The 115,343-nt window shown below is 45.0% G+C and carries 100 protein-coding genes (2 of these 100 cut by a window edge); 70 read left to right on the top strand and 30 right to left on the bottom strand.

Going from position 1 to position 115,343, the window contains the following annotated elements; all coding sequences use genetic code 11:
• On the top strand, positions 1 to 448 hold the 3' portion of the coding sequence (locus ACXAFM_RS04830; RefSeq protein ID WP_474827396.1) for a carbohydrate binding domain-containing protein. 188 nt of this gene lie to the left of the window's left edge; the window shows 448 of its 636 coding nt (coding positions 189-636); its start codon lies beyond the left edge, outside the window; it ends in the stop codon at positions 446 to 448.
• A gap of 88 nt (positions 449 to 536) precedes the next feature.
• Here ACXAFM_RS04830 and ACXAFM_RS04825 read toward each other — a convergent pair whose 3' ends face one another.
• A complete protein-coding gene (locus ACXAFM_RS04825; RefSeq protein WP_474827394.1) occupies positions 537 to 1,694 on the bottom strand; it encodes an S-(hydroxymethyl)glutathione dehydrogenase/class III alcohol dehydrogenase in 1,158 nt (385 codons plus the stop codon).
• Positions 1,695 to 1,884: 190 nt separating this feature from the next.
• Between ACXAFM_RS04825 and ACXAFM_RS04820 the strand changes: the two genes are divergently transcribed.
• From ACXAFM_RS04820 to ung, 6 genes are all read left to right on the top strand, one after another.
• Positions 1,885 to 2,763: a LysR substrate-binding domain-containing protein gene (locus tag ACXAFM_RS04820; RefSeq protein ID WP_474827393.1), complete on the top strand. Its 879-nt coding sequence runs from the start codon at positions 1,885 to 1,887 to the stop codon at positions 2,761 to 2,763.
• An 81-nt stretch (positions 2,764 to 2,844) separates the two neighbouring features.
• Positions 2,845 to 5,394 carry an excinuclease ABC subunit UvrA gene (locus tag ACXAFM_RS04815; protein WP_474827391.1) on the top strand — a complete coding sequence of 850 codons (2,550 nt, stop codon included), beginning with the start codon at positions 2,845 to 2,847 and terminating at the stop codon, positions 5,392 to 5,394.
• Positions 5,395 to 5,772: 378 nt separating this feature from the next.
• Positions 5,773 to 8,238: a bifunctional aspartate kinase/homoserine dehydrogenase I gene (gene thrA / locus ACXAFM_RS04810; RefSeq protein ID WP_474827389.1), complete on the top strand. Its 2,466-nt coding sequence runs from the start codon at positions 5,773 to 5,775 to the stop codon at positions 8,236 to 8,238.
• Positions 8,239 to 8,359: 121 nt separating this feature from the next.
• Positions 8,360 to 9,304, top strand: a complete 945-nt coding sequence (thrB, locus tag ACXAFM_RS04805; RefSeq protein ID WP_474827387.1) for a homoserine kinase — start codon at positions 8,360 to 8,362, stop codon at positions 9,302 to 9,304.
• A 137-nt stretch (positions 9,305 to 9,441) separates the two neighbouring features.
• The gene (gene thrC, locus ACXAFM_RS04800; protein WP_474827385.1) at positions 9,442 to 10,725 is read left to right on the top strand and encodes a threonine synthase; all 1,284 of its coding nucleotides are present in this window, start codon (positions 9,442 to 9,444) and stop codon (positions 10,723 to 10,725) included.
• Complete coding sequence (gene ung / locus ACXAFM_RS04795; protein WP_474827383.1) at positions 10,725 to 11,396, top strand: uracil-DNA glycosylase; 672 nt, start codon at positions 10,725 to 10,727, stop codon at positions 11,394 to 11,396. The genes thrC and ung overlap by 1 nt, the downstream gene beginning before the upstream one ends.
• Before the next feature lie 74 nt (positions 11,397 to 11,470).
• On the opposite strand, the gene ACXAFM_RS04790 is transcribed toward ung, so the two are convergent.
• The 3 genes from ACXAFM_RS04790 to tal all read right to left on the bottom strand — a co-directional run bounded on the left by ACXAFM_RS04790 (position 11,471) and on the right by tal (position 14,631).
• A complete protein-coding gene (locus ACXAFM_RS04790; RefSeq protein WP_012519516.1) occupies positions 11,471 to 11,647 on the bottom strand; it encodes a DUF3545 family protein in 177 nt (58 codons plus the stop codon).
• 360 nt (positions 11,648 to 12,007) lie between these two features.
• Positions 12,008 to 13,657 carry a glucose-6-phosphate isomerase gene (gene pgi / locus ACXAFM_RS04785; RefSeq protein WP_474827381.1) on the bottom strand — a complete coding sequence of 550 codons (1,650 nt, stop codon included), beginning with the start codon at positions 13,655 to 13,657 and terminating at the stop codon, positions 12,008 to 12,010.
• 14 nt (positions 13,658 to 13,671) lie between these two features.
• A complete protein-coding gene (gene tal, locus ACXAFM_RS04780; protein ID WP_039226298.1) occupies positions 13,672 to 14,631 on the bottom strand; it encodes a transaldolase in 960 nt (319 codons plus the stop codon).
• A gap of 382 nt (positions 14,632 to 15,013) precedes the next feature.
• Between tal and yaaA the strand changes: the two genes are divergently transcribed.
• Together yaaA and ACXAFM_RS04770 are read left to right on the top strand one after the other, a co-directional pair.
• Positions 15,014 to 15,790 (top strand): peroxide stress protein YaaA, encoded by a 777-nt coding sequence (gene yaaA / locus ACXAFM_RS04775; RefSeq protein WP_474827379.1) that lies wholly within the window; start codon positions 15,014 to 15,016, stop codon positions 15,788 to 15,790.
• A gap of 44 nt (positions 15,791 to 15,834) precedes the next feature.
• Positions 15,835 to 16,188, top strand: coding sequence for an RNA recognition motif domain-containing protein (locus ACXAFM_RS04770; RefSeq protein ID WP_474827377.1), 354 nt, complete (start codon positions 15,835 to 15,837; stop codon positions 16,186 to 16,188).
• 60 nt (positions 16,189 to 16,248) lie between these two features.
• On the opposite strand, the gene ACXAFM_RS04765 is transcribed toward ACXAFM_RS04770, so the two are convergent.
• Positions 16,249 to 17,508 (bottom strand): MFS transporter, encoded by a 1,260-nt coding sequence (locus ACXAFM_RS04765; RefSeq protein WP_474827375.1) that lies wholly within the window; start codon positions 17,506 to 17,508, stop codon positions 16,249 to 16,251.
• 666 nt (positions 17,509 to 18,174) lie between these two features.
• Between ACXAFM_RS04765 and ACXAFM_RS04760 the strand changes: the two genes are divergently transcribed.
• The 3 genes from ACXAFM_RS04760 to ACXAFM_RS04750 are packed head-to-tail and all read left to right on the top strand — an operon-like array spanning position 18,175 to position 19,716.
• Positions 18,175 to 18,666, top strand: a complete 492-nt coding sequence (locus tag ACXAFM_RS04760; protein ID WP_474827373.1) for a helix-turn-helix domain-containing protein — start codon at positions 18,175 to 18,177, stop codon at positions 18,664 to 18,666.
• Positions 18,663 to 19,385 carry an AzlC family ABC transporter permease gene (locus ACXAFM_RS04755; RefSeq protein ID WP_474827372.1) on the top strand — a complete coding sequence of 241 codons (723 nt, stop codon included), beginning with the start codon at positions 18,663 to 18,665 and terminating at the stop codon, positions 19,383 to 19,385. The genes ACXAFM_RS04760 and ACXAFM_RS04755 overlap by 4 nt, the downstream gene beginning before the upstream one ends.
• Positions 19,375 to 19,716, top strand: coding sequence for an AzlD domain-containing protein (locus ACXAFM_RS04750; RefSeq protein ID WP_131137618.1), 342 nt, complete (start codon positions 19,375 to 19,377; stop codon positions 19,714 to 19,716). The genes ACXAFM_RS04755 and ACXAFM_RS04750 overlap by 11 nt, the downstream gene beginning before the upstream one ends.
• A 28-nt stretch (positions 19,717 to 19,744) precedes the next feature.
• Here ACXAFM_RS04750 and msrA read toward each other — a convergent pair whose 3' ends face one another.
• The gene (gene msrA / locus ACXAFM_RS04745) at positions 19,745 to 20,356 is read right to left on the bottom strand and encodes a peptide-methionine (S)-S-oxide reductase MsrA (protein ID WP_474827370.1); all 612 of its coding nucleotides are present in this window, start codon (positions 20,354 to 20,356) and stop codon (positions 19,745 to 19,747) included.
• Positions 20,357 to 20,778: 422 nt separating this feature from the next.
• Between msrA and ACXAFM_RS04740 the strand changes: the two genes are divergently transcribed.
• From ACXAFM_RS04740 to ACXAFM_RS04725, 4 genes are all read left to right on the top strand, one after another.
• Positions 20,779 to 21,213, top strand: coding sequence for an OsmC family protein (locus ACXAFM_RS04740; protein ID WP_474827368.1), 435 nt, complete (start codon positions 20,779 to 20,781; stop codon positions 21,211 to 21,213).
• 246 nt (positions 21,214 to 21,459) lie between these two features.
• Positions 21,460 to 22,101: a glutathione S-transferase family protein gene (locus ACXAFM_RS04735; RefSeq protein ID WP_474833560.1), complete on the top strand. Its 642-nt coding sequence runs from the start codon at positions 21,460 to 21,462 to the stop codon at positions 22,099 to 22,101.
• 234 nt (positions 22,102 to 22,335) lie between these two features.
• Positions 22,336 to 24,180, top strand: coding sequence for a DUF885 domain-containing protein (locus ACXAFM_RS04730; protein ID WP_474827366.1), 1,845 nt, complete (start codon positions 22,336 to 22,338; stop codon positions 24,178 to 24,180).
• Positions 24,181 to 24,389: 209 nt separating this feature from the next.
• Positions 24,390 to 24,725: a VOC family protein gene (locus ACXAFM_RS04725; protein ID WP_474827364.1), complete on the top strand. Its 336-nt coding sequence runs from the start codon at positions 24,390 to 24,392 to the stop codon at positions 24,723 to 24,725.
• Here the strand turns inward: ACXAFM_RS04725 and ACXAFM_RS04720 are convergent.
• The 5 genes from ACXAFM_RS04720 to ACXAFM_RS04700 all read right to left on the bottom strand — a co-directional run bounded on the left by ACXAFM_RS04720 (position 24,722) and on the right by ACXAFM_RS04700 (position 29,847).
• A complete protein-coding gene (locus tag ACXAFM_RS04720) occupies positions 24,722 to 26,812 on the bottom strand; it encodes an oxidoreductase (protein ID WP_474827362.1) in 2,091 nt (696 codons plus the stop codon). The two genes, ACXAFM_RS04725 and ACXAFM_RS04720, sit on opposite strands and share 4 nt — an antisense overlap.
• A 330-nt stretch (positions 26,813 to 27,142) precedes the next feature.
• The gene (locus tag ACXAFM_RS04715; RefSeq protein ID WP_474830512.1) at positions 27,143 to 27,616 is read right to left on the bottom strand and encodes a DUF4426 domain-containing protein; all 474 of its coding nucleotides are present in this window, start codon (positions 27,614 to 27,616) and stop codon (positions 27,143 to 27,145) included.
• Between the two features lie 95 nt (positions 27,617 to 27,711).
• Positions 27,712 to 28,248, bottom strand: coding sequence for a YggT family protein (locus ACXAFM_RS04710; RefSeq protein ID WP_014950467.1), 537 nt, complete (start codon positions 28,246 to 28,248; stop codon positions 27,712 to 27,714).
• Positions 28,249 to 28,268: 20 nt separating this feature from the next.
• Positions 28,269 to 29,090 carry a pyrroline-5-carboxylate reductase gene (gene proC, locus ACXAFM_RS04705; protein ID WP_014950466.1) on the bottom strand — a complete coding sequence of 274 codons (822 nt, stop codon included), beginning with the start codon at positions 29,088 to 29,090 and terminating at the stop codon, positions 28,269 to 28,271.
• Between the two features lie 70 nt (positions 29,091 to 29,160).
• Positions 29,161 to 29,847, bottom strand: a complete 687-nt coding sequence (locus ACXAFM_RS04700; protein ID WP_474827360.1) for a YggS family pyridoxal phosphate-dependent enzyme — start codon at positions 29,845 to 29,847, stop codon at positions 29,161 to 29,163.
• A gap of 27 nt (positions 29,848 to 29,874) precedes the next feature.
• Here ACXAFM_RS04700 and ACXAFM_RS04695 point away from each other — a divergent pair, with 27 nt between their 5' ends.
• The 3 genes from ACXAFM_RS04695 to ACXAFM_RS04685 all read left to right on the top strand — a co-directional run bounded on the left by ACXAFM_RS04695 (position 29,875) and on the right by ACXAFM_RS04685 (position 32,526).
• A complete protein-coding gene (locus ACXAFM_RS04695) occupies positions 29,875 to 30,918 on the top strand; it encodes a type IV pilus twitching motility protein PilT (protein WP_474827358.1) in 1,044 nt (347 codons plus the stop codon).
• A gap of 8 nt (positions 30,919 to 30,926) precedes the next feature.
• Positions 30,927 to 32,039: a PilT/PilU family type 4a pilus ATPase gene (locus ACXAFM_RS04690; protein ID WP_474827356.1), complete on the top strand. Its 1,113-nt coding sequence runs from the start codon at positions 30,927 to 30,929 to the stop codon at positions 32,037 to 32,039.
• Between the two features lie 169 nt (positions 32,040 to 32,208).
• Entirely contained in the window at positions 32,209 to 32,526 is a 318-nt protein-coding gene (locus tag ACXAFM_RS04685; protein ID WP_474827354.1) for a putative signal transducing protein, read from the top strand.
• 24 nt (positions 32,527 to 32,550) lie between these two features.
• Here the strand turns inward: ACXAFM_RS04685 and ruvX are convergent, their stop codons facing one another.
• From ruvX to ACXAFM_RS04665, 4 genes are all read right to left on the bottom strand, one after another.
• Complete coding sequence (gene ruvX, locus ACXAFM_RS04680; RefSeq protein WP_474827352.1) at positions 32,551 to 32,982, bottom strand: Holliday junction resolvase RuvX; 432 nt, start codon at positions 32,980 to 32,982, stop codon at positions 32,551 to 32,553.
• Entirely contained in the window at positions 32,975 to 33,541 is a 567-nt protein-coding gene (locus ACXAFM_RS04675; protein WP_474827350.1) for a YqgE/AlgH family protein, read from the bottom strand. Before ACXAFM_RS04675 ends, ruvX begins: the two co-directional genes overlap by 8 nt.
• 152 nt (positions 33,542 to 33,693) lie before the next feature.
• A complete protein-coding gene (gene gshB, locus ACXAFM_RS04670) occupies positions 33,694 to 34,644 on the bottom strand; it encodes a glutathione synthase (protein WP_474827348.1) in 951 nt (316 codons plus the stop codon).
• 139 nt (positions 34,645 to 34,783) lie between these two features.
• A complete protein-coding gene (locus ACXAFM_RS04665) occupies positions 34,784 to 35,512 on the bottom strand; it encodes a 16S rRNA (uracil(1498)-N(3))-methyltransferase (RefSeq protein WP_474827346.1) in 729 nt (242 codons plus the stop codon).
• A 788-nt stretch (positions 35,513 to 36,300) separates the two neighbouring features.
• On the opposite strand from ACXAFM_RS04665, the gene ACXAFM_RS04660 reads away from it, so the two are divergent.
• A complete protein-coding gene (locus ACXAFM_RS04660) occupies positions 36,301 to 37,143 on the top strand; it encodes a mechanosensitive ion channel family protein (RefSeq protein ID WP_474827344.1) in 843 nt (280 codons plus the stop codon).
• 109 nt (positions 37,144 to 37,252) lie between these two features.
• Here the strand turns inward: ACXAFM_RS04660 and ACXAFM_RS04655 are convergent, their stop codons facing one another.
• On the bottom strand, positions 37,253 to 38,050 hold the full coding sequence (locus tag ACXAFM_RS04655) for a M48 family metallopeptidase (RefSeq protein WP_474827342.1): 798 nt from the start codon (positions 38,048 to 38,050) through the stop codon (positions 37,253 to 37,255).
• A gap of 401 nt (positions 38,051 to 38,451) precedes the next feature.
• Between ACXAFM_RS04655 and ACXAFM_RS04650 the strand changes: the two genes are divergently transcribed.
• The 4 genes from ACXAFM_RS04650 (at position 38,452) to prsR (ending at position 45,527) form a co-directional block, all read left to right on the top strand.
• The gene (locus ACXAFM_RS04650) at positions 38,452 to 40,263 is read left to right on the top strand and encodes a choice-of-anchor I family protein (RefSeq protein WP_474827340.1); all 1,812 of its coding nucleotides are present in this window, start codon (positions 38,452 to 38,454) and stop codon (positions 40,261 to 40,263) included.
• A gap of 407 nt (positions 40,264 to 40,670) precedes the next feature.
• Positions 40,671 to 41,795 (top strand): beta-ketoacyl-ACP synthase III, encoded by a 1,125-nt coding sequence (locus tag ACXAFM_RS04645; RefSeq protein ID WP_474827339.1) that lies wholly within the window; start codon positions 40,671 to 40,673, stop codon positions 41,793 to 41,795.
• Positions 41,796 to 42,039: 244 nt separating this feature from the next.
• On the top strand, positions 42,040 to 44,085 hold the full coding sequence (gene prsK / locus ACXAFM_RS04640) for an XrtA/PEP-CTERM system histidine kinase PrsK (RefSeq protein ID WP_474827337.1): 2,046 nt from the start codon (positions 42,040 to 42,042) through the stop codon (positions 44,083 to 44,085).
• Between the two features lie 80 nt (positions 44,086 to 44,165).
• Complete coding sequence (prsR, locus tag ACXAFM_RS04635; protein ID WP_474827335.1) at positions 44,166 to 45,527, top strand: PEP-CTERM-box response regulator transcription factor; 1,362 nt, start codon at positions 44,166 to 44,168, stop codon at positions 45,525 to 45,527.
• A 116-nt stretch (positions 45,528 to 45,643) separates the two neighbouring features.
• Here the strand turns inward: prsR and ACXAFM_RS04630 are convergent, their stop codons facing one another.
• The 4 genes from ACXAFM_RS04630 to ACXAFM_RS04615 form a co-directional block, all read right to left on the bottom strand.
• Entirely contained in the window at positions 45,644 to 45,961 is a 318-nt protein-coding gene (locus tag ACXAFM_RS04630; protein ID WP_474827333.1) for a GFA family protein, read from the bottom strand.
• Between the two features lie 18 nt (positions 45,962 to 45,979).
• Positions 45,980 to 48,088 carry a tetratricopeptide repeat-containing diguanylate cyclase gene (locus ACXAFM_RS04625; RefSeq protein WP_474830510.1) on the bottom strand — a complete coding sequence of 703 codons (2,109 nt, stop codon included), beginning with the start codon at positions 48,086 to 48,088 and terminating at the stop codon, positions 45,980 to 45,982.
• 147 nt (positions 48,089 to 48,235) lie between these two features.
• Positions 48,236 to 48,565, bottom strand: a complete 330-nt coding sequence (locus ACXAFM_RS04620) for a replication protein RepA (protein WP_474827331.1) — start codon at positions 48,563 to 48,565, stop codon at positions 48,236 to 48,238.
• Positions 48,525 to 49,220 carry an AAA family ATPase gene (locus ACXAFM_RS04615; protein WP_474827329.1) on the bottom strand — a complete coding sequence of 232 codons (696 nt, stop codon included), beginning with the start codon at positions 49,218 to 49,220 and terminating at the stop codon, positions 48,525 to 48,527. Before ACXAFM_RS04615 ends, ACXAFM_RS04620 begins: the two co-directional genes overlap by 41 nt.
• 236 nt (positions 49,221 to 49,456) lie before the next feature.
• Here ACXAFM_RS04615 and ACXAFM_RS04610 point away from each other — a divergent pair, with 236 nt between their 5' ends.
• The 6 genes from ACXAFM_RS04610 to ACXAFM_RS04585 all read left to right on the top strand — a co-directional run bounded on the left by ACXAFM_RS04610 (position 49,457) and on the right by ACXAFM_RS04585 (position 58,792).
• Positions 49,457 to 50,197: a glutathione peroxidase gene (locus tag ACXAFM_RS04610; RefSeq protein ID WP_039218689.1), complete on the top strand. Its 741-nt coding sequence runs from the start codon at positions 49,457 to 49,459 to the stop codon at positions 50,195 to 50,197.
• Positions 50,198 to 50,281: 84 nt separating this feature from the next.
• The gene (locus ACXAFM_RS04605) at positions 50,282 to 51,370 is read left to right on the top strand and encodes an alpha/beta hydrolase (protein ID WP_474827326.1); all 1,089 of its coding nucleotides are present in this window, start codon (positions 50,282 to 50,284) and stop codon (positions 51,368 to 51,370) included.
• 147 nt (positions 51,371 to 51,517) lie between these two features.
• A complete protein-coding gene (locus ACXAFM_RS04600; protein ID WP_474827324.1) occupies positions 51,518 to 52,072 on the top strand; it encodes a hypothetical protein in 555 nt (184 codons plus the stop codon).
• Between the two features lie 189 nt (positions 52,073 to 52,261).
• Positions 52,262 to 53,707: a TolC family protein gene (locus tag ACXAFM_RS04595; protein ID WP_474827322.1), complete on the top strand. Its 1,446-nt coding sequence runs from the start codon at positions 52,262 to 52,264 to the stop codon at positions 53,705 to 53,707.
• Between the two features lie 5 nt (positions 53,708 to 53,712).
• Positions 53,713 to 55,506 carry an efflux RND transporter periplasmic adaptor subunit gene (locus ACXAFM_RS04590; RefSeq protein ID WP_474827320.1) on the top strand — a complete coding sequence of 598 codons (1,794 nt, stop codon included), beginning with the start codon at positions 53,713 to 53,715 and terminating at the stop codon, positions 55,504 to 55,506.
• The gene (locus tag ACXAFM_RS04585; RefSeq protein ID WP_474827318.1) at positions 55,499 to 58,792 is read left to right on the top strand and encodes an efflux RND transporter permease subunit; all 3,294 of its coding nucleotides are present in this window, start codon (positions 55,499 to 55,501) and stop codon (positions 58,790 to 58,792) included. The genes ACXAFM_RS04590 and ACXAFM_RS04585 overlap by 8 nt, the downstream gene beginning before the upstream one ends.
• Before the next feature lie 99 nt (positions 58,793 to 58,891).
• Here ACXAFM_RS04585 and ACXAFM_RS04580 read toward each other — a convergent pair whose 3' ends face one another.
• Positions 58,892 to 60,118: a dipeptidase gene (locus ACXAFM_RS04580; RefSeq protein ID WP_474827316.1), complete on the bottom strand. Its 1,227-nt coding sequence runs from the start codon at positions 60,116 to 60,118 to the stop codon at positions 58,892 to 58,894.
• A gap of 393 nt (positions 60,119 to 60,511) precedes the next feature.
• Between ACXAFM_RS04580 and ACXAFM_RS04575 the strand changes: the two genes are divergently transcribed.
• From ACXAFM_RS04575 to ACXAFM_RS04420, 32 genes are all read left to right on the top strand, one after another.
• Complete coding sequence (locus tag ACXAFM_RS04575; RefSeq protein ID WP_474827314.1) at positions 60,512 to 61,282, top strand: SapC family protein; 771 nt, start codon at positions 60,512 to 60,514, stop codon at positions 61,280 to 61,282.
• Between the two features lie 172 nt (positions 61,283 to 61,454).
• Positions 61,455 to 62,279: a hypothetical protein gene (locus tag ACXAFM_RS04570; RefSeq protein ID WP_474827312.1), complete on the top strand. Its 825-nt coding sequence runs from the start codon at positions 61,455 to 61,457 to the stop codon at positions 62,277 to 62,279.
• A gap of 424 nt (positions 62,280 to 62,703) precedes the next feature.
• Entirely contained in the window at positions 62,704 to 63,162 is a 459-nt protein-coding gene (gene mraZ, locus ACXAFM_RS04565) for a division/cell wall cluster transcriptional repressor MraZ (protein ID WP_012519465.1), read from the top strand.
• Complete coding sequence (gene rsmH, locus ACXAFM_RS04560) at positions 63,159 to 64,100, top strand: 16S rRNA (cytosine(1402)-N(4))-methyltransferase RsmH (RefSeq protein WP_474833556.1); 942 nt, start codon at positions 63,159 to 63,161, stop codon at positions 64,098 to 64,100. The genes mraZ and rsmH overlap by 4 nt, the downstream gene beginning before the upstream one ends.
• A complete protein-coding gene (ftsL, locus tag ACXAFM_RS04555) occupies positions 64,097 to 64,432 on the top strand; it encodes a cell division protein FtsL (protein ID WP_118492788.1) in 336 nt (111 codons plus the stop codon). The genes rsmH and ftsL overlap by 4 nt, the downstream gene beginning before the upstream one ends.
• A complete protein-coding gene (locus ACXAFM_RS04550) occupies positions 64,429 to 66,204 on the top strand; it encodes a peptidoglycan D,D-transpeptidase FtsI family protein (protein WP_474833554.1) in 1,776 nt (591 codons plus the stop codon). The genes ftsL and ACXAFM_RS04550 overlap by 4 nt, the downstream gene beginning before the upstream one ends.
• Positions 66,194 to 67,759, top strand: coding sequence for a UDP-N-acetylmuramoyl-L-alanyl-D-glutamate--2,6-diaminopimelate ligase (locus ACXAFM_RS04545; RefSeq protein WP_474833551.1), 1,566 nt, complete (start codon positions 66,194 to 66,196; stop codon positions 67,757 to 67,759). Before ACXAFM_RS04550 ends, ACXAFM_RS04545 begins: the two co-directional genes overlap by 11 nt.
• A complete protein-coding gene (locus ACXAFM_RS04540; protein ID WP_474833548.1) occupies positions 67,756 to 69,165 on the top strand; it encodes a UDP-N-acetylmuramoyl-tripeptide--D-alanyl-D-alanine ligase in 1,410 nt (469 codons plus the stop codon). Before ACXAFM_RS04545 ends, ACXAFM_RS04540 begins: the two co-directional genes overlap by 4 nt.
• Complete coding sequence (mraY, locus tag ACXAFM_RS04535; RefSeq protein WP_014950432.1) at positions 69,159 to 70,241, top strand: phospho-N-acetylmuramoyl-pentapeptide-transferase; 1,083 nt, start codon at positions 69,159 to 69,161, stop codon at positions 70,239 to 70,241. Before ACXAFM_RS04540 ends, mraY begins: the two co-directional genes overlap by 7 nt.
• 21 nt (positions 70,242 to 70,262) lie before the next feature.
• Positions 70,263 to 71,807, top strand: a complete 1,545-nt coding sequence (gene murD, locus ACXAFM_RS04530) for a UDP-N-acetylmuramoyl-L-alanine--D-glutamate ligase (RefSeq protein ID WP_474827302.1) — start codon at positions 70,263 to 70,265, stop codon at positions 71,805 to 71,807.
• Positions 71,804 to 73,228: a cell division protein FtsW gene (gene ftsW, locus ACXAFM_RS04525; RefSeq protein ID WP_474827300.1), complete on the top strand. Its 1,425-nt coding sequence runs from the start codon at positions 71,804 to 71,806 to the stop codon at positions 73,226 to 73,228. The genes murD and ftsW overlap by 4 nt, the downstream gene beginning before the upstream one ends.
• Positions 73,221 to 74,351: an undecaprenyldiphospho-muramoylpentapeptide beta-N-acetylglucosaminyltransferase gene (gene murG / locus ACXAFM_RS04520; protein ID WP_474827298.1), complete on the top strand. Its 1,131-nt coding sequence runs from the start codon at positions 73,221 to 73,223 to the stop codon at positions 74,349 to 74,351. The genes ftsW and murG overlap by 8 nt, the downstream gene beginning before the upstream one ends.
• Entirely contained in the window at positions 74,351 to 75,796 is a 1,446-nt protein-coding gene (gene murC / locus ACXAFM_RS04515; protein ID WP_474827296.1) for a UDP-N-acetylmuramate--L-alanine ligase, read from the top strand. The genes murG and murC overlap by 1 nt, the downstream gene beginning before the upstream one ends.
• A 1-nt stretch (position 75,797) precedes the next feature.
• Positions 75,798 to 76,781: a D-alanine--D-alanine ligase gene (locus tag ACXAFM_RS04510; protein WP_474827294.1), complete on the top strand. Its 984-nt coding sequence runs from the start codon at positions 75,798 to 75,800 to the stop codon at positions 76,779 to 76,781.
• Positions 76,782 to 76,783: 2 nt separating this feature from the next.
• A complete protein-coding gene (locus tag ACXAFM_RS04505; protein ID WP_474827292.1) occupies positions 76,784 to 77,554 on the top strand; it encodes a cell division protein FtsQ/DivIB in 771 nt (256 codons plus the stop codon).
• Positions 77,555 to 77,561: 7 nt separating this feature from the next.
• Positions 77,562 to 78,791, top strand: coding sequence for a cell division protein FtsA (ftsA, locus tag ACXAFM_RS04500; protein ID WP_071815699.1), 1,230 nt, complete (start codon positions 77,562 to 77,564; stop codon positions 78,789 to 78,791).
• A 109-nt stretch (positions 78,792 to 78,900) separates the two neighbouring features.
• Positions 78,901 to 80,067, top strand: coding sequence for a cell division protein FtsZ (gene ftsZ / locus ACXAFM_RS04495; protein WP_474827290.1), 1,167 nt, complete (start codon positions 78,901 to 78,903; stop codon positions 80,065 to 80,067).
• Positions 80,068 to 80,280: 213 nt separating this feature from the next.
• On the top strand, positions 80,281 to 81,192 hold the full coding sequence (lpxC, locus tag ACXAFM_RS04490) for a UDP-3-O-acyl-N-acetylglucosamine deacetylase (protein WP_014980041.1): 912 nt from the start codon (positions 80,281 to 80,283) through the stop codon (positions 81,190 to 81,192).
• A gap of 208 nt (positions 81,193 to 81,400) precedes the next feature.
• A complete protein-coding gene (locus ACXAFM_RS04485) occupies positions 81,401 to 82,279 on the top strand; it encodes a peptidoglycan DD-metalloendopeptidase family protein (protein ID WP_474827288.1) in 879 nt (292 codons plus the stop codon).
• Between the two features lie 179 nt (positions 82,280 to 82,458).
• Positions 82,459 to 85,167, top strand: a complete 2,709-nt coding sequence (gene secA / locus ACXAFM_RS04480) for a preprotein translocase subunit SecA (RefSeq protein ID WP_474827286.1) — start codon at positions 82,459 to 82,461, stop codon at positions 85,165 to 85,167.
• A complete protein-coding gene (gene mutT / locus ACXAFM_RS04475; protein ID WP_474827284.1) occupies positions 85,167 to 85,547 on the top strand; it encodes an 8-oxo-dGTP diphosphatase MutT in 381 nt (126 codons plus the stop codon). The genes secA and mutT overlap by 1 nt, the downstream gene beginning before the upstream one ends.
• A gap of 373 nt (positions 85,548 to 85,920) precedes the next feature.
• Entirely contained in the window at positions 85,921 to 87,828 is a 1,908-nt protein-coding gene (locus ACXAFM_RS04470) for a methyl-accepting chemotaxis protein (protein ID WP_474827282.1), read from the top strand.
• 29 nt (positions 87,829 to 87,857) lie between these two features.
• Positions 87,858 to 89,405 carry a chemotaxis protein CheW gene (locus ACXAFM_RS04465; RefSeq protein ID WP_474827281.1) on the top strand — a complete coding sequence of 516 codons (1,548 nt, stop codon included), beginning with the start codon at positions 87,858 to 87,860 and terminating at the stop codon, positions 89,403 to 89,405.
• A 41-nt stretch (positions 89,406 to 89,446) separates the two neighbouring features.
• Positions 89,447 to 90,484, top strand: a complete 1,038-nt coding sequence (gene cheB, locus ACXAFM_RS04460; protein WP_474827279.1) for a chemotaxis-specific protein-glutamate methyltransferase CheB — start codon at positions 89,447 to 89,449, stop codon at positions 90,482 to 90,484.
• Positions 90,485 to 90,498: 14 nt separating this feature from the next.
• Positions 90,499 to 91,134, top strand: coding sequence for a HEAT repeat domain-containing protein (locus ACXAFM_RS04455; protein WP_474827277.1), 636 nt, complete (start codon positions 90,499 to 90,501; stop codon positions 91,132 to 91,134).
• Positions 91,134 to 91,988 (top strand): CheR family methyltransferase, encoded by an 855-nt coding sequence (locus ACXAFM_RS04450; RefSeq protein ID WP_334049715.1) that lies wholly within the window; start codon positions 91,134 to 91,136, stop codon positions 91,986 to 91,988. The genes ACXAFM_RS04455 and ACXAFM_RS04450 overlap by 1 nt, the downstream gene beginning before the upstream one ends.
• A gap of 1 nt (position 91,989) precedes the next feature.
• Positions 91,990 to 92,358 carry a response regulator gene (locus tag ACXAFM_RS04445; RefSeq protein ID WP_474827275.1) on the top strand — a complete coding sequence of 123 codons (369 nt, stop codon included), beginning with the start codon at positions 91,990 to 91,992 and terminating at the stop codon, positions 92,356 to 92,358.
• Complete coding sequence (locus tag ACXAFM_RS04440) at positions 92,358 to 94,904, top strand: chemotaxis protein CheA (RefSeq protein ID WP_474827273.1); 2,547 nt, start codon at positions 92,358 to 92,360, stop codon at positions 94,902 to 94,904. Before ACXAFM_RS04445 ends, ACXAFM_RS04440 begins: the two co-directional genes overlap by 1 nt.
• Positions 94,895 to 95,152 (top strand): hypothetical protein, encoded by a 258-nt coding sequence (locus tag ACXAFM_RS04435; protein WP_039218621.1) that lies wholly within the window; start codon positions 94,895 to 94,897, stop codon positions 95,150 to 95,152. The genes ACXAFM_RS04440 and ACXAFM_RS04435 overlap by 10 nt, the downstream gene beginning before the upstream one ends.
• Entirely contained in the window at positions 95,149 to 95,904 is a 756-nt protein-coding gene (locus ACXAFM_RS04430; protein WP_474827271.1) for a ParA family protein, read from the top strand. The genes ACXAFM_RS04435 and ACXAFM_RS04430 overlap by 4 nt, the downstream gene beginning before the upstream one ends.
• Entirely contained in the window at positions 95,901 to 96,269 is a 369-nt protein-coding gene (locus ACXAFM_RS04425; protein ID WP_014950410.1) for a response regulator, read from the top strand. Before ACXAFM_RS04430 ends, ACXAFM_RS04425 begins: the two co-directional genes overlap by 4 nt.
• Before the next feature lie 9 nt (positions 96,270 to 96,278).
• The gene (locus ACXAFM_RS04420; RefSeq protein ID WP_474827269.1) at positions 96,279 to 97,568 is read left to right on the top strand and encodes a methyl-accepting chemotaxis protein; all 1,290 of its coding nucleotides are present in this window, start codon (positions 96,279 to 96,281) and stop codon (positions 97,566 to 97,568) included.
• 215 nt (positions 97,569 to 97,783) lie between these two features.
• On the opposite strand, the gene ACXAFM_RS04415 is transcribed toward ACXAFM_RS04420, so the two are convergent.
• The 9 genes from ACXAFM_RS04415 to ACXAFM_RS04375 all read right to left on the bottom strand — a co-directional run bounded on the left by ACXAFM_RS04415 (position 97,784) and on the right by ACXAFM_RS04375 (position 105,197).
• Positions 97,784 to 98,656 (bottom strand): aspartoacylase, encoded by an 873-nt coding sequence (locus ACXAFM_RS04415; RefSeq protein WP_474827267.1) that lies wholly within the window; start codon positions 98,654 to 98,656, stop codon positions 97,784 to 97,786.
• Between the two features lie 40 nt (positions 98,657 to 98,696).
• A complete protein-coding gene (gene yacG / locus ACXAFM_RS04410) occupies positions 98,697 to 98,924 on the bottom strand; it encodes a DNA gyrase inhibitor YacG (protein ID WP_474827265.1) in 228 nt (75 codons plus the stop codon).
• 93 nt (positions 98,925 to 99,017) lie between these two features.
• The gene (zapD, locus tag ACXAFM_RS04405) at positions 99,018 to 99,770 is read right to left on the bottom strand and encodes a cell division protein ZapD (RefSeq protein WP_474827264.1); all 753 of its coding nucleotides are present in this window, start codon (positions 99,768 to 99,770) and stop codon (positions 99,018 to 99,020) included.
• Between the two features lie 278 nt (positions 99,771 to 100,048).
• On the bottom strand, positions 100,049 to 100,660 hold the full coding sequence (coaE, locus tag ACXAFM_RS04400; protein ID WP_474827262.1) for a dephospho-CoA kinase: 612 nt from the start codon (positions 100,658 to 100,660) through the stop codon (positions 100,049 to 100,051).
• An 18-nt stretch (positions 100,661 to 100,678) separates the two neighbouring features.
• Positions 100,679 to 101,587, bottom strand: coding sequence for a prepilin peptidase (locus ACXAFM_RS04395; RefSeq protein WP_474827260.1), 909 nt, complete (start codon positions 101,585 to 101,587; stop codon positions 100,679 to 100,681).
• Between the two features lie 148 nt (positions 101,588 to 101,735).
• On the bottom strand, positions 101,736 to 102,944 hold the full coding sequence (locus ACXAFM_RS04390; RefSeq protein WP_474827258.1) for a type II secretion system F family protein: 1,209 nt from the start codon (positions 102,942 to 102,944) through the stop codon (positions 101,736 to 101,738).
• A 68-nt stretch (positions 102,945 to 103,012) separates the two neighbouring features.
• Positions 103,013 to 103,432, bottom strand: coding sequence for a pilin (locus ACXAFM_RS04385; RefSeq protein ID WP_474830508.1), 420 nt, complete (start codon positions 103,430 to 103,432; stop codon positions 103,013 to 103,015).
• A 357-nt stretch (positions 103,433 to 103,789) separates the two neighbouring features.
• Positions 103,790 to 104,647, bottom strand: a complete 858-nt coding sequence (gene nadC / locus ACXAFM_RS04380) for a carboxylating nicotinate-nucleotide diphosphorylase (protein ID WP_474830506.1) — start codon at positions 104,645 to 104,647, stop codon at positions 103,790 to 103,792.
• 31 nt (positions 104,648 to 104,678) lie between these two features.
• Entirely contained in the window at positions 104,679 to 105,197 is a 519-nt protein-coding gene (locus tag ACXAFM_RS04375) for a retropepsin-like aspartic protease family protein (protein WP_474827256.1), read from the bottom strand.
• 183 nt (positions 105,198 to 105,380) lie between these two features.
• Here ACXAFM_RS04375 and ampD point away from each other — a divergent pair, with 183 nt between their 5' ends.
• The 8 genes from ampD to ACXAFM_RS04335 all read left to right on the top strand — a co-directional run.
• Positions 105,381 to 105,920 (top strand): 1,6-anhydro-N-acetylmuramyl-L-alanine amidase AmpD, encoded by a 540-nt coding sequence (gene ampD / locus ACXAFM_RS04370; RefSeq protein WP_474827254.1) that lies wholly within the window; start codon positions 105,381 to 105,383, stop codon positions 105,918 to 105,920.
• A gap of 43 nt (positions 105,921 to 105,963) precedes the next feature.
• A complete protein-coding gene (gene ampE, locus ACXAFM_RS04365; protein ID WP_474827252.1) occupies positions 105,964 to 106,866 on the top strand; it encodes a beta-lactamase regulator AmpE in 903 nt (300 codons plus the stop codon).
• A gap of 350 nt (positions 106,867 to 107,216) precedes the next feature.
• Entirely contained in the window at positions 107,217 to 107,963 is a 747-nt protein-coding gene (pdhR, locus tag ACXAFM_RS04360) for a pyruvate dehydrogenase complex transcriptional repressor PdhR (RefSeq protein ID WP_474827250.1), read from the top strand.
• 211 nt (positions 107,964 to 108,174) lie between these two features.
• On the top strand, positions 108,175 to 110,850 hold the full coding sequence (aceE, locus tag ACXAFM_RS04355) for a pyruvate dehydrogenase (acetyl-transferring), homodimeric type (protein WP_474827248.1): 2,676 nt from the start codon (positions 108,175 to 108,177) through the stop codon (positions 110,848 to 110,850).
• Positions 110,851 to 110,871: 21 nt separating this feature from the next.
• On the top strand, positions 110,872 to 112,893 hold the full coding sequence (gene aceF / locus ACXAFM_RS04350; protein WP_474833546.1) for a pyruvate dehydrogenase complex dihydrolipoyllysine-residue acetyltransferase: 2,022 nt from the start codon (positions 110,872 to 110,874) through the stop codon (positions 112,891 to 112,893).
• A gap of 132 nt (positions 112,894 to 113,025) precedes the next feature.
• Positions 113,026 to 114,447 carry a dihydrolipoyl dehydrogenase gene (lpdA, locus tag ACXAFM_RS04345; RefSeq protein ID WP_014950394.1) on the top strand — a complete coding sequence of 474 codons (1,422 nt, stop codon included), beginning with the start codon at positions 113,026 to 113,028 and terminating at the stop codon, positions 114,445 to 114,447.
• Positions 114,448 to 114,570: 123 nt separating this feature from the next.
• Positions 114,571 to 115,011 (top strand): hypothetical protein, encoded by a 441-nt coding sequence (locus ACXAFM_RS04340; protein ID WP_474827244.1) that lies wholly within the window; start codon positions 114,571 to 114,573, stop codon positions 115,009 to 115,011.
• Between the two features lie 156 nt (positions 115,012 to 115,167).
• Positions 115,168 to 115,343, top strand: the 5' end (the start) of a protein-coding gene (locus ACXAFM_RS04335) for a hypothetical protein (RefSeq protein ID WP_474827242.1). 811 nt of this gene lie beyond the right edge of the window; 176 of the gene's 987 nt are visible here — the first part of the coding sequence; the start codon lies at positions 115,168 to 115,170; its stop codon lies beyond the right edge, outside the window.

Here is a 115,343-nt window from a genome sequence, read left to right as displayed (position 1 = left end):
AAACGCTTTTGATGGTAGCCAATACGCTGAACTAAATGCTAATGGAAACGGCGGTCGATATTCTATTTTTCAGACTTTTTCTACTGAGGCCGGAAATACTTACGATGTGTCATTTGCCTATGCAGCACGACGCAGTGGAGAAAGTTTCCAGTTAGACATACTTAGTGATACCAATAGCGTTTTATACAGTCAGGTGTTTGATGACCATGCCATTAAAAGCTGGTCTGAGTTCTACGGTGATTTTGTTGCACAAACTGCTCTAACTACCATTCGCTTCTCTACCATTAATACCGGAACCTATGGCAATTTTGTTGACGATATCGTGGTAACTGCAGCGCCTAGCTTTACCGCGAGCGTTTCCAGCGTTTCTGTTTCTGAACCAGCAAGCTTAGCAATATTATTACCTCTATCGGCTTTTGCATTGATGAGACGCAAAGGAACCAAGTAGCTTTACATATATGATATATACGAAAGGCCCGCATTTATGCGGGCCTTTGTTTTACATTCAAAAAATATCTGCGCTTTGGTTCTAACGCTTATTTATCCATATGCACAACAGAGCGGATGCTTTCGCCTTTATGCATCAAATCAAAGGCTTCGTTTATTTCATCAAGGCCCATGGTATGAGTGATAAACTCTTGAAGGCCAAAATCACCATTTAGGTATTGTTCAACAATTCCTGGTAGCTCTGAGCGACCTTTAACTCCACCAAACGCAGAGCCGCGCCATACACGACCTGTTACTAACTGGAATGGACGCGTTGAAATTTCTTGTCCTGCGCCTGCAACACCGATGATTACTGATTCACCCCAACCTTTGTGGCAGCATTCAAGCGCAGAGCGCATAACGTTCACGTTGCCAATGCATTCAAATGAGTAATCAACGCCGCCGTCAGTCATTTCAACAATCACTTCCTGAATAGGCTTGTCGAAATTCTTAGGATTGACTAGGTCAGTTGCGCCAAGCTGTTTTGCTAGGTCAAACTTGCTTTCATTAATATCGATACCAATGATGCGACCTGCGCCTGCCATACGTGCACCAATGATGGCTGATAGACCAATTCCACCTAGGCCAAAAATAGCAACCGTGTCGCCTTCCTGTACTTTTGCAGTTTTAAGTACAGCACCCATACCCGTAGTTACACCACAACCAAGCAAGCAAACCTCGTCTAGCGGCGCATTTTTGTTTACTTTCGCTAGCGATATTTCAGGTAGAACTGTGTACTCAGAAAACGTTGAGCAGCCCATATAGTGATAAATTGGCTCGCCATCTTTAGAAAAACGACTTGTGCCATCTGGCATTAGGCCTTTACCTTGCGTCTCGCGCACTGCTTGGCAAAGGTTAGTCTTACCTGATTTACAGAACTTACATTCGCCACACTCGGCGGTATAAAGAGGGATAACGTGGTCGCCAACTTCTACACTGGTAACGCCCTCGCCCACCATTTCAACAATACCACCACCTTCGTGGCCAAGAATTGAAGGGAATACGCCTTCAGGATCATCACCGGACAGCGTAAATGCGTCAGTGTGGCACACGCCCGTCGCAACAATGCGTACAAGTACCTCGCCTTTCTTAGGAAGCTCTACGTCAACTTCTTCCATCTTTAACGGCTCACCTGGGCCCCACGCCACCGCAGCTTTTGATTTAATGTGGGTTTGACCTTCTTGCAACGAATCTTTGAATGACGCCATGTAATGACTCCTCAATCATAAATATTTTGATGATGTTTTATAGGCCAAAGTATAGGAGACGGATTACTAATGATAAATACATTTTAAGTAAAACACTTTTTCATAATTGTAATAATTGATTTGGCAAAATAGAATGTACTTAAATAAACCAGCGCTGTGTTGAACAACGCTAAACTAACGAGTGGCGATAATGAAATATCTAGAGGGAATCGCAGAGTTTTGTGCCGTAGCTGATGTTGGCAATTTTACAGGGGCTGCAAATAAGCTTGATACGTCAGTTGCGCAGATAAGCCGTAAAGTCGCATCACTTGAAAAGCAGCTAGGCGTTAAGCTATTACAGCGCACAACGCGAAGCGTATCCCTCACAGAAGCGGGCATGCAATACTTCCAGCAGGCAATGCCTGCTCTAAAAGCGCTCGAAGATGCCCAGCTAGCGGTGAGCGCACTGCAAGCATCGCCGCAAGGATTAATTAAGCTTACCGCGCCCGTCGCTTTCGGCGAAGCCTTCATCGCGCCTTTGCTCAATACCTTTATGCAAAAGTATTCCGGCATTAGTGTGCAATGCACCTTTTCAAATGAAAAGCTTGATATTGTCGAGCAAGGCCTCGATCTGGCTATACGCATTGGCAAATTAGAAGACTCTACCTTGGTTGCTAAAAAGCTGGCTACCCGACATTTATTTGTTTGCGGAAGTAGGGATTATTTTAACGAGCAAGGACAGCCTAAAAGTATTGAAGAGTTAAAAGCGCACTCGCTGCTGGTGGGGTCACAGCCCTATTGGCGTTTACTTATTGATAATAAAATTCAATCAATTCCAGTGCAGGGAAGGGTTCGGTATAACAGCGGGAATGCCCTGTGTAGCGCCGCAATTGCTGGTTTAGGTATTGCACAACTGCCCGGGTTTTACGTGCGTAAAGCACTAGCCTCAGGTCAGCTAATAGAGCTGTTTCCCGAGTACAAAGACAAGCAAGAGGCTATTTGGGCGGTATTTCCTTCAAACAGAAATGTTGCACCTAAAATTAGGCTGCTGGTGGATTTTTTAGCTCAACACCTTGTTTCAGACAGTTGAAGCGCCCTCGCAAAAATAGTGATCGAAATACAGCGCCTGTATCTAAATATTCTTTAATAAAGGTGATATGCAGGTGATGAAGTGCACAATGATGAGGGAAAAATTCACGTACGCGGCGCTCGAGTACACAACTTAAAAAATATCAGTATCGATATACCGCGAAATGAAGTGGTGATGTTTACCGGTGTTTCTGGCTCAGGAAAATCCTCTTTGGCTTTCGGTACGCTTTACGCAGAAGCTCAGCATCGTTATTTAGATTCAATATCACCTTATGCCAGACGGCTAATTGAGCAGGTGGAGAAACCTGACGTAGACGCGATTGAGGGATTACCGCCTGCTGTGGGCCTGCATCAGCGCCGTGGCGCACCTTCCGTTCGTTCTTCCGTTGGCAGTATCACCACGCTTTCTAATAGCCTGCGAATGCTTTATTCCCGGGCAGGGGATTATCCCAAAGGGCAGAACATTGTCTACGCAGACGGGTTTTCTCCTAATACGCCTGAAGGAGCATGTGAACACTGTGACGGTATTGGAAAAGTTTTTGACACAGAAGCTCATCGCCTTGTACCCGACGACAGTCTCACCATACGTGAGGGCGCTGTGGCAGCTTGGCCTGGTGCGTGGCAGGGCAAAAACCTAGTAAGGGTACTGTTATCGCTAGATATCGATGTTGATATTCCATGGCGTGAACTGCCTCAAAAAACGCGTGACTGGATCTTATACACCGACGATATGCCTCAGTTACCTGTATACCGAAACTATAACCTAGCGCAAACCCGAAAAGCACAGCGAGAGGGCGAACCTGCCAGCTACAATGGCAAGTTTATCAGCGCGCGACGTCATGTGCTCGATACCTTCAAAACGTCTCAAAAAGAGAAGATGAAGCAGCGAATTGCTCCCTTTATATCTGTTGAAGCATGTCCTGTTTGCCGTGGAAAAAAGCTTAAGCAAAATGCGCTGGCAGTAAAAATTGATAGCTTAGATATTATTGATTTTTCAAGGCTGCCACTACAGCAAGTTTACGAAAAGCTTCAGGCGTTAAAAAATTCAGTCAAAGGCGATACTTCAGAGCGTGGTCAGGTAATACGCAATATTACGGGCGACATTATTGAAAGAGTGAAGCCCATAATAGCGCTTGGCCTTCATTACCTTTCGTTAGATAGAAGTACAACAAGTATCTCAGTAGGTGAGCTACAGCGGTTGCGTCTGGCGACACAACTTAAATCAAACTTATTTGGCGTTGTCTTTGTGATGGATGAACCCTCATCAGGTCTTCACCCTCGCGATGTAGAAGGGCTTATTCATGCGCTTCACAATATTACCGAAACGGGAAATTCGTTGCTTGTTGTTGAGCACAATCCTTACGTCATTAAAGGGGCCAATTGGGTTGTAGATGTAGGACCGAAAGCGGGAGTGAACGGAGGTAAGCTTGTCTATAGTGGGCCGGTTAAGAATTTAGCAAGCATAAAAAACTCCCCAACGGCAGACTATGTTTTTAACAATAAAGCCCTAAGCCAGCGTATAAAGCTGAAATCATCAGGGGTATTGCGTTTAAAAGACGTGTCTAGGAATAATGTCAGCCATGTTGATATTGATATTCCACTTGGTGTGATGACCTGTGTTACAGGCGTTTCAGGCTCTGGAAAGTCGAGTTTAATTAGCCAAGCATTAGTTGAGTTAGTCAAAGACGGTTTAAGTCCAGTCGAGAAAGAAGAGAAGCGAGCGAAAGAAACGAAAGAGACGAGAAAAACGAAAGAACTGCTTACCGACGCCAACTATCTTCTCGCTCAAGACACGTTTTTAGACGAAAGTGAGCCGCAGCAAGGCTTTATTGAAAGCGGGCTTGATGAGTTAAGTCGTATAGTTGTGGTCGATCAGTCTCCCATCGGCAGGACACCTCGTTCAACATTGGCAACCTATACCGGCATATTTGATCAAATCAGAAGTTTATTTGCTTCAACCGAAGAAGCGGAAGCCCGTGGGTACGATGCGGGTCATTTTTCGTTTAACGTTGCAAAAGGACGATGCCCACATTGTGAAGGCTTGGGTGTGGTATCGGTAGAACTACTGTTTATGCCGAGTGTTTATTCCCCCTGTACCGTTTGTAACGGTCAGCGCTTTAACGATAACGTACTGGAAGTTGGTTACAGCGAACATTCTATCGCTGATGTATTATCGCTTACGGTTGAAGAAGCACTATCTGTGTTCAATAGTAATCAAGTCATTACGCGGGGCCTTCAAACGCTAATGAACGTAGGGCTTGGCTATCTAACCTTGGGGCAAAGTGCCACCGAATTATCAGGCGGCGAGGCGCAGCGTATTAAATTAGCATCAGAACTTAAGCGCGCTCAAAATGCTAATACCCTATACGTCCTTGATGAACCTACAACCGGTTTACACCTTTCAGACACTTCGCTACTTATGCAGCATTTAACCAGCTTAGTTGAAGCAGGGAATACGGTAGTGATGGTTGAGCATAATATGCAGGTGGCTGGGGCTTGCGATCACATTATAGATATGGGGCCAGGCGCTGCTGATGAGGGAGGAGAAATCGTTGCTGAAGGTAGCCCAGAGGAGGTTGCTAAGGTTCAACAAAGTGCAACAGCCCCATTTTTGAAGGCGAGTTTGGAATAAAGTAGGTTTTCAATGGATGAGTTCTGTTTGAATGACTACAGAAATAAGCAGGTTTTAAAGCTATTAGAGTACTAGCAAGCCAGTTAAGAAATTGCTTAATTTCCTGTTTGTACCTTAAAAAGAAATATTAGTTAAAGAGTGTTTCATATTTTGCAATACAGTGTGGTGAAAACTGCGGTTGACTTATAGACGTCTATACGGCAAATTGCTTGTATGAAAAAGATTCTACTTACTCGCACCACCATTATGTTAATTACCACCTTAAAAAGGGCGGTCGCTGACTAGTGCAAGTAAGCAAAAGACAACGAAAGCCCGCCTAACACAGAGCGGGCTTTTTTTTACACACGTTTTAGCATGCGTAACCTTAAGGAGCAGCATATGAAAGTCTTAAAGTTTGGGGGTTCTTCTCTAGCCGATGCACCGCGATACATGCGCGTTATGGAAATTAGCACGGCAACCCACCAAACCGACGGTGCTGCGGTTGTACTTTCTGCCCCAAAAGGGGTGACGAACGCGCTTTCACTACTTTGTGAACAAGCAGCCGCGGGTGAAGATTTCCAGCCATTATTCGATAAGTTGAACGATACGGTTACCGGCATTGCCAACGACCTTAACAATGAGTTCGACGGGTTTGAGCACGCAAGCGTGGTGGAATTTATTGCTGGTCACTTATCAGTATTAAAACAGCACCTTGAAGGCATAAAACTTCTCGGAGTTGCGCCAGACAACGTTGCTGCCGGTATTCTAAGTATTGGTGAGTACATCTCGGTGACGCTTTTTAGCGCTATGCTATCGGCTAAAGGTATTGCAAACCGCGTTATCGACCCAGTTAAATATGTACTTGCTGAGGGCGATTATCTAGACAGTATTGCCGACGTATCGCTAAGTAAGGCACGTTTTTCAGATGTGCCCACTGACGGCAGTGAGTTTCTTGTCATGCCGGGGTTTGTGGCGGCTAACGAAGCGGGCGAAAAAGTCACGCTTGGGCGCAACGGTTCAGACTATTCGGCGGCCATTCTAGCCGCGTGTATTGATGCAAACTGTTGTGAAATTTGGACAGACGTAGACGGTGTTTACAACGCTGACCCGAACCAAGTGGAAGGTGCAGTACTGCTAGATAAACTTACTTATCAAGAAGCGATGGAACTGTCTTACTTTGGCGCAAAAGTACTTCACCCTAAAACTATCGGCCCAATTGCACAGCACCACATCCCTTGTTTGATAAGAAATACCTTAAACCCGGCAGCGCCTGGTACGCTAATCAGTAATGAGAAAAGCGAAGTGTGGACGTCGGTGAAAGGTATTTCGCAGCTTGATAACGTCACCATGTTCAACGTTGCAGGGCCTGGTCTTAAAGGCATGGTTGGCATGGCAAGTCGTGTATTTGAGGTGATGTCTAACGCCAATATTTCAATAAGCCTTATTACTCAGTCATCGTCAGAATACTCAATCAGTTTCTGTATTCAAAGCAAAGACGCCAGCCGGGCGTTAACGCTACTTGAAGATGCCTTTGCGCTTGAGCTTCAAAACCAATTGCTAGACCCTATCGAAGTACGTCATGACCTGGCCATTGTTACTTTGGTTGGTGATGGTATGCGTCAAACCAAAGGGTTGGCAGCGCGTTTCTTTAACTCGCTAGCCCAAGCGCGAGTAAACAACGTTGCTATTGCTCAGGGCTCTTCAGAGCGCTCTATTTCAACGGTAATTGAAAGTAAGCGTGCTAAGAAAGCAGTAAAAGTCATTCACCAGAATTTTTTCTCTGACCGCCATACCATCGACGTGTTCCTAGTAGGGTGTGGCAATGTAGGCACTGAACTGCTAGGTCAGATTGAAAAACAACAGCCAGCACTTTTAAAACGTAATATTCAGCTGCGCGTTTACGGTATAGCAAATAGCCGTAAATTGCTGTTGAACAGCCAAGGTATTGATTTAAGTGGTGACTGGAAATCTGCACTTGAATCGGCAAGCGAAGGATTGAGTGTTGAACGTCTACATCAGTTCGCTAACGACAATAGTCTGGTGAACCCGGTGATTGTTGACTGTACCAGTCACGAAGCGATTGCACAGCAATACGTAGATATGATGGAAAGCGGTTTTCACGTAGTAACGCCTAATAAAAAGGCTAATACTTCCGCTATGTCTTACTACCGTAAGCTGCGTAAAACGGCACTCACTACAAACCGCCAATATCTATATGAGACAACAGTAGGTGCGGGCCTTCCTGTTATCGATAACCTACAAAAACTATTCAGCGCAGGTGATGTGCTTCACCGTTTTGAAGGTATTCTTTCAGGCAGCCTATCTTACGTATTCGGCAAGCTTGAAGAGGGCATGAGCTTGTCGCAAGCGACGCAAACCGCCAAAGAAAACGGTTTTACAGAGCCAGACCCTCGCGACGATTTAAGCGGCATGGACGTAGCGCGTAAGCTACTTATTATGGCCCGTGAAGCCGATTTAGCGTTAGAGCTATCTGACATTGAAATTGAGTCGGTACTGCCAGCGGGATTTGCAGAAGACTGTTCTATCGACGAATTTATGCGCCAGCTTCCTGAGTTAGATGCTGCGATGAATGAAAAAGTTGAGGCGGCAAAGGCAGAAGGTGAAGTCCTTCGCTATATCGGCAGCATTGAAGACGGAAAATGCAAAGTAAGCGTCCAGGCTGTACCAGCAAGCAACCCGCTTTCACAGGTAAAAGATGGCGAAAACGCACTGGCTATTAACAGCGATTACTACAGCCCAATCCCTTATGTAATCAGAGGGTACGGTGCGGGTGGTACGGTAACGGCAGCAGGGGTGTTTGCTGACATTCTGCGCACTATGCCGTGGAAACAAATGGCGCACTAAGGGCTAAATAACGCTTAGCTTGCTTAACATAGTTAATAAGCGGCTAAAGTAAGAAATTCGAAGCTGCGACTTAGGCCAGTGATTTATCGCGTTAAGTTGCATGCGAAGTAAGAGAAATAATATGAAAGCATTAACGGCCTTTGCGCCAGCTTCAATTGGAAATGTAAGCCTAGGCTTTGATGTATTGGGCGCAGCGCTTGCCCCAGTTGACGGCACTAAGCTTGGTGATGAAGTTGAAATAAAAGCGGCAGAATCATTTTCGTTAGAAACCGTCGGACGCTTTGCTCACAAACTTCCTGGCGATGCAGATAGCAATATCGTCACTAAGTGCTACCACTACTTTTGTGAGCAAATGGAAAAGTCTGGAAAACCGACTTCTCCTGTAGCTCTGACCCTTCACAAAAACTTGCCTATTGGAAGTGGCTTAGGCTCGAGTGCTAGTTCAATCGTTGCAGCTTTCGCAGCGCTTAATGCTTTCTTTGACAACCCGTTTGATGAAGATACATTGCTTATAATGATGGGCGAGCTAGAAGGCCAAATAAGTGGCAGCGTGCATTACGATAACGTAGCACCGTGCTACTTGGGAGGCATGACGCTAATGACGGGTAGCAACGTGCCGGTCACGCTATCATTGCCTTTGAACGACGATTGGTACTATGCCGTTTGTTATTCGGGTATTAGCGTATCGACAGCGGCTGCTCGCGATATCTTGCCAAAGCAGGTGGATATGGCGACGGCGCTAACCTTTGGTCGACAGTTAGGCGTGTTTGTTCACGCTTTACATGCGGGGAACTTTGATTTGGCAGCGTCGGTAATGAACGATGTTATAGCCGAACCTTACAGAAAATCGCTACTGCCTGGCTTTGATGAAGCGCGTGCATTCAGTGAGCAAACGGGGGCGCTTGCATTCGGCATTTCGGGCTCGGGGCCAACGGTGTTTGCTGTATGTCCAAGTAAGGCGCAAGCGGAAGAAGTCGCAACATATCTAACCGCGAACTACATTCAAAATGAAGACGGCTTTAGCCATGTGTGCCAAATACCAAGCCAAGGTACTATTATTTGTTAAAAGCACATGATTTCTCAAAGGTACATGGTTTCTTTAAGGTACATGATTTCTTAAAGTCGTAGTAACTTGTAAAAGCACAGTGATTTTTAAAAGATTTAAAGGGCAGAGTATTTGCCCACATAAAAAGGTAACAGCAAGTGGAATTGGTAAATTTAAAAGATTCATCGGACACAGCAAATTTTGCTGAAGCCGTTAAGCGTGGCTTAGGCAAAAACCAAGGGCTTTATTTTCCAGAGCATATTCCGACCCTAGATAACATTGACGAATTGTTAGAAAAGCCATTTGTAGAGCGCAGTATTGAAGTACTTCGCGCGCTTATCGGCGATGAACTGAACAATGGCGAACTAGAAGAAATTGTTAAAACGGCATTCGCTTTTGGTGCGCCAGTCGAGCAGGTCAACGATAACGTGTACTGCCTAGAGCTTTTCCACGGCCCAACGCTGGCGTTTAAAGATTTCGGCGGCCGTTTCATGGCGCAAACCCTGTCGCGTATTAGCGAGGGCAAGCCAGTAACTATTTTAACCGCGACCTCAGGTGATACTGGCGCGGCTGTAGCTCATGCATTCCACGGTATTGAAAACATCAATGTGGTTATCTTGTTCCCTAAAGGCAAGATCAGCGCGCTACAAGAAAAGCTATTCACCACGCTTGGCGGTAACATTCACACTGTTGCAGTAGAGTCTGACTTTGATGCATGCCAGTCGTTGGTTAAAACTGCATTCGATGATCCTGATGTACGCGAAGGTCTTCATCTAAACTCAGCAAACTCAATTAATATCAGCCGTTTACTAGCGCAGGTTTGCTACTACTTTGAAGCGGTAAGTCAGCTGCCTAAAGAGAAGCGCGATCAGCTTGTTATATCAGTTCCTAGCGGTAACTTTGGTAACCTGACCGCAGGCATGATTGCTAAATCTTTGGGTCTACCTATTAAGCGTTTTATCGCTGCAACTAACCTAAACGATACTGTGCCTCGCTACCTTAAAACTGGCGAGTGGGATCCTAAAGCAACTGTTGCAACTATGTCTAACGCGATGGATGTTAGTCAGCCAAACAACTGGCCTCGTATTGAGGCGCTTATAGAGCGTGGTTATATCGACAAATCGTGTCTTAAAGGAGAGATGGTTGACGAAGAATATACGCAGCTTGCAATGCGTCAACTAGCGCAGCAGGGCTATACCAGCGAGCCACATGCCGCTATTGCCTATCGCGCAGTAAGTCACGACTTAGAAGAGGGTGAAATAGGCTTGTTCTTAGGAACGGCCCACCCAGCTAAGTTCAGAGAGACAGTAGAAAACGTGTTAGGTAATCCTATTAGCCTACCTAAAGCGTTGGCTGACGTAGCGGGCGAAGACAGCCTAGCGGTAGACTTACCTGCTTCTTACGATGCGCTTAAACAGCACATGATGGATTTGCTTAAGTAATGACACCATCGGTTCCAACATGGCAAAGCGCGCTTAGTGATGAAAAGCAAAAAGACTATTTTGTTGAATTGCTTGAGCGCGTGAAGCATGCGCGAGAGTCGGGAAGCGTTATTTACCCGCCTCAGCCTGATGTATTCAATGCACTTAAATACACACCGCTAGATGAAGTTAAAGTCGTGATCTTAGGTCAAGATCCTTACCATGGGCCTAATCAAGCCCATGGTCTCTGCTTTTCGGTAAAAGCGGGTGTTAAAACGCCTCCATCGCTTAAAAACATGTACAAAGAGCTATTGACCGATATTGTTGGTTTCACCGAGCCTAATCACGGCACGCTGACGTCATGGGCGGAGCAAGGGGTATTGCTACTTAATACCGTATTGACCGTTGAGCAGGGCAAAGCGCATAGCCACGCGAAATGGGGATGGGAAACCTTCACCGATAAGGTTATCGATGTGGTCAACGAGCACTGCCAAAACGTTGTGTTTCTTCTTTGGGGAAGCCATGCGCAAAAGAAAGGCAAGCACATAGACCGTGAAAAACACCTAATCTTACATGCACCTCATCCATCGCCACTCTCAGCACACAGAGGCTTTTTAGGTTGCAAACACTTCAGCCAAGCTAACCAATATCTTATTGAAAAGGGCAAAGACCCCATCAATTGGCAGGTATAGTATTAGCTTTAGGCTAAGTATCTAAAGCACACTAGAAAGTAAAAAGGCCGCCTGTGTAACAGGCGGCCTTTGTTTTATCTTTCCAGTGTTTCTAGCTCGTACTCGAACCCACAGTCGAGTTCGGCCAGTTCTTTTTCTAATTTGTAGCGATCTTGTAGCGCTTCGATTTCTCTCCACTTACGTTTTTTGCTTTTGGTTTTTGCTGGGCTTGCTTCGATGTCTAGCATGGCAAATAGATCTGATTTATCCACTGGGATCTCCTTTTTATACCACTACAACTAATACAGAGTTTTTGTTTTTAATTCCCTCTGTACAATTTTGTATCACAGCCGCAACTAAAATAAAATAGTTTAGTTTACCTTTTATTAACAAATTGTGACGATATGATGACAAGGGTAAGGAAGAACAGTGTGTTTAAAGCGTAAACAATAACTGTATGTATTTGATCCTATTTGTTTTATTAGTAATCAATTGTACAGTGATACGGAAATCAAAAATGTCTGTCGTATAGTCGATGAAAACCGCAACAAAAAACGGCTAGCTTCCGAAAAAGCTAGCCGTTCAGTTTGTTATTTGCACCAAGTGGGTGATTTTAAATCACCTCGCATTCCTTATTTTGGTGCATTCGCTGCTCTGAATTTGGCAATCAATTGTTGTGTTGAAGCGTCGAAATTATCTTTGTCTGCTTCGCCTTGAATGCCTGCAAGTACTTGGTTTCCTAGTACTTTACCTAACTCTACGCCCCATTGGTCGAATGAGTTAAGGTTCCAGATAACACCCTGAACGAATACCTTATGCTCATACATTGCAACCAGCGCGCCAAGTGTTTTAGGCGTAAGGCTGTCGAATAAGAAAGTATTGCTAGGCTTATTACCCGGCATGGTTTTGTGAGCGGCCAAGCGTTTGCGCTCTACGTCGTCTAGGCCTTTACCGTCAAGGTCTGCATAACACTCTTCAAAGGTTTTACCCTGCATTAGCGCTTGGGTCTGACCAAAACAGTTGGACGCAAGCATAGCGTGATGCGTGTCATCTTGGTTAGGTACGTTAAGTGGCAACATGAAGTCTGCTGGGATAACGCCAGAACCTTGGTGAATAAGCTGATGGAAGCTATGCTGGCCGTTTGTACCTTCACTACCCCAAATAATTGGGCCAGTAGGGTAGTCTACGTGCTCACCTTCTTGCGTCACTTCTTTACCATTACTTTCCATATCTAACTGCTGTACGTAAGCTGGTAAGCCACGAAGATAGTGGTAATAAGGCAATAGAACATGCGACTGTGCATCGAAAAAGTTTCTGTACCAAACGCCTAACAACGCAAGCAATACAGGCATGTTTTCTTCAAGTGGTGCAGTGGTGAAATGGGTATCCATCTCAAACGCACCGTCAAGCAAGCCTTTGAAGTTTTCAAACCCAAGGGCTAGCGAGATAGGCAGGCCAATGGCAGACCACAGTGAGTAACGACCGCCTACCCAATCCCACATAGGGAAAATATTGTCGGCGCTAATACCAAACTCGGTGGCTGCTTTAACGTTTGAAGACACAGCTACAAAGTGTTTAGCGATATCTTCTTGTGTACCGCCAGACTTTAAGAACCAGTCTTTAGCCGTAAGCGTATTTTGAAGCGTCTCTTGTGTAGAGAACGACTTTGATGACATGACCACCAAAGTTTCTTCAAAATCTACGCTAGATAGCACATCGTGAATGTGGCAACCGTCAACGTTAGCAACAAAGTGAACTTTCACGGCATCAACCGTATGCGGCTTAAGTGCCTCGGTCATAATCTTAGGACCAAGGAACGAACCACCAATACCAATTGCCACAATGTGCTTGATAGGCTTGCCGGTATAACCTTTGTGTTCACCGCTGTGAACTGACGCTGTAAACGCTTCAATTTTGGCAAGCGTAGCATGCACTTCAGGCATTACGTCTTCGCCGTCTACCATTACTTTACGGTCAGAGAAGTTGCGAAGCGCAGTATGCAGCACCGCGCGGCCTTCGGTTGAGTTAATTTGCTCACCAGAAAACATCGCGTCGCGAAGGGTTTCTAGTTTGCACGCTCGAGCGAGGTCGAAAAGTCCTTTAAGCGCGTCATCATTTACACGGTTTTTCGAGTAATCAAGAAAAATACCGCAGGCTTCAAGCTGCATCTTGTCCGCGCGATTTGCATCTTGTGCAAACCAGTCGCGCATGTGGGCATCTTTTACCGTTGCAGCAAGTTCAGATAGCTTTTTCCATTCAGGAAGAGAAGTTAAAACACTCATTGTTTCAATAGCCCTTACGCGCTTAGTTTTTCGCGAAGCATGGTTTCAAGTTTTTCCTGATCTGCGGCAAAGTTGCGGATGCCTTCGGACAGCTTTTCGGTTGCCATTGCATCTTCGTTCATTGCCCAGCGGAATTCGCTTTCTGTTAAGCGGTCACCTGGTGTTTTTGTAGCGCCATTGTCTTTAAGTTTAACCTCTAGATCGCCAGGTTCGTTTGCCAGTTCTTCTAGCAGTGCTGGGCTAATGGTTAGACGATCACAACCTGCCAACGCTTGAATTTCACCAATGTTACGGAAGCTTGCGCCCATCACTACGGTATTGTAGCCGTGGTCTTTGTAGTAGTTGTAAATTTTAGTTACAGATACTACGCCTGGATCTTCATCTGGTGCGTATGACTCAGTACCGGTCGCTTTTTTGTACCAGTCTAAAATGCGCCCTACAAATGGAGAGATAAGATAAACACCGGCCTCTGCACAAGCTTGTGCCTGGGCGAAGCTAAATAAAAGCGTTAAGTTACACTGAATGCCTTTCTTCTCTAGTTCCTCTGCTGCCTGGATACCTTCCCAAGTAGACGCAATTTTAATAAGAATGCGTGACTTATCGATACCCGCGTCTTCGTATAGCTGAACCAAACGCTCTGCTTTTTCGATAGTGGCGGCAGTGTCGAACGATAGGCGTGCGTCTACTTCAGTTGAGATTCGGCCTGGAATAGTTGCAGAGATTTCTTTACCAATGGCCACTGCTAGTTTGTCTGCAGCATCAGTTAACTGTTGGTCAGCGTCGTTTGACTGAAGTTTTGCCCATGCTACAGCATCATCAATTAGGCTTGCATATTGAGGAAGACCAGCCGCTTTTAAAAGTAGCGACGGGTTAGTTGTGGCATCGACTGGTTGATACTTTTTAATGGCATCGATGTCGCCCGTGTCGGCAACAACGGTAGTGATATCACGTAATGAAGCTAACTGATTGCTCATAATTCTCTCTGTTCTTTATCAAAATAAATTTGTACAACTCGCTGGAAAAGCCAGTTGAATAAAACGATTCGCTTGCGCGTGTGTAGGGCTTCGCGCTTTTGTTTTCTTTTTGCAAAATACGTATTCCACTAAGGAACGAGGCAAAAAAAATTTAGCGCTTTGGTCATCAAGACAAACATCTAGGAGATGCATCTGACTTATTGTTTGAATATTCTTTTGTACTGCTATTTATATCAAACCCGTGTGACAATTCATACATTGAATAATGACAAATTCGCTAATCGGTTTTCTCTGTTAAGCCAATTTGCGTCTTTTATATGCCATTTTGCTTTTTCAAGCGTATCAGGTGGTACAATACGGGCGTGAAAATTAAGGAGTCGAAATGTTAGTTGTAGTATCCCCAGCAAAAAACCTAGATTTTGAAAGCGAAGTTCCTGTGAGTCAGTTCACTCAGCCTGCCATGCTTGAAGACACTGAACGTTTAATGGAAGTTTGCCGCACCTTATCGCCTGCTGACTTATCATCGCTGATGAAGATAAGCGATAAGTTAGCAACATTGAACGCCAACCGTTTTGCTGAGTTTTCTACGCCGTTTACTCCTGACAATGCACGCCAAGCGATGTATGCCTTTAACGGCGACGTATACACTGGATTAGATGCTTACTCGCTCGATAGCGAAACAGTCGAATATGCGCAAAAGCATCTTCGAATTTTGTCTGGGCTATATGGATTGCTTCGCCCACTAGATTTGATGCAGGCTTATCGTTTAGAAATGGGCACTAAATTAGCAAACCCTGAAGGTAAAGACCTGTATGCGTTTTGGGATGATCGCATTACTTATGTGCTAAATAAGGCATTAGAAGCACAGGGTGACAATGTGTTGATCAACCTTGCTTCAAATGAGTACTTTAAAGCAGTGAAGAAAAAGTCTTTAGATGGCATGATCATTACGCCAACGTTTAAAGACTGCAAGAATGGTCAGTATAAAATTATCAGTTTCTTTGCGAAGAAAGCTCGTGGTTTAATGGCGCGTTATATTCTTGAAAACCGTGTAGAAGACGTAGAAGGTCTGAAAAACTTCGACGTAGATGGCTATGTGTTTAGCGAAGAACAAAGTTCATCAACGGAACTTGTGTTTCTGCGTAACCAAGAAAGTTAAAAACACCCGTTCATCCATAATCACCTAAAAAGTAGGACATAAATTTGAGCATTTTAGTTCGTAATTTACCTAAGACATTTACTCAGGAAAATCTTGAAGACTTGTTTTTCGAGTTTGGCACCATAGCGTCGTGCGACTTGGTGATGGATGAGGCTTCTGGCTTATCTAAAGGCTTTGGTTTCGTAGAAATGAGCACGCAAGAAGAAACCGATAAAGCCATTGAAAAACTTAACGCCAAAGTTATCGACGGTAAGAAAATTCGTGTTAAGTGGTCAAATCAAGAGAAGAAGCAGGCTGAAGCTATAGCTAGTGCGCCAGCGCCAAAAAGAGACATTCCCGAAGATGTATGGGGAAGTGCTTCTCGCAATAACTCTGCTCGTGAAAACGACCCCGAGTAATACTGAGGGAATATAATTGACAAGCGCTGACAACGAGTGTTGTCAGCGCTCAACCTTCATTTAACCAGATACGGTTGCTGTTTGTACTTGAGTATTGCGAGCAGTCATAACAATGGCCAGCCACACCAGAACACCACCACCGGCAAGCGCTAGGCCTACCCAACCCGTTGATGCATAGCCGTAACCCGCTGACAGTGTCATTCCTGCTAACCAAGGGCCAAGCGCATTAGCGGTGTTAAAAGCCGCATGGTTCATGGCGCCGGCCAAAGTCTGAGCCTCGCCAGCGACGTCCATAAGCCTTGTTTGCAGCGGCACCACCATGCCACCACCAATACCAATGAAAAACAGTGATGCTGCCATTAAGTATGGATTCCCCATCGACGCAGCGTAAGCTGCAGCTGATAGGCCCAGTAAAACCTGAAACGTAATCGCTGACGTCAGTAGCCTGCCTTCAGAATAGCGGCCTGCAATAATATTGCCCAAGGTTACGCCTATGCCATAGATAAGCAATGTAGCCGAGATTCCCCACTCAGGTGAAGAGGTTGTATTGAGGTAAGAGGCACTGAAGTAAGAATACACGGAGAACATGCCACCAAAGCCAATCGCGCCCATAAGTAATACCAGCAGCACGTTTTTGTTTTTTAGCGCTTTAAGCTCGGTTAGCGGTTTGGCATCTGGATTAGGGCCGCGGTACGGTGCGGTTTTCCAAACCATTAATGCAGTAACTAAGGCAAAGGCTGAAATAATAAAGAAGCCAGTTCGCCATCCGAACATTTGCCCAATACCGCTAATTGACGGCACACCAATAATATTGGCAATAGCCAAGCCTAAAATGACGTTACTGACCGCTTGCGCCCGTTTATTTTTACCGGCAATGTCTGCAGCAAAGAGCATGGCAATGCCGAAGTAAGCGCCATGAGGAAGGCCAGCAATAAAGCGCGCTATGTTCATTGTCCATTCTGACCACGCTAGTGCTGTTAGCAAGTTTCCGCCAGCATAAAATACCATCATTGAAATAAGCATGGTACGTCGGGCAAGGCGAGAAAAGAAAATAGTGATGAGCGGCGCGCCCACTACAACACCAATGGCATAAGCACTAATTGCGTGACCGGCGACATTTTCAGTAATGCCAAAATCTTCTGCAAAGTAAGGCAATAAACCCATTGCCGCAAATTCGCTGCAACCGATCACAAAGGTTCCGAAAGCCAGCCAAAAAGTTATGGTGGCCAGTGAGTATTCACCCAATGCTGAGGGCTGCTCTGAAGAGGCCTGCTTTGAAGAGGCTTGGTCAGAAAGAATCTTGTCAGTTTGATTCGTCATAAACGTCCTTTTGTTGATTGAGTTCAATCAATCACGTACTTAGTGGCTGTTTTAGCGAGGGTCTGTTTAGCTTTGCTGTGCATTTTTACAATGTCTGTGTTTCATCAAAGGTAAAAGACTCTCAGCAGACTAGCGCTTTGATGAAATGCAAAAACCGGCTCAACGGAATGTTTGCCGGTTCTCTTCGAATAGTCGCCGTTATCATCGATAATATTTAGTAACCATCGATAATATTTAGCAATGATCAACAGCCCACAGGTTCGTGCTTTTCGTATTCGTTTAATGCAAGAGATCGTAGCATCGCTCAGATAGCAAGTAACGGTAACTGATAAGGTTTCTTAATCAATTCAGCGATTTAAATGTAGTGCTTTTGTTAATAAATTACGCCGGATCATATTGCGTAAAAAGTAGAATGGGCGTTTAAAAAAAGCGAAGGTGACTGTTTTCTGTGCACAAATATTGGTTACCTTTTAGTTCATCACTTTGTCATCTTTTAACATTTGTCACGTTTTCCAATCGTGGCGTGAGCACAACGCCGTATCTATGCCCCATTGAAAACAAACTTCTTGACTTTGAGGTGTTCTATATATAGAACGTTCTTTAAATGGAACAAAATGAAGTTGGTAAGGTGTGAATCAATCAACGCTCAACATTCTCGGAAGGCATTTGCAGAAACTCAGGCAAGACAAAGGTGTCTCGCTGTCGCAATTGGCAGCAGGGGCAGGTATCGCTAAATCTAACCTTTCAAGATTAGAGCAGGGCAATGGCAACCCGACGCTAGACACCATTTGGCGATTAGCTAAACAACTAGACGTTCCGTTCGGTCAGCTAGTTCAGCCTCTTAGTGCAAGCGTTGGAGAAAAGGGGGTAGAAGTTCGTTTAATTGAGCAAGGACAAGGTACCCCGAACGTTGATGCTTATTGGATGTCAGTTGCACCGAATACTTTTCGAGAGGCAGAAGCTCACGCCACAGGAACAGAAGAAACGATTACCGTTGTTAGCGGCTCTCTTGAAGCTGGGAATAGTGGAAATACTCAATGGCTGCATCCGGGTCAAAGTCTAGCATTTAACGCTGATTTGCCTCACGTATACAAAACGGGAGACGAGTGGGCGACATGTCTTATCACAATCGTTTATCACAAAGAGGCAAAGGAATGAGCCAACTTTCATCAAAAAGCGGACTCAAGCAAGGGGTTATTGACGGGTTACCTTTGTTAGGTGGTTATATTCCTGTAGCTATTTCATTTGGCGTGATCGCAGTTCAAGCCGGGTTTTCTACGCTGGAAGCCACGCTAATTTCTATATTTATTTACGCAGGCGCGTCGCAGTTTCTTTTGGTAGCCATGGTGGCATCAGGTGCGCCACTTTGGTTAGCGGTTTGTATGACGTTATTAGTTAATGTGCGCCATGTGGTTTATGCGCCCAACTTGGTGCCTTATTTACCGCAAAGTAAAGCTTGGCCGTATTTAATGCACGGCCTTACTGACCAGATTTTTGCGCTAGCCCATACTCGCTTGCCGCTAATGGACGATGCTAAAAAGGTAGATTGGTTTAAAGGTGTATCTATGGTGGCGTGGCTTAGCTGGATAGTAGGGACGGCGCTTGGCGGTATCGCAGGGGACTCCCTTACCCAACAATGGCCAATATTAGACAGCGTGATGCCCTTTGCCTTACCTGCACTTTTCCTTGTGCTACTCGCGCCTAAATTCTCAAGTAAATTGTGGAGCGCTACCTTGCTCGTTACAATGACGGCGGCTCTCTTTTTAGCTCTCAGCGCCTTTAAAAACGCTGCAATTCCATTGGCAGCACTATGCGGTGCGATAACCTTTTATCTTCTTACCTCGCACGTTGAAAGGAAGCATTCTCATGCACGTTGATATCTGGATAGCCATTGTTGTTGCAGCCATCGGGACATATGCATTACGCGTAGGCCCGTTGCTGTGGACTCAGCGTCACTTTAATAAACACAAGGCCAACAACACTGAGGCGCGTTTACCTACGTGGCTAAGCGTGTTAGGGCCGTTGATGATTGCCGCTATGCTAGGCGCGTCACTTATTCCAAAAGCACCGTCAGCGGCGAGTTGGATTGCAACCGCAATAGGCACTGTTGTCACTGTGCTTGTTTGGCGCAAATTCAAAAGCTTAGGGCTGCCAGTGTTTTGCGGCGTGCTTTCTTTTGGTGTGGCTTTTGGTATCGCTTTGGTTTAGCGTTGGGCGTAGATGTTAAGTTGCTGTGCTAAGACTTATTCTTACCCAAGGCTTTCTCGCCCCAAATTTCTTCCAAGCGCTGGTCACGCCCACAGTTCCATCGGTAGAACTTATAGCGAACGGGACTTTTTTTATAAAAATCTTGATGGCCAATTTCGTCGCCTTTTATCGGATAAAAGGTAGAAGCATCGAGTATGGGCGTTACCACCTTCTTGTTGGGAAACTGAGCTACCACGTCAGCTTTTGTTTTTTCTGCTATAGCACGTTCTTTATCGTTCGAAACAAAAATAGCGCTTAAGTAACTGGGTCCCTTATCACAAAACTGACCTCGGTCATCAAAAGGGTCAATGTTTACCCAAAAATGATCAAGAATATCTTTATAAGAAAGCATATCGCCGTCGTAGGTGATCTTTACCGCCTCAAAATGTCCCTTGTGGTTGCCATTATAAGTCGGATTTGGCGCGCTTCCGCCAGTGAACCCCGACAGCACATCGGTAACTCCTTCTAACTTTTCAAAATCAGACTCCATGCACCAAAAGCAGCCCCCAGCTAATATGGCCTCGTCGGCACTTGTTGATGGCGTAAAAATCGAAGCGCTCAACGCTGCGCTAATTAAAACTGCAGAAAGTGTTAATTTCATCACTCACCTTTTATGTGTTGGTTTAACCTTGTAGCGACCTTCGCGTTTAAGTCATCAGGCCCTTGTTTGCGAACATATACGGTTAACAAATAAAGAACGGTTTAAGCTGAAATTAATTTCATCGCGGTGCAGCGAGTTAATTCGATTTTGTTTTACAAGCGTACATTTTTTCTAAGCGCACATTGCGAAGCTTGGCGCGAAATCATAGGTTCAGAAAAAGACTAGGAGGGTGTAAGTAAAATTTTCATCTCATTCTGTAGTCTTCTTTCAAAAAGGGAACTGTCTTTAAATCGTCCATTTACAAGACGGGGCTGTAAAGCCTCTGTGACAAGGGATAGAGCGATTTATTACAATCGGCAGAGCACTTGCATCTTATCCAACTACATGAAAATCAGTTTAGTTAAAACGAAAGGAAAGATGATATGTCGATAGTCAAATCAGGTAGTGCAGCATATAAACCTTTAGGTAAAAAAGGGAAGGGCAGTATTTCAACGGAAACTGGTGCTTTATTAAACCAGCCATATGGTTTTAACACGCGATTTGAAGATGGAAAGGGAACCAACCCCGAAGAATTGATTGGTGCGGCACATGCGAGTTGCTTCACCATGGCACTTTCTTTTGCGCTTTCAGACGCGGGATACGATGACGGCGAGTTAAATACCACTGCAAAAATCAGTTTAGAGAAAAACGATGACGGCTTTGAAATAACTCAATCGGCACTAAGCTTAGATGCTGAGGTTGAAGGGATTACCGAAGATGAGTTTGAGAAAATTGCACAGGAAGCAAAAGAAAATTGCCCAGTATCTCAACTTCTTAATGCCAACATCACATTGGAATACCAATTGAATATGGGCTAATTCGCATAGCGACTTTTTGATAGAAATAGTGAGCTTTTCGGGAGAAGAACACGCGAACTATTTCTATCGCGTTACCTACCATTTTACAGCCTTTTTTGCCACATCCTTTTTTTACCCTCTTTTAACATGTTATGGACACTGTCATACAGAAGTTACAGTGTTAAAACTCAGTAACAATATGTCAGTAGCACTTTTTTCCTATTCGACTTACAGTTAGCACCAATTAGGCTATCAAAGGACATAAGCATGTATTCACTTTATGGTTATCCGAAAACCCGCTCGGTTCGCGTGGCATGGGCACTGGAAGAGCTAGGTTTACCTTTTGACTACAACTTGGTTGACTTAAAGCAGGGGAAACACCTGTCAGAAGAATATAAAGCCATCAGTCCTGCCTCTAAAATCCCAGCGCTTTCGACGCCAGAAGGTACCTTGACGGAATCGGCGGCTATCGTCACTTTTTTAGCTGAACGTCACGGCATGCATGAATTCATTCCAGAGCCTGGTAGCTTCGAGCGAGCCAAATATGAAGAAATGATGTTGTTTCTCACCAATGAGTTAGAGCAACCGATTTGGAATTTGGCAAAGCACACCTTTGCATTACCTAAAGAGCAAAGACTTGAACAAATGCGCGATATAGCGGTGTGGGAGTTTAAGCGCGTGTTGCCAGTATTTTCTTCTATGTTGGGCGATAAAGAATTTGTATGCGGCACCATGTTTACCATGGCCGACATAATAGCAGGTCATACTTTGGCGTGGGCAAAAGGCAGCAAGCTAGATATCACGCTAGACGGTAAAACAGACAATGTAGCCGCGTACGCACAACGTGTATTAGGCCGTGATGCGTATGAGAGGGCGTGGCGAAAAGAGATGGCTCATTTGCCTGAATAAATGGTGCAGCCCGAAAAATCTTACATGAATAGATACCGTGTGAACCTGTGACTTATTAAGTAAACGCTGAATTGTATTGTATCGTCGGTATGCCTGATATCGGCATCAGGTACGCATTATTAGGATTTAATGTGCTTATCACGCGGTATATAGAATCAAGAAAACACATAACGACAGCGCTTTTTTTTGCGAAATATAAGCAAAAACAGCGAAGAAATAACAAGGGAACAAAAAATGAAAGCATTCAAAACACTACTTGTAAGTAGTGCAGTAACCATGGCACTGGGCTTTAGCTCAGCTGCGGCTCATGAACACGGCAACGCAAATGTGCAGAGTTCATCGAAAAGTACTTCAGTGTCAAAAGAAGCGTCTGAGCACGAAAAACTCTTTGCGTTGTTTGCAGCCGCTGACCAGCGTGATATTGAGCTAAACCCAATTATGGCCATTTTTCGCGGCGACATGCGTTACGCAGACCGAATGGGCGACTTCTTTACAGACTCTCACGCTTTAGCGGGAAAGACAGCGACATTGCTGAATTTGTCAGAGCTTAAACAAATTGACCGCAGTAAGTTAAGCGACACCGATAAACTCGCCTACGACGTATTTAAATACAACGAAGAGCGCTCGCTAAAAATGTCTACCGACGAGATTGAAGCGCTAACGGAAGTGCGTCCTATCAATCATTTCAGTGGGTTCCACACCTTCTACCCGACCTTCGCGAGCGGAAAGGGCGCAGCGCCATTTAAAACAGTAGAAGATTACGAAAATAACTTATCTCGCCATAAGGATTACATTGCTATTTCTGACCGCGCTATCGGAAAGTTCCGCGAGGGCATGGAAAGCGGTGTTCTTGAAACTAAGCTGACAATCGATCGCGTGATCAAGCAGTTCGATACTCAGCTGGCTATCCCAATTAAAGAGTCACAGTTTTGGGGGCCAATTACTATGTTTCCAGAAAGTTTCTCTGACGAAGAAAAAGCCCGTTTAACCGCTGACTACGAGAAAGCGACGCAAGAAATTTACGATGCAACCACGCGTATGCGCGACTTCCTTCGCGATGAGTATTTGCCTGTTGCCCGTGAAAGCATTGGCCTTAGCGATATGAAAGGTGGTGCAAAGCTTTATCAATTGATGGTGGAAGATTCAACGACACTACCAATGACGCCTGATGAACTGCATAACCTTGGTTTAAAAGAAGTTAAGCGTATCAAAAATGACATGCTTGAAATTAAGGACGAAGTAAAGTTTGAAGGGACATTAAACGAATTCTTCGACTATGTACGTACCGATCCTAAGTTCAAGCCTGAAAGCCGTGAAGCGCTAACACAGAGCTATTACGATATTGGCCGTGAAGTTGATGAGAAAATTGATCAGTACTTTTCACTGTTGCCGAAGTCTGAGTTAGAAATAAAACCCTACGACCCTGCTATCGAGCAATTCAGTGCGGGTGGCTCATATCAGCCGGGCACGCCAGATGGCTCTCGTCCAGGTACTTTCTACTTTAATGCCTACGATTTGCCTAGCCGCTTAACTACCGGCAACGTTACCTTGTACCTACACGAAGGCGCTCCAGGTCACCATTTCCAAGTGAGCCTAGCGCAAGAAAATGAAGCGTTACCTTCATTCATGCGCTTTAGCTTCCTACCAGCCTTCGGTGAAGGTTGGGCGCTGTATTCTGAAACGCTAGGGTATGAAATGGGGTTCTTTGACGATCCATGGAATCGTTATGGCACGCTTCAAGATGAGCAGTTGCGCGCCATGCGTTTAGTGGTAGACACAGGTATTCACGCGAAAGGTTGGACCCGCGAACAAGCCATCGACTTTATGCTTGATAACTCAGGCATGACCCGCACAGAAGTTGTGGCCGAGGTAGAGCGTTATATTGCGATCCCGTCGCAAGCGCTATCTTACAAAGTGGGTGCGCTTAAAATTCAAGAATTGCGCGCGCGCGCAGAGAAGGCATTGGGTGATGATTTCGATATCCGTGAGTTCCACGCGCAAGTGTTAAACACGGGCGGCATTCCACTTGCTATTCTTGAACAGAAAATTGATCGCTGGATCGCTAGTCAAAAAAGTTAAGGAATAATATTTTTATTTAAACTTTTTACAGCGCAATCAGCGTTAGGTTAAGAACAGTAAAAAGCCGATATTTGACGTAAAGCCAGTAATATTCAGTATTACTGGCTTTTTTCTTTTTGCGACTAATGGCAGTGATATTGTTCAAAAGCTTCACTAGAGTATTAATTGGTATAAGTGAATAATGGTTACGAAATATAAGGGAGAATAAGGTGGAATTAGGGTTATTTTCGCTAAGTTTAACGGTAAAGGACATCAGCAAGTCGAAAGCGTTTTATGAAGCATTGGGCTTTGATGCTATGCCTTCATGTGGCTCGGTGGAAGACAAATGGTTAATGATGAAAAACGGCACCACCATGATTGGCTTATTCGAAGGTATGTTTGAAGACAACATTATGACTTTTAACCCCAGCGATGTTAGAGCACTTCAGGCAAATCTAGTTGAACAAGGCATCGCTTTAGACGTTCCTGTGAAAGGCGATAGCGGCCCCGGGCATCTAATTGTTAAAGACCCGGACGGCAACGCTATCATGTTCGATCAGTTTTAAATTCGCGCTGCCAGTTCAGCGCCTTGACGGATAGCGCGTTTAGCATCAAGTTCAGCCGCTACGTCAGCACCGCCGATAATGTGCACGGTAAATCCTGCCTCTTCTAGAGGTTGTTGCAGAGGCTTAAATGGCTCTTGGCCAGCACATACAATGACGTTATCGACCGGCAGTACTTTAGGCGCGTCGTTAATCAGCACGTGCAGACCTTCATCGTCCACTTTCTCGTAGCTCACGCCGTTTATCATTTGAACATTGTGGTGTTTCAATGATTGCCTATGGATCCAGCCCGTAGTTTTGCCCAGCCCTTTACCTACTTTAGACGTTTTACGTTGTAGCAGATACACTTCCCGCTCAGAAGGCTCTATGGCCTTTTCCTTTAGTGCACCCGGTGTAGCATAGTCTTTATCTATACCCCAATGCGCCAGCCATTTTTCTTTATCTTTGGCTAAATGCTCGTGTTCAACCAAGAACTCTGCCACATCAAAACCAATGCCGCCGGCGCCAACAATAGCCACTTTCTTGCCCACTGGCTTGTGATCGCGCAATATGTCTAAATAACTCATCACTTTAGGGTGGTCGTGCCCTTCAATTGTAAGCGTACGAGGATTAATACCGGTGGCTAGCACCACTTCATCAAACCCCTTGTTTGAGAGGTTCTCTACGTTTACTTGGGTGTTAAGGTGAACCTTAACGCCAACTCTCGCAAGTTGATTGTCAAAGTAGCGTAGGGTTTCGTAAAACTCTTCTTTACCCGGCACTTGCTTGGCGTAATTAAATTGACCGCCAATTTCACTGGCTTTATCAAATAGATGTACCTCGTGACCGCGCTCTGCGGCATACATGGAAAACGCCAAACCCGCAGGCCCTGCACCTACTACCGCTAGTTTTTTCTTGTTGTGAGTAGGGGTAAAGGTAAGTTCGGTCTCGTAGCACGCTTGTGGGTTTACCAAGCAACTTGCACGCTTTTGTTCGAATGCATGGTCTAGGCAAGCCTGGTTACAGGCAATACACGTGTTGATTAGCTTAGACTCATTGCGCATAGCCTTCGCTACAAAGTGAGCGTCAGCCAAGAAAGGTCGCGCCATCGATACCATATCAGCATGGCCTTGTGCGAGTACCGATTCTGCAACTTCAGGCGTATTGATACGGTTAGTGGTAATAAGAGGGATAGACACCTCTTTTTTCATGCGTTCGGTTATCCAGGTAAACGCCGCGCGAGGCACTGATGTTGAAATAGTAGGTACCCGCGCTTCGTGCCATCCAATACCGGTATTAATTAGCGTAGCGCCTGCTTTTTCGATTTCTTTGGCTAAATATACAACTTCGTCCCACTTAGCGCCGCCTTCGACTAAGTCCAGCATAGACAGGCGATAAATAATGATGAAGTTAGTGCCCACTTTCTCGCGTACACCTCTTACTATCTCAATCGCTAGGCGAGCGCGGTTTTCTAAGCTGCCACCCCATTCATCATTTCTATGGTTGGTGCGCTCACAGAAAAACTGGTTTATGAGGTAGCCTTCAGAACCCATAATTTCCACGCCGTCATAGCCTGCTTGCTGGGCAAGGGCTGCACATTTTACGTAGTCTTTAATTGTGCTTCTTACGCCATGTGAGGACAATTCGCGAGGCTTAAAAGGGGTAATGGGCGACTTCATCGGTGAAGCCGAAACGGCAAGTGGATGATAACCATAACGGCCTGAATGCAAAATTTGCATGCAAATTTTGCCATCTTCTTTATGCACAGCATCGGTAATAACACGGTGCTTCTTGGCATGACGAGAGCGCGTCATTCTGCCAGCGAAGGGCGCAACCCAACCTGAAATGTTAGGACTAATGCCGCCAGTCACAATAAGCCCGGCACCGCCTTTTGCCCGCTCGGCATAGAATGCTGCCAGTTTATCAAAGCCGCCTTTTTCTTCTTCTAGGCCTAAGTGCATCGAACCCATAAGTGTGCGGTTACGAAGTGTAGTAAAACCCAAATTTAATGGGGCTAATAGGTTAGGGTAAAAAGGTGACTGCTGCTCTGAAGTATTCGCAGAATGGGGAGCAAGGGTTTGAGGTTGAGTCTGAGACGAGGGCGTATTCATAATTATTCTCTTTTTATTTGCTATGAAGGCAGTTAGTGCATGTCGCTCTTTGCTGCGGCGCAGTGCTCATCTGTCTTTCGTGATTTAAGTGCTGATGGTTACACATAATCCGACCACACTAACTTGCCCGACCAGTTGCTCTGATTATTTACCACCACATTCAATTGGTAAAGTGCAGTACCCTATTTTTAACATAATAAAAAAGCGAGATACCGGGCTAATGGATATCTCGCTTCGTTAATCATTGCTTTCCATCACAAGTATGTATGCGTTATAGGTTAGCGTTTACTTATGATATTGGCATTTTTAAAGCAGTGCTCGCCCTATAAATTACTCGTCTACGTACATTTTTTGCTGGAACTTCAGCGTTTGTTTGCTGCTCCCTTTTTGAACGTCAATCTCAAATCTGAAGGTTTCTTGATCCCGAAATGGCAGCACGGCAAGGTAATAGATAGCATCACCTTCTTCGACCTTTTTAAAAGTCAGCTTACGCGAGTTACCTAACAGATTCTTAGCCGTACCCGTTACGTCTGCCCGTTGCGCGTCACCGGAAACTTTGTCTAACACCGAAATGTTAACCAATGCATTAAACTTACTTCTTACAATGCCGTAGTTAGCGGCCACTTCAGGTGTCAAAAATGGCGTACTGACTACCATATAATGTACATCCCATTCGCCAAGCGTTTTTTTCTGCTCGGCAAATGCGGAAAAGCTTAAGCATGACATAGCCATCGCAAGAAGTGCTACGTAAGCTTTTTTGATTTGTTTTATTCTACCCATGATAGAAACTACCTCTGCCTTCATCTTATTTTCAATTTTACCCATTACAGCTTGTCTTACTCTATGAACCAAACTGCAAAACCAACACTTTCCCTAACAGTGTCTTCAACTGACATTAGCTACATAGGGAAAGTGTCTTGGATCAGAAGCTGTAAAAACTGTAATGCGATGATGGCAATAAGCACTGATAAGTCTAAACCGCCTAATGGTGGAATAACCTTGCGTATTGGCGCTAAAAACGGCTCTGTTAGCTGATATAGCACATAGTCAACCGGAGACTGACCTTGCGAGACCCAGCTTAAAATAGCGCGTAGTAGCAACACCCAGAACATTAGCGACAGAGTTTCTTTTATCACGCCAATTACTGACAAAATTGCAATGCCGACTGGGTTTAGACTACCGCCAAACATTAACCCTAGGGTTATTAGCTTAAGCGCGCATACCGCTACCGCTAACACAAAAGTAGCGGTGTCGAACCTGCCGATTGACGGAATAATACGGCGCAACGGCCCCACGATAGGGTGGGTTGCTTTTACTACAAATTGACTGAGTGGATTATAAAAATCTGCCTGAACCATTTGTAACCAAAGGCGCAGAATAACCACCATCAAATAAAGGCTAAATAAGGTATCAACCAAAAATACCGTTGCGTTCATGTTGTGTTTTTCCTAAAACGTTATAGCTGTTTTGCCATTTCTTCAGCACGTGCTACGGCGGCGCGCATCGACTTGCTAACAATATCTTTTAAACCTTCATTAATGAAAGTATTAACGGCTTCTGCGGTAGTGCCGCCCTTAGACGTAACTTGGGCACGAAGCTCGCTTAATTCAAGGTCTGGGTTGTTACAAACCATTTCGGCTGCGCCTAACATCGCTTGTTGGACCATTAAGCGAGATTGCGCTTTGTCAAAGCCCATGTTCATGGCTTCTTCCTGCATATTTTGTAAGAACAAGAAGAAATAAGCTGGGCTGCTGCCCGCTGCGGCGATAACACCGTTAATACCCTCTTCTTTATCTACCCAAACGGTTTCGCCAACGCTGTTCATTACATCGTCAACGTATTGCCTGTCTGACTCAGAAACCGTGTCGTCGGCATACATTCCCGACATGCCCTTGCCTAACAAGCTCGGGGTGTTTGGCATAATACGAACAACAGGGTATTCACCACCTAGCATTTCTTGCAATCTGGCTACCGGCAGCCCAGCTGCAATGCTCATAAACAACTTGCCCGAAAGGTCATTGTTTTTCTGAAGCTCGCCGCACATATCGCCCATTATTTGTGGTTTTACCGCAAGTACTATGGCATCAGCGAATTGGCAGGCTTCATCATTAGATTGTGTGGTGTGAATACCAAACTCGGCCTTCAGGCCGTCTAACTTTGGTGTGGAAGGGTTTGCCGCAAGGATGTTTTCTTTCGCGTACCCAGATTTGATAAGACCACTGATGATGCTGCGGCTCATGTTACCCGCGCCAATAAATGCTAATTTTTTCTGTTGCATGTAAATCCTATTTGTTGGTTGCGTTTAAGTCTGTGTAGCGAGGCGAAGTGCTATCCGTTGGATTAGCGCGCTAGTTTCGCTTACCGAAAATAGCGGTACCGATGCGCACCATAGTCGACCCGTGTTGAATCGCTTCTGTCATATCACTACTCATTCCTACGGATAGGGTATCAAAATTGCTCAATGATGTATGGTAGTGGTCAAATAATTCTTTTAGTTTAGTTAGTGTAGCGCGCTGTTGTTCTTCACTAGGATTAGCTTTGGGAATGGCCATCAATCCCCGTAAGCAAAGCCGCTCTTGTGACACCACGAACTCAACTAAAGAAGCTAGTTCGTTAGGCGCTACGCCAGACTTACTGCCTTCATCATCAATATTCACTTGAATACACACGTTTAAAGGCGGCATTGAGCCAGGACGTTGCTCGTTTAAGCGGCGGGCAATCTTCTCTCTGTCTACTGACTGAACCCAATCGAAATGTTCAGCTACTACTTTAGTTTTATTTGACTGAATCGGCCCAATCATATGCCATTCAATATTTTCAAGGTTGGAAAGCTTCTGAACCTTTTCAACGCCTTCCTGAACATAGTTTTCACCGAACTTTCGTTGCCCCGCTTCATACGCTTCAATGATATCTGATACGGGTTTTGTTTTACTAACCGCTAGCAATTTAATCGAATTTGGTGGACGATGGGCACTATTAGCGGCTTGGTCTATTCCTTTTCGTGCGGAATTTAGTCTTTCTGCTATTGTTTGCATTATTCACCTTGTTATGGAGATGTAGTTGTGGATATTACCGAACTTTTGGCTTTCAGTGTTAAGAATAACGCCTCAGATTTACACTTATCAGCGGGCCTCCCACCAATTATTCGTGTAGATGGTGAGATGCGCAAACTGAATGTGCCTGCACTCGATCATAAGCAGGTTCATAGCCTTGTTTTCGAAATTATGAATGACATGCAGCGCAAAGAGTACGAAGAAAATCTAGAAACCGATTTTTCTTTCGAAGTAAATGGATTGTCACGCTTTCGTGTTAACGCATTTGTGCAAAATCGCGGGGCAGCCGCTGTGTTACGTACCATCCCAAGTAAAGTCTTAACGCTAGACGACTTAGGGGCACCTGAAATATTTAAAGATATAATCAATCAACCTACTGGGATTGTATTGGTCACGGGCGCAACAGGTTCAGGTAAAAGTACCACACTTGCGGCCATGGTCGACCATATCAACACGCACAAGCGCGAACATATCCTTACCATTGAAGACCCAATCGAATTTGTTCACGACAACAAGCTTAGCTTGGTAAACCAGCGGGAGGTTCACCGAGATACACACTCGTTCAACAACGCCTTGCGCTCAGCACTTCGTGAAGACCCTGACGTAATTCTGGTTGGTGAGCTTCGTGATTTAGAAACCATACGTCTTGCAATATCCGCGGCGGAAACAGGTCACTTAGTATTTGGTACGCTGCACACCAACTCTGCGCCAAAAACCATCGACCGTATCATTGATGTATTTCCTGCAGAAGAAAAAGCTATGGTGCGCTCTATGTTGTCGGAATCACTACGCGCGGTAATTTCACAAACCCTGCTTAAGAAAGTAGGCGGTGGCCGTGTTGCAGCCCACGAAATTATGGTTGGGATCCCCGCAATTCGTAACCTAATTCGTGAAGATAAAGTGCCGCAAATGTACTCAGTTATTCAAACGGGTCAGGCGCATGGTATGCAAACGATGGATCAGTGCCTGCAGCGTTTAGTTGCCATGGGTGTTATTACCAAACAAGACGCAGCGGCAAAATCAGTTGATAAACAGTCGATGAATAACTTCTAGAGGCTATCATGCTAGATTCTTTGCTACAAAAAATGGTCGATACCAACGCATCTGATTTGTTTATCACCGCAGAATTTCCAGTCAGTGCCAAAATTAACGGCAAACTTACACCGGTGACCGAAGGTGCAACTTCCGAAGAGGAGTCACTCGCACTCGTTCACGAAGCGATGAACGAAAAGCAGCAGAATGAGTTTCATACATCGAAAGAATGTAACTTCGCTATTGTACGAGAAGGTATCGGCCGCTTCCGTTGTTCTGCATTTTGGCAGCGCGATCAAGCGGGAATGGTTATTCGTCGTATCGTCACTCAAATTCCTAAAGCTGATGACTTGGGTCTGCCGCGTGTATTAAAAGAAATTATTATGTCAAAGCGCGGCCTTGTTTTATTTGTGGGTGGAACAGGTACAGGTAAATCTACGTCATTGGCTGCGCTTGTTGGTCACAGAAACGAGAACTCTCATGGCCACATATTGACTATTGAAGACCCTATTGAATTTGTGCATGAGCATAAGAACTGTGTTATTACCCAGCGCGAAGTGGGCATTGACACCCAATCTTTCGATGACGCGCTTAAAAGCTCGCTACGACAGGCGCCTGATGTCATTCTCATTGGTGAAATTCGCTCTATGGAAACCATGGAATATGCGATGTCGTTTGCTGATACAGGGCATTTGTGTGTGGCCACGCTTCACGCTAACAACGCAAACCAAGCGATTGAGCGTATTATGCATTTAGCGCCGAAAGATCAGCACGACAAACTGCGCTTTGACTTAAGCTTAAACATTCGCGCTATCGTAGCGCAGCAACTTGTACCTACACCAGATGGCAGAGGTAGGGTAGCTGCAATAGAGATATTGCTAAACTCGCCGTTAGTACGCGACCTTATTCAGCGCAACGAAATTGGCGCGTTAAAAGAAGCGATGAAAAAAGGTAAAGAGCAGGGCATGCAGAGTTTTGATATGGCCCTTTACGACCTTTACAAAGCGGGTAAGATTGACATGGACCAAGCGCTACATCATGCTGATTCGCCTAATGATCTACGCTTAATGATCAAGCTTGACACCAGCGACGGTTCTAGCTTAGGGACGTTATCGAACGTATCTATTGATATGGATGATTAGCTGCATTCGCTTGAGTTTGATGTGTCACCTTAATTTGTGCTTGAAAAGCTATAGTTGCATGAACCAGTATTAGAGTAATGCATTTTTCGAGCACGATGAGCAGCCTAAAGCCTACTTTTGTTTATATCCTTACAGGGTAGGCGTTAGTTTAAGAATACTAGGGCAGTCATTGAAAAAACTTTTCACTTCACAAGATGCGTTTGAAATGCAAGCGGTTCGCAGCGAGCTTGACGCTCTGTCAATTCCCTATTTGGTAAAAAATGAGTTTGTCAGTGGTGCAATAGGAGAGCTGCCTTGGCAGGATTCTCAGCAGGAAGTGTGGCTAGTCGACGATAGCTGGTATGCAAGAGCGTCAAGAGTTATAGCGCCTTTTATTCAAAAATCAAACAACAATGCAGTGAGCAGTAAGGATTGGATTTGTGGTAGTTGCAACGAAGAAAATGGCAGCGCTTTTGATGTGTGCTGGCAATGCGGTAAAGACAGATAGTAACAACAAGCGTTTTACTAATAGTTAATCGTACTGGCTCTCGCTCCAGCTAGCAAAAATTACGCAAGCCGATACGCTATCTACCTTATCTTTAGTCAGTTTTTTATAGCCACCTAACTCAAACAGCATAGCTTTAGCGTCTGTAGTAGTAAGTCGTTCGTCACAGGTTTCTACGGCCACTTTAAAACGACCATGAAGCCGATTGGCAAACTTGCGGGCTCGTTGAGTCATTTCCTGCTCTGTACCGTCCATGTTAAGCGGTAAACCTACGACCACGACATGAGGCTGCCATTCTTCGTAAAGCTTTTCTATCAGTGCCCAATCAGGAATGCCGTCTCTTGCCTTAAGCGCGGCTAGGGGAGAGGCTGTACCTGTAACTTCCTGGCCTACTGCCACACCAATACTTTTGGTCCCAAAATCGAACGCTAGTACCGTTCGGTTTCCTATATCAGGCATGACCAGCTCCCGGTGCTAGTTGCCATACATCCACACCGAGTTTATTTACTGTAGCCTGCCACTTTTTATGCATGGGGGTGTTAAATAGGATTTCTTCATCTGCTTCTACAGTCAGCCACGCGTTTTCCTGCATTTCCTTTTCAAGCTGTCCAGGTGTCCATCCGGCGTAACCTAAAGCAATAAGCACGTTTTCTGGACCCTCGTCTTTAGCAATGGCAGTGAGAATATCCTTGGATGTTGTGACCATTATTCCTGGCGCTAGCTTAAGGCTAGATGCCCAGGATTTTTGTGACGAATGCAAAACGAATCCGCGTTCCTGGTTGACCGGCCCGCCCGCTAAAACGATTTGTTCTGCCTTGTCTCCAGAAATAGTCAACTCTTTATCGGTTTGTTCAAGAAGTTGTTTGACGTTCATAGTAGAGGGTTGATTTACCACGATGCCCATGGCGCCCTCAGCATTGTGTTCGCAAACATAAATGAGAGACCGAGAAAAATACGGATCGTCTAAGCTAGGCATCGCGATCAGAAAGTGATTTTGTAGGCTTTTTAATTCCGTCATAGTTTGCTTTTACTACTATCTAATATTAACGTCTTTTACTTTAGAGGCCTTTAAACATCTAGCGTAAACATTGAGTACAAAAGGCCCTGCATTTACCCGTGTTGAGCTTTATCTAATCTACCCGCTCCGGTGACTAGAGCAAAGCAGGTCTATCAGTTGGCTAAACGCTTTTCAATGGCGTCAAACAGTGCGCCCATAATATTGACGTCAAACGCTGCTTCAATTTCTCTTACGCAAGTTGGGCTAGTAATGTTTATTTCAGTAATTTTACTGCCGATAACATCAAGTCCAACGAATAAAATATTATTTTCTTTTAGTGTCGGCGCAATGGCTTCTGCCAGGCCGCGATCAGAGTCAGAAATTGGCTGTGGGCGTCCGGTACCGCCAGCGGCTAAATTGCCTCTAGTCTCCCCTTTAGTGGGCAGTCTCGCTAAGCAGTACGGCATGACTTCACCATCAACGATGAGTACGCGCTTATCGCCGTCTTTAATCTCTGGCAGATATTCTTGTACCATCATGTAGCGTGTGCCTAACTTGGTTAGGGTTTCAATTATAACGCCCAAGTTGTTGCCATCGGGCTTGACTCTAAAAATAGACGCGCCGCCCATACCGTCTAAGGGTTTGCAAATAATGTCTTGATGCTTGGCGTGAAACTCACGGATAAGCGCTTGGTTGTTAGTGACTAAGGTATGTGGAATGTGTTCTGGAAAGTACGATGTAAACAACTTTTCATTGTAGTCGCGTAGCGCTTGAGGGTTATTTACAACGAGCGCTCCCGCGTCTTGTGCGAGCGACAACACCTGAGTAGCGTACAGAAATTCACTATCAAACGGTGGATCTTTGCGCATTAGCAGCACATCAATATCGCCTAAGTGGAGGGTAGCTTCATCTTCAATGGTGTAGAAATCTGTGGCTTGGTCTTTTACCGATACGGTTTTACCCAAACCCATAGGCTTACCATTGTCTAAATACAGGTCTTTTAATTCAAAATAAACAATCTTTGCACCGCGGCGCTGAGCTTCAAGCATCATCGCAAAGCTAGTGTCTTTATGTGGCTTAATGCTTGCGATGGGGTCCATAATTACGCCAACAGTATAGTGCATAATGTTTTCACCTTGGATGTTAATGAAATACCGCAACGAACGGCTTATCTGATTGAGTTAATATATGGGGGCACACCTAAAATCTTCAAGCTACTTAGCTACCCCCATGCAAGCTAAACGGCTTCTTTAAAATCTAAACTTAAAAGTCGCCGTGCTGAGCTTGAAGAATGCTTAAGCTGGTAATTGCAGCGGTTTCGGTACGCAAAATACGTGGGCCAAGACTTACCGACTGATACCCGTTTTCGTTTGCCTGATGAATTTCTGGTTCAGACAAACCGCCTTCTGGGCCAATAAGCAAACGAAAGCCTTGAGTGTTATAGGGTTGTCTTGCCAAGCTTTGCTCGGCACCTGGTGCGAGAACTAGTCGAGTGGTGCTTGTTGAGGAAGATAGCCACTGGTTCAAATTTACAGGGGTATTAAGTACAGGAATTATATTTCGACCACTCTGCTCGCAGGCGCCAATAATAATCTTTTGCCATTGTTGGATTTTCTTTTCCCAACGAGATTCGTCGAGCTTTACTGTGCAGCGCTCAGTGATTACGGGCGTGATTTCTGTTACGCCAAGCTCTACGCTTTTCTGCAGCACCGTGTCCATCCTATCACCCTTCGAGACGCCCTGACCTAGATGTAAATGTAGGGGGGACTCTTTTGAAAGTGATAGGCAAGCGTCGGCCTCGACTGTGACCCTCTTTCTTTGAACACTGATAATCTGAGCACTGTACTCGTTCCCGTCGCCATTGAATAGCACAATAGGCCGGTTGGGTTTTATTCGCAGTACAGTAGCAATGTGATGGCCGGCATCTTCGGTCAACTCAAATTCTTGTTCTAACGGAATAGGATTGGGGTAATAAACTCTTGGTATACGCATGGTAAATCGTGTTTTTGATTTTAATGCGTATAATACGTGTGTGCACGTACAGGTTGCAATGCTGTCGACGGCACTATGTAAACTATTGGGTAAAAACTTACATAAACGACAGCACGCGGTCTATTTCAAAATCACCTGACTTGTAAACAAACCCTACGCCGCAGAAGGCGAAGAGTTGTTCGAAGTTGACTTCAACACAGTGGAAGAAGACTTCGATTTTACTTCGGGGCGGTAGCCCGCTCTCGCATACTTGGTATGTTTTCCTTTATCAGTGCGTAGTGAATATAAAAATAAACACAAAACGACTGAAAATAGGGTTATTAGAAGCAACATGCGTTAATCCTTTAAGTAACATAGTTTGCTAAAGCCCGTTCATATGAAAAAAAACAATGTATCGAAGCCGATAAAATGTTTTAGTTCTTATGAGACTTTAGTCTAAAACTTTGTGGCTAAAAAATCACCAAAAAAAATTTCTTAAAACTCGGTAACTTCCAATAAGATGGAAAAAGTAACAAAGCGCATTCAAGCTTCGGCATGAGATGGTGCAATTATTGAGTGACATATGTGTGACAATTATTAAAAAAAATACTAAAACTTTAGTTCATAGTGTGGTCAAACATGGCTTCCTGTATCGCTACTTTCGGATAATGCTATCACTATCAATAGCCTATAAAACTTAGACTTTAGGGCAAATTTATACAGTTTAGACCTATTATGTATTGGTGATAATACGAATAGCTGCTAACGTATTTGCGTTGATTACAACTAACCATAACAAGGACCATAATATGGATGAGAAACTTTCGCTTTTTTCAGCAAGTGATGTTGAAAGATATATAAACGACTACGCCATTCCATGGGGTATCAATATTTTAATGGCGATTGCGATTTATGTAGTTGGTAAGATCGTCGTTGGATTTATTTTGTCTTTATTTAGACGCCTAATGGCCAAGTCTAAATATGATGATATGTTGGTAGATTTCCTCGAGGCGATAATTAGCGCTATTTTGATGCTATTCGTTATAGTAGCGTCACTGAATCAACTTGGTGTAGATACTACGTCACTTGTTGCCATCTTGGGTGCGGCTGGTTTAGCCATTGGTCTGTCACTACAAGATTCACTGAAAAACTTTGCGGCAGGCGTAATGCTACTAGTATTTAAGCCATTCAAAGCGGGTGATTTTGTTGAAGCTGCGGGTACTGCTGGCTCAATTAAAAAGATTGGCATTTTCACAACCACAATGAATACGCCTGACAATAAAGAAATTATTGTTCCAAACGGCAATATTTACGGTGGCAACATCACTAACTATTCTGCCAAAGAAACTCGTCGTGTAGACATGGTTGTGGGTATTGGCTACGACGCTGACTTACTAAAAGCTAAGCAAGTGTTGCAAGAAATGGTTGAAGCGGATGAGCGTATTCTAGCTGAACCTGCTCCTACTGTAGCGGTTTCTGAACTTGCAGATAGCAGTGTCAATTTCGTAGTACGCCCTTGGGTAAACGCTGCAGATTTCTGGGCTGTTAAGTTCGATTTTACTGAGCAAGTTAAACTTCGCTTTGATAAAGAAGGAATTTCAATTCCATTTCCACAAATGGACGTGCACCTTCACAAAACAGACGGCGAATAATCGTTAGCTTGAAAACAAAAAACGCTGCTAGATGCAGCGTTTTTTTTGCCTAAATAACGAGTCAGCTATTTAGGCGCTAGACAAAATATAACGTTCTTAGACTGTACCTTTATTTACAGTTAGGTCGATAAGCGGTGGCCTGATAGTCCGCATAGGCTGCGGGCATATTTGCCTGTAGATTATCTATTCTTGTTTGTGGCGCAGGGTGGGTAGATAGTAATTCCATTGGGCGTTCACCGCCGCTAGCCGCATCCATATTTTGCCATAAGTTCACAGATTGTCTTGGGTCAAACCCAGACTTCGCCATCAGCTGAAGACCGATGACGTCAGCTTCTGACTCGTGCGTTCTACTAAAAGGTAACTGAACACCTACTTGCACGCCTAAACCGATCGCAGCCATGATAGGGCCTGATTGAGGAACTTCGTTCGCTGCCAATATTTGACCTACTGCTTGACTACCTACATTGATCAACGTTGACTGAGACATACGCTCGTTACCATGCTCTGCTATAACGTGACCAACCTCATGACCAATTACCGCAGCTAACTGGTGCTGGTTTTCCGCTACGTTCAGCAAGCCTGTATAAACACCTATTTTTCCGCCGGGCAGTGCGAACGCATTAACCTGTTCATCGTCAAACACTACCACTTCCCATTGACCGCCAAAAACACTCTCGGGCACTTGGGCAGTAATGGCGTTTGCAACACATTCTACATAGGAGTTCTGCACCGCTTTGTTAGAAATTTTAAGTTCTTCTTTCATGCCTGAAAAAGCTTGGTCGCCCATTTGCGCTAACTGGGTTTCTGAATACAGTAGTACTTGGTTCCTGCCTGTAGGTGAGGTAGCACAGGCGGTTAGTGTAAGTGCAGCAGCAATAACCGCTGATGCAGTGAATTTCAATTTCATGGTTAATCCTTTTATTTACTGAAGACACCATTTTTGTATTCGAGTTACGAAAAAAATGTCTTTCAGTTTGTACGTCTATTTAGCAGTATTAGTATCAGATAGCACGAATAAAGAAAACTAGACGTTCGCGCTAAAGCGCCTGTATGCCACCTTCAATCTGAACTATTGAGTCGGTTAAACTAAAAATAGGTTGAAATATATACTTACAATTGATGCTTGAAGACGTAAATAGTTGCTTTTTTATAGAAAAGTTACACGCTTTTGCCTTCTTAATATTTGTGTCATAAACTGATTCTAATTTATACATAGAAGTTACATAAATTTTCTGGTGTACTAGGTTAAGGAACTTCAGATTTCTCGGACCTCCGACGTACGACAAAAACAAATAAAAAGGAAAGCAAATGGCAGTGCGTAATAAGTTTAAATATGGATTACTCGCATTTTTAGTTTCAGCAGCGCTCACAGGATGCGGCCTTGACGGTGATGATGGCGCACAGGGCGAGACTGGAGCACAGGGGCCGCAGGGCGAACAAGGTGAACCCGGTGCTGATGGCAGCGACGGTAGCGATGGCATCGACGCTTCTATTGGTGTTGCGATGGATGTCGTAGGTCGCGCTTTCTTGGGTAATCAAACAGCCGCTGAAATCGTTCAGTATCACGCAGATACGAGTACGATTTACGCAACTAATGGCGAAACCAATACGATTGCGGTTATTGATGCATCTAGCGTTAACACGGCCACAATGTCAGATCCAATCAATACAACCACACTTACGCCAACGACTATCGCATTGCCTGCTGATATTAATGGTGTAGTGCTAGGTAGCCTTACAAGTATTGCAGTAAGCGGTGATCTCATGGCTGTTGCTGTACCTGCGGATGTTAAAACTGACAACGGTTACGTGTTGTTCTACAACGGGCTTGATAGTTCTGCTCCCGCGTTTTTAGACTCGGTAGAGGTTGGCGCACTACCAGATATGGTCACTTTCACCCCAGACGGTGGTAAGGTGTTGGTGGCAAATGAAGGTGAACCCTCTGATGACTACACCATCGACCCGGAAGGCTCGATTACAGTCATTAACATTTTAGCCAGCGGAGAGCCTGAAGAAACTGGGACTACAGTCGGTTTCACAGCGTTCAACGGTGCTGAAGCCGATTTGATGGAACAGGGAATGATGTTCCCAAACCCGGCTGGCCAGACTATTAACGGTACTGCAATTACTTCGACAGTTGCTAAAGACCTTGAACCTGAATATATCACGACTACCAACGACGTCGCTTATGTGAGCCTTCAGGAGAACAATGGCCTAGCAATCTTAGATTTAGAAGAATTAACCGTTGATGTTGTTGGTCTAGGTACAAAATCTTGGGCTGGGCTTAACATTGATATTCAAGAGAACGATGCGGTTAGTTTTGGACAATATACCGGCCTTTACGGGGTATATCAGCCTGACACTATCGCTAACTTTACGTGGAAAGATGCAACTTTTATCGTAACCGCGAACGAAGGTGATGCCCGAGAGTATTTCTTTGAAGCTGCCGATGCCGCAGCATGTACGGCTGCTGGTGGTGTTGATTTTGACGAAGACGATGGTTGTTTAGCCTATACCGATGAAGTGAAAGTAGAAGATCTTACTGCTGCTGCTAACTCTGAACTGTCGATGCTACAGGCTACAGGTGAGGCTGACGATTTACGTGTAACTTCGGCTATGGGTGATGCTGATGGAGACGGTGAATACGATGCTGCATATGCTTACGGTGCGCGTTCATTTACCATCTGGGATCAAAATGGTTTAGTGGTTTATGATTCTGGCGACGATTTTGAGCGCATTACCGCTTCAGTTCACGGGGCGCAGTTCAACAACGGTGACGACGAAAATGCTAGCGATTCACGTTCTGAAAACAAAGGGCCTGAGCCAGAAGCATTGACCGTGGGGCAAGTTGGCGATCGTACTTACGCTTTCATCGGTACTGAGCGCATGGGTGGTATTTTCGTATACGATGTTACAAACCCTTACGACGTTCAATTTGCTGAGTACGTGATCAACCGCGATCTTACCGAAGGTTTAACCAGCGATGATGTTATTGGTGACCTTGCGCCAGAAAGTTTGGTATTTGTTAGCGCTGAAGACAGCCCAAGTGGAGTGCCTCTTCTTGTTGTAGGCAACGAAGTTAGCGGTACAGTAACGGTGTGGCAAATCAACCAGCTATAAGCTACCGCTTTGATTACATGAGACCCCGCTTTGAAGCGGGGTTTTTTATTGTTAGCTTGCCAGACTTTTCTGAAGAGCGAGTTTACAATGTCCTTAAGCTTTGTTGTGTCACCTTGATTTAGAACCACTATACCTGCGGCAACACGCAGCGATTGCGAACATTTTAAGGCTCGCTGAGTGGACAATTGTCTATGCGGACTGATGTTAAACAGAGGAATAGAGCTTTCCTTTCGTTCGCTATGGTTACACCGTTTAAGGATTAAGGTAAGCTATAAGCCATAAAACGCAGTCGTATTTTTAAAAGTAAATACGATTAGGCTCAATTGCACTGGTATAGATGCGTTTAGGACACAGAGTAACGCAATGCTCAATACCACCGTAGTGCTATCAAATAATAGAGAATGCCTATGTCTCAGCAAGTTGTGATTAGTGGTGTGGGTGTGTGGCACCCAGAACAAAGTATTACCAACGAAGAATTGGTAGAAAGTTATAATGCTTATGCCGATGCGTTTAATGAAGAAAATAAAGCGCAAATAGAATCAGGTGAAGTGGCTGCAATGCCTCACTCAAGTGCAGAATTCATCGAGAAAGCGTCGGGAATAAAAAGTCGTTATATTTATCAAAAAGAAGGTGCGCTAGACATCTCTCGAATGAAGCCCAAAATTGTGCCACGAGCTGATGATGAACTTTCTCACCAGGCTGAAATTGCCGTAGAGGCTGCCAAGTTAGCGCTAGCGTCAGCTAATGTAGGTGCTGAGGATATTGATGCTGTCATTGTATCTTGTGCCTATACCCAGCGTGCTTACCCCGCTATTGCTATTGAAGTACAAGACGCATTGAATATTGAAGGTTTTGGTTTTGATATGTTAGTAGCGTGTTCAGCTGCCACCTTCGGCATGCATCGCGCTTATGAAATGCTTTGCGCTAACAATGCGACCCGTGTATTGGTGATTAACCCAGAATTAGTGTCGCCACAAATTAACTATGCCGACCGCGATAGTCATTTTATTTTCGGCGATGTAGCAACGGCAACCGTCTTAGAGTTTGCTGAAACAGCGAAGAGCGAGCACATATATGACGTGCTAAGTACTAAGGCATTGACGAAATTTTCGAACAATATTCGTTCAAATTTTGGCTACATGACGCGTGCTGAAGATGTTGACCCCTACGGCCCTGATAAGCTATTTCACCAAGCCGGACGCAAAGTATTTAAAGAGGTATGCCCGTTAGCGGCAGCTCATATTGAAGCACATCTAGCAAGCCATGGTATTGCACCATCAGATGTTAAGCGTTGGTGGCTGCATCAGGCCAATATCAACATGAACACTTTGATTTGCAAGCGGTTGTTAGGGCGCGATGCAGACCGCACAGAAGCGCCAATTGTATTAGACGAATATGCTAATACGGCCTCAGCGGGGTCTGTGATTGCGTTCGGTTTAAATCATGAAGATCTTGTCGCAGGAGATGTGGGTGTTCTTTGTTCGTTCGGCGCGGGGTATTCAATTGGCTCGTTAGTCATACGTAAAAGGTAAACTGCTGAACGCAGATTTTCTTGAATTATGTATAGAGCACTGGCTTGTATTGCCTTTTAACACGCTTATTTGGTACGCCAGGCTCCAAACCAATTTGATAGCACAATAACTTTAACGACATCATAGTATGAATGAGTGCGCTGCCTAGAAGTAAGCAGCAATTAGAAGAACAGTATGAAAAAAGTAGTATTCGTGTAACGCGTTGCAAACGTTTAGGTAATGATAACTAAGGTAAGATAAAAGGATGATTTCAGATGTAGGCTATGGGTTAAATAGCCTGGCGCACTTAGCTCTATTATTGTTGTTGCTAACCGTTCGAAAGCCTGGGGTAGCGAAACACTTACTTGTGTTAGCTGCGGCCGCGACAGTGATATGGTCGACAAGCTTGATCACCTCGATCTTTGGCCCCATTTCCCTTCACTGGCTACTTAGCGTTGATGTAATAAAACAGCTAGCTTGGCTGTTGTTTTTGTCAGCATGTATTCAGACTAACTTCAGTAACATTGCCGCTGTATTAAAACGCCCGATAACTCTTATTATTATTGCTCCTGCACTTGTCGCACTGCTTTCCCCTTATTTATTGGCCGTAAACCCTGCGTGGAGCTTTCTTATTCTGATTGTACTTTCTTTGGAAGTCCTTGTACTTTTAGAAGTCGTCTACCGACAGGCCGGAAAGGAACAGTGGGCATTTAAACCACTCATTATCTATTTGGGCGCTACAAATTTGTTTGAGTTTGTGACCTACGCGAATGCCACTATGGTCAACCAAGTTGAAATTGGTTACATCGCTGCGCGCGGGTATATCTACTTTTTGTTGATGCCTTTGTTGGTGATTTCGATTAGGCGTATTCACCATTGGGGAATTGATATATTTATTTCCCGTGATGTGGTTTTACACAGTTCACTGTTGTTAGTGGCAGGTGGCTACCTTTTTGTCATGGCCGTAGCAGGGTATGCCATAAACTACATGGGCGGTAATTGGGGCGCTACCGTGCAAATTATCCTCGTGGTGATGTCGTTTGCTCTATTGGCTACCGTGTTTTTATCAAATGCTTTTCGTAACAAAATCAAAGTCTTTATTACTAAGCACTTTTTTGCCAACCAATTTGACTATCGTGTTGAGTGGGTGAGATTAACGCAATGGCTTACGCGCGCTGGCGATACTTCCTCCGATGTGTTTCACGCTGGGCTAACGGGTATGCTGAATGCTATTCAGTATGAATCTGGCAAACTTTTCAAAGTAACCTCAAATGGCTATGAATGTGTTGCAGAAGCTTCTTCTATTTCTGGCTCATCAAGTAAGAGCAACAATAATGCGACTTGCACCATTTTAGAGAGCCTAGCGCAATATAGCGACAAGAATGGATGGATCATTGATACCGATGCTTATTTGGTGAAGCCATTTGACTACGAAGGGTTAAAATTAGACCGTAAAGCTCTTGAAGAGTGGGGCTATCAACTTTTTGTTCCTTTCTTAAAAGATGGGGGGTTGTGGGGATTTGCCGTGCTGACGTCAGGCGATAAAGAAAAGATTAGCCTTAATTGGGAAGTGAAAGATTACCTTACTGCTGTTTCTGAGCAAGTAGGCACGTATATGCAGCACCATGAAGCTGCCCAAGTTGTCGCTGAGAATGCACAGTTTGCTGCGTTCAATCGCATGTCAGCTTTTGTATTACATGACTTAAAAAATGTACTTGCTCAGGTCGATCTTATTTTAGCTAACGCTCAACAGCATAAGCATAATCCTGAATTTATTGACGACACATTCGAAACCTTAGAGCACTCTAAGTCAAGAATGGAAAAAATGCTCAAGCAACTGACCGACAAAAAAGCGGTAGAGGAAGGGGTTAACACCGAGCTTTTATTATCAGATATTGCAAAAGATGTGGTGAGTAACCGCTGTTCGGGTTTGCATCCATTACCTAAGGTACATGTGCTTAGAGAGACACCTGTGGTGATAGATAGAGAAAAAGTGGCCAATGTTTTTTATCATTTAATTAGCAACGCACAGCAAGCAACGGGCGATGATGGTGAAGTAGATGTGGTGATTACTGCTAATTCAGACACTAATACCCAGCTTGTTATGATAGAAGATACTGGTGTAGGAATGGATAAGACGTTTATCGAAACCCGTTTGTTCAAGCCTTTCGATACTACAAAGGGAAATGCGGGCATGGGAATAGGAGCTTATGACGCAAAAACCTATATTGAGTCTATTGGCGGCAAGTTGACTGTGCAAAGTGAACCGGGGCGTGGTAGCTGTTTTACGCTGTATTTTCCTATAGGATAATATAACTAATTAGAAAGTGGATGGCCGAGTTTTACATCCACATTCCTTGGACGGATGAAGTAGATTAATAGGATGATGAGATGACCGATACCATTTTGGTAGTAGATGATGATTTAGGTATTCAAAAACAGCTTAAATGGAGTCTTACTGATTACAATGTTGTTTTTGCTGACGATCATACTTCTGCCATTGCGCAGCTACGTCGCTTTGAGCCCAAGGTGGTTACTCTAGATTTAGGGCTTCCTCCAGACCCCGCTAATGCTTCAGAGGGCTTGCGAATTCTTCATGACATCATCGCGTTAGCGCCGAGAACCAAGGTGATCGTGGTGACAGGCAACAGTGATAAACAAAATGCGCTTAAAGCCATTGATTTTGGTGCCTACGACTTTTATCAAAAGCCTATCGATTCTGACACCATTAAACTGTTGGTCAATCGTGCTTTGAACTTGTCGAAGTTAGAGCATGAGAACAGTATTCTATCGCGCACCCGCTCAGGTATGTCGAGGATCGTCGGCAATAGCGAGGCTATACAAAAAGTGGTGCGCCGGGCTGAGAAAATTGCCAATACCGATATCAGCACGTTACTGCTTGGTGAAAGTGGTACGGGTAAAGAAGTATTTGCGCGCAGTATTCATGAACACAGCCCAAGAAAAGATAAACCATTTGTGGCGATTAACTGTGCATCAATACCCGAGAATCTATTAGAAAGTGAGTTGTTTGGTTATGAAAAAGGGGCATTCACCGGCGCGAATAAAACCACTATAGGCAAGATTGAAACGGCGCAAGGCGGTACCTTGTTTCTCGATGAAATAGGGGACATGCCAATAGGGCTACAAGCTAAGATGCTCCGCTTCTTGCAGGAGCGAGTGATAGAGCGCGTAGGTGGACGCAATGAAATTCCTGTAGACATACGGGTTATCTGTGCGACTCACCGAGATTTGCAGGCTATGGTAGCGCAAGAAACCTTTAGGGAAGATTTATATTACCGAGTGGGTGAAATGCCTATTATGATCCCGCCGCTGCGGGAAAGGGATCAAGACATTATTTTGCTGGCTCGTACCTTTTTAAATATTTATCGCGAAGAATTCAAAGCCAAAGCCAAGAGCTTTTCCGAAACGGCGGTCAATGCCATGTTAGCTCACAAATGGCCGGGCAACATTCGTGAGATGCAAAATAAACTCAAGTCAGCGGTAATTATGGCTGAAGGTACGGTAATACAGCCTGATGACCTAGGGTTAATGCCAGTAGGTGCCCATGATGAACCTGAAACGTTGAACCTACGCGAAGTGCGAGAGATTGCAGAGAGTAGAGCTATTCGCAGGGCCTATCAAAAAGCAGACAAGAATATGTCTAAAACGGCAGAACTGCTAGGCGTTACGCGACCAACTTTGTATTCGCTTATTGACAAATACCACATGGAAGATATTAAAAGTAGCGATTAAATGCAGGTAATTGCATCTTCCACTTATTATCTGAATTTGCGCTTAATAACTGGGAAGAGTAATTTTTCATCCCAATTATTAAGCCGTGACAAACTAAACAATATGTGCAAACGTTTTTAAACCACAAACTGACGATGTGGCTCCGCTAGCGCGTCATGACCTGTAAACGTGACTTCAAGTTGTACTTTATTTGGGCTAAGTTCTACAAAAATGACGCTTGCACACACATTACATACGTGATGCGTTTCACCATTAGCTTCATGCAATTTGGCTAACGAGGAAGGAGCACAGTCGATCACAAGCCTTTCTTTTTCAACCGTCATACTCAGTTTACTGGTATCTGTTTGAGTCAGAGTTTCATTGTCGGCTTCTAATTCATCGAGGTGTTCAATTTCATATTGAATGGCTTGACAGCTACAGCTTCCTTTATACATATCTCACTTCCTCTACTGCTATTTATCGAGGGTATCTGGCCACTTGATACTTGCCACATTGTTGAATGATGTGGCAATTCTTGAACCAGGGAAATTGAACCTAGTATCTAACAACGTAGGGTGAGTTCTTGGGCTTGTTAGTGTTTCTATTATGCCTACCCAGCCATTTCTTCCGGAAAGTTTAGCGGCGTAAAGCGCGTAATCTACTACAGCAAATGTACGCTCCCATGCAGCATCAAAATCATCTTGCTTGTCAGGAGGAAGCAATGAAAAGCCTATACTACAGGTAATATTGATAGGTTCTTCTATGCCAATATCAAAAGAAGTGTGAGCCACCATTTCCCGGCAGCGCTCCGCCAATTCTGGCAGTTCTTCTCTATTTGATTGACGACATACGACTAAGAACTCTTCACCGCCCCACCGAATAATAAGATCGGTTTGTCGGAATACCTCTTTTAATACGTTAGCAAATGCTGATAACACTTTGTCACCCGCCATATGGCCATAGTCGTCGTTGATGCGTTTAAAGTGGTCGATATCAATAAGCAAGCAAAGCAAGTCTTGTTTAGCTTTATTTGCATCTGTATTTTGTTTTGCTGAAAATTGACTGCGCCTAATTTCACCCGGAAGTTGTGACTCAAGATAGTGCCTGTTGTATAACCCAGTTAAGGGGTCGCGTAAGCTTACTTCTTCAAGCGTCTTGTAGGCTCTTTCGAGCTCCTGATTTTTTTCTTGGAGGATCAACGTTTGCCGTCTAACTTCACGGCGCAGAATAATGGTTTGTTGGCGTTGTTTGTATCGACTCCAGACTAAAAATGTCAGCAACAGAGCAGCTAAGGATACACTCCAAAATAAGGTGGTTTGTAAGCTTTCACGCTCAGCTTGAGCAAGCACAAGTTGCTTTGATTCTTCTAACTTTTCTAGTGTACGAGACTGGCGCACAAGTTCGATTTCAGCTTGAAGCCCTTCTATGGCGGACTTGTTTTCTGAGTCCAGTAATCTTTCGCGTAGCTGTTGAATGACTGATTGAATGTCCAACGCTTTTTTAAACTCTCCGAGTGAAACAAAGGCACTTAGCTGTATTGAGAGAAAATTTACCTGCCCGCGAATGTCCCTATTTTTTCGCGCATCAATGGTACCCGTTCGAGCTTCTGCTAAAGCCAGTTCAAAGCTCTGTTCTTTCATGTAGGCTTGTGAAAGGGCCAGCCGTCCCTCTTTCATTAATTTGGCTTGGCCCGATGAGCTCGCGAATTGCATGGCTTCTTTTAGGAGGTCTCTACCTTTCGGAATATCGCCATTTTCTACAAGCGCTTTGCCCATTAACATTTTTGCTTGGGCAATTGCACCAACGTCATTGGTAGAAAGTAGAAGAGTCAGAGCCTCGTTAATAGTCTCTATGGCTTGCTTAATGTCACCTGTTTTCAGCGTCAATTCACCCATACGTGCCTTTATAATACCAAGTAATATGGGCGTACCTGTGTTATCAATGCTATCAAATGCATCTTGGTAATAAGTACGGGCTAGGGCCGCTTGATTGAGCAAACTATAAATTTCACCAATACGAAGAAGCGAAAGGCTCATTTCAATAGCCATATTATTTTCACGGAAGTGACGTAGGGCTTGCTTTAACGGTTCAAGAGCAGTTTCGATTTCCCCCTGCTCTTGTCGAATTATGCCAAGTTCAAGGTTTAATCGTGCTTTTAAGAAATCATCTTGTTCAATTTGCGCAATAGACATGGCGCGTCTGACATAAGTCATTGCGGTAGAGTAATTAGATAAATTCCTCTCGGAAGTAGCAAGCTGAAGAAGCGTCGATGCAATTTTATTGAGCTTTCCCTCAAAGGTATAACGCTCAAGCGCAGCGTTAAAAATAGACTTTGATACTTCAAAGCGAGACGAGTTTTGAAGTAGTTGGCCAAGCGTTGAAAAAGCATCGGCGGATACCTGCTGTTGTTGCAAGGCCTGCTCTAGCAACAAAAGCGCCGTACTGTCAGCATCGTTGTATTGTTTTGTTTTTAGAAGGTTTTCAACGTGTTTGATTTCGCTATTAATTAGATTGGTAGCCACTACCGATTTAACCGGCATAAGATACATAGCAAATAGCAGGGCACACATTAGCACGCGCACTGTGCTCAATCCTCCACCGCCCATTCTGTTGTATCTCCCATACGCTGTCAGAATATTTTATTGTTGAGTATCTCAACAGGCTTTCGCCCTAGCACCATGATAATTGTGAAGGGTAAAAAGGTTTTAGTATGCATGTTAATTTATGTTTTAGTCTAGTTTTTCGCTGTTCTTTTCAATCCATTCTCGAATCAACGCAGACTTAGCCTTGCCTGTCTTCTGGGCTGTTTTTGCGAGCTTTTCAATGCATTGCGGCGTCAACGTAAAGGTGGCGTGTCGCATGCCTTCTGGTTTAGCACGTTTTTTTATTGGTACAACGCAATCTGTAAGCGCATTTTTTAACTCGTTTTTTGCAGCAGATGTTTGCTGTTTATTCACTTTACCCTGGGCATAAAGCAAGGCGTCATCTATGAAATCTTCTACAGTGCGAAGCTTGGGCTTAGCTAAAGACTTCGACTTTTTGAGGTTGATTAAACTCATAAGCATCCTCCATTTTGCCAGCTAGTAACTCTTCGAACAGGGTTCTTATTTCCGTCGCGGCTTTACCTTCAGGCTCACTTTCGATTACTGACTGCCCCGACTCTTCTGAGTCATCGTACATGTTTCTGCTAAAAGTAACAGAGTTTAAGACCGGTATTCCGAATGAGCGGCACACTTCTTTTGCCTCTAAAATGCGGTTAGCCAGAGTAGGAAGAGAAGGGCATTGTGTAATGACAAATGCTGCATTCATTTTTGGGTTAACCATCTTACATGTAGATAAAATATCTTCCATATGAGGCACCGTTTTTAAATCGCGACGTTTAGGTCTTAGCGGAATCAGTATGTGATCTGCGACAGCCATTGATGAGCGTAACGCTAAGTTGTCTTGACCACCACAGTCAATGACTACGTAATCGTAGTGTTGTCGAAGGCTAAGTAACTCATTACGTATTTTTCCATATAACTGAACACAGTTTATTTCAGCAAGACGAGGATTCGCTTTTCGTTCTTGGATCCAGTCTGACGTTGTTCGCTGCGGGTCACAATCGACCATTAACACCTTGGCACCTTTCTCTGTGCGAAGGTAAACCGCAATGTTTTGTGCCAAGCAGCTTTTTCCGCTACCGCCCTTTTCCCCACCAACCAAAATAATCATAATGATAATCCTCGAATATCGCCTTACGTTAAAATGCCAAGCGTTAAGTGGACCGCACCTCATATCTGGATCGTACTTAACCTTTAGCAAAAGCATAGGCAGAGTATTAGTTGGGTTCAGCATCAAAATCGATATTTACGAATGTAAGATAATACCTATTGATTTGTGTGAAAACTCAATCTAGTCTTCTAGTTCTATACATAGATTAACATCAGAATCATCGGTAAGAGGTTGTTATGTCAGAAAGTCGCTTCACTTCCAAAGAAGGCCAAAAAGTACCAAGCGTGTCATTTCCATGTCGAGAAGGAGATGCATGGGTAACGAAAACGACAGATGAATTATTTTCTGGCAAAAATGTAGTGGTATTCTCTTTGCCAGGTGCATTTACACCAACTTGCTCGTCCACGCATTTGCCGCGTTATAATGCGTTAGCAAAAAAGTTTGCGAAACATGGCATTGATGACATTGTTTGTGTATCGGTAAACGATACTTTCGTGATGAACGCATGGGCCGCAGATCAGGAAGCCGCGAACATTACAGTCATTCCAGACGGCAACGGTGAATTCACCGACGGCATGGGTATGCTGGTAGATAAAGCGGACCTAGGCTTTGGCAAAAGAAGCTGGCGTTATTCAATGCTAGTGAAAGACGGCGTGGTAGACAAAATGTTTATTGAGCCTGATGTTGCCGGCGACCCGTTTGAAGTGTCAGATGCAGATACCATGCTGGCTTACATTGCGCCAGAAGAGCAAACTAACGCACCTGTTTCTATTATCACAAAACCGGGTTGTCCTTTCTGTGCTAAAGCGAAAAAACTGCTTGATGAAAAAGGTTACGAGTACGAAGAAATCGTGTTGGGCAAAGATGCCTCTCTAACCAGCTTAACGGCGATTAGCGGTCGTGAAACCGTGCCGCAAGTGTTCATTGGCGGTAAGCACATTGGTGGTTCTGACGACCTAGAGGTTTACTTTAGCTAACGTAATATACGTATTAATCGTCACAAGAAACGGGAGCATGGTAAACTGCTCCCGTTTTTTATTAATTATCCGTAGCGGAGAATAATGGTGTCATCGAAGTTTTTTGTAAAAATGCTCATAGGTATTGTTGCGCTTTTAGGTGCAAATATGGCGATAGCTGCAAATGTGTCGATACCCGATACAAGCGAAATGAAAAGCAGAAGTTTTTCAGATCTGCAAAATCAGTTCAAAGCATTTTATGAAAAAGAATGGGGGCAAACCCAGCCGTGTAGAGAAACAGCACTCAATCGCTTTTCTGTTTGCAGTAACGTATTGCGTAATGAAGGAAACTCACCTTTCATGCTGACCAACAAATCAAGCAGCAAAGTGGCAGTACTTATCCATGGTTTAAGCGACTCACCTTTCTTCATGCGTGAAATCGCCAACATCTTATTTGAACAGGGTTTTACTGTAGTCGTGCCGCTTTTGCCTGGGCATGGTAAACGAGATGCCGATGATGACATGTCTGACTGGGATTTAGCTGAACGCTGGCAGGCACACGTCGATGAAGTTATCGACTTAGCCGATAGCATGGGTGACACTCTACTTGTTGGCGGTTTTTCTACGGGGGGGGCATTAGCGGTAGAGCACTATCTTGATGAAGCTAGTAATGATGTAAACAACATCGACGGTTTAATGTTATTTTCTGGTGCGCTGGCGTTATCTGACAACGCTGAAAGTATGTCTCGAATTTGGGGCATTAAACTTTTAGCACGAGTGATTGATGGAAGTTATCAAACCCATGGCCCTAATCCTTACAAATACCCTAACGTGGCGGGTTTAGCTGGGTTGGAATTGATGGACTTAATTAACACTATTCGCGACAAAGTTGAAGAAGGGCAGCAGGTGGAAGTGCCCCTGTTTGCCGCTCATTCTAAAGCTGATGTAACTACGCCAATTCTAGGAATAGAGCAGTTAATGGAAGCAAGTAAAGGTCCAAATACCTTTTTCGTTATCGATGAATCGTACGGATTGTGCCATGCAGATTTAGTTGTGAATACAAGCTTGCTCAATAAAATGAATTTCAACGCAAGCATGGTTAATCAGCAAGAAGAGTGCGCGGTACCTAAAGCAAACCCATTGTTCTCGACCATGGACTTGATGTTGAAAGATTATTTGTCGCAGTTTAAATAAATTACTGGGACCTGTTGACCTTTGGTGTACAACTAGATCAACCGGCCCTGGCTTAGCGACATTAACAGCTGGCTTTACTGGTCGGTGACATCACGCTATTATTTCGTTGCATTGTGTGAATAAATAGCACTTTTCTGAGTACAGTCTTTGAGAAAGTTTCGGTTTGGTTTAGCGCTTAAAGGGTATAAATCGACGAACGCAAGTTCGTGGGTTCTTACACTGTTTTTAATGATGTCCCTTGTGTCGTCAGGCAGCGCTGTATCTATTGAACATTCATACGAACATGCCCATTCAATGTCGGTGATGACACCGCAGTCGGATTCACCTCATGCTAATCATCAAGTTCAATCACCTGAGTCTGCTAATACACATTGTCAGCAACATGAGTTGTCATCACAACATGCGGATTTAAGTGCTAAACACAACATGAGCGAGCCTGCCCAAGTCAATGGCGTCCACGTCAGCGGTGCAGGCGTGAATACCGTGAAAGCAACGCAGATGAGCGATATGTCTTGCTGCAAGGATGAATGTAGTTGTCCATCCGACCACTGTTTTAATCTTAGCGCTGGTGCGCTTATTCAGCCTACTTTCGAGACCGAAATATCGGTGGCGAGAATGGCGGCCACTGCACCTGTTTTAGGGCAGTGCAAAACCCTTCATTTTGGGCAGTTTCGCCCACCTAAATCGCTTTTCACAGCATAGATCTATCTTGCGGATTTGTTTCGCATAGGAGCTGTATTTTATCTAACGAAGTCCTTACTTCGATTTAAAGTGCCTCTTACCTTTTTATCTCTGTAACGCGTGGAACGTTTTTTTGTTAACTTCCTTTTTCAAAGGCAACGAAAAGCAAGCGAATTCAACACGCATTACCCTTGAAAAGTGATGTTATCCATGAGCATTTATTTGGTATCTAATAAAGAGGGCGTTAGCGCTGATAGGCCCTGTAGCGCGAGCACAGTGTTTATCGTATTTTTCGTGCTTACTTCTTTTTTCCTATTTATCAAGCCTTCTAAGGCACAACCGCTGAGCTTAGAACAAGCGCTGCAGTTAGCAATTCAACACGACCCTTTGCTTAAAGGGAATGTGCATCGCAAGAATAGCTTTAATGCAGAAGCTGAGGCGTCATCATACTGGACAAGCCCTCAGATTTCGGCGTCTGTACAAAACTTGCCTACCGATGGCTTCGCATTTGACCAAGAGCCTATGACGCAATTTAAAGTTGGGCTGAAGCAGCAGTTACCGCGAGGCAATGAAAACCTTTACAGCCAGCAAAAGTATCAGGTTATGGCTGACCAAATGTCGGTGCAGAATCAAGCTAGAAAGGCGTGGCTTAAACGTGAAGTCACGCTTACTTGGTTAGACTGGGTTTATGCAACGCATCGCCTTGACTTACTAGACAAAGAGAAATCATTGCTAACACAGCTTCTCGATTTTACTGACTCCAGATACAGTCAAGGCGTTGGTGCAGCGGCGCAGCAAGACATACTGCAAGTGCGCTTGGCATTGTTGTCTTTAGACGACAAATATGTGCAGGCCTACCAGCAAAAAAATGAAGCGAGATCTGCACTTTCAAAATGGTTCGGTGCGCCGCTAGATGCTTCTGTAATCATACCGCTAGATGACTCTGTAAGCGCACCGCTGGCTCAATCAACGCAAGAATCAACGCTTTCTTATCCAAAGCGTATCGAGCTCGATGCTATCTTAAACGACAGCAACCTCAGCCTTTCTTCGTTCTTAACGGTTATTGAGAGCAGTGAGCCTTTTTCAATTCTACAGCATCATCCTGAGGCTATGCTGCTTCAAATTCAGACCCAGATAGAAGCGCAAAATGTGAACATAGCGCGAGAGCAAACCAAGTCTCAGTGGGCATTTGAAGCAAGTTATGGATACAGACAAGACGCGCAAAATGGCGCAAGCCGAGCTGATTTTGTGTCATTGGGTGTTCAAGTAGACCTTCCGTTTTTTAACAAATCTCGTCAAGACGCTTCAATAGCCGCGGCGGCTTCCAAAATGAGTGCGTCTGAAACGGATTTCCGCTTGAAAGTGAACGAGCTTGCCGCGAATGCAGAGGTGCTTAAATCACGCTTGTCAGCGCTAAGTGAGCGCAAAGCGCTTTATGAAACGGCGTTAATTGGTGAAACACAGCAACTTTCTGAAGCTGAACTGGCAGCTTATACCACAGACACCGGTGATATCGGTGATGTTGTCAATGCCAACCTCAAGCAAGTACAGGTACAGGATGATTTACTTAAAATCGACATCGAGCGCGCCAGAACATTGGCGTCACTTGCTTATTTGTACCTGCCCACTCACGCCCATTTTTCGAATAATGAGTAGTTAATATGACATCTTCAACTAACCCTGCTCCAGATACAAAAAGCACGCTAATAAAAGGTTTGCTAGTAGGTCTGCTATTTGGCGGCCTGTTAGCGTTCGGCTTGGCCTCACTATTGTTGTCTGATTCATCAAAACACGGAAATGGTGAAAGTGCCCACAGCGGAGTCAGTGCCCACAGCGAGAAAAGTGCCCAAAGCGACGAAGCAGGCAATAAAGCCCCTTTATATTGGGTAGCGCCTATGGATGAAAGCTATCGCCGTGACAAACCGGGAAAGTCACCGATGGGAATGGACTTGGTGCCAGTATACGCCACTGACGAAGCAACATCTGCGAAAAGTAATGAGCGTACGCCTGGTACCGTAATGATTGCGCCAAATATACAGCACAATATAGGTGTTAAAGTCGCGCCCGTTACCATTGGAACACTTCAACAGACCGTAACGGCGGTGGGCAACGTTGCTTACGATGAAGATTGCATTGTGCACATCCACCCTAGAGTATCAGGTTGGGTCGACAGGCTTTTCATTAAATCTCAAGGTGAGCAAGTAGAAAAAGGACAGGCACTTTATACCCTGTATTCGCCAGAATTAGTTAGCGCACAAGAAGAATACGTTTTAGCTATTAAGCGAGGAGACGCACGTTTAATTGATGGCGCAGCCGAGCGCCTAAGAACTCTGGGGCTATCAAAGAGCGTTATTGAAGCATTGCAAAAAACTAGACGAGTAACACAAACCGTCACATTTAACGCGCCGCAAAGCGGTGTGGTAGAAGCGCTGAATATCAGGGAAGGATTTTACGTTCAGCCCGGGACAACCTTGATGAGCATCGCACAGCTAGATACGGTGTGGGTGATTGCTGAGGTACCTGAAAAATACGCGCAAATCATAGCGCCTCATAATAGCGCTGTGGTTACCCTTGATGAAATGACCCATGGGTCAGGTGCTAAATGGGAAAGTCACATAGAGTATATTTATCCGTCTTTGTCAGAAACAACCCGAACCCTGAAAGTGCGCATACCGCTAAACAATAGCAACCACACGTTAAAGCCTAATATGTTTGCCCACGTTGGAATAAAGCCTACTCAACGTAAAGCGGCGTTACTGGTTCCTCGTAGTGCCGTTATTCGCACGGCTGAGGGCGCAAAAGTGGTACTCAGTGATGGCGATGGCAACTTTAAGTCAGTACGCGTAGCACTGGGGCAAAGCGATAGTACACATTTTGAAGTCGTCGAAGGCTTGCTGCCAGAGGATGATGTTGTGGTATCAGCGCAATTTTTGATTGATTCAGAGTCGTCGAAAAGCAGTGACTTTGAGCGAATGAAAGCGCCCGATCACCAGGCCACGACAACAGGTACTATTGAGGCAATTGAATTGCCAGCTGACGCCGAAACGAATGGCGCTTCGAATAACGCAAGGTTAGTGATCGCTCGCGGGCCGATTGAAAAATGGGGACGGGGACCTGCGACAATGTCATTTGCGGTATCAAAGCATATTGACTTATCTCAGTTTAGTGAAGGTGACGACATCATGTTCACCTTTGTAACTGGCGAAGAATTCACGGTTATTGATATGCGAAAGCACAGTGAACATGCAATGGACAATGACATGGTGCATGACTCAGGTCACAGCAATCATAATCATAATGCGGGCGAGCGGAAGGGCGACGGAGAGCAAAGCGATGCTCATGAGTCCACGGTTCGTAAGTCAATGGCTCATAAATCTATGGAGCATAAATCAATAGAGCATAAGTCGGCAGAACAAAAATCGATAAATCATAAGGAGCATATGCACCATGATTAAATCTGTAATTCGCTGGTCGGTAAACAATAGAATACTGGTATTGCTGAGCGCTATTATGCTCAGTATTGCGGGTGTTTGGGCGGTGAAAAACACCCCCGTTGATGCTATCCCTGATTTATCTGATGTCCAAGTTATAGTGAAAGTAAACTATCCCGGTCAGTCACCGCAAGTGGTGGAAGATCAGGTGACGTTTCCTCTCACCTCTGCGCTAATGTCAGTGCCTGGCGCACAGACGGTGCGAGGGTATTCATTCTTCGGCGATGCCTACGTATATATAATCTTTGATGACGATACAGACATGTACTGGGCTCGAAGCCGCGTTCTGGAATACCTAAGCCAGGCGTCTTCGCAACTTCCAGAAGGCGTGACACCCCAGCTAGGTCCAGATGCGACAGGGGTAGGTTGGGTTTACATTTATGCGTTGGAAAACGATGCTAGTCAGCCAAATGCGCTGGATGCTGGTGAGTTAAGGGCGTTGCAAGACTGGTTCTTGAAGTTTGAGCTACAGTCAGTTGAAGGCGTATCTGAAGTTGCGTCTGTTGGAGGGATGGTTAAACAATACCAAGTTATTGTCGACCCTCAAAAATTACGTGCCTATAACATCCAGCCATCCATGATAGAAATTGCCCTTAAACGGGGTAACCGCGCGTCAGGCGCTTCGGTTATTGAAATGGCCGAGGCAGAGTACATGGTTAGCGCGCAAAGCTATATTCAGGACATTGATGACATACTGGCGTTGCCCACAGGCGTTATCAAAGACGGCGTTAGCATAACGATTAATGATGTAGCACAAGTGGTAGAAAGCCCGTTGATGCGCCGCGGTATTGCTGAACTAAACGGGAATGGCGAAACCGTAGGTGGCATTATAGTTATGCGCTATGGCGAAAACGCTAAAGCCACTATCGATGCGGTTAAAGCTAAGCTGGATTCATTAAAAGCGAGCTTGCCGGAAGGGGTGAAGATAGTCCCCGTTTACGATCGCTCTACCCTTATTGATAAGTCCGTCGATACCCTCACCAATAAGCTAGTTGAGGAATTGCTGGTTGTTGGTTTGGTATGCGCTATTTTCTTGTTTCACATACGTTCATCAATGGTTGCGCTAATCAGTTTGCCTATTGGTATTCTCGCCGCCTTTATCGTAATGAAGCTGCAGGGACTTAATGCCAACATCATGTCTTTAGGTGGCATTGCTATCGCTATTGGTGCAATGGTGGATGGCGCTATTGTTGTGGTTGAAAATTTACACAAGCACATTCATCAGCATGCTGTTTCATCAAGTCAGGGAGCCTCAGCGAGTCAAAGGGATTCAGCAAGTCAAAGGGGGGTAGCAAGTCAAAGGGGGGTAGCAAGTCAGGTGGGGGCAGGGAGTGCCCAAGCGCGAACATCTATACCAGCCTCTGCGCCAACATCTGCAAAGCTTTCGGCAGCCAAACGTTGGGAACTGGTGATTAAGTCGACCACCGAAGTTGGCCCAGCTTTATTCTTTGCGCTCCTAATTATAACCGTATCCTTTATTCCTGTTTTTGCATTGGAAGCGCAAGAAGGGCGTCTTTTTGCGCCTCTTGCCTTTACCAAAACCTATGCCATGGCAGCAGCTGCGGCGCTGGCAATTACTTTAGTTCCTGTGCTGGCGGGTTATTTTGTACGCGGAAAAATACGATCTGAAGCCCAGAACCCGGTAAATAGAGCTTTAAAGCGCGTATATCAACCATTGCTGACGCGGTTGCTTAACTACCCACGGAGCACCTTGTTGGGAGCATTTTGCTTGTTGCTTTCCATGTACTGGCCGTTAAGCCAACTAGGTAGTGAATTTATGCCCGAACTGGACGAAGGCGATTTGATGTATATGCCTACTACCTATCCGGGTATTTCAGTGGGTAAAGCCAGAGAGCTTTTACAGCAGACGGACAAGCTTATTGCAACCTTGCCCGAGGTTGAAACGGTATTCGGAAAAATTGGACGCGCAGATACGGCCACAGACCCTGCACCATTGACGATGATTGAAACCTTCATTCAGCTTAAACCGAAAGCGCAGTGGAGGGCGGGCATGACCACTGAAAAGCTCAAAGAAGAGCTTAACGCTCTGGTGCAATTTCCTGGGCTGACCAATGCGTGGGTCATGCCAATTAAAACCCGTATCGACATGTTGGCAACCGGGATAAAAACACCTGTTGGGATCAAGATTGCGGGGCCTGACTTAGCAGGTATTGAAGCCATTGGAAAGGATATAGAGACACTGCTTAAAGACCTGCCCAACACAGCATCTGTATATGCTGAGCGGGTGGTTGGTGGTCGTTATGTTTATATCGATATCGACAGGCAGTTGGCGGCGCGTTACGGCATGACGATAGACGATGTTCACAGCATTCTAGCTTCGGCAGTGGGCGGCAAAGTAGTTACACAGTCAGTGGAAGGGCGTGAGCGTTTTCCTATCGCCATGCGTTTTTTACAGCACTACCGCGATACGCCTGAATCTTTAGCATCCATGCCTTTCGTTACGCCAAGCGGTGTTCACATTACTCTTGGCGATGTGGCAACTGTGCGTATTGACGACGGACCAGCCGGAATTAAAAGCGAAAATGCCCGACTAAATGGGTGGGTGTATGTTGATATATCGTCAAACTCAGCCACGGGCGTTGACTTAGGGGGCTATGTAGATAGCGCGAAAAGCTATTTGTCAGACCATTTAGATTTACCGACTGGATACTCCATTACGTGGGCGGGGCAGTTTGCTTACCTTGAGCGCGCGAAAGCAAAACTGTCGGTGGTTATACCGCTAACATTAGCCATTATCTGCCTTTTGCTTTATCTGGCATTTAAACGCCTTCGCGATGTGGCGCTCATACTTGCTACCCTACCTTTGGCGCTGGTGGGCAGTGTGTGGTTGCTCTATCTTCTTAATTTTAATCTATCGGTGGCGGTAGGCGTAGGGTTTATTGCCTTAGCAGGTGTAGCGGTAGAAATAGGCGTTATCATGCTGGTCTATCTAAACCAATATGTATCAGAAGCACTTACTAAGCACGCAACAGAAAGTGGCAACACCAAAAAAGATGAGCTTGTGAAAAAGGCTATTGTCCATGCCGCCTCGGCAAGGCTTCGCCCTGTTATGATGACATCGCTTTCTATTATTGTTGGCTTGTTGCCTGTGCTTTATGCCACTGGAACCGGAAGTGAGGTGATGCAGCGAATTGCGGCGCCTATGGTAGGCGGTATGGCGAGTGCACTGGTATTAACGCTGTTGGTATTACCAAGCGCGTTTTACTTAATTGTGTCATGCAAGAAATAATGGAGTTGAAAGTGCAAGATTGAAAGTGCAATAGACTAGATAAAGCATGGGGAAGCGATAACACGCTTCCCTACGCTTCATTTTTAAAGTGTTGCCCGATTAATGCTCTTCCGCGTGCTTTTCCGCATAATCTTCCACTTGTTGCCAAACGCGCAAAAGGTTTCCGCTCAATATCTTTTCAATGTCGGTACGGCTATAACCTCTATCCAGCAATCCTTGTACTAAGTTTGGAAAACTCGCTACGTCTTTAAGTCCAATGGGTAAAGAGTCACCTACACCGTCATAGTCTGAACCAATACCCACGTGATCAACACCAATCAGTTTTACCACGTGATCGATATGGTCAAGCACTTCATCAAGGGTTGAATAAGGGTAAGGCATTTCTTTGCGATAATTCTCTTCAAAGTTCTCTAACTTAGGGCTGTCTTCGCCTTCTTTTTCAACCAAGGCTTTGCGCGCTGCAGTAAGGCCACTACGCCATTTGCCCGCTTCTTTAGACACAAAACTTGAACCAAAGTTAATCATAATTACACCGCCATTTTCGCCGAGTTTTTTGATCATCTCGTCGTCCATGTTGCGCTCAAAGCCAGGTGTAAATCGGCGCAGTGAAGAGTGCGATGCTATAACTGGTACCTTTGTTAGCTCGATAACCTGATAAAAAGCGTCATCAGAAACATGAGAAATATCTAACATGATACCTATATTATTCATTTCGCCCACTAGGGTTTTACCAAACGGGCTTAAGCCTTTCCATTTTCTACGCAGATCATACGAAGAGTCAGAGATGTGGTTGGCTTGACTATGAGCAAGGGTAATATAGCGAATGCCGCGCTCGTAAAAAGCCGTTAAATTTGCTAAGTCACCTTGAATAGGAGAACCATTTTCCATACCCATTGGCAGTGAAATTAGCCCCTTTTCAAATTGGGCTTTTACATCAGAAGGGCTTTTAGCAATGGCAAATTTATCCGGGGCGCGGGCAACAATGGCTTCTACTGAATCGATGAGCTCATGGGCAAGTTGGGTAGATTCAGGCGAATTGTCCAAGCTGGCAGGTACATAAATACTCATAAAGGGGGCGTTCAGGCCACCAGAAACTGCGCGAGGGTAGTCAAAGTCTCCACCTTCAGTGGCTTTAGTAACATCCACCCACTTTTCCTTTACGCGATAGGGAACGTCGATGTGACCATCTACAATAATGGTTTCTTGTGCGATCGTGATAGCTTTTTCAGATGCTGAATAAGTTGAGCTCTTAGCAAGAGAAGAGTGTGAAGCAAAAAGCGCAGAGATAAGTATTGCGCAAGATGAGAGTGGGAAGCGCCCCTTCATAGAAAATCCTTATTTTGTTTTTTTGTCGCTTAGGTCAACAATCGCTAACTTAATAGCAATACGAGACTAAAGGATAATGCACACCGCGACAATAGGCTTTTACTTGCTACGCATTAACCTCAGATTGATCTCGTGAACCCCTAAATTAGTCGATATTGCTCATTTTTAGAGCGCTTGTGCTTGTTTACTTCAAGTTTACATTGCAATAAAAATTTAAAACTTGTTATGGTGAAGACTGCGTGACTTCATTGCGCGAATACGGGATACTCCCAAGCGCTCCGCCAATTATCGATGACTACTATGCATCAGCGCGGCCGACGTAATTTTTTAGTGGCACCCGCTCTTCTCACATAATCAAGCCGGGGCCACAGCTAACAAGTATGAGAAATAAATATGGCTATTAATTTTGTACCGCTAGATAAAGAAAAGCATAAAGACCTAAAGGTTGCGGTAAATACATCTTTCAGCTTTGCGAAAAATACACACCTTGCAGCAGCAACGATCCGTGAATTTGCACAACTAGCTGCGACAATGCCGCTAGTGTTCATTGAAGACACTACATCAAAGCGTCACCACGTTGTGACTATGCTTGGTATGGAACAAGGTCAAAACCTTTTTCTAACTGGCGACAGCTGGAAAGGCCCTCACGTTCCAATGAACATCCTTCGCTATCCATTCGACGTGCGTCCAGACGGCGACAAGCTTGGCGTTTACATTGATGAAAACTCTGAACTTATTTCTGACGAAGGCCAAGCGCTATTCACTGAAGCGGGTGAAGCAAGCGAGTTCCTAGATAACCGTCAGAAATTCCTAGCAGACCTTGCGAATAGCGAAATGCTAACTCAGCGTTTTGTTGCGAAAGTCGTTGAACTGGACCTTCTTGATCCAATTCAAATTCGCCTTACTTACCAAGATGGTAAACAGCGCAATGTTACCGGCATGATGAGCATCAACGAGAAGAAGCTTCTTGAGCTGCCAGAAGAGCAGGTGCTTGAGCTACACAAGCAAGGCTTCCTAGGTGCAATTTATGCGGTAATGATGTCAGTGGGTCAGCTAAACCGCCTTGTTGAGCTTTCTAACGACACAGAAAACCCAATTCGCAGCATGCAGCTTTCTGCGGTTAAAGCAGAAGAAGCAGCATCTGAAGCGGCGCCAAACGCGTAATCGCTCCCTCATTTTGAAGTTTAAAAGCCCGCAAAGTTGCGGGTTTTTTTGTACCTAAAATTCACGTTCAGACTTCGTCATGTTTCGTTCAGAAACCGTTAAGTTTTAATGCCTTATCTTATGCGTAATGGTTTCACACGTCGTTCCCAACACATTTTTAAGGACAAAAGACATGAACATCAAATCTAATAAACTTTCAACAACGCTAACTGCACTATCACTTATTACGGCTTCAGTATTTGCAGTATCAGCAGCGCATGCAGCGACACAAAACGAAGTACAAGTAACCACCGTTGATTTTGAGGGGCTGGATGACAACCTCTACGGTGCTAGATATGTGCGCTACCTTGACGAGGTGAGTGGTAACAGCGGCGCCTACTTAATTAACCCATATCTTCAGCGTGTATCAAGTTTGTCTGGTGGGTACGCTAATTTAGACGGTATCGATGTGTTTAACTTAGGTAGCACCTTTTATTTCGACGATACGTGGATGCTAGCCATTGAAGGTGCCCATAGTAAATTTGACGACGACTTTGGCGATGAGGATTACACCAATATCGATTTAAAAGTAGGGTTTAACTTATCACGCCAATGGCAAATAGGCGCAGGTGTCATCTATCAGCGTGCCACGTACGACTTTAATGCCGGTGGAGAAAGTTACAGCGAAAGCGAGAATGAAACTTCACCTCTAGTTTTCACTCGCTATACCACAGTAGGCAATGGGGGGACCGGTTGGGACTTCACTGCTCAATACATTGCCGATGATGTTGATGTATTATCTGGAAGTGCGCGTTACTTCTTTAGCCCAGGTTTAAGTGTTCAAGGCAGCTATAGCTATACCAATGCGCCAGATGGCTTTGACAACTTAAAAACAGCAGGGGTTGCTTTAGATTACTGGGTGAATGAACAATTCTCTGTATCGGCAAGCTATGAAACAGATATTGATAGCGATATCGAAAGCGACGTTGCGTCGCTTACAGCTTCTTACCGTTTTTAAGGTAACTCAGCCATCAACTATCGATAGCTAGCAATTGTTAATAATGAACTATCAGTTTCGGTTGGTAGTTCATTTTTTGCGTTTATTCCTAGACACTGCTTTTAACTTAACCAACGTGTTTAATTTAGATAAAAACAGCCATTCATCGATAAATTTTAAGTTTAATTTTACCCACCTGAATATTTTTTAATCTTTTTTACGCGCCTAATCATACACTTCCTAAAGATACTGTATATCCAACCAGTTTAATCCCAGTGTTTATGCGGCTTTCACGCCTTTTTTCTACTTGACAGTGGGGATCATTGGTACCTAAACTGTATCTCAGTGGGTAAATGTGGCGAATTGTGGATCAAATCATCATCACTTTGCAGATTAGTACTCAAAAAACAAGAAAACCAAGAGCAAATAATAAAAGGCTAGGGGAATGTTCCGCGGCGCTAACGCAATCAATCTGGATACAAAAGGCAGACTGGCTATACCGACGAAGTATCGTCAGTCGCTGCTGGATGATTGTCAGGGACAACTGGTCTGCACAGTCGATACACAACAAAGTTGTTTGCTGCTTTACCCACTTCCCGAATGGGAAGAGATTGAGCTAAAACTCTCTAAACTTTCAAGCATGATCCCAGCCGAGCGTCGCTTGCAGCGATTGCTACTAGGTTATGCTTCAGAAGGTGAGATGGATAAAAGCGGGCGCATTCTTGTTCCTACTCCGCTGCGAAGTTTCGCAAAACTCTCAAAAGAAGTCATGTTAGTTGGTCAGTTAAACAAATTCGAAATTTGGGATGCCGATATTTGGGCACAACAAGTTGAAGCTGATATAGACACCGAACGCAAAGGCGAATTTGAACTTACCGAACGATTACAGGACTTTTCTCTATGACGCAGCCTAGCGAATTTAAACATATTTCAGTATTGCTTGACGAATGCATTGAAGCGCTGGCGATTAAACCAGATGGTATTTACATTGACGCTACTTTCGGCCGTGGTGGGCATTCAGCGCATATTTTGAAGGCTCTAGGTGAACACGGGCGACTCATCGCCTTTGACCGTGATCCGCAAGCGATTAAAGCGGCTGAACGCTTCGCTGATGATAAGCGTTTTAGCATTATCCACTCACCATTTGGTGATATGGCTGAAGAAATCGAAGCGCTAGGGCTAACCGGCAAGATTGACGGTGTACTCATGGACCTAGGCGTATCTTCACCACAACTTGACGATGCAGAGCGTGGCTTTAGCTTTTTACGTGACGGCCCACTCGACATGCGTATGGACACCTCTCGTGGACAAAGTGCTGCCGATTGGTTGGCTAGCGCAGAAGAGCAAGACATTACACAGGTTATTAAAGAGTTTGGCGAAGAGAAGTTCGGCAAGCGCATTGCTCACGCTATTGTTAACACACGTAAAGATACACCTATTTCGCGTACTGCACAGCTTGCCAAAATCATTGATGAAGCCGTACCTGTAAAAGATAAATTCAAGCACCCTGCAACCCGCGCATTTCAAGGTATTCGCATTTATATCAATGCTGAGCTAGAGCAACTTCGCGTGGGTCTTAAAGCTGCCACACAAGTGTTAGCAAAAGAAGGTCGATTAGCCGTTATTTCATTTCACTCGTTAGAAGACCGCTTGGTAAAGCGCTTTATTAAGGATCAAAGTAAAGGGAAAGTTGTACCGCACAATTTACCGATAACCCAAGCTGAAATAGATGCCGATAAAGTGCTTAAAGCTCTGGGTAAAGCAATAAAACCTTCAGAACAGGAGATTGCGAACAACGTTCGCTCTCGCAGTTCGGTATTACGTGTGGCAGAAAAGTTATGACCAAAGCCATACCAGACAAGGCCAGCACTAATTTCAAATTACTGCTCATTATTGTTTCAGATTTGACCCGCAACAAGTTGCGGGTTTTGTTGTATTTAATGGTTATCACAAGTGCTATGGCTGTGACCCTTAGTAGTCATCACAATAGGCAGCAAGTCATTGCCCTTGAAGACCTTATGCAAGAGAAAGATGAGCTTGATGTTGAGTGGCGTAACCTGGTGCTTGAGCAACGTGCGCTGACCGAGCATAACCGCATAGAAAACCTGGTTGAGAAGCAGTTGGAAATGTACCGCGCTACTGCAGACGATGAAGTAGTGGTGAGGCTAAAATGAGTACATCAGCCCTTTCTCGTAAGCGCAAAAAGACAGGCGCAAAACAAAATGTAACGCCAAGCTTGGTACACTGGCGTTTTGTGGTTGTGCTTATTGTAATCATGTTGGTTTTTGGCGTGTTAGCCGCACGCGCAGCTTACATTCAAGTTATCGAACCTGATGAGCTTATTCAACAAGGCGACAACCGCACGCTTAGAACCCGAGACATGCCAACTTATCGCGGTTTGATCACCGACAGAAACGGTGTTGAACTGGCGGTAAGTGTTCCTGTTCGCGCCATCTATGCAGACCCAAAAATTATCCATGAAAATAACGGTTTCGAGGAAGAACGCCGCTGGGAAGCGCTGGCAGATGTACTGCGCCAAGACGTAAATGAATTGAAAGAAAAAGTGGCAAACCCTAAACGCCGCTTTGTTTATTTGCAGCGTCAGGTGTCGCCCGCTATGGCAGAATACGTTGATAAACTGGACATTCCAGGCATTTATCTTCGTCGTGAAAGCCGCCGCTACTATCCTACGGGTGAGGTGTCAGCACAGTTAATCGGTGTTACCGATGTGGATGACACAGGTGTTGAAGGCTTAGAGCGCATGTATGACGAGTGGCTAACGGGCACGCCGGGCTCTCGTAAAATACGCCGTGATGCGAAAGGCCGTCAGGTAGAAATCTTAGAAACTAAATCTGGTGAAAAAGCCGGCGACCTGCAGTTGACTATCGATCAGCGCATTCAAGCACTTGCTTACAAAGAAATTAAAGAAGCCATGATTTATTACCAATCAAGTTCGGCTTCCGCCATCGTTATCGATGTAAAAAGCGGTGACGTATTAGCTATGGTTAACGCGCCTTCATTTAATCCGAACGATAGAAGTAAATTATCTGCACATCGAATGCGTAACCGAGTTATTACCGATGCATTCGAGCCGGGTTCAGCATTGAAGCCACTGGCAGTGCTTACTGCATTAGAATTCGGTGAAGTTGAGCCTGAAGATTCAGTAAACACCCACCCAGGTTGGATGCGTTTGGGCGGCAGTCTAGTAAAAGACTCACGCAACTATGGAGAACTAACGTTAGAAGAAATCATTCAGCATTCCTCGAACATGGGCACATCTAAACTGGCGTTGTCTGTGCCTAAACAGTTCCTGCTTGATACCTACTACAACATGGGCTTAATGAGCGATACCGGGCTGAACATGGCAGGCGAGAGCAGTGGTATTTTCCACGAGCGTAGTCGCTGGTCTGAATTTGAGTTAGCCACATTGTCGTTTGGATACGGTATCTCTGTAACTACGGCACAGTTGGGGCGTCTTTACGCTACCTTGGCAAACGGCGGTACAAAGACACCACTCAATATAATCAAGTCGCCAGAACAACCATCGTGGCAAGCTCAATCAGAGCGGGTGATCAGCGAAGAAAACGCAAAAGCCATTGTTCAAATGATGGAAAGCGTAACCCAGCGCGGTGGCACGGCAACCAAAGCTGCAGTTCCAGGTTATCGGGTAGCGGGCAAAACAGGTACCAGCCGCAAAGCAGTAGCCGGCGGTTACGGTGAAGAGTACGTGAACATTTTTGCCGGTATTGCACCTGTGTCTGACCCAAGACTAGTGACTATTGTGTTGATCAACGAACCCGGCGGCGATTTGTATCACGCGGGGGATACCGCTGCACCTGTCTTCTCATCGATTATGGGTGGTGCACTGCACATGTTAAACGTTACGCCCGATGACAAGCAGGTTACGTCAAGTCGCTTATTGAAAGGAGGTCAAAGTGGTAGTTAGTGCCTTTATTCAAAGTATTAAAGCCTTGTTAGCAAAATTTGGTGTAGATGCTCCAGATATCCGCATTGAAGGTTTAACGCTAGACAGCCGAGAAGTGAATACGCGCTTAGCGTTTGTAGCAGTTAAAGGCCACGAACGTGATGGTCGCGATTTTATACCTCAGGCAATAAGTTTAGGGGCCCGTGTAATTCTGGCGCAAACTGAAGACAGTAGTGCCCATGGTCAAATGGAAATGCGTGACCACAGCGTCATCATTTCACTATATGAACTACCACAAATGCTCTCTGCATTGGCTGCTGCGTTTTATGACTACCCAGCCCAGAAAATGACCACGGTAGCGGTAACAGGGACAAACGGAAAAACCTCTACAGTTCAATTGCTTACCCAGTTGAAGGATGCTTTGGGGACACGAAGTGCAAGCATAGGAACCTTAGGGAGTAGTGTGTTTGAGGGCGATGAAACCCAGTGGACGAACACGCCTGCAGCAAACACCACCCCCGATGCCATACGTATGCAATATTTGTTGGCAGACTTTGTGCAAAGCGAAGTGCGCCATACGGCTTTTGAAGCAAGCTCTCACGCATTGGTTCAGGGGCGGCTTGGTACAGTAAAAACCGATATCGCTGTTTTCACCAACCTTACTCGAGATCATCTCGATTACCACGGCACCATGGAAGAGTACGGCAAAGCCAAGCGCTTGCTGCTTCAGCAGCCAGGTTTAAAGGCTGTGGTATTAAACGCTAATGATGATGAAAGTAAGAAGTGGGATGGCGCAGCAGATAAGACGATTACACGAATCTGGACAGGAATAGACGAAGGTGGTCTGGATGGAAGCGGTGAAAGTGAGTTAATGCGAGAGCATAACAATCCTCAAAGTCGCCATTGTTTCGCCACAAATGCTTCTTATCATGCAGGTGGATGTAGCTTTGAACTGGTGAGTTCGTGGGGAAGCGCTGCTATTTCGCTGCCACTATTTGGAAAGTTCAATATCAGCAATGTACTTAGCGCTATAGGTACGTTACTCGCTGAAGGCGAGCGTTTTGATGACGTGGTTAACGCGGTAAATGCAATCACGCCTGTACCCGGGCGAATGGAAGTTTTCCCTGTAACGGGTGCGGCGAACCTAGTGGTGGACTACGCGCATACGCCAGATGCTCTGGAGAAAGTGCTGTTAAGCGCAATATTCCATACCACAGGTAAAGTGTGGTGTGTGTTTGGCTGCGGTGGCGACCGAGACAAAGGCAAGCGACCGTTAATGGGGCAGGCTGCCGAAGCCGGTGCTGACGCTATTGTTATCACCACAGATAACAGTCGCAGTGAAAACCCTGAATCTATCGCCGAGGATATCATTGCGGGTTTGAAAAACCGTGAGCTGGCAGTATCTATTCCCGATCGCGAGCAAGCTATTCGTCATTGCCTTGAGCATGCGCATGAAAGCGACATCATCATCGTGGCCGGGAAAGGCCATGAAGATTACCAAATTATCGATGACAAAAAGACTAACTATAACGAACGTGCAGTTGTGGCGCGACTGCAACAGGAGTACAGCAAATGATAACAACAACGCTGTCATGGATAGCCGAAAAGGTTAATGGGAAATTATTAAAAGGCGCTGCAGACGTTGAAGTGTCTGCAGTAAGTACAGATACCCGCACCCTTGAAGATGGCGCAGTTTACTTAGCCTTGAAAGGCCCGAATTTTAATGGCCATGATTTTGTTTCAACGGCAGAGAAAGCGGGAGCAAGTGCGGTTATTGCCAGTGAAGACGTAGCAACCTCGTTACCTGTCATCATGGTTGAAGATACCAAAGAAGCACTTGGCCTGTTAGGTGCAGCAGTAAAAGCTCATGTGGCACCAAAAACCATTGCCATCACCGGAAGCAGTGGTAAAACCACCGTAAAAGAAATGTGTGCCGCTATTTTGGCGCGAAGAGGCAATGTATTAGCCACAAACGGTAACTTCAATAATGATATTGGTGTGCCGCTAACCCTTTTACGCCTAGAGCCTCAGCATGAATACGCGGTTATGGAGTTAGGCGCAAATCACATTGGTGAAATAGCCTATACCACGAACCTTGTTAAGCCGGACGTAGCGACTATCGTAAACGCCGCCGCTTCTCACTTAGAAGGCTTTGGCAGCTTGCTAGGCGTGGCGCGCGCCAAAAGCGAAATTTTTAAAGGCTTAGGCAGTGACGGTGTGGCGGTAGTCAATGTTGATAGTCAGTTTGCTGAATTTTGGCAGGGCAAACTTAAACAGACCAAAACGCTAACGTTTTCGCCCCAGCAGAAAAACGGCGCTGACTTTAGAGCAGAAGATATCACCATTGGATTAGATGGCTGCGCCGCATTTCACTTGATTTGCCCGCAAGGTGATATATCTATACAGCTAACAATACCTGGTATCCACAATGTAGGGAATGCCCTTGTTGCTGCTGCGCTAACGTTACAAGTTGGAGCCACGTTAGAAAATGTGCGAGATGGTTTACTTGCCATGAAGCAGGTTAGTGGGCGTCTCAATGTGAAACAACTTACCGAACAGGTTCGCCTTTTAGATGATACCTACAACGCCAACGTGGCGTCTGTTAATGCAGCAATTGATACGCTAAGTAGCTTTTCAGGCATTCGCGTTCTTGTTCTAGGCGACATGAAAGAGTTGGGTGAAAAGGCGCGTTTTTACCACGAGCAGGTGGGGGAATACGCTAAACAAAAAGGAATTAATTACCTGTATACCATGGGCGTTTTGAGTCAATCAGCAAGTGCTGTGTTTAATGAGAACGGTGGCCATTTCAGCGATGTTGAAAGTTTGTTGGCCGCAATGGAGAGTGATTTGTTAGTGCAGCAGCGCGATATTTCAATTTTAGTTAAAGGTTCACGCAGCTCCAAAATGGAGCGTGTGGTAGAGGCGGTAGAGGCCTCTGCGCTGGGAAAGCACGATAGCCGTCGGGAGCGAATAGCATGTTAATTTGGCTAGCCGACTGGCTGACACAATTCGATTCAGGGTTTAACGTATTTTCATACCTTACCCTTCGTGCAATTTTAAGCACGCTGACCGCGTTACTTATTGCCATTCTTATTGGCCCTAAGATGATTCGCTATTTGCAACGTATGCAAATTGGTCAAACCGTACGTGATGATGGCCCGCAAAGCCATTTATCAAAATCAGGCACACCTACCATGGGCGGGTTACTCATACTCGCGGCTATCGTGGTAAGCGGCCTGCTTTGGGCTGACCTGACTAACCGTTATGTGTTGGTAACCCTTACCGTGGTTGTGGCCTACGGTATTATTGGGTTTGTCGACGACTACAGAAAAGTGATCCGCAAAGACTCTAAGGGGCTCATCGCCCGTTGGAAATATTTCTGGCAATCGGTAGTTGCATTAGGGGTTGCGTTCTATCTATATAGCAGCGCAACGATAAGCGCTGAAACCTCGCTACTGGTGCCTTTCTTCAAAGAAGTGTTCCCGCAGTTAGGGGCGTTCTTCATCATCATTACTTACTTTGCCATTGTAGGCACAAGTAACGCGGTAAACCTTACCGATGGGTTGGATGGACTCGCCATCGTTCCAACCATACTAGTCGCGGGCGCATTTGCCATTTTTGCCTATGTGACAGGCAACGCGAACTTTGCCGAATACCTGAATATTCCTCATATTCCGCTCACCAGTGAACTGGTGATTGTGTGTACCGCCATGGTCGGGGCTGGCTTAGGCTTCTTATGGTTTAACACGTACCCAGCACAAGTGTTTATGGGAGATGTTGGTTCACTAGCACTAGGCGGCACATTAGGCGTGCTTGCAGTACTAGTGCGTCAGGAACTCGTGTTAATCATAATGGGTGGTGTTTTTGTTATGGAAACCTTGTCGGTCATCCTTCAGGTAGGTTCTTACAAATTGCGTGGTCAGCGAATTTTCCGCATGGCGCCTATTCACCATCACTATGAATTGAAGGGCTGGCCAGAGCCGCGGGTTATCGTGCGTTTTTGGATCATTTCAATCATTTTGGTATTGGTGGGTCTTGCTACCCTCAAACTTAGATAAGCGGTAAAGAGATAAATCGTAATGTCGTATAACGTACGTGAGCATAGTTATGTAGTCGGTGGCCTAGGTGTTACAGGTCAGGCTTGCGTGCGCTTTTTGTTGCAAAAGAAAGCAACGGTTAAAGCGTTTGATACACGTGCTAATTTTGCTTCACCTGCTGATCTTGATGGTGATCTCGACTCTGGCATGCAAGCTTTTATGGCAGAGAAGGTCACTTGCCATGCCTTAAGCGAAGATTACTTCGATGGTGTAGACACCTTGGTGTTAAGCCCGGGTCTTGCCCCTAATATTGAACAAGTTGCCTTGGCAAATTCTTGCGGAGTAGAGGTTATTGGGGATGTCGAGCTGTTTGCCCGCCTAAATACACCTGAAAATAGCACTGCGCCAGCTAAGCGCGTAGTAGGTATAACCGGTTCTAACGGTAAAACCACGGTTACTTTATTAGTGAACCATCTGCTTAAAAGCTGTGGCGTAAAAAGCATTGAAGCGGGTAACGTAGGCCGCCCTGTGCTTGAAGCATTGGAAAGCGGTGCAGATGTAGTGGTGATGGAGCTATCAAGTTTTCAGCTTGAAACAACCTCTAGCCTGGAACTTGAAGCTGCCACAGTGCTTAATATTTCCGATGACCACCTAGACCGTCATGGTACCCTTGAAGCCTATATTGATGCCAAGCATCGCATTTTTGATAACGCAAAATCTGCGATTGTGTGGCGAGACGGTGAGTTTGTAGCGCCAGACGAGCAGATTATTGCTGATGCTAAGGCTAATGTTGCATTAAACGCCGTATCTAATGCAGTATCTGATGGCGAATCTAATGCCGCGTCTATTGAAGAGTCGCTAGCGTCAAAAGATATTGTTGAATATGGACTGGGAGAGTCGACTACAGGGTTTGCGATTGCGGCTTTTGACGGTGACGATAGTGCTCGTGACGACGCACAAAGTCTATGCATCACGTTTGACGGCGAAAAGCTTATTGCCCTTAGCGATATTCACTTAGCGGGCATGCATAACGTGCTAAATATTATGGCTGCATTAGGCATCTGCCTCCAGCTAGGTGTTTCGCCTGAACTCGCGGTTAAACACCTACATAGCTTTAAATCTGCACCACACCGGTGTGTGGAAATAGCTCGTGTAGACGACGTCCGCTATATCGACGATTCCAAAGCAACCAACATTGGCGCAACGGTTGCGGCCCTTGAAGGGCTAGCCCCGACTATACAAGGGAAGCTGATCCTTATTGCCGGTGGTGATGCTAAAGGCGCGGATATGGCAAACCTAACACCATATCTAGAGCAGCACGTTTCCCATGTGTTCGCCTTAGGTAAAGATGCACACCTTTTTGAAAAAAGTTTTGCGCATACCACTCGTGTGGCAACCATGAAAGATGCCGTAAAAGCAGCAACAAGGCTTGCTGCCCCTGGTGATGTAGTGCTGCTTTCGCCTGCGTGTGCAAGTTTAGATATGTTTAAGAACTATATGCATCGCGGTGACGTGTTTAAACAAGATGTATACGACCTACATAATTTACACGTTGAAGACAACGGCGCTGTGGGGGCCGCATCATGATGACTGCCTCTACTAAACTTAGCGCGTTATTTGCCGCGAAGCACGACGGCCAACCTTCAGCTAAACATCCCTATGACGTGACGCTGATATTAATCGCGCTGGCGCTAATGAGCATCGGCGTTGTTATAGTAACCTCGGCGTCGATGCCGGTGGCCGATAGGCTGCACGACAACCCCTTCTATTTTGCTATTCGCCACGGTATTTACATTGTTGGGGCGATCGTTGCCGCTATGGTAGTGCTGAATTTGCCCATGCAGTTTTGGCGTATGACCAATCCCTATCTTCTGCTTGCGGCCATCGCGCTATTGCTAGCAGTACTGGTAGTGGGAAGAACAGTAAACGGGAGTACCCGTTGGTTGGCAATTGGGCCTATTACCATTCAAGCTGCCGAACCTGCTAAGCTCTTTTTCTTTGCCTATTTGGCAGGGTATCTAGTACGCCGTTACGAAGAAGTTACCGAGAATCTAAAAGGATTTATTAAACCCCTTGTCGTGTTCTTTGCGTTAGCGATGCTATTACTGCTACAGCCAGACTTAGGTACCGTCGTTGTGATGTTTGCTACTACAATTGGCTTGTTGTTTTTAGCAGGTGCACGACTTTGGCAGTTCTTCGCACTGGTGTTTGCAGGCATATTGGCGGTTGTAGCGCTTATCGTGTTCGAAGAATACCGAATGAAACGGGTTACCTCTTTCTTAGACCCTTGGGCCGATCCATTTGGGGCAGGTTATCAGCTTACCCAGTCTTTAATGGCCTATGGCCGTGGCAACTGGTTTGGGCAAGGCCTGGGTAACAGCTTACAAAAATTGGAGTTTTTGCCTGAAGCACATACTGACTTTGTTATGGCTATTTTGGCAGAAGAGCTTGGCTTTGTTGGCGTACTCGCGGTACTCGGCCTCATTTTGTGGATGGTGTTGCGTGCGCTGAGTATTGGAAATAAGGCACTTGAAAAAGGCCGAGCGTTTGATGGATACATGGCTTACAGCATAGGCATTTGGTTCAGTTTCCAGACCGCGGTAAATATTGGTGCAAGTGCCGGCATCCTACCAACCAAAGGGTTAACACTGCCGTTGGTTAGCTACGGTGGCTCGTCACTTATCATTATGTCAGTAGCGGTAGCCATATTACTTCGTATCGATTTTGAACTACGCGTTGATGGCGTACAGGCGATTGGCCGAGGAGACAGCAAATCCGGCAAAAGCAAAGCCCGACGTAAAAAGCCTATTCCTACAAGCGCGTCTCAATCTAAAGCGGCACATGATGATGATGAAGCGAGTGTAGAGAGCAATACAGATGAATCAGGCTTTTCTACAGCGACGGTTGAAGCTAAACCTAGCGCCAAAACATCAAGTGCGGAAGATGAAGGCAAGGCCGGCATTAAAGCCATACTCGCGCGCGTAGCGCAGGAGGCTGATAATGGCTAAGCGTTGTTTAATTATGGCTGGTGGTACAGGCGGACACGTTTTTCCTGGTCTTGCAGTAGCTAACGCGCTTCGAAATGAAGGCTGGGATATTCATTGGCTGGGCACTGCCGAGCGAATGGAAGCGCAAGTCGTGCCTAAGCACGACATACCTATTCACTTTATTCCCGTAAAAGGGCTTCGTGGCAAAGGTATGTCTGCACGTATTCAAGGTGCTGTCGCTTTAGTAAAAAGCTTATTTTCTGCAAGACGAATTATAAAACGTCTACAGCCGGATATTGTTATTGGTTTTGGCGGCTATGCGAGCGGTCCTGGCGGCGTTGCAGCGAAGAGCTTAGGTATTCCTGTGATAGTGCATGAGCAAAATGCAGCGGCAGGCATGACTAATAAGCTTCTCAGTAAATTTGCAAGCCGTGTGTTGCTTGGCTTCAACGATGCTAAAGAACAATTTTCAGGGGTTGCAGATAAGGTGCATACTGTTGGCAATCCTGTTCGCGATGAAATTTGGCAGGTGATACCTAAACCTGTAGACATTAACGCAGACGCTCGTGCAAACACCTTTGAAAACACCAGTGAGCACAAGCAAGGTTTAAATATGCTTGTAGTTGGCGGCAGTTTAGGTGCACAGATTTTGAATAAAACTGTGCCTGAGACATGCGGTGTATTAGAAGGATTGTCAATAAAGCACCAGTGCGGTAAAGGCAACAGTAAAAGTGTTGTTCAAGCTTATAAATCCGTAGGCGCTGATATGGCGAAAGTTGATGTCAGTGATTTTATTGATGATATGGCCGCAGCCTATGAATGGGCCGACTTTATTGTCTGTAGAGCCGGTGCGCTTACGGTGAGCGAGGTTGCAGCAGCGGGGCGTGCAGCGATTTTCGTACCGCTACCTTTTGCGGTGGACGATCACCAAACGAAAAATGCGCAGTCGTTAGTGAAGCAAAATGCGGCACTGATGATTGCTCAATCAGTATTGAAAGAAAATTTAGGGCAGGCGGTGCGTCAGTGGTTACAACACCCTGAAGACTGCTTGAATATGGGGGGCGTTGCAAAAACATGTGCAAGCACTCATGCCACGGAAAATGTAGTAAGCCACGTAAAAAGCGTGGTAGGAGTAGGGGACTAATGGTTTTTAAAACCCCATTTGAAAGCCCGCAAATGCGCCGGGTTAAAAATATATTCTTTATTGGTATCGGCGGTGCCGGTATGGGTGGTATTGCCGAAGTATTACTAAACGAAGGTTATGCTATTGCTGGCTCTGACATTCAAGAAGGGCCAATGACCCAGCGCTTAAGCGAATTAGGTGCTGATGTTAAAATAGGTCATCGCGCGGAAAATGTCGAAGGCATGGACGTTATTGTGGTTTCTAGCGCCATCAATGAGCAAAACCCAGAAATTATCGTAGCTCGTGAAAAGCGCATTCCGATCATTCGTCGTGCAGAAATGCTTGCTGAACTGATGCGCTTCCGCCACGGTATTGCAGTAGCGGGTACCCATGGAAAAACGACTACAACCAGTTTGATTTCGACGATTTTCGCAGAAGCTGAGTATGACCCTACCTTTGTTATTGGTGGCTTGCTAAACAGTGCCGGTACGAATGCTCGCTTAGGCAAAAGCCGCTACCTTATAGCAGAGGCTGATGAGAGTGACGCGTCCTTCCTTCACTTGCAGCCAATGGTATCGGTTGTGACCAATATTGAAGCGGACCATATGGATACCTATGGTGGAGACTTCTCGAAAGTAAAAGATACCTTTGTTGAGTTTTTGTCAAACCTACCGTTTTACGGTCAGGCCATCGTATGCGGTGACGATGCGAATATTCAAGAGATTCGTCCTCGCATAGGCCGAAGCATTCTCACCTACGGCTTTGAATCTCATAACGACTATCGTGCAGAGAATATCTCACTGTCATTTGGTAAAGCGAGTTTTACCGTTATACGCCCAGAGCGTGAACCGTTAGATATTACGTTGAACCTCACCGGTAACCACAACGTGCTTAATGCCCTTGCTGCTATTGCTGTAGCAACGGATGAAGGTGTAGATGACGATGCAATCATTCGCGCGCTAGCCAGCTTTGGCGGCATAGGCCGTCGTTTCGAGCAGCTAGGTACGTTTACTACCAGTAAAGGTGAAGTGTGTTTGGTGGATGACTATGGTCACCACCCAACGGAAGTTAAAGCGACTATCGCTGCGGCTCGGGCAAACTGGCCTGATAAACGCTTAGTTATGGTTTATCAGCCCCATCGCTTTACGCGAACCCGCGACCTTTACGAAGACTTTGTTGAAGTACTGTCGAGCGTTGATGCGCTGTTGCTTCTAGATGTTTACGCCGCCAGTGAACAGCCCATTGAAGGTGCTGACAGTAAAGCATTGTGCCGATCTATTCGTCAGCGAGGACAAATAGAGCCTGTATACGTGGGTGACAAAGACGCGCTGCCAGGAATTTTGGCGAATATTATGCAAGATGGCGACATCGTCATGACCCAGGGGGCCGGTAACATCGGACAAATTGCCAAGCTTCTAGCACGCCATGAGTTAGAGCCTGCAACACTTGCTAAGGAAGGGGAATAAGATGTTTACACCTTCAGTAAGTGTTAAGTCACAGAAAACGCACTCGACAAATGAGTATGGCAAAGTCGCAGTGCTACTTGGTGGTGATTCTGCTGAGCGCGAAGTATCGCTTAACTCGGGCAATGCGGTATTAAATGCCTTGTTGAGACAAGGTGTTGATGCGTTCGCGTTTGACCCAGCAGAGCGACCATTGACCGACCTTATCGACCTCAACGTCGATAGAGCGCTCATTATGTTGCACGGTCGCGGTGGTGAAGACGGCTCTATGCAAGGCGCCCTTCAGTTCCTAAAAATCCCCTACACAGGGAGCCGAGTTTTAGGTTCTGCGCTGGCAATGGACAAAATTCATACTAAGCAAGTGTGGCAAAGTTTAGGCTTGCCCACTGCAAAATATGAAATTGCTGATAAAAGGCACTTTGAAGCTGGTAAGTGCAGCGCTATAATGGATAAATTGGGGAATGAAGTCATGGTAAAACCGGCCAGAGAAGGGTCGAGTATTGGCATGGCGAGAGTGACAAGCGCTAAACAGCTCGAAACTGCCATTCAGGACGCCTTTAAATACGATAATCAAGTCCTGTTAGAGCAGTATATAGACGGCCCTGAATTTACTGTTTCTGTATTACAGGGGCAGGCGTTGCCGTCTATTCGCATGTCTACTCCACATACGTTCTATGATTATGCTGCGAAATATCAGGATAATACAACAGAATACTATTGCCCAAGCGGCTTGTCTGAAGAGCAAGAAGCACAGTTAGCAAAATTAGCATCTCGTGCTTTTGACGCTATTTCTGGCAGCGGCTGGGGAAGAATTGATGTTATGCAGGACAACCAAAGGCAATTTTACTTGCTAGAGGCGAACACAGTACCTGGCATGACAGAAAAGAGTTTGGTGCCGAAGGCAGCCAAAGTTGCAGGATTAACATTTGACGAACTGGTACTAAGTATTCTTTCTACCAGTTTTGATGACGTTGCAAACAAGGCGTAAACGTGGCGGATACCAATACTAACCAAGTTAAGTCTGCTTCTGAAAAAGGCGGAAAAAGCAAAACGGCAGTGTGGGGCGGGGTCGCTTTCTTACTGTTTGTAATTGCTGGGTTAGTATTTGGCGGGCTTAAAGCAAACCAGTATTTGCAGGATGAACAGCAAATGCCGGTACAGGTTATCGATTTTTCTGGTGATTATCAGCACATCGATATTACCAAGCTAGAGCGGTTAATACGCAAGGCGCAGCCTGGAAGCTTTTTCGCGCTTGACGTCAACGAAGTATTTGAGCTTGTTGAAGCGCAGCCTTGGGTTTATCGCGCGTCAGTAAGAAAGAAGTGGCCAAATACGTTAAAAATTTATTTGGTTGAGCAGCAGCCGGTTGCGCAATGGAATGAAGATTTGTTGTTAAACCCTTATGGGGATACGTTTAACGACGAAGGCGTGAAGCTTGATTTGCCGCGCTTGTACGGTCCGGGCGGCAGTGAAAAAACCGCCCTTGAGGGCTATAACTCGATGCATGCGTTAATAGCAACAACAGACATGGCAATCGATGAATTGTCATTGAGTGAGCGATTTGCGTGGCAAGTGCAGTTGAAAAACGGCATTAAATTAAATTTAGGGCGTCAGGAGTTTATCGATAGGCTTCAACGGTTTATTGATGTTTATCCACTTTTGGCGCAACAAGAGAAGGCGGTGAAATACGTCGACCTTCGCTATGACACGGGCGTAGCAGTCGGATGGAAAGACGACAGCGCCACAGATGAAGAGAGTTAAGGAAACCATGTCAAAACCTGCTGAACGCAATTTGATTGTAGGGCTAGATATCGGCACCAGCCAAGTAAAGGCCGTGGTGGGTGAATTACTAGAAGACGATCAAATCAGTATCGTAGGCGTGGGCACCCATGCATCGAAAGGCATGGATAAGGGCGGCGTTAACGATTTAAACCTGGTCGTTAAGTCGGTACAGCGTGCAGTAAACGAGATGGAGTTAATGGCAGATTGCCGAGTGTCTTCAGTTTTCATGTCTATCTCGGGACGTCATGTAAAATGCCAAAATGAAAATGGCATGGTACCGATTAACAACCAAGAAGTAACACAAGAAGATGTAGATAACGTTATTCACGCGGCACGCAGTGTGCCAATTGCAGCGGAACGGCGTTTACTTCATGTGTTACCTCAAGAATTTACCATTGATGTGCAAGAGGGTATTAAAAATCCAATTGGCATGTCAGGAGTAAGAATGGAAGCCGATGCTCACATTATTACTTGCGCCGACGATATGGCGAAAAACATGGTGAAGTGTGTTGAGCGTTGTGAGCTTAATGCCGATCAGCTGATCTTTTCAGCATTGGCATCAAGTTATGCGGTACTCACTGACGACGAGCGAGAGCTTGGTGTGTGTGTGGTTGATATTGGTGGCGGCACTATGGATATGGTTATATTCACAGACGGTGCTATTCGCCACACGGCAGTTATACCGGTTGCGGGTAATCAAATTACCAGCGACATCGCTAAAATATTTAGAACACCAATTAGCAATGCAGAAGAAATAAAGGTGAATTATGCCTGTGCATTGAAAGATATGGTGAGTATGGAAGACAGCATTGAAGTGCCTAGCGTGGGTGGGCGCCCAGCTAGAGTGATGTCTCGTCATACGCTAGCTGAGGTGATTGAACCTCGCTATCAAGAGCTTTTTGAGCTGGTACATGATGAAATTCGTGCCAGCGGTCTGGAAGAGCAAATCGCAGCAGGTCTTGTACTTACTGGCGGTACCGCTAAGATGGAAGGTGCTGTGGAATTTGCAGAAGAACTTTTCCAGATGCCCGTGCGCGTGGGCAAACCCATCAACGTAAAAGGCTTGTCTGAATACGTTGATGATGCTGGCTTTGCAACAGTCGTAGGGCTGCTGCAATATGGCAAAGTACAATCTGATAATAAGAAGTCCAGTACGCAGAAGACCGGTGAAAGCTTATTTCATCGAGTGCAAAGCTGGTTTAAAGGTGAATTTTAATTTTATTTTGGGGGCGCTATAGCTACGGCATTAAGGCTAGCAGGAAGCAATTAGCCTAAGGGAATGACCTGGCGTAGTGTTGAAAAAGACGTACAACCGGAGAGTAAGTATGTTCGAATTAATGGATAGTCACGGCGAAGAAGCCGTAATCAAAGTCATCGGTGTCGGTGGCGGCGGTGGTAATGCCGTTGAGCACATGGTGTCTCAAAGCATTGAAGGCGTAGAATTTATCGCAGTTAACACCGACGCACAGGTGCTTCGTAGCTCAAGTGCAGACGTAACACTTCAAATTGGCTCAAGCGTAACCAAAGGCTTAGGTGCAGGTGCCGATCCAAATATTGGTCGCGAAGCTGCGCAAGAAGACAGAGAAACCATTCGTCAGGCACTAGACGGTGCCGATATGGTTTTCATTACAGCCGGCATGGGCGGTGGTACAGGTACAGGTGCAGCACCTGAAGTAGCGAAGATTGCTAGAGAAATGGGCATTCTTACAGTAGCGGTAGTGACTAAGCCGTTCCCATTTGAAGGTAAAAAGCGTACCTCTTTTGCTGAGCAAGGCACTGTAGAGCTTGCCAACAATGTTGACTCGTTAATTACCATTCCTAACGAAAAGCTATTAAAAGTAATGGGCCCAGGCACGCCGCTTCTTCAAGCATTTAGCGCAGCAAACGATGTATTGCGCGGCGCCGTTCAAGGTATTGCGGAGCTTATTACTCGCCCTGGTCTGATCAATGTTGACTTCGCAGACGTACGTACTGTTATGTCTGAGATGGGTAAAGCCATGATGGGTAGCGGTGCAGCAAGTGGTCCAGACCGCGCTGAAGAAGCTGCGGAAGCAGCAATTGCCAGCCCGTTGCTTGAAGATATCGATTTGTCAGGTGCACGCGGTATTCTTGTAAACATCACAGCGGGTCCTGATTTCGCTATCGATGAGTTCGAAACTGTGGGTAACGCAGTTAAAGCGTTCGCATCAGAAAATGCGACCGTGGTTGTCGGTACCGTTATCGATATGGAAATGACAGATGAGCTTCGCGTAACGGTTGTTGCGACCGGTATTGGCGCGGAGCGTAAGCCTGACATTTCATTAGTAAGCGCAGAAGGTTCTCGCCTTACACAGCCGGCTAAGGAATACGGTAATTCACAGGCAAGTGAGCCGCGTTCTGCAGTAGGTGGTACAGAAGGTAACCAAGCGCTGAAAGCTGACGATAGTGCTCAGCCAGACAACGATTTGGAGTATTTAGATATTCCTGCGTTTCTTCGTAAGCAGGCAGACTAATTTAGCTGCCTGAAAAGGAAGGGAATTATTTTACGTTTGTGTTGTCTTACTCATTAAGATGTATTTACACAGCGTGAAGAATTTCGCGTGAATAGGTCGAAAAAATACGTAATCTGACAAGGTGAAACTTGCCAGAACGGGTGTTTTTTGACATGTGAGTAATAACTCACTATAATTCGCGCCCGCTTTTTTAATAGGTAAAAGCTTAAGCAGATGATTAGACAACGTACAATCAAGCAATCGGTACAAGAGACCGGAATTGGGCTTCATAAAGGGGAAAAGGTCACAATGACTCTCCGACCTGCGCCAGCAAACACGGGTATCGTGTTTAGGCGTGTTGACCTTGAACCACATGTTGATATACCTTCGCGTGCGAACGCGGTAGGTAATACCATGCTGTGTACGTGCCTGAATAACGAAGACGGTGTAACTATCCAAACGGTAGAGCACTTAGCGTCTGCGCTTGCAGGCTTAGGTATCGACAATATTATTGTTGAAGTAGACAGTAACGAGCTGCCAATTATGGACGGAAGTGCTAGCCCGTTCGTATTTTTACTTCAATCTGCCGGTATCGAAGAACTAAACGCGCCCAAGCAGTTTATTCGTATTAAAAAGCCAGTTCGTGTAGAAGATGGCGACAAGTGGGCCGAATTAGTGCCTTACGATGGATTCCGTGTTGATTTCCAAATTGACTTTGATCACCCTGTGATCAGTCAAACTCGTCAGCATATGGTGATGGATTTCGATTCATGTTCATATGTAAGCGAAGTTAGCCGCGCACGTACCTTTGGTTTTATGCGCGACTTAGAGTACATGAATGCTAACAACCTAGCGTTGGGTGGCAGCATGGAAAATGCTGTGGCGCTAGATGAGTTCCGCGTACTTAACCCTGAAGGGTTACGCTACGATGATGAATTCTTAAAGCACAAAATTTTGGACGCCATTGGTGATTTATACCTTGGCGGTCATAGTTTAATTGGTGAGCTGCGTGCTTATAAAACTGGGCACGGCCTTAACAACAAACTTTTAAATGCCGTTTTGGCACAGAAAGAGTGTTGGGAGTTTGTGACCTACGACTCTCAGGAAACGGCACCAATTCGTTACGCTCAACCGGCGTTAGCGTAAAAATTTAGAAAAGCCGCCTAACGGGCGGCTTTTTTTCATATGGCAATTACTGTAATAAATGATACAGTAGCCGAATAATTAATATAAATTTCACCCATTCGACAAAAAAACTATAAGTTGAAGGTTGTCGCCTTTGGCTAAAACACATTCATAGTGTTATGAAGTGGTATGAAAAAGAGTGGCGTGAAACAGCAATTTTCTTCGTGGTATGAAATTAACAATCACATTAGCAGGTAAAAATAAACGCTACAGACACAGCATTAGTGTCCGTACGCTCGTGAGCGCAACCGTGCTCTCGTCTATTTTTATGCTAGTGTCGAGCCGTTCTACTGAATCTGTGTCGGAAGATGTCGCACGGGTTCGCTTAGCGCAAACTGAAGTCAGCGAAAAACAAAAAGACGTTGAGGCGCTAAAGCAACAAACCACAATAAAACTAAAAGCTTTGCTTTCTCATGTAGCAGAATTGTCTGCACAGGCCTCGCTACTTGACGAAAAGGGCAAGCAAATCGCAACAGAATTAGGTATGTCAGCGGCTGACCTGGACGCTTTCGTACCGGTATCGATACCGGAAAACCTCCAAGACGACCCCATCCTTCACGAAATAGCTAAATTAGAGCAATCACTTGATTTAAAGTCTCAACAATTGTCTATGCTTGAAAGTTTGGTAAGGGGTCACCATATCAACGAACAGAGCCAATTATCTGGTCGTCCGATAGAGTCAGGGTGGTTGTCTTCTTATTATGGTATGCGGGCCGACCCGTTTACTGGCGAACCTACTATGCACAAAGGGCTAGACTTCGCGGGTAAAGCAGGGGAAAACGTAGTAGCAACTGCCGCAGGTATTGTAACCTGGGCGGGTGAGCGCTATGGCTATGGCCAACTAGTAGAAATTGATCACGGTGATGGCTATGTTACCCGCTATGGGCACAACGACATCCTTACTGTTTCAATAGGTGATGTGGTGACCAAAGGGGAGCCAATTGCAAAAATGGGCAATACAGGGCGCTCTACGGGTGTTCATGTCCACTACGAAGTAATAAGAAACGGAAAACCAATCGATCCTCTGCCTTTCGTTTACAAAAAGTAGACAAGGTAGCAGCCAGGTAATTCTCGTTGATGATGCCTTATTAGTTGAGGTCATTTGAAGCGAAGAAGCATAATTTAAGAACATCGCAAAACACAATGTAATTAATATTGTGTTTTATACGTTTAATTTAGCTGTGCACGATGTGCGGCGCCTCGACAAGTAGTGGAATATAAAAGCTAATGTTTTCAAGCATCCTTCGAAAAGTATTCGGTAGTAGAAACGACCGATTATTAAAAAAATTACGCAAAAACGTAGATGCCATTAATGCACTGGAAGCAGAATTTGAAAAGCTTTCCGATGAGGCGCTAAAGGCTAAGACGGACGAATTTAAAGCCCGTATCGAAAAAGGTGAAAGCCTGGATAGTATCCTTATTGAAGCCTTTGCTACGGTGCGTGAAGCCAGTAAACGTGTTTACGGTATGCGTCACTTTGACGTGCAAATGCTAGGCGGCCAAGTACTTCACGAAGGCAAAATATCTGAAATGCGTACTGGTGAAGGTAAAACCCTAACGGCTACGTTGCCAACTTACCTTAATGCCCTATCGGGCAAAGGTGTTCATGTTGTTACCGTGAATGACTATCTAGCACGTCGTGATGCTGAGTGGAGTAATCAGTTATTCATGTTTTTAGGTATGCGCGTAGGTTGCAACGTACCGGGTATGTCACCTGAGCAAAAGCGCGACGCTTACCAAGCAGATGTTACCTATGGAACCAACAACGAGTTTGGTTTTGATTACCTGCGCGACAATATGGCGTTTAGCCCGCAAGATCGCGTTCAGCGCCCGCTTAACTATGCGGTAGTGGATGAAGTTGACTCCATCTTAATCGACGAAGCCCGTACGCCACTTATTATCTCTGGCCAGGCTGAAGATAGCTCCGAGTTATATCGCCGTATCAACGTCATCATTCCCAAGCTTGTTCAGCAAGAAAAAGAAGATGAAGAGGGTCAAGAAGGCGATGGTGATTACACTATTGACCTTAAAGCAAAACAAATACACCTTACCGAGCGCGGTCAATTACACGTTGAAGAGATACTTCATGAAGAAGGCTTGTTGCCTGAAGGTGAGTCGCTGTTTGCTGCAGGTAATATTTCACTGCTTCATCATATTAACGCTGCGCTTCGTGCACACAAGTTGTTTGCTAAAGACGTAGACTACATCGTTAAAGAAGACCAAATCGTTATTGTTGACGAGCATACGGGTCGTACGATGGAAGGCCGTCGCTGGTCTGAAGGTTTGCACCAGGCCGTAGAAGCGAAAGAAGGGGTTCGTATTCAAAACGAAAACCAAACCCTTGCGTCAATTACCTTCCAGAATTACTTCCGCTTGTATAACAAGCTTGCGGGTATGACAGGTACTGCCGATACAGAAGCCTTCGAATTTAACCATATTTACGGCTTAGAAACGGTAGTTATCCCAACCAACCGCCCTATGCAGCGTAAAGACATGGCTGACCTTATCTACCTAACGGCAGAAGAAAAATACGAAGCCATTGTTGAAGACATTAAAGAGTGCGTTAAACGCGGTCAGCCTACGCTAGTGGGTACGGTGTCTATCGAGAACTCAGAGCTGATTTCTCGCATTCTTAAGAAATCAAAAATCCCTCATAAGGTACTAAACGCAAAGTTCCACGAACACGAAGCGGATATCGTTGCACAAGCTGGTAAGCCAGGCGCGGTTACGATTGCGACTAACATGGCAGGTCGTGGTACCGATATCGTGTTAGGTGGTAACTGGCAAGCGGAAGTTGAGAAAATTGAAAATCCAACTGAAGCGCAAATCGAAAAGATCAAGGCTGAGTGGAAGAAGAGCCACGACGCAGTACTTGAATCTGGTGGTCTACACATTATTGGTACAGAGCGTCACGAGTCTCGCCGTATCGATAACCAGCTTCGCGGTCGTTCGGGCCGTCAGGGTGACCCGGGTTCAAGCCGTTTCTACCTGTCATTAGACGATGCGCTAATGCGTATCTTTGCCTCTGAAAAAATGGGCAATATGATGAAGCGTTTGGGTATGGAGCGCGGTGAAGCCATTGAGCACCCATGGGTAACTCGCGCCATTGAAAATGCACAGCGCAAAGTAGAAGGCCGTAACTTTGACATTCGTAAGCAGTTGCTTGAATACGATGATGTTGCAAACGATCAGCGTAAAGTTATTTACGAACAGCGTAATGAGCTTCTTGATGAAGGTGATATTAGCGAGACTATCGCAGCTATTCGTGAAGATGTTATCTCAAGCGTTGTCGATGAGTACATTCCGCCACAATCTCTTGAAGAAATGTGGGATGTAAGCGGCCTTGAAGAGCGCATGCGAGCCGACTTCGCCGTAGACTTGCCAATCAAGACTTGGCTTGAAAATGACGACAAGCTTTACGAAGAGAAGCTTCGCGAGCGCATTCTTGGCGAAGTCGTTGACGCTTATAAGCAGAAAGAAGCGGTAGTGGGCGAGCAGGTACTGCGCCAGTTTGAAAAAGCGGTAATGCTTCAAAACCTAGATAGCCACTGGAAAGAGCATTTGGCGGCGATGGATCATCTACGCCAAGGCATTCACCTACGCGGCTATGCGCAGAAGAACCCTAAGCAAGAATACAAGCGTGAGTCGTTTGCACTGTTCTCGCAAATGCTAGAAGCGCTTAAAGTTGAAGTGATCACTATTCTTGCGCGTGTAAAAGTACAAGCCGAAGAAGACGTGCAAAAAGTAGAAGAGCAGCGTCGTCAAGCTGACGATGTGCCTAAGAATTTTGAGCACGAAGAAGCGAGCGCAACGCCAGAAGAGGCAAGTGACAAGGTACGTACGCAAGTTCGCGAAGGCGCGAAAGTAGGCCGTAACGACCCATGTCCTTGTGGCTCTGGTAAAAAGTATAAGCAGTGTCACGGTAAGCTTAAGTAATGAAAGTGGTACATGTTGCTGTGGGCGTTATCGCCCGCGGCGATGACATATTTATTACCCTTCGCCCAGACAACGTTCACCAAGGCGGAAAATGGGAGTTCCCTGGCGGCAAAGTAGAAGAAGGTGAGACCGTTCTACAGGCGCTGAAGCGAGAGCTTGCTGAAGAAGTTGGGATTATTGTGAACCGCAGCGAGCCTGTGATTGTGATCACCCATGATTATGGCGACAAGCAAGTTAAACTAGATGTTCATCGAGTGTGTGATTTTACCGGCGAGCCCCATGGCAAAGAAGGTCAACAATCTCGATGGGTAAATGTGAAAGCACTTAACGCCTCTGACTTTCCAGAAGCTAACGTTCCTATTATTAGCGCACTGCGGTGAATGCGATCTAAATAGCTACAAATCAAAGCGGCCAATGGCCGCTTTTTTATTATACCTAAGTATAAACTACTCATTTTCGAACATTTTCTTTTCAAAAAAAACACACCTCTAACCACGTTATTAGACTTTTGTACTTTGACAAAATCGCCATTCTCACCTTGCATAACGCCTAATATATAAGTTTTTGTTTTTATATAGCAATATTAAAAAGCGCCATTTGTGACTTTAATGACATTTTGGGGTTGGGGCACGAGAATTTGTGCGTTGGGTGCTTGTTTTTATATAAACGTATCCGGATTCATACTTTAAGGGGATAAGATTTAAACGATATTTAAAAGGTGCATTAACAGCCATTTATATATCGAGGTTAATTATGGCGCTCAAAAAATCATCTGACCCAGTAGCCGCACCCACAGTTCACGTGGATGCGAAAATGAGAAAAGAAGCTGAAGATCAGCGCCGAAAAGCTCGAACGCTAGCAAGGCAACAACAAGCCGCCGAGCGCGTGGCGTCGGCTACTACCGAATTAGTTAGCGGTGTGAATCAAGCCTCTAGCGCAACAGACCAGCTATCCACGGCTGTAAATGAAATTGCAGCGGGTGCCGAAGAATCAAGCAGTGCCAGTCAAGAAAGCTTAGCGGCTGTCACGCAGATATCAGGCGGCTTAGTCGCGCAGCTTGAGCTTGCAGGCGCAACCATGGATAAAACCAATGAACTACAAACGTTTTTAGAACGTGTAGTCGGAGATCTGGGCACTATGATGACCAGTGTTAAGACGGCTTCAGAACATCAATCTCGTTCGGTCGTGATGATGAGCGAGTTAGAACAACAGGCTTCTAACATTGGCGAGGCCGTTAAACAAGTAACGCGCATTGCTGATCAAACCAATCTTCTTGCGCTTAATGCTGCTATCGAAGCCGGTCGTGCCGGTAAGCATGGTAAGGGCTTTGCTGTAGTGGCTGACACGGTGCGTGCCCTCGCTGAGGTGTCTGACAAAAGCGCTGCCGACATCGCTAAGCAAATTGAAAAAATTCAGGAACAATCAAATCTAGTATCTGATGCTGTTAAGTCTTCATCAGAAGCCGCACTTGAAGAGGTTACTAAAGGTGAAGCTGTTACCGAGCAATTAGTCACTATCAAAGATGATATGAAATCGATTGCTGATGGAGCTGAAGAGCTTCAAGCACAAGTTAAATCGATGGATGGCGCAGCCAAAGAAATTCAACAAGGCTCTGAAACTATCTCTTGCGCAGCGGATGAACAATCTACGGCAGCTCAAGAGGTATCTTCCAACGTATCTGAACAGAGCGTTGCATTATCGCAGGCAGAACAAGCAGCTCAGTCGTTAGAACTTATAACCGAAGAGTTAAAAAATAGCACCGATATAAATAAAAGCGCTGAAGAAGTGGCATCTTCTGCAGAGGAATTATCGGCGACGCTAGAAGAGATTAATCGCTCTTCTGGCGAGATTATGACAGCGCTAACTCAGGTGAACAATGGGTCGCAACAAGCAGCGAGTTCGGTAGATCAAGCCGTCGGTAATATTGACTTATTGCGAGAGGGCGTTGATAAGGCGTCATCTCAGTGCGATGTTGCGTTAGAGAAAGGTATTGCAATAACCGAGCTATTAAAAGAGAACCGTGCCCTTATCGAAGGCATGGTAGGTGGTATCAACTTAGCACTTGAAACCAGTAAAGAGAATGTAAGTGCAATTAACGAGATGGAATCCATGACTCGCCAAATTGACAAGGTCATCGATACCATTACAACGGTTTCGGTTAAAACCAGCATGCTCGCGGTAAATGGCGCTGTCGAGGCAGCGAGAGCGGGTGAGTATGGTAAAGGTTTTGCGGTTGTTTCAGCTGACATTCAAAGCTTAGCCGACGAAGCAGCCGAAAATGTAGAACAAATCAAAGACCTCATAAAAGCCATTCAAGACCAAACGGTTAGTGTTAAAACGGACCTTACCAACGTAGCTGAAAGCGCATCACGAGAAGTGATGAAGGCGGTACAAACAACCAAAGACGTTGAAAGGATAGCCGCCGATATTTCAGAGGTAGTGGAGTATAACCAAGCGATGAAGGATCGCGGTGAGGAAATTGCCGCAGGTGTTACACAAGCGCAAAAAGGCCTCGAACAGATAGCCGCTGCCAACGAGCAGGCAAGCAGCAACTGTCAGCAAGCACTGAATGCAGCTGAGCAACAGAGTAAAGGCATGGAGATCCTTGCAAAATCTATCGAAGAAATTGCCTCGGTAGCAGATGAAATGCAAAACGGCTAACGGTTCACCTTGTCAGAGGAGTCTTTCTTATGACTGATGTTTCAAATGTAGAAAGTACTGAAAATCTTCAGGACGACACGAGTGACGGTGAACAGCAATTCGTTTCCTTTCTTGTGAATGAAGAGCGTTTTACTTTTCCGATGCACTCTGTAGGCGAAATAATACGGGTTCCTACCGTGGTGTCGGTGCCACTTGGACCTGCTCAAATGATTGGGTTAGCCAACCTAAGAGGCAATGTTTTACCTGTATATGATCTAAGCATGATTTTGCTGGGTTTAAGCTCACAAATTACCGATGTGACTCGCGTAGTTGTTGTGGAATCTGAGTTGGGTAGCGTTGGGTTTATGGTTGACCGAGTACTGAAAGTATTTGGGGTGCCCAATGATACGGTAATTGATAAAAAATCGATGACCGAATCTATCGCCTATGAATACATGCAGGGCATTATCAAGCAAGATGACCAGCCAGTAGAACAAATACTCGATGTTTCGTCTTTAGCCAGAGCACAAGCGGTAACAAAGCAGGATGGTAATACGATGCAACTGTCGGGAATGCATCACATAGACAGTGACGACGAGATTGTTGAATCAGATGACCATAGCCAGCAGCAACTGGTTTGCTTTTCTCTTGAAGATCAAGAGTTCGCATTTCATTTACAAGATGTAGAAGAAATTGTTCGTGTACCCACTGAAATTTCTCAACTACCAGAAAGTGCACCATCAGTGCTAGGGCTAGTGAATTTGCGAGGTCGAATAATTCCCATCGTCGATTTAGCAAACTGCATTGGCATGGTTCATACGGAAATTAATGAGGCCTCACGTATTGTCATTGCTCAGAACAGCGACTTCGGCAGCGTAGGGTTTGTTGTTGCCAAAGTAAGCAATGTGGTTTCCATTTCTGAAAGCGAGCTAGAGGCCGTGCCTTCTGTCTGTAATGACGGCGCTGAGTCAGGGGTTCTTGAAGCAGTGTACAGAAGTGACGGTGGAAAGCGTCTTGTGTCGATAATAAACCTAAATAATGTCTACAGCCGAGCGCTCATGACAGCGTTGAGTTCGCTGGATGAAGACATAAAGCAGGAGTCACAGATGAGCGAGAATAACGAGGGCGCCATCAATGAAGATGATTGCGAGCAATACGTCATATTTTGGATTAATGGTCAGGAATATGGCGTAAGCATTGATGACACCCAAGAAATAACCCGTGTACCTGAAAAGCTAGAGAGCATTCCAAGTACCCCTGATTACTTAAAAGGGATTGTAAATCTGCGTGGCACGGTGCTACCTGTCATCGACTTAAGAAGTCGTCTAGGCATTCCAAGCAGTGAATCATCTGAACGACAGCGAATTGTTGTGCTAACGAAGGATAAGCAGCGTACAGGCTTTATTGTTGATGGCGTTGCAGAAGTAAAAACTGTGGTCAAACAAACCATTGAAACAGCGCCTTCGTTGTCAGAAATGCAGTCTGAATTTTTAAGTCGATTAATAAAATTAAACGACGAAAAGCGCATTATTCAAATTATAGAGCCCAATGTTTTGTTAAATGATAACGCCGTGGCTCAAGCGCAGACGCAATGCTAGTTAAGTAGGCTATCTTACTTGGTTGATTAATAGGAGAAGCTATGTCGGTAAAGGTACTTGCGGTGGATGACTCTGCGTTAATGCGCAAACTCTTTACTCAATTGTTTGAAAAAGAGGGGTTCATTGTCCAGGTTGCAAGAAACGGTGAAGAAGCGCTTTCTAAAGCGGTCGAGTTCAAACCTGATTGTATTACGCTTGATATAAATATGCCTGTGATGGACGGTATGACATGTTTGGCTTTATTAAGAAACTTGTATCCATGTCCTATTATTATGGTTTCTTCGCTAACGCAAAAAGGTGCGGCTATTACCCTTGAGGCATTAGCACTTGGCGCCAGTGACTTTGTACTGAAAACAGGGGGCACTGTCAGCCGAGACATTTCCGACATCGAAACGCCGTTAGTCAACAAAATAAATGCGTTAGCAAAGACGGGAAAGGCACAGCGCCCCACTATCAAAGCGCCTCCTGTAGTGAAGCAGCGTGTGGTGAGGAACAATAAAAGCACGCCCTTTGAAATTGTAATGATAGGCGTCTCAACTGGCGGGCCGCGAAAGCTGGAACACCTAGTAACGAATATATCGCCCACATTTCCAGCACCCATTGTGATTTCGCAGCATATGCCAGCTTCGTTTACCCAAGCATTGGCCAAGCGACTCGATGGCTTAAGTCCGCTAACAGTTGTCGAAGTTGACTCAAGAATGACTCTCGAGGCGGGCAAAATTTACTTGGCGAAGGGCGATGCTGATTTAGCTTTTTCCAAAGCGGGTGCAGATATTCACGTTCGCCCCGTACCTGCAAGTCCCAGCTTTTTATGGCACCCCAGTGTCGATCGTATGGTCGATAGCGCACTGAATTGTTACGAACCACTCGCTATGTTATGTGTTCAGCTAACTGGAATGGGCAGCGATGGTGTAGCTGCAATGAGTAAAGCATACAAAGGTGGTGCTACAACAATTGCCGAGAGTGAAGCGACTTCCATTGTATTCGGTATGCCAAAAGAACTGATAGAGGCCGGCTGCGCTAGTCATGTATTAGACAGTCCTAAAATAGTGTCAAAGTTGAATGCACTTTGTCGATAACAGGAGCAAGTGTTATGGGTTTAAAAAAGAAATCAAATGCCAGTGACGACATAGTAATTCAACAAGAAGAAAAGCGCAGTGCTCAACGAACGCCACAGCAGCTGGTAGCCGATTTAGCCTCACCAGACAGCAGCGTAAGGCGCTGGGCAGTGCGGGATTTAAGCGGTGAAGAAAATGCGCACAAGGCCTTTTTAGCGCGACTACCGGCAGAAAATGACCCTACCGTTATCGAAGCATTATTTAGTGCGCTTGAGCACAATATGACGGATGCCGATGCATCTCAACTAATAGGCATGTTGAAGAGCGAACAAGTACAATTGCGTAACGGTGCTATTGAAATTATGCAGCAAAACCCTGATTTGTTCGCACACAATGTGCATAAACTTATGCAAGATGATGACCCAGATACGCGTATTTTTTGTGTTGACATTATTGGCGCAGTAGCACACCCCGATGCGTTAAATTGGCTGCATCATATTGCACTTAATGACGACAATGAAAATGTTGTGGGTACAGCTTTAGACAAGCTTGCAGAAGTATCTGATAGCTCTACCCATGAAATATTGCAAACTGTAGAAAGCCGTTTTCCTAATCATGCCTACATTTCTTTTGTCATTAGCCTAATTCGAAATCAATTAGGGAGTGCGTAATGACTCCAGAAACGTTGGAAAAAATTGCTGTTGCTGATTTCGAGCGCTTTCGGTCGATGTTTTACCGAAAAACCGGGATCCATTTTGAAAATTCGAAACGTTATTTTGTTGATAAACGTCTACACGAGCGAATGAAAGCTACGGGGCACACTAACTTCAAAAGTTATTTTACCTTTATGCGTTTCCAAGCGTCGGGTGAAGAGTTTCAAAACCTAGTCAACGCAATGACAGTGAATGAAACCTACTTTTTCCGCGAAGAGTACCAATTTGATGCAATGACACGCTATATCATGGATGAACTCGATAGTTATCGCCCACCTGGAGAAGACTTACGGATTTGGTCGGTGCCTTCAAGTACGGGCGAAGAGCCGTACTCTATAGCAATTCATCTTATAGAAAACTGGAAAGGGCTAGCTCATCGAGATGTAGAGATTGCGTCTTCAGATATTGACAGCAATGTTCTAGCGTCTGCTAAAAAAGGGCTTTATTCAAAGCGCTCGGTGCAGAACATTCCAACCGCGTTGGTAAAAAAGTACTTCATAGAGACCAACGGCCAATTTCAGCTATGTGACGACATAAGAGAATCGGTTTCATTTTCGCTAGCCAATATTCTATCAGGTACAAACATGAAGGGGTTTCGACATTTTGACTTGGTATTTTGCCGAAATCTGCTCATTTATTTTGACGATGAGTCGCGTAAAAAAGCAGCACATGTTTTGTTTGATGCGATGAAGCCGGGCGGCTACATCTTTTTAGGTCATAGTGAGTCGATGAGCCGTATATCGTCTATGTTTAAAGTGCGTAAGTTCGGTGATGTTATTGCCTACCAAAAGCCACTTGCAGGAGGGGCGTAACATGAAAACAGTAATGATAGTTGACGATGCGTCTACAGTCAGAATGTTTCATAAAATGCTGGTATCTTCGGACGAACGCGTCGTAGAAGAAGCTGAAAATGGTGTGGAAGCGCTGGAAAAAGCCATTGGCACACCCATCGATTTGTTTTTGGTCGATGTAAATATGCCGAAAATGGACGGTTACCGACTCTGTAAAGAAATACGGCAAAACGAGCTTTTACGCGCTGTTCCCATCATCATGATAAGTACAGAGTCTGCGACTCAAGACGCGCAACGAGCCTATCAATGCGGTGCAAATTTCTACATGACTAAGCCTGTGGACGCTGACTCACTTAAGTCTGTGGTTAGCGCGGTATTAGGAGGTAGCTAATGAGTGAACTACTCGACGTATTTATCGGTGAGTCTCGCGAGAACCTAGAGTCTGCAAGCCAAGAACTTATTGAGATTCAGGCTTCTGGACCATCATCGGACAAAGTGGACAAAATCTTCAGAGATTTACACACTATCAAAGGTTCGTCAGACTTATTCGATATAAAACCACTAACGCGTTTGGCTCATGCCGCGGAAGATTTGCTAGACAGCGTGCGAGCTAAAGAGGTTGATTACAACGACGAAATTGGTGACCTACTTCTCGAGGCGCTAGACCAGATATCTATGTGGTTTGATGAGCTAGAAAATGGAACTCAAAAGCTCGCTGAATGGCAGCCAATCTCTGGCGATTTAAGTGCACAACTGAGAGCCTTCATCGACCCATCTCAAGCTGGTGCAAATACAGCTAAGCAAGACACTGTCACTCACGCTGATAGCAGTGCCAACGAAATCGTTGATTCAGTAGCCACTGCGCTTGAAGCATTCGATGACAATGCGGATATAGCGTTATTATCGAAAAGCGCATCATCGGAACTGTATGTCATGGAATATACGCCTGATGAAGGTTGCTTTTTTCGCGGTGAGGACCCTGTGAATGTCGCACTGGCGCTGCCGGGGTTGCGCGCGTTCGAAATCAACGCGCCCGCGATGGCCGCTGATGCCGATGTTTATCAATGTGTTTTAAAAATAACGGCCCTTGGCGAGGCAAGCGAAGACGCTGTTGTGACGCATATGGCCTATTATGAAGGTCAGTACACATTACATAAGCTTACTCAGCAGGCGCTTAAATATCGCTGTAAAGACAAGATTCTCGATAGCGTGGTGCAGCTTAATGATGAAGCGCTCAATGAGGCTTTAAAAACGGCTCGTGAGACTGGTGATACCAATATGCTGCAGTCGACCGCTGGGCTTTTACTAGCGTCGCAAACACACGCTATGCCAACAAAAGCGGTGTTGTCATTTCTATCATCTGATAACGATCTTACGTTTCTTGATGACGACAAACAAGCCGGCGGTCCAGAGGACTCTGTGGACGACCCGGCCAGCTGTGCTATTGAGCCTGGTAAAGAGGGCTTATTACCACATGAAAAAGAGTTATTAACGCAACAATTAGCATTGATCAACTCTGAAGGCTATAGCGCAGAATTTATGTTTCCTTCAATTTCGATGCTTGTCGGCAATGTGCTAAAGCAAACATTCAGCGATGAAGCGGAGCTAATAAGCGCAATTAATGTTGCGTTAGAAGACGCGTCAAACGACACCGCTGAAGAGCAGGACATTGTTGTTGAAACTACCGACACGACAAACGAAATAGAGACGCAGACAGCAGAAGAAGAGAATTCTCAACCGGCTAAAGCTGAACGACAAGCCGTCAAGATGCTCAAAGTCGACCAAAGCAAAATTGACTATTTAATGGACATAGTCGGCGAACTAACGGTTGCAAAAAATTCACTTCCTTATTTGGCGAAGCAAGCTGAAGAAGAAGGTGGAAGTAAAAAGCTTAGCAAACAGATAAAAGCGCATTTTTCAATTGTTAATCGTTTAACCGAGTCATTGCAAAGTGCAGTATTGCAGATACGAATGGTGCCGGTTTCTCATGTTTTCCAGCGCTATCCAAGGTTGGTCAGAGATTTATCGAGAAAACTCGACAAAAAAATCGAACTTTGTATGCAGGGTGAAGACACCGAGTTCGATAAAAATTTAATTGAGTCTTTATCTGAGCCTCTCATTCATCTACTGCGCAATAGCATTGACCATGGTATTGAATCACCCGAAGACAGAATAGAGGCGGGAAAGCCTGAAACTGGGCGTATTGATTTAATTGCTACTCCCCTTGATGACAGTGTCATTATTGAAATACGTGACGATGGAAAGGGCATTGATCCCCATAAAATTAAGCTTCTCGCTTTTCAGAAAGGCGTAATAACGGAATCTCAGCTTGAGAGCATAGACGATAATGAGGCACTTCAGCTGATTTTCGCCGCAGGGTTTTCTACCAGTGAACAAGTGTCGGACCTGTCCGGTCGTGGGGTGGGCATGGATGCAGTAAAAACCATGGTAAGTCAGGCAGGCGGTACTATAGAAATGCATAGTGAGGTTGGCGTAGGCTCTACGTTCAAGTTGCTTCTTCCTCAGACTATGTCAGTGAATCGCGTCATGATGTTTGAAGTAAACGATCAAATGTTTGGCGTAAGTATGGATGCGGTAGTAGAGACGGTGAAAGTTCCTACGCAGGACATTCAGCGAATTCGCAATGAAAACGTGTTGGTGATACGCGATAAATTAATACCGCTTTGTAATTTGCGAAATGCGCTCGGGTTCGAACCTGACGACGGTAAAGAGGAACACTCGGTATTAGTTGTGTCAACGCCGCAGGGCGAGTTTGGACTTATTATTGATAAGTTTCATGAAGGTATTGACGTTATTCAAAAACCCCTTGAAGGCGTCCTTGCTGGCTACTCCCATTTCTCAGGTACAGCATTGCTTGGAGATGGAAGGGTATTACTCATAATTAATGTGCAGGAGGTTTTATCCACATGCCTGTAACGTACAAGAAAAAAGTAGCAGTGCTTACTGGGCATTGTGAAATTGAAGAGGCCGAAACCCTATTTAGTTGGCTGACAGAGGACGCCTCGCGACAGTTGAACTTGAAGACGTTAACAACGGCACATACTGCGGTTTTCCAAGTGCTACTTTGCTTACGACCAAAGGTTAGTGTACAGCCCGAATCGTCAGAACTATATTGGATAGTAGAAATGCTTCAATCAGACAACAATAAAGTGTGGTGTGAATGAGAGTGATCACGGTTGCAAATCGCAAAGGTGGGACAGCAAAGACTACTACAGTGGTCAATCTTGCTTTTGGTTTGGCGCAACATGGCAACCGTGTTTTAGTTCTGGATTTAGATAATCAAGGGCACGTGATGCAAGGCTTGACGGCGCTTGGCACTGAGTCGCAAAACATCATAACCACCATGCCTCTTAAAGGCTTTTTTACTTCGATTGTTAAATGTAGTGAAAAAATATACGCCACCAATGTCGACACCACGCGCGCAAACACTAACGATGATATTGCGTTAGACGCTATCCGTTTGTGGTGCGATAGCGACCAAGTATCGCCGTATTTCGATATCGTTATTATCGACACGCCGCCAACGTTAAGCCCTCAGCTAATGGCAGCACTGTCCGCCGCTACGGATATCATTATACCTGCTACGCCAATGCCACTTGCAAGCGACGGTGTACAAAAGCTGTTAAATGCGTGTCGCAAGGCCATGGCAGAGCGCAAGTTTAGAGCGACAAGCTTAACCATTTTACCGGTAATGGTAGAGCAAAATTTAAAGCTACATCGCCAAGAGTTGAGCAGCTGGTACGGCCGCTATGGTCGAAAAAAAGTGCTTAGTCCAATACATAAAAACATAACATTAGCCGAAGCATTCGCAAAAAATAAGCCGGTATTTGCTTATGCGCCTCACAGTCGTGGAGCTCGAGACTATACTGAATTGTGTAAACAGTTAATCGGCTATAAACAAGAGGTAATGCAATGAGCGCAATACACTTAGTAGATGATTCAGCAACAATGCTGATGAGTATGGAAATGCTGCTAAAGCGGGCAGGCTATACGGTAACAAAGTCAGAAAGTGCGGAGGCGGCTATGACAGCGCTTGAATCAATATCGCCCAAGTTGATTATTACTGACCTAAACATGCCAGGTATGAATGGTATCGAGCTAATAAAAACATTAAAGCAGCAATCGAAATTTAGATTTACCCCCATGTTGATGTTAACTACGGAATCGCAGCAAAGTCGTCGAGAAGAAGCGAAAGCGGCAGGTGCTACAGGTTGGCTTGTCAAACCCGTCGAGCCAGAGCAATTGTTAGGTGTAGTAAAGCAGTTGGTCCCAACTGCATAAGGTTAAAACATGAAAGTACTTGAAAAAACAAAGCAGTATTATGAGTTGGTACTCGCTGAGAAGTTTAAAGTGCTTAAGGATAAGATGAAAAAGGTTCAGGACTCACTTTTACTTTGGAGCGGTTTGATTGGTGTGTCTACATTGGGAATGGCAATCTCCTTGAACATATCGCCACAACTACTAAATGGGCAAGCTGGTACTGTTGCCACAATTCTGGGTTTCTTGAGTTTTATTACGTGGTATTCGCACAGGCAAACAAACGTATTTAACGTTAGCCTGAATAAACAGGAGAGTTATTTACAGGAAACGTCTGAGCAGCTCAACGAAACACATACTCAAGTCAGCGAATATGTAGCCATCCTCAAAGGGCAAATGGACGGCATAAGCGCTATTACCGAAGACGCCTCAATGGAGTTGATGAAAGCGCTGTATGAAATTGAAAGCAGTATTCAAGACAGTATAGATAATGTTGAATTAGGTCAGAAAAATGCCATTAGCTGTAAAGAAAAAAGTGCGGACGAATTTGAAATTGCAGCTCAGCGCCTCACCAATATAAAAGAAATGATCAGCACGCAGCGAGCGCAACAAATTGCAGATACTGAAGCTATTCAAGGGGTAATGCGTGAGGTTGAAAATCTTAAAGAGCTTACCGAACTTGTCAAAAATATTGCGTCCCAAACCAACTTGTTAGCGCTCAATGCGGCAATTGAAGCGGCGCGTGCTGGCGAATATGGGCGCGGGTTTGCCGTGGTAGCCGAACAGGTACGTATATTATCGTCACAGTCTTCAGAAGCGGCTGAAAAAATAGAGTCGGGCATAAAATCAGCGCTGGACGCTGCACATATTCAAGGTGAAAAAATGCTTAATTCAACACGTGCGAACGATACGTGTGAATTATTAACTGGGTTTTCTGATTCGCTTGAAAATATAACGCAACACTATCGTGTGCTTGAAGAACTAAACCCTAAAATGCTGGCGTGCTTCTCGCAAAGCGCCACCGACGTTGCGGTAAAAGTAAGCGGTGCCATCGCGAAAATTCAGTTCCAAGACATTATTCGCCAGCGCACCGAGCATGTGAAACTAGAGCAAGACGCTATTGTAAGTTTATTTGGGCAGTTTTCGTCATACATTAATAACAGAGAGCATTTTGATGATTCGTTTAATTTAAGCACCAAAGAAATGTTTGAAAAGTATGTAATGGAAGACCAGCGTAAAATTCATTTCGATATTAATGAATCATCGCCGGAAGAAAAAAATGAGTTTGAAGAGGCGCGAGAGCCTAAGATAGAGCTTTTTTAATATACTCTGACTCAGGTGCCGCCTACGTTCATTTCTTTAAGTTGAGCGAGCCGTGAAACTTAGGCTGACGGGCGAGAAAGCCTACCTTACAACAAAAGTGCCAGTCGGTCTCTGACCGGCATTTTTCTATTTAATGCTTTCAGCGTTTTTTTTGATATCGCCAGTTGGTTTCGGCGTTAACTTTTGAAAGTTGCAGAGTAACCAACCTGTATTGCCTAAAGGGTGATACGCTCAGATGTAGCAAACGCAACGTCCAGCTTAAAGTACGCGGCTTCATTTATAAAATGCGGGTAGGTCTCTTTTTCTCCATCCCACGGGATATCTTTTCCATCAAAGGTTCTAAACATGGGAGAACCTGGTAGCAAGGGTTTAAAATCATTGTCTTGCAATGAGTGGTGAACCATAGCGGTGCGCTTGCCATTTTCATCTAAAGGAAAACTTACGTTTTCCCCTAAACGAAATGCTTCGCACGTTGGCAATGCATCTGTTTTTATTTCCTGTTTATTATAGGCTACACAAAAATCTAAAATAGCCTCGGCCATGGTTTGCGTTAGAAGGTAAACATCCTCTCTCAGCACCCCCTGTGGCTGACCACCCACTTCAATCATTACGCCTTTCTTACCAGTGGTACATAAATAACCGTGCTCCAGATAAGGCTTTTCGTCTTCCACTAAAATATTTGCTTCGGGCATTTGTTGCTTAACGAACCGTGCTAGCTGAATGTGAAACTCATCCGCTTCTAAAATGATTAGCGTGGCGCCCATTTCGCTGGTGGTATTATGAATATCAATGACAAAATCGGTGTTTGACTTGCCCTTTGGGCCGAATTTCTCATTTAGTGATTTTGCAAGTACGGCTTCTTTAGCGGTGCTGTTATCTGATAATCGCTCAAAGGTAAACTGACGGTTTAAATCTTCTTCTACAAAACGCACGTTCGCATCAAGGGCCGCTTCATTGGCAATGTTCAACGATATATTTAGCTCATTAAATCGCGAAGGTAGCCCAAGTTGCTGCCAGTTTCGAATAAGCTGAATACCACTGGTCTCATTGCCATGAGTACCACCAACAAGTGCGATAGAGTTAAACATTATTATTCCTTTTTACTAGTGTGAAAATGCGGCTACAAAATTAATGTTTGAAAAAGTCGTCAGATTGCTGTGCTAACATTGCCTCTATTTCTTCCACATCGATGTGTTTTGGTGTTACGTCTTCCGCTGGTTTTCCCGCAATTTTTCGGTCTTCTGCAGCCCATTCGCCTAAATCAATAAGTTGACATTTCTTGCTGCAAAAAGGGCGATATTCGCTAGTTGGTGCCCAAACAACCTGTTTGGCACAAATAGGGCATTTCACTTCCATAATAGACTCCAGTGAAATACGTCTTTGCGGCACAATCTATGAAATATGAAAAAGACAGCACCTAAGACGAAAATTATTGAATAGAGGCGAAGTTTAGCAGGCCGCTAGTCGAAACTGAATATTGTTTTCTACTGCACTATTTTGGCCTTCTTGCGGGGAAAACAACATAAAGCGCAGGGCGTAGCGGTATTTGTTGCCACTTAAGGTTGGGTAGTAGCCGTCATCTACACTGCATTTTACGCGTATCAGTTCGTTTTTATCTTCCGCAGCGCCTTGGTAAAAGCCGTTCTCGGCCACTGCATTTACAAACTGACCTCGCTCGCGGATAAACGACAGGCTAACCGCAATTGCATCGTCAAGAAGCCCTAAAGTCTCTAACCATTGTGCAATTTCGTTTTGACGCTGTTCAAGCGGCTGTTGTAACCAAAAGTGCAAATTAGGAAGGTCGAAACTACATGCGCCGCCGGGTATGGCAAATCTTTGTCTTATAGCGCTAAGTAGTTTGTCATCTTTAAGCGCGCTACCAAAACGGCGGTCTGTTTTCAGCTTTTGCTTTAAGGTAAGCACGGTTTTTAGCGCTTGCTCTAAGGCGGTGCTGTCTATTTTAGGGTGTTTTGACCAGTACACGAGATTCTTTTCATGCGCTTCAAGGTCTTTGGTTAAATCTGAACGAAGATCTAGTCTTTCAATGAGATCAAGTAGTTCAAAAAGTTGTTCAAAGAACACCAGCTGAAGATGAGTATGTTCTGATTTCGCGATGATTTTAAGTTGCCCAAGCAGCTGCTCAACACGTAAATAGTTACGTACTTTTTCCTTTAGTGGAAACTCGAATACAGCGCTACCCATGGAACCCCTTAAAACACATAGACTTAGAGAAACGGCACTACAACCTTGTAGTACGGCGAATTACAGCAAGCCTAAAGCATCAAGGCATTTAAGCCAAGTCTACTTGTTAGACAAACGTATAATTAGACGCTAATTGGTCAAAAAAGTTTCAAAATCTAGCTTTGACGGCCGAAATAACTTGTTATGAAAAAATGATGGCAAGCCAGAAAGAGCAGGCAGGAACGGTACATAAGAACATTAGATGAAAACCAGTTTGCTATTGCGCAATGCATATACACTTATGCTGAAGCAAGCGTTAATAATTTCTGGTGTAAAGCTGACACTTGACTGGAAAGCGCTTCCAACGTTGTGCTGTTATCCAGCACATCGTTTGCCGCATTAACGCGTTCATCACGTGAAGCTTGCGAAGCCATAATACTTTTTATGGTTTGCTCTGAGCTACCGTCCCGTTTTAATGCGCGTTCCAGCTGCAGTGCTTCAGGGCAGTCTACCACTACCACATGGTTGCACATTTCCGTTAACTTGTTTTCAACGAGCAAGGGCACAGATAAAATGCAGTAAGCAGAAGTAGATTCACTAATAAGCTGCTGCATACGAGAGCGAATAAGGGGGTGAAGCAAGGCGTTTAACCAAAGCTTTTCTTCTTTGGCCGCAAACACCTTTTCGCGAAGGGCGGCGCGATTTAGGCTTCCATCTTCAAGCAAAATAGTTTCGCCAAAATGCTCTGTGATTTTACGTAAGCCTTCCGAGCCTATTTCGACTACGTCCCGCGCGACTTCATCAGCGTCGACGATATCAATACCAAGGCTTGCAAAAATAGCCGAAGCGGCAGATTTACCGCTGCCTATTCCGCCGGTAAGACCCACCACAAACACCTGTTGTTTACTCATGTCCTTTGTACCTTGCTGCTAAAGCACGTAATCAAGATAGGTAGTAATAATTTCATCTTTAAAAAGCAGTGTAAGCCAGCCTGCAATTGCTAAATACGGGCCAAAGGGAATAGCTAGAGACTTACCTTTGTTTTGAACCACCATAATGGTAATGCCCGCCACTGCGCCCACTAAAGACGAAAGCAGTATGATAACTGGTAGGCCTTGCCAACCGGTAAATGCCCCAAGTGCTGCAAGTAATTTAAAGTCGCCGTAACCCATGCCTTCCTTTCCGGTAACAAGCTTAAATAGCCAGTAAACCGACCATAGACTTAAGTAACCAAAGGCCGCACCTAAAATGGCGTCTGTGGTGGTAACAAATACCGATTGGGTGCTTAATAACAACCCTAACCACAACAGAGGTAAGGTAAGCTGGTCTGGCAGTAACATTTTGTCTAAATCAATAAACAAAAGTGCAATGAGTACATAGGTAAGCAATACTACCCATAGTCCCTGTGACGTTGGGCCAAACTGATAAGCGGCAAAAGTACAGCTTAACGCCGTAAATAACTCTACGAACGGGTAGCGGGCAGAGATAGGTGTTTTACAGCCGGCGCATTTGCCTTTCAGCAAAAGGTAGCTAATAACGGGAATGTTTTCCCATGCTCTTATTTTATGGCCGCAAGAAGGGCAAGTACTGTCGGGTTTAACTAAATTAAATGTTTCGCTATTCGCTAAGGTCTGCTCTTCGGTGGCATGTGATGCGCTTGAATCATTGCCGTCGGCGCTAAAATAACTTTCGTATTCTTGTTGCCAACTACGTTCCATCATTATAGGCAGGCGATAAATGACCACGTTTAAAAAACTGCCTATCATCAAGCTTACAATAAAAACAAGGGTATAGAATATAGCAGGGTGGCTTTGGCAAAGGGTAATTAGGGCGTCCATATAGGCGTTGACTCGTTGTAGAAAATGGTAGGCAGTTGCAAGTGCTTGTCGGGGTGGTATTCCTTACGGTTTCTTTATAAGAAAGACTAGTCGTCGAGAGCAGCTTGCAAAAAATTATTGAACGTAATTACTCAAATTACACTTAAATTTAACCAACAACGCTGCCCATTTGAAAGATTGGCAAGTACATGGCAATGATCAAACCACCGATAACAACACCTAACACGGCCATTATCATCGGCTCTAACAGACTGGTTAGTCCGTCTACCATATCGTCAACTTCTGCTTCGTAAATGGTGGCTATCTTACTAAGCATCTCATCCACAGAGCCTGATTCTTCGCCTATTGAAACCATCTGCGTCACCATATCTGGAAACACGTTAGTGGCGCGCATTGCAACGTGCATGGGAATACCCCCTGCCACTTCTTTTTTAATGAACAATATCGCATCACGATAAACCGCATTACCAGAAGCCCCTGCAGCTGAGTCTAATGACCCAATTAATGGCACACCTGCTGCAAACGTAGTAGAGAGAGTTCGTGTAAAACGAGCGATACTTGCTTTCTTAAGAATTTCACCAATAACTGGTATTTTTAAGGTAAGCGCGTCACATTTATCTCTTAATAGTTGACTCTTTTTGTAAGCTCGTACAAATAAGAAACCTGCTATACCAAGAGAAATTGCAATATAGGGGCCGTAGTCACGAATGAAGTTCGAAATACCTAGAACGAATAGTGTGAATGCAGGTAATTCAGCGCCAAACCCGTTAAAAATATCTTCGAATTGAGGCACAACAAACACTAGCAAAATGGTTGTAACTATAAACGCCACAACGACTACGGCAATGGGATAAAACATTGCCTTTTTAATTTTCGACTTTAATGCTTCCGCCTTTTCTTTATAAGTAGCAATTCGATCATAAATAGTTTCTAGTGCGCCAGATTGTTCGCCTGTGTAGACCAAATCGCAGTAAAGACTGTCAAAATATTGAGGGTGCTTGCGAAGAGAAGACGATAACGGGTTACCCGATTTCACTTCGTTAGCAATTTCAGCTAGAAGCTTGCGCATAGGTGCTTTAGCATGCCCTTGACCAATCATTTCAAGAGATTGAATTAGGGTAACGCCCGCCGCGAGCATGGTAGCAATTTGCCTTGAAAAAACCGAAATATCGGCGGCGTTAATTTTTTGTCTGCCACCAAAAAGGGATTTTTGTTGCTTTTTTACTTTTTTTACAGAAAACCCTTGTTTGCGAAGCATTGACCTTGCTTCAGACAGATTCTGTGCTGAAATTTCCCCTTTCCGGCTAGACCCTTTACTGTCTTTTCCCTGCCATTCAAAAACTGTTGCAGCTTTCACTTTTTATACTCCTTGACTGAAAAAGGGAAGTGCATTCGCACTTCCCTTAAAGATGATACGATCTCTCGTTAACACACTCCTGCGGCTACACAAGTACCGCCTTTAGCCCAAGTGATAGGTGGTGTAACACCGTTGGGTGTAAGCGTGTATGTTAAACCGTCAACCTCAGCGCTCCCAGTCGCAGTTATAACACCATTTACGATTGTGACTTCTTTGGCGATGCTATCTGCGTTAGCAGAATTGTCAACTTTGTCTGGAAATCCGTTCACTTTAACGTTTGCATCGGTAAGAGCAGTAATTTCACCAGTTTGAGCGCCTACTTCAAATGCAGATTTGAATGTTGTCGTCGCCATCACTACTTCGGCAAACTTAGACTTCTTCGTGTAAGTCTGATATGCAGGCAATGCAATTGCAGCAAGAATACCGATGATTGCTACAACAATCATTAGTTCGATAAGGGTGAAACCCTTTTGGTTGTTATTTTTCATGTTCATCATGGTTTAACTCCGGGACGTGTATATCACGTTAAGTTTAAAAATAATTTAAGTTTACGTTTATACCCGAGTCGTCCTTAAAACGCCCCTGGTACTCGAGAATTATTATAGAATTTTCTCTGTCGCTAACAAGTATCTAAAAGTATACCTAGGTCTGACTTCTTTATTATGCCACGTTCCTGTAGGGGTTGGCAGTTCTTGTTAGTTGAACTTTGGTATAAAAGTTAGTCACTTATCAACGTATCAACTACTATACACAGGTTATTAATCTGTGGGAAGACAGAATTCGTTTGCAACTTATCAGAATTTCAACTCATGCTTGGACCAAACTTCCCCATTTTCACAGTAGTTCTAGGGTTTTAATTCAATGCGTAAAGATAAATCTATTGCTTGAACATGCTTGGTCAGAGCGCCTGATGAAATATAATCTACGCCTAACGTACTTAAACTGGTTAGTCGTTCATCAGTAATGTTTCCTGATACTTCCAGTTTACATTGGCCTTTATTAAGCGCTACTGCCTGTTGGATCTGTTCGTTAGAAAAGTTGTCTAGCATGACGATGTCGGCGCCTGCTGAAAGCGCTTGTTCAAATTCTGCAATATTTTCAACTTCTACTTCAACTGGCTTGCCCGGCATCATGGCTTTTGCGCGGCTAACGGCTTTCTCAATACTTCCGCACGAAAAAATGTGGTTTTCTTTAATTAAGAATGCATCGAACAAACCTACACGATGGTTTTGGCCACCACCGCAACGCACCGCGTATTTCTGTGCATAGCGCAGACCGGGTAAAGTTTTGCGGGTGTCTAAAATTTTGGTGTTAGAGCTCGCTAAACACTTGGCGTAAAATGCAGTAACGGTAGCGGTCGCTGACAAGGTTTGTAGGAAGTTAAGTGCGGTACGCTCGGCAGTCAATATTGCGCGCGCAGAACCTTCTAAACTAACTAATACCGTGTCAGCCTCAACCTTGTCGCCATCTTTTACATGCCAAGTTAATGACACAGACTCGTCAATAAGCGCAAACGCTTGGTTTGCCCACGCTATTCCACAAACCACGCAAGGCTCGCGGGTAATAATAGTAGCTTTTGCATTAACGCTTTCATCTATCAGGTTCGCGGTAATGTCGTTTGCGGCATTTAATTCGCCGCCAAGATCTTCAACAAGCGCGTTGGATACTTGCTCTCGAATTGCTTGCATGTCTGGTGATGTCATCTTCATCGCTATGATCTGTGTTATGGTCTACTTAAAGGGTACGCAATATTAACCAATCTCCGCGCTGAGTAAACTCTAATTGGCGAAGAACACTCATTCCAAGCAATATATGGTCATCTTGCATACCGGGGTTTAAGTTTGCGTCTACATTACGCACCACTATTTCGCCAATACGCAAGGTATCAATTGTTGATTCGGCCACCTTTACTACGCCATTGGCGGTGCTGGCTAGCCCCTCACGTCCAGCCTTCAGTTGTAGCTTATTTGCCAAATGGGCAGGCACAGCTACGTCTGTCGCGCCCGTATCCACAAGAAACACCACTTCCTCGCCGTTGATATAGCCTGTTGTCACATAATGCCCTTGGCGATTTTGTTTAAGGCGTACTTCTGTTTGTGAGCCAATACGCTCTGATGTGGGTTCACTATTAGGGTTTATTTGTTTTTCTAATAGGTCAGAGAATACGAATACGAGTAATCCGAAGCCGCAAATCCAAGCAAGCGCTACCATCCATTTACCCGTTGATGCTGTCGGGTCTTGTTGTTCATTCATGTTTCTACCTTTCTTATAATAGTGCTGCACCGTTTTTCATGTCGCTTACTACTTGGCGTAATCTCTTAAGAAAAGTGCTAACGTGCTGATTGGCTTACTAGAATGCCATGTATAGCCCTATACACTTATATCCATATACAATGTAGGCTATGAATCAGAAAATCAATTACTGAAGCAAATACTATGGTGCTTTATAACAAAGCGAAGTACACCCCAAGTCCGCATTATGATGCTCGCCCTGACGATACCGATGTCAGTCTTTTAGTAATACATAATATTTCACTGCCGCCTTCACAGTTTGGTACGCCGGGTATTCGCCAATTGTTTACCGGCACCCTCAATCCTGATGAGCATCCTTTTTATAAAGAGATTGCGGGATTACGGGTCTCTGCCCATTGCGTGATTTATCGAACCGGTGAAGTAGAGCAGTTTGTGCCTTTTGAACAGAGAGCATGGCATGCAGGCGTTTCAACCTGTCAAGGCCGCAGTCGCTGTAACGACTATGCAATTGGTATTGAACTGGAAGGCACTGATACGCTGCCTTATACGAACGCACAGTATAAAGCACTAGGCGAACTCACTGATTTCATAACGCGACACTATCCTCGGATCACTTTAGGGCGTATCGTAGGTCATAATGATATAGCGCCGGGGCGTAAAACTGACCCTGGTGTTGCTTTCGATTGGGCAAGATACAGAAAGTGCGTCGCCAGAGTTAAATAATTGTTTTATCTCGCACTGAATAAAAAAGGGAAACACAATATCTATGATGTTAATGAGCTTGCTATTAGTTCTAAGTCTTGAACGGTTGATAACAAAAACATCTAATTGGCATATCGAAAAGTATGCCGCTCAGTATCGAGCTTTTCTTCAAGACAAAGGGTTGATTAAGTTTCAAGAAGGAAATGAAGGAGAGGAGGAGAGTAAAAAAGTCTCATCTACAACACTTTATTTCTATCTTTTACTTCCCGCGGTGCTATTAGGAATAATTGAGTACTGGTTGCTTGGCGCATTCCTTACCTTTTTAGAGCAAAGTTTAGTGCTGTTCATATGCATTGGCTGTCCGATATTAAGAAGTATTTATAAAAACTTCCTGAATGCCGCCGACCGAGGAGACCTGCAAGCCTGTAGTATGTATACCGATCAGCTGGGGCATTGTGCAAGTCAAACTGAAAGCGACGGCAGTGCAGGTACTGAAGGTAAAAGTTTTGGCCAGCACCTTACTTGGCTTAACTACCAGCACTACGCTGCAGTTATGCTGTGGTTTATTGCATTCGGCGCCCCAGGCGCACTGTTTTACTGCCTAAGTAGAAGCACCACTGAGGCTTTGTGTAACGCTAATCACCCTTTAAAAGCGGCTGCTGGTAGGTTGATGTTCGCTCTCGACTATGTTCCTGTTCGCGTGACCGCTTTCGGCATGCTGATGATGGGTCACTTCTCAAGAGCGTTACCTGAATGGTTAAAACACGCGCTCCAGTTCGATGTACCTGCCTACGACGTGCTGACACAAATTTCTGCTAAAGCCGAGGTGTTAACCCCTGATGAACAGCAGTTGCAGGCTGAAAATGCAGCAGTTGAACCCCAAGTGCTAGTAAAGTTAGCAAAACGTAATGTTATTTTTCTACTTGTTATAACGGCAGCGCTAACCCTTGTAGGCAGCTTGGCATAATCAATATTTTTAACATTTACTAAGCTACATGGTTTAGAAAGGCGTTTGGTCTATTTATTAATTGTATGTAGATCAGACGCTTCGCATAACTAATATCCCACCTTGCTTCTCATCAGACCAGTTCGGACATAAACACTTTTCTTAACAAATTCAATAATAAAGCTTAACACGCGGCAATTCCCACTGTCTTTGCTATGCTTGAGAGTATTTACCTCGAAATCGATCTGCCTTAAACTAGATAGGTAAAATGGTATTACCAATTGCGAATGTAAAATAATTATCTCTGATTATTTTTTACATTCACTGCTGTTATAACAGCGCTGGTTTAAATTAAAGGATAAGTGCAACGCATGCGTCAGCAGCGAAAAAAACTCTCTGATGTAATTACCGAGCAACTCGAGTCGATGATACTCGACGGTACGCTATTGGCTGGCCAAAAATTACCGCCAGAAAGAGAGCTTGCGCTTGAGTTTGATGTATCACGTCCTTCACTTAGGGAAGCCATTGGTAATTTGCAGGCGCGTGGGTTGGTAGAGCGTAAACAAGGCGGCGGCACATTTGTAAATCGCAACCTTAATTCTGCCATGACAGACCCCCTAATGGACTTAGTTAGCCAGCGTCCTGAAACTCAATTTGATTTGCTTGAATTTCGTCATGCCCTTGAAGGGATGGCGGCGTACTACGCGGCACTTCGTGGTCAACCTGAAGACTACGATGCATTAAAGCAAGCATTAAACAATGTGCCTACGCCCAAAGCGCACGAAAGCAAACGTGCCCAAGCAGAAGCGCTAGGGCAGTTTTATATCATTATGGCAAGAGCATCACACAATATGGTGTTGTTGCACGTAATGAGCACCATGCAAAGCATGCTGGTGGACAATATTGAACGAAACTTTGACATGCTGGCAGCGCACCCTGAAGCGGTGGAAGACATTGCGAAGCAGCGTCGTGAAATTGTAGAAGCTATAGCTTCTCGCGATCCTGAAGCTGCGCGTCAGGCATGTAATACGCATTTGGCGTTTATTGAAAAAACGCTATTAACCATTAATCAACGTGATACCCGTGTACAACGCGCATTGCGACGATTAGAGATTTAGTTTTTTCGCCTTGGATTATTTAGTAAAAGGGCGAGATAGCTATTCATTCGCAGAGGCTGGTCAGGTTTTTCCTGTGCCACTGCAAAAGCAGGTGAGCCAGATTGGGTCACTGTGAGTACAACGTAATTTAGTTTTCCTTCTTTTAGCGCCTTTAAGACAAAGGCAATGCTAAGGGAGGATTTTCTATATAAGCAAAAAATAGGATGGCACCATGTCTGATATGATGCACCAAGATGTAGATCCTCAAGAAACTAAAGAGTGGATTGATGCGCTTGAGTCGGTTTTAGAAGAGGAAGGCGTAGAACGCGCCCACTATTTACTCGAAAAGCTTATTGATAAAGCACGTCGCAGCGGAGCGCATTTACCGTATGACGCTACTACTGCCTACATCAATACTATCCCTGCAGCACAAGAACCAAAAATGCCTGGTGACTTGACCATCGAAGCGCGCATCCGTGCAGCGATTCGTTGGAACGCATTGATGATTGTATTGCGTGCATCGAAAAAAGACCTAGAGCTTGGTGGCCACATTGGTAGTTTCGCATCATCGGCTATGCTTTACGATGTAGGCTTTAACCACTTCTTTAAAGCGCCTAACGAGAATCAAGGCGGCGATTTTATTTTTGCACAGGGCCATATTTCTCCGGGTATCTATGCGCGTTCTTTCATGGAAGGCAACCTAACTGAAGAGCAGTTAAACAACTTCCGTCAAGAGTGTGCTGGCGATGGTCTGTCGTCTTACCCACACCCTCACTTGATGAAAGATTATTGGCAGTTCCCAACCGTATCTATGGGTCTTGGTCCACTTCAAGCTATCTACACAGCGCGCTTCCTTAAGTACCTAACTAACCGTGGTATTAAAGACTGTTCAGGTCAGCGCGTATACTGCTACATGGGTGACGGTGAGTGTGATGAGCCAGAGAGCTTGGGTGCAATCGGTCTAGCATCTCGTGAAGGCCTAGATAACCTAACGTTCGTTATCAACTGTAACCTGCAGCGCCTAGACGGGCCGGTACGTGGTAATGGCAAAATTATCCAAGAACTTGAAGGTACGTTCCGTGGCGCAGGCTGGGAAGTAGTGAAAGTAATCTGGGGTAGCTACTGGGATGAGCTATTAGCTCGTGATAAATCTGGCAAGCTAATTCAGCTTATGGGTGAAACGGTAGACGGTGAATACCAGAACTGTAAAGCCAAAGGCGGTAAGTACACTCGTGAGAACTTCTTCAACAAGTACCCTGAAACAGCGGCGCTTGTAGCAAATATGTCTGATGATGACATCTGGCGCTTAAACCGTGGTGGTCACGATCCAGTTAAAGTATTCGCGGCTTACCAAAAAGCAATCGATACGAAAGGTCGTCCAACAGTAATTCTTGCTAAAACGGTTAAAGGTTTCGGTCTTGGTGCATCAGGCGAAGCACAAAACGTAGCGCACAACGTTAAGAAAATGGACGTTGATTCCATCAAAGCGTTCCGCGACCGTTTCAATATTCCAGTAGCAGACGACAAGATTGCTGACCTGCCTTACTTCAAGTTCGACGAAGACAGCGAAGAAATGAAGTACCTTCGCGCACGTCGTGAAGCGTTAGGTGGTTATTTACCTTCTCGCCGTGAACAGGCTGAAGAACAGCTTGAAATTCCTGAGCTAAGTGCATTCGACGCTATCTTAAAAGGTTCTGGTGACCGTCAAGTTTCATCAACAATGACCTTTGTGCGTGTACTTAACGCGCTATTGAAAGATAAGAAAATTGGTAAGCGTATTGTGCCAATTATTCCTGATGAAGCCCGTACATTCGGTATGGAAGGCTTGTTCCGTCAGGTAGGTATTTACGCCAATGAAGGCCAGAAATACGTACCTCAAGATGCCGACCAAGTCGCTTACTATCGCGAAGATAAGAAAGGTCAGGTACTGCAAGAAGGTATTAACGAACTAGGTGCAATGGCATCGTGGGTAGCGTCAGGTACGTCGTACTCAACATGTAACGCTACCACTATTCCGTTCTACATTTACTACTCAATGTTTGGTTTCCAACGTGTTGGTGACCTTGCATGGGCAGCGGGTGATAGTCAAGCACGTGGTTTCTTACTAGGTGCAACAGCGGGTAGAACTACGCTTAATGGTGAAGGTCTACAGCACCAAGACGGTCATTCACACGTTCAGGCGAACCTAATTCCTAACTGTATTACTTACGATCCAACGTACGGTTACGAAGTAGCGGTTATTGTTCAAGACGGTCTGCGTCGCATGTATGGTAACAATGAAAATATCTTCTATTACCTAACGTTGATGAACGAGAACTATCAGCACCCTGCAATGCCAGAAGGTGATGATGTTGCTGAGCAAATCATTAAAGGTATTTACAAGCTTGAGCGCGTTGAAAACGACAAGTCTAAGCTTAACGTACAGCTAATGGGCTCTGGTACTATCTTGAACGAAGTGCGTAAAGCGGCACAGATTCTGTGTGAAGACTACAACGTATCTTCTGACGTTTACTCTGTGACTTCATTCAACGAGCTAGCCCGTGAAGGTCAAGACGTAACTCGTTGGAACATGCTAAACCCTGAAGCTGAGCAAAAAGTACCTTACATTGGTCAGGTCATTACGAAAGATGCAGGTCCTGCGATTTCTGCCACTGACTATGTGAAGAACTACTCAGACCAAGTACGCGCGTTCATTGAAACTGAATACCGATGCCTAGGTACAGACGGTTTCGGTCGAAGCGATAGCCGTGAAAACTTGCGTACTCACTTTGAAGTTAATGCGTCATACATTGTGGTTGCATCACTTTACGAATTGGCTCAGCGCGGTGACGTTGAGAAGAAAGTGGTAGCAGAAGCCATTAAGCGTTTTGATATTAACGCTGAAAAACTTAACCCACTTTACGCGTAAGCCAGATAAGGTATTTTACATATGTCAGATATTCAAAAGATTATCGTACCCGACGTAGGCGGTGACGAAGTTGAAGTTATCGAGCTATGTGTTGCCGTAGGCGACAACATTGAAGCCGATGAAGGCGTTGTTACTGTTGAAAGTGACAAGGCGTCAATGGACATCCCAGCACCATTTGAAGGTGAGATTGTAAGCCTGTCTGTATCAGTAGGCGATAAAATCAAAGAAGGCGATGTGATTGGTGAAATGAAAGTTGCAGGTGGTAAAAGTTCTGATGAGAGCACCGCTGAAGAATCATCTTCAGAGGACGCTTCACAAGAAGAAGCGCCTAAGCAAGATGAAGCACCGAAAGCAGAAAGCAAGTCAGAGGCAGCACCAGCTGCGTCTGGCGGTAGCGAAGTCATTGAAGTCGCAGTACCGGATATCGGTTCTGACGACGAAGTTGACGTAATCGACGTATTGGTTTCAGTGGGTGACTCCATCGAAAAAGAAGATGGACTAATTACGCTTGAAACCGATAAAGCGACCATGGACGTTCCTTCAACACATGCAGGTACGGTGAAAGAAGTATTCATCAGCACTGGCGATAAAGTGAAAGAAGGAACAGTTGTTATTAAACTTGAAGTAGCGGGCTCAGGCTCGGCGTCAAGCGAGTCTTCAGAAGCATCTGCACCGGCTGCGCAGGAAAGCGAAAAGCAAGAGTCTGCTCCTGCGACGTCTGCAAGTAGCGAAACCATTGAAGTAACTGTGCCTGATATCGGTGAAGACGGTGAAGTTGACGTTATCGACGTACTTGTATCAGCTGGCGATAGCGTTGAGAAAGAAGACGGCTTAATTACGCTAGAAACTGATAAAGCCACCATGGATGTACCTTCAACCCACGCAGGTACTATCAAGGAAGTCTTTATCAAGACGGGTGATAAGGTTAAGCAAGGTACATTGGTTGTTAAGCTTGAGACCAGCGGCGGTTCGTCTTCAAGTGCAGCTGAAAAGCCTGCTGAAGCACCTAAGCAAGAAGCACCTAAGCAACAAGAAACCAAACAAGCGTCACAGCAAGAAGCCTCTCAAGGCCGTTCTCCTGTGCCGCCAGCGCCAGAAGCCAAGAACACAGGTAAAGCACATGCTTCTCCTTCGGTTCGCCGGATTGCTCGCGAGTTCGGTGTAGACCTGACTCAAGTTAGCGGCTCTGGTCCTAAAAACCGTATCTTGAAAGAAGACGTTCAGGCCTACGTGAAAGCTGAGCTTGCGAAACCTCGCACGGCTGCAGCTTCAGGCAGTGCGCCAGTAGGCGACAACGTACTTCAAATCGTGCCAGTTAAACTTGTTGACCACAGCAAGTTTGGTGAGATTGAAGAGCAAAAGCTTTCTAGAATTCAAAAGATCTCTGGACCGTTCTTACACCGTAACTGGGCGACTATCCCGCACGTTACGCAGTTCGACGAAGCAGATATCACTGAAGTTGAAGACTTCCGTAAAGAGCAAAACGCTTACCACGCGAAAATTAAGTCTGGTCTTAAGATCACGCCATTAGTATTCGTAATGAAAGCGGTAGCGAAAGCCCTTGAGAAATACGAAGTATTTAATTCATCACTGTCTGACGACGGCGAAAGCTTAATCATCAAGAAGTTCATCAACATTGGTATTGCGGTTGAAACTCCGGGAGGTCTTGTTGTACCTGTTATTCGTGACGTGAATAAGAAAGGTATTGAAGAGCTTTCTCGCGAGCTTATCGAAACATCTAAGAAAGCCCGTGAAGGCAAGCTTAAAGCGGCTGACATGCAGGGCGGTACGTTTACAATCTCTAGCCTAGGTGGTATCGGCGGTACGGCGTTTACGCCTATTGTAAATGCACCAGAAGTCGCCATATTAGGTGTATCTAAGTCTGAGATGAAGCCTAAGTGGAATGGTAAAGAGTTTGAGCCGCGCTTAATGGTGCCGCTGAGCCTGTCATACGACCACCGAGTAATCGATGGTGCGGTAGGTGCAAGATTCTCTACTGAGGTTGCTGCAAACCTAACTGACTTACGCAGAATCATACTTTAAATAAAAGGTCGAAAAAGTTTACAATATCAGTAACATTTTCGACGATTTTATAAGCCCATTTGGTGGCATTTAGGTTATGCTATTACACAAAAGTAATAGCATGACCCTACAAGAACAGGATTGAGGTTCACAATGAGCGAAATTAAAACGCAATTGGTGGTACTGGGCGGCGGCCCTGGCGGTTATTCAGCAGCATTCCGTGCGGCTGACTTAGGTATTGAAACAGTTATCGTAGACTCACGCGACACGCTTGGTGGTGTTTGTCTTAACGTTGGTTGTATCCCTTCAAAAGCCCTTCTTCACGTTGCTAAAGTGATGAAAGAAGCGAAGCACCTTGCTAGCCACGGTGTATCGTTTGGCGAGCCTACCATCGATTTAGATAAAATCCGCGAATACAAAGACGGCGTTGTTAAGCAATTAACAAATGGCCTTAGCGGCATGTCTAAAATGCGTAAAACCAAGCATGTACAAGGCTTTGGTAAATTTACAGGCGCAAACACCCTAGAAGTAAAAAATGGTGACGACGTTACTACTATTACTTTTGAAAAAGCGATTATTGCTGCGGGTTCTGAGCCAGTAAGCCTACCGTTCATCCCAGAAGATGACCGCGTAATTGACTCAACTGGCGCACTGGAAATGAAAGACATTCCAGAGAAAATGCTAGTACTAGGCGGTGGTATCATTGGTCTAGAAATGGGTACTGTGTACGAAGCACTTGGTTCGAACATCGATGTAGTTGAATTCTTAGATCAGCTAATTCCAGCAGCTGACAAAGACATCATGAAAGTATTCATGAAAGACTACAAAGACAAGTTTAACATTATGCTTGAAACCAAAGTGACTGCGGTTGAAGCTAAAGACGATGGCTTGTACGTAACGTTTGAAGGCAAGAACGCACCTGCTGAGCCAGTACGCTACGACAAAGTACTTGTCGCTGTTGGTCGTAAGCCAAACGGTAAGCTAGTTGGCGCAGATGCGGCTGGCGTAAACGTTGACGAGCGTGGCTTCATCAACGTTGATAAGCAAATGCGTACTAACGTTGACCACATCTTCGCAATCGGTGACCTTGTAGGTCAGCCAATGCTTGCGCACAAAGCGGTTCACGAAGGTCACGTTGCAGCAGAAGTTATTGCTGGACAGAAGCATTACTTCGACCCACGTGCTATTCCTTCAGTAGCGTACACTGAGCCAGAAGTTGCTTGGGTTGGTCTAACTGAAAAAGAAGCGAAAGAGCAGGGCGTAAGCTATGAAACAGCCACCTTCCCATGGGCTGCTTCAGGCCGTGCAATTGCATCTGATGCCACTAACGGTATGACTAAGATGATTTTCGAAAAAGAAACGGGCCGCGTAATCGGTGGTGCTATGGTAGGTACCAACGCGGGCGAAATGCTTGGCGAAATCGGCCTAGCTATTGAGATGGGTGCTGATGCTGAAGACGTAGCATTGACTATCCATGCTCACCCAACGCTTAACGAGTCTATTGGTCTTGCGTCTGAAATCTTCGAAGGAAGTATAACTGACCTGCCAAACCCGAAAGCGAAGAAAAAGAAGTAAGCTAGCTTCTTTTTAAGTCACTTTAAAAACCCGCTTTTTAAGCGGGTTTTTTGTACTACACTTTTACTTCAAAGCTCAATTCGAAAATATAAGTTAGGCGCAGGAATTTCGAAGTGGTGGTAGATGTCAGTAAAGATTAAAGATCCAATCAAAGTACAATCGAAGTTTGGTGAATACAGCGTTGAACTTAAGGGAAACATAATTCGCCTAGACGGAAAGGGAGTAGTAACAAAAGCGCTTTTTCAACACTATCACGAAGATGTCAAAAAACTCGCTTTACCTCTAGGTGGACAGCCTTGGGGATTTTTGATTTTCGTACAAGGTGTCGGTATTTTAACGCCAGATGCTGAAAAAGCTTTAATTGAATCTGTGCGCCTTAGAAAACAATATGGCTTGCAAGCTTGTGCTTTTGTTACTAGCAATGCTGACATACCCGCTTTGGTTAAAAGTCAGTTTGAACGCATATATGCAGCCGCGAACTTAGCATGCTATTTCAGTGATTCTGAAGATGATGCTCTCGCATGGTTAGATGCGCTTGGTTGCTCGCTAGATACAGATGAGTAGGTGTCCAAATTTCTTACACTTGCCAGTGTTTTTTTATTTCCTCTCTGGTTTTTTGTTTTAGTATCAATGGATTGGGGGAGTGGCGCTTTTTTTGCTAACAAAAAATCTTAAAGTATTTAACAAGGCAGTAAATTTAAGACAGTGAGGACGTAAATTATGAAAAATATTTTGTTAGCAAGCAGTTTAGGGGTAGCTTTAGCCGTTACCGGCACCGCATCGGCGAACATAATCATGACGGGAGATTATGTTCTTACTCAAGTAAGTAATGATGGTACCCTAGGTAATCGCGGCTTCAACCCTGGGCTTGTTTATGATAGTACAGGGCTAGGTAA

The sequence above is a fragment of the Alteromonas sp. ABD4_190 genome (genome assembly GCF_056160105.1).
The sequence above is the reverse complement of the archived record's forward strand: the minus strand, read 5'-3'. Positions and strand labels throughout refer to the sequence as shown.

Bases quoted from the DNA above. Each gene is read 5' to 3' on its own strand.
- ung (WP_474827383.1), top strand. From the start codon at position 10,725: ATGACACCATCGGTTCCAACATGGCAAAGCGCGCTTAGTGATGAAAAG.
- ACXAFM_RS04430 (WP_474827271.1), top strand. From the start codon at position 95,149: ATGAGAGTGATCACGGTTGCAAATCGCAAAGGTGGGACAGCAAAGACT.
- ACXAFM_RS04620 (WP_474827331.1), bottom strand. From the start codon at position 48,565: ATGAGTTTAATCAACCTCAAAAAGTCGAAGTCTTTAGCTAAGCCCAAG.
- ACXAFM_RS04730 (WP_474827366.1), top strand. From the start codon at position 22,336: ATGAAAGCATTCAAAACACTACTTGTAAGTAGTGCAGTAACCATGGCA.
- ACXAFM_RS04395 (WP_474827260.1), bottom strand. From the start codon at position 101,587: ATGGACGCCCTAATTACCCTTTGCCAAAGCCACCCTGCTATATTCTAT.
- ACXAFM_RS04740 (WP_474827368.1), top strand. From the start codon at position 20,779: ATGTCGATAGTCAAATCAGGTAGTGCAGCATATAAACCTTTAGGTAAA.
- coaE (WP_474827262.1), bottom strand. From the start codon at position 100,660: ATGAGTAAACAACAGGTGTTTGTGGTGGGTCTTACCGGCGGAATAGGC.
- ACXAFM_RS04575 (WP_474827314.1), top strand. From the start codon at position 60,512: ATGGCTATTAATTTTGTACCGCTAGATAAAGAAAAGCATAAAGACCTA.
- ACXAFM_RS04375 (WP_474827256.1), bottom strand. From the start codon at position 105,197: ATGAATGAACAACAAGACCCGACAGCATCAACGGGTAAATGGATGGTA.
- lpxC (WP_014980041.1), top strand. From the start codon at position 80,281: ATGATTAGACAACGTACAATCAAGCAATCGGTACAAGAGACCGGAATT.
- ftsZ (WP_474827290.1), top strand. From the start codon at position 78,901: ATGTTCGAATTAATGGATAGTCACGGCGAAGAAGCCGTAATCAAAGTC.
- lpdA (WP_014950394.1), top strand. From the start codon at position 113,026: ATGAGCGAAATTAAAACGCAATTGGTGGTACTGGGCGGCGGCCCTGGC.
- ACXAFM_RS04550 (WP_474833554.1), top strand. From the start codon at position 64,429: ATGAGTACATCAGCCCTTTCTCGTAAGCGCAAAAAGACAGGCGCAAAA.
- ACXAFM_RS04425 (WP_014950410.1), top strand. From the start codon at position 95,901: ATGAGCGCAATACACTTAGTAGATGATTCAGCAACAATGCTGATGAGT.
- ACXAFM_RS04465 (WP_474827281.1), top strand. From the start codon at position 87,858: ATGACTGATGTTTCAAATGTAGAAAGTACTGAAAATCTTCAGGACGAC.
- yaaA (WP_474827379.1), top strand. From the start codon at position 15,014: ATGTTAGTTGTAGTATCCCCAGCAAAAAACCTAGATTTTGAAAGCGAA.
- prsR (WP_474827335.1), top strand. From the start codon at position 44,166: ATGACCGATACCATTTTGGTAGTAGATGATGATTTAGGTATTCAAAAA.
- ACXAFM_RS04595 (WP_474827322.1), top strand. From the start codon at position 52,262: ATGAGCATTTATTTGGTATCTAATAAAGAGGGCGTTAGCGCTGATAGG.
- ACXAFM_RS04735 (WP_474833560.1), top strand. From the start codon at position 21,460: ATGTATTCACTTTATGGTTATCCGAAAACCCGCTCGGTTCGCGTGGCA.
- ACXAFM_RS04510 (WP_474827294.1), top strand. From the start codon at position 75,798: ATGTTTACACCTTCAGTAAGTGTTAAGTCACAGAAAACGCACTCGACA.
- ACXAFM_RS04445 (WP_474827275.1), top strand. From the start codon at position 91,990: ATGAAAACAGTAATGATAGTTGACGATGCGTCTACAGTCAGAATGTTT.
- ACXAFM_RS04715 (WP_474830512.1), bottom strand. From the start codon at position 27,616: ATGAAGGCAGAGGTAGTTTCTATCATGGGTAGAATAAAACAAATCAAA.
- prsK (WP_474827337.1), top strand. From the start codon at position 42,040: ATGATTTCAGATGTAGGCTATGGGTTAAATAGCCTGGCGCACTTAGCT.
- ftsA (WP_071815699.1), top strand. From the start codon at position 77,562: ATGTCAAAACCTGCTGAACGCAATTTGATTGTAGGGCTAGATATCGGC.
- ACXAFM_RS04585 (WP_474827318.1), top strand. From the start codon at position 55,499: ATGATTAAATCTGTAATTCGCTGGTCGGTAAACAATAGAATACTGGTA.
- mraZ (WP_012519465.1), top strand. From the start codon at position 62,704: ATGTTCCGCGGCGCTAACGCAATCAATCTGGATACAAAAGGCAGACTG.
- yacG (WP_474827265.1), bottom strand. From the start codon at position 98,924: ATGGAAGTGAAATGCCCTATTTGTGCCAAACAGGTTGTTTGGGCACCA.
- ACXAFM_RS04580 (WP_474827316.1), bottom strand. From the start codon at position 60,118: ATGAAGGGGCGCTTCCCACTCTCATCTTGCGCAATACTTATCTCTGCG.
- ACXAFM_RS04470 (WP_474827282.1), top strand. From the start codon at position 85,921: ATGGCGCTCAAAAAATCATCTGACCCAGTAGCCGCACCCACAGTTCAC.
- ACXAFM_RS04455 (WP_474827277.1), top strand. From the start codon at position 90,499: ATGGGTTTAAAAAAGAAATCAAATGCCAGTGACGACATAGTAATTCAA.
- ampE (WP_474827252.1), top strand. From the start codon at position 105,964: ATGATGTTAATGAGCTTGCTATTAGTTCTAAGTCTTGAACGGTTGATA.
- ACXAFM_RS04655 (WP_474827342.1), bottom strand. From the start codon at position 38,050: ATGAAATTGAAATTCACTGCATCAGCGGTTATTGCTGCTGCACTTACA.
- ftsW (WP_474827300.1), top strand. From the start codon at position 71,804: ATGATGACTGCCTCTACTAAACTTAGCGCGTTATTTGCCGCGAAGCAC.
- ACXAFM_RS04485 (WP_474827288.1), top strand. From the start codon at position 81,401: ATGAAATTAACAATCACATTAGCAGGTAAAAATAAACGCTACAGACAC.
- ACXAFM_RS04755 (WP_474827372.1), top strand. From the start codon at position 18,663: ATGAGCCAACTTTCATCAAAAAGCGGACTCAAGCAAGGGGTTATTGAC.
- gshB (WP_474827348.1), bottom strand. From the start codon at position 34,644: ATGCACTATACTGTTGGCGTAATTATGGACCCCATCGCAAGCATTAAG.
- ACXAFM_RS04630 (WP_474827333.1), bottom strand. From the start codon at position 45,961: ATGTATAAAGGAAGCTGTAGCTGTCAAGCCATTCAATATGAAATTGAA.
- aceE (WP_474827248.1), top strand. From the start codon at position 108,175: ATGTCTGATATGATGCACCAAGATGTAGATCCTCAAGAAACTAAAGAG.
- ACXAFM_RS04820 (WP_474827393.1), top strand. From the start codon at position 1,885: ATGAAATATCTAGAGGGAATCGCAGAGTTTTGTGCCGTAGCTGATGTT.
- ACXAFM_RS04415 (WP_474827267.1), bottom strand. From the start codon at position 98,656: ATGTTTAACTCTATCGCACTTGTTGGTGGTACTCATGGCAATGAGACC.
- mutT (WP_474827284.1), top strand. From the start codon at position 85,167: ATGAAAGTGGTACATGTTGCTGTGGGCGTTATCGCCCGCGGCGATGAC.
- ACXAFM_RS04650 (WP_474827340.1), top strand. From the start codon at position 38,452: ATGGCAGTGCGTAATAAGTTTAAATATGGATTACTCGCATTTTTAGTT.
- ACXAFM_RS04605 (WP_474827326.1), top strand. From the start codon at position 50,282: ATGGTGTCATCGAAGTTTTTTGTAAAAATGCTCATAGGTATTGTTGCG.
- aceF (WP_474833546.1), top strand. From the start codon at position 110,872: ATGTCAGATATTCAAAAGATTATCGTACCCGACGTAGGCGGTGACGAA.
- ruvX (WP_474827352.1), bottom strand. From the start codon at position 32,982: ATGCCTGATATAGGAAACCGAACGGTACTAGCGTTCGATTTTGGGACC.
- ACXAFM_RS04610 (WP_039218689.1), top strand. From the start codon at position 49,457: ATGTCAGAAAGTCGCTTCACTTCCAAAGAAGGCCAAAAAGTACCAAGC.
- thrB (WP_474827387.1), top strand. From the start codon at position 8,360: ATGAAAGCATTAACGGCCTTTGCGCCAGCTTCAATTGGAAATGTAAGC.
- cheB (WP_474827279.1), top strand. From the start codon at position 89,447: ATGTCGGTAAAGGTACTTGCGGTGGATGACTCTGCGTTAATGCGCAAA.
- ACXAFM_RS04385 (WP_474830508.1), bottom strand. From the start codon at position 103,432: ATGAAAAATAACAACCAAAAGGGTTTCACCCTTATCGAACTAATGATT.
- pgi (WP_474827381.1), bottom strand. From the start codon at position 13,657: ATGAGTGTTTTAACTTCTCTTCCTGAATGGAAAAAGCTATCTGAACTT.
- ACXAFM_RS04645 (WP_474827339.1), top strand. From the start codon at position 40,671: ATGTCTCAGCAAGTTGTGATTAGTGGTGTGGGTGTGTGGCACCCAGAA.
- ACXAFM_RS04590 (WP_474827320.1), top strand. From the start codon at position 53,713: ATGACATCTTCAACTAACCCTGCTCCAGATACAAAAAGCACGCTAATA.
- murD (WP_474827302.1), top strand. From the start codon at position 70,263: ATGTCGTATAACGTACGTGAGCATAGTTATGTAGTCGGTGGCCTAGGT.
- mraY (WP_014950432.1), top strand. From the start codon at position 69,159: ATGTTAATTTGGCTAGCCGACTGGCTGACACAATTCGATTCAGGGTTT.
- secA (WP_474827286.1), top strand. From the start codon at position 82,459: ATGTTTTCAAGCATCCTTCGAAAAGTATTCGGTAGTAGAAACGACCGA.
- ftsL (WP_118492788.1), top strand. From the start codon at position 64,097: ATGACCAAAGCCATACCAGACAAGGCCAGCACTAATTTCAAATTACTG.
- ACXAFM_RS04710 (WP_014950467.1), bottom strand. From the start codon at position 28,248: ATGAACGCAACGGTATTTTTGGTTGATACCTTATTTAGCCTTTATTTG.
- ACXAFM_RS04665 (WP_474827346.1), bottom strand. From the start codon at position 35,512: ATGCGTATACCAAGAGTTTATTACCCCAATCCTATTCCGTTAGAACAA.
- nadC (WP_474830506.1), bottom strand. From the start codon at position 104,647: ATGACATCACCAGACATGCAAGCAATTCGAGAGCAAGTATCCAACGCG.
- rsmH (WP_474833556.1), top strand. From the start codon at position 63,159: ATGACGCAGCCTAGCGAATTTAAACATATTTCAGTATTGCTTGACGAA.
- ACXAFM_RS04720 (WP_474827362.1), bottom strand. From the start codon at position 26,812: ATGAATACGCCCTCGTCTCAGACTCAACCTCAAACCCTTGCTCCCCAT.
- ACXAFM_RS04675 (WP_474827350.1), bottom strand. From the start codon at position 33,541: ATGACGGAATTAAAAAGCCTACAAAATCACTTTCTGATCGCGATGCCT.
- ACXAFM_RS04440 (WP_474827273.1), top strand. From the start codon at position 92,358: ATGAGTGAACTACTCGACGTATTTATCGGTGAGTCTCGCGAGAACCTA.
- ACXAFM_RS04450 (WP_334049715.1), top strand. From the start codon at position 91,134: ATGACTCCAGAAACGTTGGAAAAAATTGCTGTTGCTGATTTCGAGCGC.
- ACXAFM_RS04690 (WP_474827356.1), top strand. From the start codon at position 30,927: ATGCTAGATTCTTTGCTACAAAAAATGGTCGATACCAACGCATCTGAT.
- ACXAFM_RS04340 (WP_474827244.1), top strand. From the start codon at position 114,571: ATGTCAGTAAAGATTAAAGATCCAATCAAAGTACAATCGAAGTTTGGT.
- thrA (WP_474827389.1), top strand. From the start codon at position 5,773: ATGAAAGTCTTAAAGTTTGGGGGTTCTTCTCTAGCCGATGCACCGCGA.
- ACXAFM_RS04765 (WP_474827375.1), bottom strand. From the start codon at position 17,508: ATGACGAATCAAACTGACAAGATTCTTTCTGACCAAGCCTCTTCAAAG.
- ACXAFM_RS04700 (WP_474827360.1), bottom strand. From the start codon at position 29,847: ATGCAAACAATAGCAGAAAGACTAAATTCCGCACGAAAAGGAATAGAC.
- proC (WP_014950466.1), bottom strand. From the start codon at position 29,090: ATGCAACAGAAAAAATTAGCATTTATTGGCGCGGGTAACATGAGCCGC.
- ACXAFM_RS04660 (WP_474827344.1), top strand. From the start codon at position 36,301: ATGGATGAGAAACTTTCGCTTTTTTCAGCAAGTGATGTTGAAAGATAT.
- tal (WP_039226298.1), bottom strand. From the start codon at position 14,631: ATGAGCAATCAGTTAGCTTCATTACGTGATATCACTACCGTTGTTGCC.
- msrA (WP_474827370.1), bottom strand. From the start codon at position 20,356: ATGAAATTAACACTTTCTGCAGTTTTAATTAGCGCAGCGTTGAGCGCT.
- ACXAFM_RS04750 (WP_131137618.1), top strand. From the start codon at position 19,375: ATGCACGTTGATATCTGGATAGCCATTGTTGTTGCAGCCATCGGGACA.
- ACXAFM_RS04825 (WP_474827394.1), bottom strand. From the start codon at position 1,694: ATGGCGTCATTCAAAGATTCGTTGCAAGAAGGTCAAACCCACATTAAA.
- ACXAFM_RS04570 (WP_474827312.1), top strand. From the start codon at position 61,455: ATGAACATCAAATCTAATAAACTTTCAACAACGCTAACTGCACTATCA.
- murC (WP_474827296.1), top strand. From the start codon at position 74,351: ATGGTTTTTAAAACCCCATTTGAAAGCCCGCAAATGCGCCGGGTTAAA.
- pdhR (WP_474827250.1), top strand. From the start codon at position 107,217: ATGCGTCAGCAGCGAAAAAAACTCTCTGATGTAATTACCGAGCAACTC.
- ACXAFM_RS04435 (WP_039218621.1), top strand. From the start codon at position 94,895: ATGCCTGTAACGTACAAGAAAAAAGTAGCAGTGCTTACTGGGCATTGT.
- ACXAFM_RS04540 (WP_474833548.1), top strand. From the start codon at position 67,756: ATGATAACAACAACGCTGTCATGGATAGCCGAAAAGGTTAATGGGAAA.
- ACXAFM_RS04615 (WP_474827329.1), bottom strand. From the start codon at position 49,220: ATGATTATTTTGGTTGGTGGGGAAAAGGGCGGTAGCGGAAAAAGCTGC.
- zapD (WP_474827264.1), bottom strand. From the start codon at position 99,770: ATGGGTAGCGCTGTATTCGAGTTTCCACTAAAGGAAAAAGTACGTAAC.
- murG (WP_474827298.1), top strand. From the start codon at position 73,221: ATGGCTAAGCGTTGTTTAATTATGGCTGGTGGTACAGGCGGACACGTT.
- ACXAFM_RS04420 (WP_474827269.1), top strand. From the start codon at position 96,279: ATGAAAGTACTTGAAAAAACAAAGCAGTATTATGAGTTGGTACTCGCT.
- ampD (WP_474827254.1), top strand. From the start codon at position 105,381: ATGGTGCTTTATAACAAAGCGAAGTACACCCCAAGTCCGCATTATGAT.